Origin of the sequence: Mesorhizobium sp. BR115XR7A (genome assembly GCF_020165315.1) — a bacterium.
Classification (GTDB): domain Bacteria; phylum Pseudomonadota; class Alphaproteobacteria; order Rhizobiales; family Rhizobiaceae; genus Mesorhizobium; species Mesorhizobium australicum.
Genome location: NZ_JAIUHW010000004.1, coordinates 1 through 110,663, shown reverse-complemented (window position 1 = coordinate 110,663; position 110,663 = coordinate 1). Strand labels below are relative to the sequence as shown.

Below are 110,663 nucleotides of genomic sequence, written 5' to 3'. Positions count from 1 at the left end.
GTCGGCGCGGCACTTTCGCCGGATTCCATTCAAAGGTCTATCCCATCCAAGCAGTCGAGCGGTGGCCGCGAATATGCCGACTGGGTCATCCACGATGTCCGGATGTCAAGGACATCACCGGGCTTAGGGTCCGGTTACTCGAACTTGACTCAGAGAATTGTTCGTGTTTTGTTCTAGGTGCCAGAACAGAACGGAGGCGTTCCTTGGCGAGCGTATAGGTAATGTACCAAGGCGAACTAGATTTCGGAATTCCAGAACCGCCAAGGCGGCCCAAAAAGCCCGATCGTGTCTTCTTCGGCGTGTTTCTGCAGGCAGGGGATTATTTTCGGTTTGCTGATTGTCAAAGCCGGCTATGCGACAAATGTGGCATAGCCGGCTCACCGCTGATACCGGAGCGTTTTCATGTCAGCCAGCAGCATGTCGGGGACTACAAGCGGCTGCGGTCGAAGATCATCTTTGCGGCCACCCGATCGGGGCAGCGCGTCATGATGCCTGCTTTTGAGATCACCTTTCGCCACGCCAGGAGCTTTCCTAGCCGCCCGGCGACAAGAGGCCGACCGGCCAAGCATCCCTTCGTGCTTGTGGCCGATGACGGACCGGTTTGTGAACTGAGCGGGAATCTCGGCGCCGAAATGCTGCGTGAAGGCCTGAAGGCGTCAGACGGGTTCGTCCCTCATATGACCCTTGCCTATGACCAGAAACTTATCCCACAACTGCCGATCGAGCCGATCAGCTTCGTGGCGCGGGAGTTCATTCTCGTGCACAGCCTGCGCGGGCTGACGCAATATGACTTTCTGGAACGTTGGCCGCTGATTGCGATGTAACGAAGGACGCGCTGGTTCGCGCGACACCCCATCCTGACAGGGTCATGTCAGCTATCGACCTGTCCGCGATGGCAGGTCCGCAAGCGGTTCCCTACTTGCAATGCGTCTGAACAGGAGGAACAAAAATGACCGTCACGGAAATCGCCAAGGAGTTCACCGAACTTCTCAAACAGGGCAACAACGAAGGTGCTGCCGAAAAATACAACGCGGACGATATCATCAGCTACGAAGCGATGGAGGGACCGATGGCCGTCAGTCACGGCAAGGAGGCTCTCAGGCAGAAAAGCCAGTGGTGGCAAGAGAACCACGAAGTGCATGGCGGCTCGGTCGAGGGCCCTTATGTCAACGGCGATCAATTCGCGGTGCGCTTCACCTTTGACATAACGCCCAAGGCCACGGGCGAGCGTGTCACTATGGATGAGGTTGGCCTGTACACGGTCAAGAACGGCAAGATCAGCGAAGAGCGCTTTTACTACTGAGGCCGGAAATCGGGCCTTCCCAGCTTTGCTCTCTTTGCGGCAAGGCTGAAAAATGAGCACGGCGGCCAGAGCGATCCTCTGGCCGCTGCGGGCGTTCAAATCGTCTTCGCATACCGCGCAAGTTGATCGGCCACCGTGCCCCAGCCGTCGAAGAAACCCATCTCTTCATGGTTGTCGCGGGTGGCTTGGTCACGGTGAATGGCTGTGGCGGTATAACGCGTACCCTGGCCATCCGGATGGAGCGAAATGACCGCGGTGATGAAAGGCTCGCCCGAGGGTCGATAGCCGGGCAGCAGCGCATCCGTCCACACCAGCCGCTCGTTGGGCACGATTTCCAGATAGCAGCAGTGGCGGTCACTGACCTCGTTGCCGTCGGGCGACTGCATGCGTGTCCGAAACAGGCCGCCCGGCCTGAGGTCGATCTCGCAGTCGGTGATCAGCCATGGCTTCGGCGTGAACCACTGCCTGACATGCTCAGGTGTCGTCCAGGCTCGCCAAAGCAATTCGCGCGGCGCATCGATTACGCGCTCCAGCGTCAGGTCCAGCCGGGGATCGGGCTCGAAGGAATAACTCATTTTTCCTGCTCCTTGAGGGTCATGACATAGGCATCGAACCGGTCGAGGCGGCGTTCCCAAACTGCACGCTGTTCGGCCAGCCAGCTTTCGGCGAGCTTCAACGGTTCAGGCGCAAGCTCGTAAGTCCTGATCCGTCCGGTCTTTTGCGAACGAACCAGCCCGCAGCCTTCGAGAATCTTGAGATGGTCGATGAAGGATGGCAGGGCCATATCGAAAGGCTGGGCCAGTTCGCTGACCGAAGCAGGGCTCCTGTTCAGCCGCTCGACCACGCGCCGTCGCGTCGGGTCGGCAAGCGCGCGAAAAATGCCGTCGATCGGCGGGAGGCTTGGATTTGCACTCTGGAGGCTGGTCATCGATCGGTCCCGGGTCGTCAAAAGCGATCCCAAACACTTAGGCAATTCCCTTAGTGTTGGCAAGCGCCAAATTTCTGGCAATGCTGGCCAAGCTGCTGGCCAAGCGGGAAGGGCGGTTTTAGGCTGCGAAACGGATTCGACCGTCAGCCCAAGGGAAGAGCACTTTGACGATCACCATGTACGGCATCACCAATTGCGACACGATCAAGAAAGCACGCGTCTGGCTGGAGAGCCATGATCTTCCCTATCGTTTCCACGACTATCGGGCCGAAGGGGTCGAGGCGGGCAAGCTGAATGGCTGGGTCGGCAAGGTCGGTTGGGAAAAGCTGCTTAACAAGGGCAGCACGACGTTTCGCGAACTGCCGGAGGCGGACAGGCAAGGCCTCGACGAGAAGAAGGCGAAAGCGCTGATGCTGGCCAAGCCGACGATGATCAAGCGGCCGGTGCTTGAGGTCGGCGATCGGGTGGTGGTTGGCTTCAAGCCGGAGGTTTATGAGCAGACGATGGGGAAGTAGGCGGAAGCGTCGCGACGTCCGATCTCCACCCTCGTGGGGGAGATGTCCGGCAGGACAGAGGGGGGCGCTGTCCCGCCTGCTTGCAAAGGTCCGAGCGCCTCAACCCGCGCTCAAATACTCCGCCAGCGCCACCGCATTATTGTGCGCCTCATCATGCGCGCCGTAGAGCAGCGTTACCTTGCCCTCGCCAAGCAAGCCGCGCAGCTGCGCAACCGCCTCACCATTCCCGTCGAGCTCAGCCCCGTACCGCTTCCGAAATTCCACCCAACGTGCCGGCTCGTGCCCGAACCACTTCCGCAACTCGTCGCTCGGCGCGATCTCCTTCAGCCACAGTGCCAGCGCGGCATGCTCCCTGCTGACGCCACGCGGCCAGATGCGATCAACCAACACCCGCTGCCCGTCATCGGCAGCGGGCGGTTCGTAAATCCGCTTGACCATCAGGTCGAAAGCCATTCGACCTCCCTACGCCGAACCCTCAGGCCCACTCGCCCTTGCGCATCACCGGCACGCGGCTGCCATCCTTGGCGACGCCGTCAATGTCGATCTTGTCCGACCCGATCATCCAGTCGATATGGATGAAGCTCTTGTTGCCGCCGCGCGCCGCGATTTCGTCAGGGCTGAGCGAGGCGCCGTCGACGAAGCATTTCGAATAGCATTGGCCGAGCGCGATGTGGCAGGCCGCGTTTTCGTCGAACAGCGTGTTGAAGAACAACAGGCCGCTGGCCGAGATCGGCGAGGAATGCGGTACCAGCGCCACTTCGCCCAGACGACGCGCGCCCTCGTCGGTGTCGAGCACCTTCTTCAGCACGTCCTCACCTTTCGACGCCTTGGCCTCGACGATCCTGCCGCCCTCGAAGCGCACCGAGATGTCATCGATCAGCGTGCCTTGGTAGGACAGCGGCTTGGTCGAGGAGACATGGCCCTCGACGCGCCGCGCATGCGGGGTGGTGAAAACTTCCTCGGTCGGGATATTGGGATTGCAGGTGATGCCGTTCTTGGCGGTCGAGGCGCCGCCCATCCACTCATGGCCATCCGCCAGCCCGACCGTCAGGTCGGTGCCCGGTCCAGTGAAATGCAGGGCATGGAAATCATGGCCGTTGAGCCATTCGGTGCGGCCGCGCAGCGCCGCATTATGCGCCGTCCAGTTGCCGATCGGGTCTTCCACATCCACCCGCGAGGCGGCGAAGATGGCGTCGGCGAGCTTCGCCACCGCCACGTCGTCGGCATCGCCGGGGAAAACCTGCCTGGCCCAGGCCAGATCCGGATAGGCGACGATGTTCCAGTTGATGTCGAAGCCGGTGATCTTTTCCAGCGCCGGCTGGTAGGCCATCGAATTGGCCTTGTTGGCGCGCGCCACCTTCGCCGGATCCTGCGCCGACAGGAGCGACGGATCCTCGCCGCGCACGGCAAGCCGGGCTGCGTTGTTGGAGAAGGCCTTCGCCATGCCTTCGTAGAGCCAGCCGGCGGCATGGTCGAAGCCAGCATCGGCGCCGAAGCGGTAGCGCGCCAGCGTCATCTCGTCATCGTTGAAGATCGGCGTCACCAGCCCGGCACCGGCCTTGTAGGCGTGTTCGACGATGCGCCTGGTCAGCGGCAGGGCCGCGATAGACGATGTCAGCACCAGGTCCTGTCCGGGCTGCAATTGCAGCCCCACCTTGATGGCGACTTCCGCCAGCCTGTCGAGCTTCACCGGGTCGATCGTTGCGGAAACACCGCGCGAATGTGTGGTCATGATCCTGCCTGTCGTCTTGGGATGTCCGATTGAACATAGACCGGTGCCGCGGTGCTTTCCACCGCGATCGTGCCGCTGGGCTCCGCGACCGACGATCCGAACCGCGCCATCGTCGCCGCGATCTCTTCCTTGATCCAGATCATGAAGTCCCGGACCTTGGGCGCGGATTCCGAACGGCGCCACCAGGCGCCCGTCGGCCAGCGCATCGGCCGTCAGCAATTGCCAGCCTAGCATCACGCCATGGCCGGCGATCGCCGATTCCAGGCACAGCATCGGGTCGGTGAAGCTCGCGCCTTTCTGGAAGGTAACGGGTTGAACGCCGGCGGCCGCGAACCAGCTTTCCCAGTTAATCATCGCCCGCTCGTCGGTGATGGCGCAGGTCTGGGCGAGGTCGCCGATCGACGTTAGTTTTCTGGCAATCCCGGGCGCGCAGACCGGGAAGACTTCCTGCGCCAAGAGCAGCTCCGCCTTTCCACCCGGCCATTTGCCGTCGCCAAGCCGGATGGCAACGTCGACGTCCGAGTGATCGAGATTGGCCAGCCGCACTGAAGCATCGATACGCAGCAGCACGTTGGGATGCCGGTCGAAGTGCCGCGACAGCCGTGGCAGCAGCCATTTGGAGGCAAAGGCCGGTGCCGCCGAAACGACCAATGTGCACTGGCTGGCTTCGTCGGCCAGTGCCACGGCCTGGGCAAGCTCGCGAAATCCAGTGCCAAGGCGGGCCGCGAAGACGGCGCCGAATTCGGTCAGGACGAGGCCGCTTGTCGTGCGCTCGAACAGTGCCTGGCCGAGCTGTTTTTCGGTGCGGCTGATCTGCTGGCTGACGGCGCTGACGGAAACATTGAGTTCGCCGGCGGCGGCGGCGAGCGAGCCGAGACGGGCGACGGTTTCCACGGCGCGAAGGCCGTTGAGATGAACGCGGTTGAGCATGGCCATTTGAGATTTTCTAAACCGGTCCGGCCGAAATCTCAATTGAAAGACATATTGAAACGGCAGACCTTATGGGTGGAAACAGGCCCCATGGAGCCGAAATGCTGAGCATGTTGCTGAAGGCCCTGGTCGCGGCCACTTCGCCGGATGACACGCGCTGCGACTTCGATACGCTGAGCTGGCTGACCGATCCGCTTGCCCATCCCGCGCTGGATGTGATGTCGGAGCGCGAACTCGGTGATGTGCCGTTCCGGTTGACGGCGCGCCGGACCGCCTATGAGACCGTTTCACCGAGCGCCGGTTTCGGCGATCGCTGCTGAGCGCGCGATCGCGATCAGGGCACTGGCCCAACACGAGGCGGATTGTTTCACCCGCTCGCACATCTATTGTGCACTGCAATGACTTCGCCCCAATCGACAGCGCTGCGTTACGCCTTCGCCGGCATGATCGCCATGGCCGTCGCCATGGGCATCGGCCGCTTCGTCTACACGCCAATCCTGCCCGGCATGATGGAGGAACTGCATCTGTCGCCGGCCAATGCCGGCTGGATCGCCTCGGCGAATTATCTAGGCTATCTCGTTGGCGCGTTGGTGGCGGCGGGCAGCTGGGCACATGGACGCGAGCGTTTGCTGATGCTGGGCGCCCTCGGTGCCAGCGCCGTGCTGGCCGCCTCGATGGGGCTGACCGACGCCATGGCCGCCTTCGTCGCCATTCGTTTTCTGGCCGGTCTGGCGAGCGCTTTCGTCATGGTGTTCATGGCCAGCATCGTTTTCAGCCATATCGCGGCCGCCGGGCGCGGCGATCTGCAGGCCTGGCATTTTGGCGGCGTCGGCCTCGGCATAGCGATATCGGCGGCGATGATGGCGGTGCTGGTCACCGAACATGCCGGCTGGGCGCAGGGCTGGCTGTGGTCGGGGGCGATTTCGGCTTGCGGCTTCGTCGCCGTGGCGCTGCTGGTGAACCAGGGGCCGCTCACCAATGGCGAGGTCCGCCGTGAACCGGCGCTGCCGAAAGATCGGTCGCTGATGAAGGTGATCGTCGCCTATGGCCTGTTCGGTTTCGGCTATGTGGTGACGGCGACCTTCCTCGTCGCCATCGTCCGCCAAGGCGGCGGCAGCCGCGTCTTCGAGGCCATGGTGTGGATGGTTGCCGGCCTTGCCGGTTTCCCTTCGGTCTGGCTGTGGCAGAAGATAGCGGCGCAGATCGGGCTTTATGCCGCCTATGCCTTGGGATGCTTCGTCGAAGTTGTCGGCGTTACCGCGAGCGTCGCCACCGGCGGGCGCATGGGGCCGCTGCTTGGTGGCGTGCTGCTCGGCGGCACGTTCATTGCCATCACGGCACTTGGCCTGCAGGCCGCCAGGCAGCAGGCCCCAGCGTCGCCCCGGCGCATCTTTGCCCTGATGACCGCCTCCTTCGGTCTTGGCCAGATCGTCGGCCCGATCGCGGCCGGACTTTTGGCGCAGGCATCGGGCGATTTCTTCCTCGCCTCCATCGTCGCCGCGGCCGTCCTGGTCGTCTCCGGCGCCATCACATGGTCGGCTGCGCCAAAATCGCCATGATTTGTGGTCTTGCTCTGCACCGGCACCGGGCAGGCATTTTCTTTCCCCCTAATGTGTGACCTTATGCCGGCTCAAACCTGCTGATTTGCGCATCGATCGAGGAATTCGCCACAGTGTTCGTATCCTTCTTCCCGCAGCCGAAGCTGTTCTTCTCTTCGGCCGCCATCTGGAGCCTTGCGGCAATCCTGTTCTGGTTTTTCGGCGGGGAGCAATTGGGAGCGGTTTTCGGCATGCCGCCTGCTGCTCCCGGCGCGCCACCCATCATCGGCATCGCCATTCTCGTATCGAAGCCATTCCTCTGGTTTTATATCTACTTCACGCTTTGCGTGGCCATCTTCTACGCGTTCTGGAGTTGGTATTCGCCGCATCCATGGCAGCGCTGGTCGATCCTGATGACGGCGGTCATCCTGTTCTTCATCTATTTCAACGTGCAGGTCAGCGTCGCCGTCAACGCCTGGTACGGCCCTTTCTTCGACTATGTGCAGGGGCTGATGTCGGGGACCGGAAAGTCGACGAACGCCGAGTTCTACACCGGATTGGCCGACTTCTCGTGGCTGGCCCTGGTCGGCATGAACGTGCAGGTGGTCAACGCCTTTATCGTCAGCCACTGGATCTTCCGCTGGCGCACAGCCATGAACAATTACTTTATCGAGAACTGGAGCAGGCTGCGCCATATCGAGGGCGCTTCGCAGCGCATCCAGGAAGATACGATGCGGTTCTCGCAGATCATGGAGGATCTCGGTTCCAGCTTTGTCCAGTCGATCATGACCCTGATCGCCTTCCTGCCGGTGATGATCCAGTTGCAGGCCCACATCAGCGAACTGCCGATCATCGGCGCGATCCCGCAGCCATTGGTGGTCGCGGCACTTGCCTGGTGTCTGTTCGGCACGATCTCGGTGATGATTGCCGGCATGAAGCTTCCCGGCCTGCAGTTCCGCAACCAGCGCGTCGAAGCCGCTTACCGCAAGGAGCTGGTCTATGGCGAGGATCATGCGGACAGGGCGCAACCCGCCACCACCGCCGAGCTGTTCGCCAATGTCCGGCACAATTATTTCCGGCTCTATTTCCACTACATCTATTTCAACGTCGTCCGGTACACCTACCTGCAGGCCGACAACATTTTCTCGCTGCTGATCTTGGGTCCGTCGCTGGTCGCGCACAAGATAACGTTCGGCGCGCTGAACCAGATATCGAACGCGTTCGGCAAGGTGACGGGTTCGCTGCAGTTCCTGCTTACCTCATGGTCGACCATCGTCGAGCTGCAATCGGTGCACAAACGCCTGCGCGCCTTCGAGGCGACGCTGCAAGGCGAGCCGTTGCCCGATATCGACCAGCGCTATCTGGCAAGGCAGGGGGCCGGGGATCCGGCTTGAGGATGCGCTGACGAAACGCCGGTTGGGGCTCAGCCGCCAACCGTAACCTGCTTCCGGCCGCCATCCTGCCGCGAGACGTAATCGCGAAAGCTGATGCACTCGACATCTGATTTGACGCAGACTTCGCCGGCAAAACGCTCCAGCGCATTCCAGTAGGCGCCGTCATTCATCAGCGTGAAGTGGAAGCCGAGTTCCAGCGGAAGGCGCTTGCCCCGATATTGCGCGTCGAAGGCGGCGCGAAACGCCTGATAGGTCCGGTCCGCGAACTCGCCGGCGTTGCTAGGCCGCTCGAAGCCGCCGGAATGGCGGACGTACAGATTGTAGTCCATGGCGATCACCGGCCGTGATTTCGGCCCTTCGGGAATCTGCGGCAGGGAAAAGCGGGTGACGCCGCCAACGGTCGGCGGCAGGGCAGGACCCATTGAAACGCCGCTGGCGTCGAACCGATAACCGGCTGCCGGGAGTGCCTCGTAAAGCGCTTTGCCAGTCGACAGATACGGCGCCCGGAAACCCGCCACCGCATGCCGCGCGAATTCCCGCCAGCCCTCGGGCTCGGGCGCAATGCCGTTGATCGCATAGGCGTTCTCGAAAATGTGCTCGAAGGAGGCGAACTCTTTCAGCCAGTCGGCCTTGCTCCAGTCCTTGCCGTCGAAATGGCCGCAGGCGTGGCTGGCAATGTCGTGACCCTCATGGGCGGCGAGGCCGATCTGTTCCAGCCGCTCTGCCACGTCCTGCCTGGAGGCGGCGAAGCCGATGTTGGATTTGCCCGCCGTCTTGCCCGGCGCGGTGTATTGGCCGCGTGTGTCGGGCGACAGCAGGAAGACGCAGGACAGGAAATAGGTGAAATGCGCGCCGGTGCGCTGGGCCAGCGCCCGGCTGCGCTTCCACTGCGAGATGTCGCGCGCGCTGTCGAAGGAGATGATCACGATCTGCTTCGGCCTTGCCGGTGCTGGTGGCGCGGGCGGATCGGCCAGGGCCACGCCGGCGGTGGCGAGTGAGGCAAGCGAGAACAAAACAACGCGGGACAAACAAGGCATCGGCAAATTCACAGGCTCCGGGTGGTCGGCAAGCCGGCTATCGCGCAAATGTGGCGCCGGTGCGATTGGGTTTTCGTGGGTTTGCCCCCGGGAACAAACATTGGTTTGCCCGGGGGACAAACAGTTGTTTGCCCGGGGACAAACATTTGTTTGCCCCAGGAATAGCCGATTTTCCGGCCGAACCCCTTCCATGCCGACAAAATTTCGCTAAAACGCGGGCTCATGAACCGCCCCGGCCGGGGGCAGGAATGGTTTGATTGATGTCCGACGACAGTTTTATTCGCGAAGTCAATGATGAGATGCGTCGCGAGCAGGCGCAGAAGCTGTGGGACCGTTTTGGCCCGGCCTTGCTTGTCATTGCGGTGCTTGTGGTGCTCGGCACCGCGGCCTTCGTCGGCTATCGCTATTGGGACGAGACGCGCGCCAATCGCTCCGGCGATGCCTTCTCGCAGGCGCTGAAGCTCGCCAATGACGGTAAGAACGATGACGCGCTGGCCGCGCTCGATCAGCTGGAAAAGGATGGCTACGGCGCCTATCCGCTGCTCGCCCGCATGCGCGCCGCGACCGTCAAGGCCAACAAGGGCGACGTCGCTGCCGCCGTCAAGGACTTCGACGATGTCGCCGCCGACACCGCCATTCCCCAGGGCCTGCGTGACATGGCGCGGCTGAGGGCGGCGCTCCTGCTCGTCGATCATGGCTCCTTCGCCGACGTGTCGAGCCGCGTCGAGGCGCTGACGTCGGACACCAACACGCTGCGCCACAGCGCACGCGAGGCGCTTGGCCTTGCCGCCTGGAAGGAAGGCAAGACCCAGGACGCGCTGAAGCTGTTCGATCAGATCGCCTCCGATGATGGCGCCCCGCGCAACACGCGCGAGCGGGCGACCTTGATGTCCGAGCTGATCCGCGGGTCAGGCAGTGCATCGTGACCTCTTGCCCAAGGCGCGCAGCGGTTTGGGACCACGACATGCATGGAAGATGTAGGGTCGGATGACATTCAAAGTTGCCATCATCGGCAGACCTAACGTCGGCAAATCGACGCTTTTCAATCGGCTGGTGGGAAGAAAGCTGGCGCTCGTCGACGACACGCCGGGCGTTACCCGCGACCGCCGCGTCCACGCCGCCAAGCTTTACGATCTGCATTTCGATGTCATCGATACCGCGGGCTTCGAGGATGCCGGCGCTTCGACCTTGCCGGGCCGCATGCGCGCGCAGACCGAAATCGCCATCCGCGAGGCGGATCTGATCTTTTTCACCATCGACGCCAAGTCCGGCCTGCTGCCGGATGACAGGACCTTTGCCGAGATCGTGCGAAAATCCGGAAAGCCGGTCGTGCTGGTCGCCAACAAGGCCGAGGCGAAGGGCGCCCAGGGCGGCATGCTGGAGGCCTGGGAACTTGGCCTTGGCGAACCGATCCCGGTTTCTGCCGAGCACGGCCAGGGCATGCCCGACCTGCGCGACGCCGTGATCGAAGCGCTCGGCGAGGCGCGCGCCTTCGGTGAAGACGAGGATACAGACGACGAAGAGGCCGCCGCCAGCGAGGTGCTGATCGGCGAGGACATCGCCGATCCGGACGCCGAGCCATCCTATGACGATACCAAGCCGATGCGCATCGCCGTCGTCGGCCGGCCGAACGCCGGCAAATCGACCTTGATCAACGCGCTGATCGGCGAGGAGCGGCTGCTGACCGGACCGGAAGCCGGCATCACCCGCGATTCCATTTCGGTCGACTGGGACTGGCGCGGCCGCCGCATCAAACTGTTCGACACCGCCGGCATGCGCCGCAAGGCCAGGATCCACGAAAAGCTGGAAGTGATGTCGGTGCAGGATGGCCTGCGCGCCATCCGTTTCGCCGAGATCGTCATCATCGTACTTGACGCCACCATTCCCTTCGAAAAGCAGGACCTGCAGATCGCCGATCTGATCATCCGCGAGGGCCGGGCACCGGTGATCGCGTTCAACAAATGGGACCTGATCGACAACCCGCAGGAACTGTTGGCCGAACTGCGCGAGAAGACCGAGCGGCTGTTGCCGCAGGCGCGCGGCATCCAGGCCGTGCCGGTCTCGGCCGAGACCGGACGCGGCCTGGACAAGCTGATGGATGCGGTGTTGAAGACGCACAAGGTCTGGAACAGCCGTGTTTCGACCGGCAAGCTCAACCGCTGGCTTGAAGCCATCCTGACGCATCACCCGCCGCCTGCGGTCGCCGGGCGCCGGCTGAAGGTCAAATACGTCACCCAGGCCAAGACCCGGCCGCCGGGCTTCGTGGTCCAGTGTTCGCGGCCGGACGCGATGCCGCAAAGCTATGTCCGTTATCTCTCCAACAGCCTGCGCGAAGCCTTCGACATGCCGGGCGTGCCGATCCGCATCGCGCTGCGCACTTCGGACAATCCGTTCGCCGGCCGCGCGAAGAAGCGTTGACGATAGGGTGGCAACCGCCTCCGCCGAGAGCTGCGGCTAAGCGACTTTCAGCAGGTTTTCTTTGATCTCGGCACCCTCGGGCAACGCTTCGAACGCCGATTGCAGCAGGATGCCGGCCAGCCGCGCCGCGACCGGATCGAGCTCGGCATCCTTCTGATGCAAATGCAGCGCCATTTTCGGCAGCGGCGGCAGCCCGAGCATTCCGGGCGCGAGCGCCCGGACATTCGCGGGCAGGCCGATATCGGTGCGGATCGTCAGCCCGAGGCCAGCCGCCACCGCTGCCCATATGCCGCCAAGGCTGGGGCTGGAGAACGCCATCCGCCAGGGCCGCCCGGCACGATCCAGCGTCTCGGTCGCCACGGTGCGCAGCAGGCAAGGCGCCTCGAACACGACCAGCTGCAGCGCCTCGCCATCGTGGGGGCCCGCCTCCATCGGCTTCGCCGGGCCGATCCAGCGCGCCTGCACGTCGGCGACATGCCGGCTATACGGCAGCGTCGTGCCATCATGCCAGGCGAGCGCAATGTCGAGGTTGCCGGAGAGGACACGCTCGGCCAATTCGTGGCTGCGTCCAATCCGTGCTTCGATCCGAACCTTGGGGTGAGCGCGAGCGAAGCGACCGAGCACTTCCGGCAACACGGCCTCGCCGAAATCCTCCTGCAGGCCGAGCCGCACCCAGCCCTCCAGTTCGACGTCGCGGATCGCCAGGGCTGCCTCGTCATTGAGCTCGATCAGGCGCCGCGCATAGCCGAGCATCGTCTCGCCGGCTTCGGTCAGTGACAGGCCGCGCCCCGCCTTGCGGAAGATCGGCGTATCGGCCTGCTCTTCCAGTTTCTTCAGCTGCGCGCTGACGGCGGAGGTCGAGCGGCCAAGCCGCTCAGCTGCCCTGGCAAAACTTCCCAGTTCCATGCCGGTGACGAAAGTCCTCAGCACGTCGAGATCGAATGTGACGCGGCGCATAAGATCGTCCTCATTTTCAGGACTATCGATCAAAATCTTCCTGATTTTATGGATGAAGCTACGGGGCTATATGCCTCCCGTCAAGGCCGCTCGGCCGGCGCTACAGGAATGGAATCATGTCTGCCACCGTCATTCGCAACGATTGCCAGCTATCCGGGCGAGGCACCGCCACGACCGCGGCCGGCCGGACCTTCGGCCCCAACCACCGCTGGAAGGTCCTGGGCATCGGGGTTGCCGCGAATGCCGGTTTCTCGGCGACTTTCTCCGGCATACCGGCAACGGCGGTCGTGCTTCGCCAGGGCTATCACTTGAGCAATGCCGAGCTCGGCCTGGCGCTCGGTCTTCTTGGACTGGGGGTTGCGCTCAGTGAGCTGCCATGGGGCCTGCTCACCGACCGCTGGGGGGATCGCCGCGTGCTTCTGATCGGCCTCGGTGCAACGGCGGCCTGGCTGCTTGCGATGGCGATGCTCGTCGTGCCGACAAGGTCAAGCATTCCCGATGTCTCGTTGCTGGCGGCAAGCCTGCTCGTCACGGGACTGCTCGGCGGCAGTGTCAATGGCTCGAGCGGCCGCGCAATCATGGGCTGGTTCCGGCAGAATGAGCGTGGTTTTGCCATGAGCATCCGGCAGACGGCGGTGCCGCTTGGTGGCGGCCTTGGCGCGCTCGTCCTGCCTTCGCTTGCCCTGGCTTTCGGTTTCGCCGCGGTGTTCGGGCTTCTGGCGGCGGCATCCGCTCTCTCCGCCCTGTTCGCCTGGCGTTGGCTGCACGAACCGCCGATGGCGGGCGACGCCGTCTCATCTGATGTGGCCGGACCGGCACCGTTGCGCAACATCGAGGTCTGGCGCATCTCGACCGCCATCGGCCTGCTCTGCTTTCCGCAGGTGGCGGTCCTCACTTTCGCGTCGGTGTTCCTGCACGACTTCGCCGGGCTTGGCACGACGGCGATCAGCGCCAGCCTCGCCGTTGTACAGCTCGGCGCCATGGTCATGCGCGTCTGGAGCGGCCGCTTTACCGACCGCCACGGCAACCGCCGTCAATTTCTTCGCTTGTGCAGTGCGCTGAGCGCACTTGCCTTCGTGGTGCTCTGGCTGCTGGTTCTGGCCGCTGCCACGATGCCTGCCAGCCAATCCTTCCTGATCGCTGTCCTGCCCCTGGTGCTTGTCGTTGCCGGCATCTCGGTCTCCGCCTGGCACGGCGTTGCCTATACCGAGCTTGCCACGCTTGCCGGTGCAGGCCATGTCGGAACCGCACTCAGCCTTGCCAACAGCTTTGTCTTCGTCGGCTTCTTCCTGGTTCCGGTGGCCATTCCAGGGCTGCTGCACCTCTGGTCATGGCCCGGCGTGTGGCTGTCGGCAGCCGCCTGCGCCCTGATCGCGTGGCCGATTTTCCTGCGGCGGACCTGAGCCTCCCGCCGCAAAATCGCCCGACTTCGAAACCACGACCTCTGGCCGATCAAGAAAACCTGACCGACCTCGTTAACGTCCCATCAAGGTTAATGCATCATTTTGCTCTCCAGTGGGGTCAGTTGCGTTCCTGGAGAGAGTTCCGTGCATCGACGTGTGTTGAAGCGGCTGATGGCCGCCGCCGGTGAGAAACGCAGCCTTGTGTCTCCGTTCATCATTGGTCTCGGTATCTGGATCGGCTTTCCGACCGTCGCTGCCTACCAGGACATGACCAGCCTCGTTTCCGGCCTTGAATCGCCGACCACGCGCTGGAATTCCTATGTCGAGAAATCCGTCGCCGGTTCGGTCCACGCCGCCGAGATGCCGTTCGTCGATTCCGACGTCACCAGCTCGATCTCGGGTTCCGGTGTTCGCCTTCCCGGTGTCGGCGCCGTCTCGTTTCGCGGCAAGGGCGGCAAGGTCAGCGGGTCGCCCGACGAGGATCGCGTCGTGCGCGCCGACAAGAAGGGCCGCATCGTCCAGGTCTCTCCCGTGGCGCCGCCGAAGAACTTCAGTGCCGGCTCGATCTTCCAGCGGACCTCCTCGCTGATGCGGCCGAGCATGGACGGCGATCTGAAAATGGCCTTCGCCAAGCCGCGGATCAAAGGCAAGGAAATCCAGATCGCCGCGGCATTCCATGCGCGTGAGGACAAGAAGCCGGATCCCGGCGTGCCGGCCATGCTTGCGGCCCTGGTCAACAACGACCATCCCGATGTGCTGGCGACCGCCTATGCGCAATCCGCGCCGGACTATGCCAAGGCCTCGCCCTTTGAAGCCCTGCTTCAGGATGAAGAGCCCAACAGCGGCCGCTTCATTCCGCCGATGGCCAAGGGCGACCATTCATGGATCCAGAATCCGCTTCCGGCCAGCGTCTTCTCCAAGCCGGAGCAGAAGTGCCTGGCCAACGGCATTTATTTCGAGGCCCGCGGCGAAGCCGTGCGCGGTCAGGCCGCCGTCGCCCAGGTGATCCTCAACCGGGTCCGCAACCCCGCCTATCCCAATTCGATCTGCGGCGTCGTCTACCAGAACGACAGCTGGTTCAACCGCTGCCAGTTCTCCTTCGCCTGCGACGGCAGGAAGAAGCGCATCGACAATCCGGTCGCCTACAAGACCGCTCAGGATGTCGGCATGGCCGTCACCGCTGGCAAGATCTTCATTCCGGAAGTGGGATCGTCGACCCACTACTATGCCAATTACGTCCATCCCGGCTGGGCCCGCACGATGCAGAAGATGACCAAGATCGGCCTGCATATCTTCTACCGGACCTATGGTGGTGGCTGGAGCTGAACGGTCCGCCGCCCGCCGTCTTTTCGCGCGGTCGCACGATCGATCGGAGAGCCATTGTCGGGGGGATTCGCGCGGCGCATCCCGCCGATCGCAAAGGGCACGATGTCGCACCTTTGCAACTATCTGATTTTACTACCTAAAATACACAGCGCGGAACTTCCCTGCGTGGCTTGACGGGCGCAAACCCTCTAACTATGTTGCCGGCGACTTTAGAAGCGGACGGACGGTGACGGTCTGCCCGGGCAGGGGGGTTGCGATGGCCGAGAAAAACAGGCCAGACGGAACCGGAGAAACCGGCCGCGGCAAGCAGCATGACCCCGAAATCCGCGACGACGATCTTGAGCGACGTCGGCGTGAACTTGGAGCATCGCTTGCGACAAGGCTGCCGAACCGGCTCGAGGGGAAAGACGACGCGAAACCAGTGACCGGATACGGTCAGGCGATCAAGCTATCCAGCGAGTTTATCGCCGGGGTGGTGGTAGGCGCCGGCATCGGCTGGATCATCGACCGTATGGCGGGGACATCGCCGTGGGGTCTGATCATTTTCCTGCTGCTTGGTTTTGGCGCCGGCGTGCTCAATGTCATGCGTTCAGCTGGCGTTGTGGCGGAATTCGGACAGGGCGATAAATCGCGTCCTGACCGAGACGACAGCAAATAGCCGCCCTGGCGCGGCAATGGTAATTTAGCCGTGCGCGGCATTGACGGGGTTTGAACGTGGCAGCTGACAAGGTCGATCCGATCCACCAGTTCCATATCATCAAGCTGGTTCCGATCGAGATCGGCGGCTATGATCTGTCCTTCACCAATTCCGCGCTGTTCATGGTCGCGACCGTGGTCATTGCCGCGGCCTTCCTGTACCTGACGACGTCGAGCCGCAGCCTGGTTCCCGGCCGGCTGCAGTCGGTCTCCGAAATGGCCTATGAATTCGTCGGCAACATGCTGCGCGATGCCGCCGGCACGCAGGGCATGAAATTCTTCCCCTTCGTGTTCTCGCTGTTCATGTTCGTGCTGGTCGCCAATCTGCTCGGCCTGTTCCCGTATTTCTTCACCATCACCAGCCACATCATCGTCACCTTCGGTTTGGCCATCATGGTGATTGGCACCGTGATCGTCTATGGATTCATGAAGCATGGCCTTGGCTTCCTGAAGCTGTTCGTGCCGAAGGGCGTGCCCCTCCTGATGATGGTGCTTGTCGTTCCGATCGAGGTGATTTCCTTCGTGTCGCGCCCGGTCAGCCTCTCGGTTCGTCTGTTCGCAAACATGCTCGCCGGCCACATCACGCTGAAGGTTTTTTCGGGATTTGTGGTCAGCCTCAGTGCGCTGGGTGCGCTCGGCATTGCGGGTTCGATCCTGCCGCTGGCCATGGCGGTGGCGTTGACGGCGCTCGAATTGCTGGTGGCGCTGTTGCAGGCCTATGTCTTTGCGGTGCTGACCTGCATGTATCTCAACGACGCCCTCCATCCTTCGCACTAATCAGGTTTCCGGCACGACGCCGGATGGAATAGCAACGGAATTTTCAGATCCAAAGGAGTTGAACAAATGGACGCAGAAGCAGCAAAGTACATCGGCGCCGGCATCGCTTGCCTGGGCATGGGTGGCGCGGGCATTGGCCTGGGCAACATTTTCGGCAGCTACCTCTCGGGCGCGCTGCGCAATCCGTCGGCCGCCGACGGCCAGTTCGGCCGCCTGATTTTCGGCTTCGCCGTGACCGAAGCTCTGGGCATCTTCTCGCTTCTCATTGCGCTGCTGGCCCTGTTCGGCTGAGTACTGAGAAGATTGGACAGGCCGGCCGCGCAAGCGGCGGGCCTGATATCTGGGGATAGTCCATGTTCGTGACATCTGCCTTCGCGCAAGAGTCCGCGCCATCAGCCGACACCAGCCACGCTGCGACCGGAGGAGACACGCATTCCGGCACCAGCGTGCCTGCCGAAGCGCACGGCACGTTTCCGCCATTCAATCCGGAGACGTTTCCGTCGCAGCTTCTGTGGCTGGCGATCACGTTCGGGCTGTTCTACCTGTTCCTGAAGCGGGTCGTGATGCCGCGCGTCGGCGGCATCATCGATGTCCGCAACGACCGCATCAGCCAGGATCTCGACCAGGCGGCCAAGTTGAAGGGCGAGGCCGACGCCGCCGTTGCCGCTTACGAACAGGAACTGGCGGAAGCCAAGAAGAACGCGAACTCGATCGGCCAGCAGGCCAGCGATGCGGCGAAGGCGGAAGCCGACACCGCGCGCAAGAAGATCGAGGCCGCGCTCGATGAGAAGCTTGGCGAGGCCGAGGCACGCATTTCTTCCATCAAGGCCAATGCCATGAAGGAAGTCGGCAGCATCGCCGAGGATACCGCTTCGGCGATCGTCGAGGCACTCGTTGGCGGCAAGGCCAGCAAGGCCGAGATCGCGGCCGCGGTCAAATCCGTGGCCCGGTGAGGAGCGCATCATGGACGCTACATCTCTCGCAACGCTCTGGGCCACGATTGCCCTGATCATCTTCCTGGCCATCGCCATCTACATCAAGGTGCCCGGCATGATCGCCAAGGCGCTCGACGCCCGCGCCGCCAGGATCAGCAGTGAGCTCGACGAGGCCCGCAAGCTGCGCGACGAAGCCCAGCAACTGCTCGGCCAATACAAGAAGAAGCGCAAGGAAGCCGAGCAGGAGGCCGCCGACATTGTAGCGGCCGCCAAGCGTGAGGCCGAACTGCTGGCTGCCGACGCCCACAAGAAGACCGAGGACTACGTTGCCAGGCGCACCGCGCTTGCCGAGCAGAAGATCGGCCAAGCCGAGCGTGACGCGGTTGCCGAAGTGCGGGCCAGTGCCGTCGATATAGCCGTCGAGGCGGCACGCGCATTGCTCGCCGCCAAGGTTGACGCCAAGGCCGGAGCCGACCTGTTCAGGTCCGCGCTGCAGGATGTGAAGGCCAAGCTGAACTGAGCGTTCTTCAGTCGCTGACACGAAGCCGCCCGGGCAACCTGGCGGCTTTTTTGTTTGGGAGAAAGCGGCGCGTCAAAGCGGCCAATCTCCGCCCTCGTGGGGAAGATGGAATTGCCACTGCCGTCGCCCTACTCCAGCCCGGCCAAGCTCTCTTCCTCAACCACTTCAGTCCCGCCCAGCCGAAACGGCGCAAACGAGGTGCGATGCAGCCGAGCCACTGGCCCATGCGCCTCGATCGCCGTGCGGTGCCGGACCGTGGCGTAGCCCATATGGACTTCGAAGCCGTAGCGGTCGTGATGATTGCCGCAGCCGCGCATCATGCGGTCGCGCATGACCTTGGCGACGATCGAGGCCGCGGCGATCGATTGGGAGCGCTGGTCGCCCTTGATCAGCGCGCGCCCCTCGCAGGGCAATCCCGGCGGCACGTCGCGCCCATCCGCGAGCGCGAGCTTAGCCTGCACCGGCAGCCCGACCAGTGCGCGGCGCATCGCTTCGAGGCTCGCCTTGAGGATGTTGGTGCCATCGATGCCCTCGGCGCTGATCGACGCCATCGAGACGCCGAGAGCGGAGCCGATGATGTGCAGGAACAGCGCTTCGCGCTGCAGGTGGCTAAGCCGCTTGGAATCGTCGAGACCCTCGGGAATATTGGCGGGGTCGAGCACCACTGCCGCCGCGACCACGGGACCCGCGAGCGGGCCGCGGCCGGCTTCGTCCATCCCCGCGACCGGCCACAAACCATCGGCCATCGCCTTCGTCTCGAAGGAGAAATCGGGTTTTTCGACGATTTCGAAGAGAGGCGGAGAATCAGAACGCGCGCGAGCCATGTTGCGGCGAGGTTCGCATCGGCTCCGATTCTCCGCAAGTCCCTCCGGGTCGGGTGGGGCGCCGGACCGGGAGGGCACCGTCTGCAGGCCGGGGCAGGCCGGACGGGATTTCTTTGCCACGGCGGCAATGAACAGCCGAGGCGATTTTCGGTTCAGAGCAGCATCAACTGCTCCTGGTCCTTGCCGGCAGCGACGAACTGGTCGGTCCGCAGCGTACGCCGCTCGGCATTGAGGCCGAGCCGCTTTGCGGTGATCTCGAAGCGCCGGCCGATCTGCCAGGCATAGGGTCCGGCGCCCTTCATGCGCTTGCCCCATTCCGAATCGTAGTCCTTGCCGTCGCGCATCGAACGGACCAGCGACATGACGTGGCGGTAGCGGTCGGGATAGTGGCGCAGCAGCCAGTCCTTGAAGATCGGGCTGACCTCCAGCGGCAGGCGCAGCACCACATAGCCGGCTTCGCGCGCCCCGGCATGGTGCGCCGAGTCGAGGATGCGTTCCATCTCCTGGTCGGTCAGGCCCGGAATGATCGGCGCCACCATCACCGAAGCGGGGATACCGGCATCCGAAAGCTGCCTGATCGCCTCCAGCCGCTTGGTCGGCGTCGATGCCCGAGGTTCCATCGTCCTGGCCAGCATGCGGTCAAGCGTCGTCACCGACAGCGCCACTTTGGCCAAGCCCCGCTCCGCCATGCGCGACAGAATGTCGATGTCGCGCACGACCAGGGCTGACTTGGTGACGATGCCGACCGGGTGGCCGCGCGCCTCCAGCACTTCGAGGATTTCGCGCATGATCCGGTACTGCTTCTCGATCGGCTGGTAGGGATCGGTATTGGTGCCGATGGCGATGGTGCGCGGCTGGTAGCCATCCTTTGACAATTCCTTGTCGAGCAGGCGTGCCGCGTCGGGCTTGGCGAACAGCTTGGATTCGAAGTCCAGGCCCGGCGACAGGCCCATGAACGAGTGTGTCGGCCGCGCGAAGCAATAGACGCAACCGTGTTCGCAGCCGCGATAGGGATTGATCGACCGGTCGAAGGAGATGTCGGGCGATTCGTTGCGGGTGATGATGGTGCGCGGCTTTTCCACCTGCACCTCGGTCTTGAAGGGAGGAAGTTCCTCCAGCGAACTCCAGCCATCGTCGAAGACATGCCGGCTGACAGGTTCGAACCGACCGGACGGATTGATGCCTGCCGACCGGCCGCGGTTGCGGTCCGGACGGACCCGCATGCCGCTCTGCTCGATCATCGCGTTGGCCATTTCGGCTCGCCCTGCTCCGAAGGCTGCAATATCGGCGCGCATGATCGGTTCCATCTTCGCCCGCTCCCAGGGACTGTCCATGTTGTGTCGAATCGCTCTGCTCATGAAATTATTCCTATTTTATCGAGGAGAACAAATCAAGAACTTTCTATGGTGCGCTGCAAAAACTGGCGCCGACCAACGCTTTCCGCTATTCGGCTAACCATGCTCAGTGTTCTGATCGAAACGCACAATGACGAGGAGGGGCTCGCCCGTACGCTGGCGACGCTGATTGGCGGCGCGGTCGAGGGCGTGGTGCGCGAGGTTGTCGTCTGCGACACGGGCTCCAGCGACCAGACGCATCGCGTCGCCGAGCATGCCGGCTGCCACTATGTGGGGAGCGGCGGCATCGCCGCCGGCATCCGCCAGGCCAAGGGTGACTGGCTGCTGTTTCTCGAACCGGGTGCGAGGCTGGTGGAGGGCTGGATCGACGCCGTCGTCGCCCATACGGCCAGGCAGACAATAGCGGCCCGGTTCTCGCGGGCGCGGGGCAGCCGTCCACCGTTCCTGGCCCGGGTCTTTTCGGCAAACCGCGCGCTCGCCGACGGACTGGTGATCAGCAAGCGACAGGCGGCGTCGCTGTCCAAGAATGACGGCACCGCCGAGGCCTTAGCGCGCGGGCTGGCGACCAGGCGGCTCGACGCCGAAATCTGGCCAGCGCAGCCGAAGCAGCAGCACCGCTCTCGGGGGTGATTTTTGCAACGGCTCTGCGTGGCGTTGCTTACGACGCCGATTTGCCGCGCCGCAGATGCTCGTCCAGGCGCGGCATGATCTCGACGAAGTTACAGGGCATGTGCCGGTAATCGAGTTGTGGCTCGAGGATGCCGTCCCAGGCGTCCTTGCAGGCGCCTGGCGAGCCCGGCAGCACGAAGACGAAAGTGGCGTTGACGACACCGCCGGTCGCCCGGCTCTGGATAGTCGAGGTGCCGATCTTGTCATAGGAAATGCGGTGGAACACTTCCGAAAAGCCGTCCATGCGCTTTTCGAAGATCGGTTCCAGCGCCTCGGGCGTCACATCGCGTCCGGTAAAACCGGTACCACCAGTGGTGATCACGACGTCGATGGCCTTGTCCCGCGACCACGCCAGAACGGCGTCGCGGATTTTTTCGCGGTCGTCGGTGACGATATCGCGGGCGGCCAGGATGTGGCCGGCCTTGGTAATGCGATCGGCCAGTGTCTGGCCGGATTTGTCGTCGGCCAAGCTGCGTGTGTCGGAAACAGTCAGCACCGCGATGCGCACCGGAATGAAGGCTCGGCTCTCGTCAATTCTGGCCATCTCGCCCAGCCTCCGACGCCATGCTGCGCGTTGCCGCGACGAACCAGTCGGGCTGGCGGCTGCGGATCTCGGCCGCCGCGCGCTTGGCGACATTGCCGGTCTCGAACAGGCCGAAGCACGTCGCGCCCGACCCGGACATTCGTGAAAAGCCAGATCCGGCCCTATCAAGCCATGAAAGCGCCCTGCCGATGGCGGGCTGCATCGCAAGGGCTGGCTGCTCGAGATCGTTGCGGGTGATTTCCAGCCAGTTGCGCAGGCTGTGAAAATCGATGCTGCGCGGCAGCGGCGGCAGCGGCTCATTTTCGCGATGCGAAAGTGCGGCGAAGATTTCCGCCGTCGAGACCGGCACACCCGGATTGACCAGCACGAGACCCAGTGCTGAAAAATCCGGCACCATCGACATTTCCTCACCAATGCCGCGCGCGACCAGCGGCTTTGCCGCCAGGCACATCGGCACATCGGCGCCAAGCGAAAGACCGATCCGCGCCAGTTCGGCGCTGTCGAGCTCCAGCCCCCAGCTCTCGGTCAGCCCGCGCAGCACGGCCGCCGCGTCGCTCGATCCTCCGCCCACGCCGGATGCGACCGGAAGGTTCTTTTCGAGCCTGATGCTTACCGGCGGCGTGCTCCGAACGCCGGCGGCCTGCCGCAGGGCGTCGCGGCCCTTCAGCACAAGATTGCCGCCATCGAGCGGTACGTCCGCCGCATAGCGGCCGGACACGCTGAACTCATCGGCGTCGGCCGGCGCGATCTCGATCCTGTCGCCAAAGCGCGTGAACACAGCCAGGCTTTCGATGAGATGATAGCCGTCGGCGCGCCTGCCGGTGACGTGCAAAGCTAGGTTTATCTTGGCGGGTGCGGCCCATGTCCGGACACGCTGACCGGATTCCGCAGTCTTGATTGCGAGTGAAATGAGGGTCAGTCCTTGGCCAGCCGGTATTCGCCGGTCTGCGGATCCTTGACCAGCGTTCCCATCGCGCCGTTGGCCGCCTGTTTTTCGGTGCGCCGCACCTTGGCCGTCACGCGTTCAGCCTCGCGCACGAAGGTGCGGTAACCGAAATAGGCGGCGACGCCGACGACGGCGAAAAAAATGAGCTGCGGCATGTCAAACTCCTACCACGCTGGGCCGGTAAGACCGGCCGGTCGGGTCTTTCGGGCAACCATGCTAGACGCTTTCATGGCTTTTTCAAAGCCCGAAGCGCGCCCACGATGCGCGCTCTTCCGCCGCATTGATGACGCCGCTGGCGGCAGCCGCCGCGATATCGGGCGCCGAAAAGCCCTTGCTCGAGCCGAACAGGCCAAAGCGGCCGAACAAACCCCGCGGCGCCGCCACCAGCCTGAGCTGGGTCTTCGGCCCGAAGCGGGTCTTCAGCACCGTGCGCATGTCACCCAGCGCATCGACGAGGCCGAGCTCCAGGCCTCGCTTGCCGGTCCAGAACAGCCCGGTGAACAGGTCTGGATCGTCCGCCAGCTTCGTACCGCGCCGCTCCTTGACCAGATCGATGAAGGTCTCGTGCACTTCGAGCTGCAGCACCTTGAGCCGCTCGACGTCTTCCTTCTTCTCGGGCTTGAACGGATCGAGCACCGCCTTGTTCTGGCCGGCGGTGTGGACACGGCGCTCGACACCGATCTTCTTCATCAGTTCCGGGAAACCGAACGAGGCCGACACCACGCCGATCGAGCCGACGATGGAGGAGGGATCGGCGAAGATTTCATCGCCGGCGACCGCGATCATGTAGCCGCCGGACGCCGCGACATCCTCGACGAAGACCAGGACCTTTTTATTCTTCTCGACCGCAAGGTCGCGGATGCGCTTGAAGATCAGCCGCGACTGCACGGGCGAGCCGCCCGGCGAATTGATCGAGATCGCGACCGCCGGTGCCTCGAAGGAAAACGCCTTTTCGATCAGTCCGGCGGTGGAAGCAAGCGACAGGCTCGGCCGGAACTGGCCTCCGCCGGCCATGATGGTGCCGTGCAGTCGGATGACCGGAACGGTGACGACGGAGGAGCGCCAGGACTTCGGCAGCAGGCGGTTGAAAAGACGTTTCACGATGGCGTGGTCTCCGGCGATGGTTGCAGGCATGTAGGGATTTCCCGGCCAACGGCAATGTGTAGGCCGCCAACAGCTCAGTCTCCGAACAGCGAGGCGAGCCCGTTGGTGATCATTTCGCTGCGCTCATCGGGGCCGTTGCCCGATCGCGCGTGAAGCATCAGGGGCGGACGGATGGCGAGCTTTCCTCGTGCCCCAAGTGCTGCCCGCACGATAATGCGGATTGCGGCCGCGTCCGGGCGAGGGTGCACGGCGAGCATCTCGGCTTGGCCGAAGCGGCCTGAAATCGCGTCGAGAATGGCGCCGAGCTGTTCGGGCCGGGCGATGACGGCAAGCCCGCCGCGCGGCCTGACAACCGCCGCCGCACTGCGGATCCAGCTTTCGAACAGTCCGTCCTCCATGACATGCGCCTCCTTTCTTAGCGGCTCGGGAGTGGCGCGGTCCCGGGCGGCGTTGAAAGGCGGGTTCATGATGACGAAGTCGAAATCATTGTCGGCAAGGCCGGTGGCGGCCCGGGCGCGGCCCGACACGGTGACATCGGCGACGAGCACGGCAGCGCGATCGCTGAGGTGCGCGTTGCCCGGATGGGCAAGCGTGGCTGCCGCGAAGGCCGCTATCTCAGGCGCGCGTTCGACCAGCACAGCCTGGGCTCCCGGACAGCGCGACAGCACCGCAAGACCGGCAGCACCGGCGCCGGCCCCGAAATCGGCGAGCCGGCCGCCAAACGAGGATGGTACGGATGCGCCCAGCATCATTGCATCCATCCCGGCGCGATGGCCGCCATGCTTAGGCTGCACGAGCCAGAACCGGCCGCGGTGGAACGCATCGACCGTATGAGCCGGCGTATCCGGGACAAGGGCGGCTGGCGCGGCCGACATTATTTCCCCCGGATCTCGTTGGCGATGCCGGCATCGGTCAGGATGCGGCGCGCGGCGTCGGCCTGGTCGGCATCGACCATGACGCGTCGCGGCAGGATACCAAGCGAGCCGTCGAGCACGCTCATGTTCTGGTCGGCGACGAAGCAGCCGATCCCGGCATCGCGCATCAGCGATTCGACAAAGGAGATGATGACGGCGTCGTTGGTGCGGATGAGCTCTATCATCGCAAGAAACTCGCAGGTTGCGGCGTGCATGTAAACGTGCGGCCGCATTCCCGCATTTCCCGGCGTTGACACGCTGTCGCCGCCGCCGCGCCAATTCGCCACTTGCCGTGGCCGTGCCAGCCGCCCTAGAGTCTTGTCGGGACTAAGGGTGCCGTCGCACGCGTTATACCAAGACGGGAGTGATTGTCGTGGGTGTCGTTCTCAACATCGAAAACGGGAAGCGGGAGCCCGCCTCCATCAAGGATCTCATCGATCTGACTGCTGCCGATATGGGACGTGTCAACGAGCTGATCCTGTCCAAGGCCGGCTCCGACGTCGAGATGATTCCCGAGGTCGCCAACCACCTGATCTCTTCCGGCGGCAAGCGGCTCAGGCCAATGCTGACGCTGGCCGCGGCGCAGATGTTCGGCTATGCCGGCGAGGGCCACGTCAAGCTCGCCACTTCGGTCGAATTCATGCATACGGCCACGCTTCTGCATGACGACGTGGTCGATGAAAGCGGCATGCGGCGCGGCAAGAAGACCGCCCGCATGATCTGGGGCAACCAGGCCAGCGTGCTGGTCGGCGACTTCCTGCTCGGCCAGGCCTTCCGCATGATGGTCGATGTCGGCTCGCTCGAAGCGCTCGACATCCTGTCCAGCGCAGCCTCGATTATCGCCGAGGGCGAGGTCATGCAGCTGGCCGCCGCCAAGAACCTCGAAACCACCGAGGACGAGCATTTCGCCGTCATCAAGGCCAAGACCGCCGCGCTGTTTTCGGCCGCCGCCGAGGTTGGCCCGGTCATCGCCCAGGCGACCCGCAACGACCGTGCGGCGCTGCGTTCCTACGGCATGAATCTCGGCCTTGCCTTCCAGCTGATCGATGATGCGCTGGACTATGGCGGCACCAGCAAGGATCTGGGCAAGAATGTCGGCGACGATTTCCGCGAGGGCAAGGTGACCTTGCCGGTCATCCTCGCCTACCGGCGCGGCAGCAAGGCCGAACGCACCTTTTGGAAGCGCGCCATCGAGGACAATGTCACCGACGACGCCGGGCTGGAAAAGGCGATCGGCCTCATGACCCGCCACGGCGCCATTGCCGATACGATCGGGCGCGCCCGCCATTTCGGCGAGATCGCCCGCGACGCGCTGGCGCCGCTGGAAGAGACGCCGCAGAAATCGGCGCTGATCGACGTCATCGACTTCTGCATCAGCCGCGTGAACTGAGCGCCTCACGGCTTCCTGCCGGGGCCGTCGGTAAAAAGACGCCTGTGAATTCGCCCTGCCGTCTCGACAAGCAGCCCAGTCGCAAATTATCTATAAAACATGGCCAAGGGCACTGACGACACCATCGCGGTCCGCATCGGCAAGGTTTTGGCGGATCGCATCATCTCCGGCGCGATCGAGCCAGGGGCGAGGTTGCGGCAGGATCATGTCGCCGAGGAATTCAACACCAGCCACGTTCCCGTGCGCGAGGCCTTTCGCCGACTCGAGGCGCAGGGCCTCGCCGTCAGTGAGCCGCGTCGTGGCGTGCGTGTCGCGGCCTTCGATCTGGGCGAGGTCAAGGAGGTCGCCGAAATGCGGGCCGCACTCGAAGTGCTGGCACTGCGCCAAGCCGCGCCGCATCTGACCTCGGCCATTCTCGACCAGGCCGAGGAGGCGACAAAAGCCGGCGACAAATCCCATGACGTCAGGTCGTGGGAGGAGGCCAATCGCGCCTTTCACCGGCTGATCCTGACGCCCTGTGGCATGCCCCGCCTGCTTGCCACCATAGACGACCTGCACGCGGCGAGCGCCCGCTTCCTGTTCGCGGCCTGGCGCTCGGAGTGGGAGACGCGCACCGACCAGGACCACCGGGCGATCCTCACCGCCTTGCGGCAGGGGAACACCGAATCGGCCGCGACAACATTGGGACGGCATGTCCAATGGATTGGCCGCAAGCCGGTCAGGACAGCCTCCGGCGCCACGCGCGAAGCTTTCGCGATCGTGGGTTGAACGATCTTTTCCCAAGCCTAGGCTTGCTATCGCTCCAGAAATGTGGATTCGATAATAGATCGAAGGCAAAAATTATCTATAATTTCGGATCGACCGAAGGGAAGCCTATGACCAACCTCGCATTCTCGTCCGCCAGACCGTCCTTCAGCCCGCTGCGTCTCCAGCAGCGATCGCTCGGTTGGCAGGCCGGCGCCGTCGTGCTCGGCACGCTGTTGCTGGCGCTGTCCTCCTACATCGAGGTTCCGATGGTGCCAGTTCCGGTGACCATGCAGACCTTCGCCGTGACGCTGATTGGCGCACTCTATGGCTGGCGGCTTGGCGCGGTGACGATCGCGGCATGGCTGGTCGAAGGTGCTGTCGGCTTTCCAGTCCTGGCCGGCGGCGCTGCCGGCATTCAGCATTTCGTGGGCCCGACGGGTGGCTATCTCTTTGCCTTTCCTGTCACCGGCGCACTGGTCGGCTGGTTGGCCGAGCGCGGCTGGAACGGCAACAGGGTTTTGCCTGCCTTCGCCGCCATGCTGCTCGGCAATCTTGCCTGCCTGGCTCTCGGCACAGCCTGGCTTGCCGTCCTGATCGGCGCCGAGAAGGCCGTCACCTTCGGCTTCGTGCCGTTCATCGTCGGCGGGTTGCTGAAATCGGCGCTTGGCGCCGCGACGCTGATGGCGCTCCCGCGCGGCAAGATGAACTTGCCGAAGCCGTGACGGTCAGGCTGCGCGCCCACCATCTTCTTTGCCTGCTCACCTATGTGGGCAAGGGATACAGCCCCGCTTTCACCGCCAATTATGACGGAATCGCGGAGCGCTTGAGCCGGGGCGAAGACATCCTCCTCGTTTCCGGACCAGACGACATCTGCGCTCCGTTGCTTGGCGAGCCGGAACCGCACTGCCTGCGTGACGGCGCGGCCGGGCGGGACCGGCAGGCCGCGGAAGACGTGGAAGCGGTGCTGGCTCGGCCGATCCGGGACGGCATCCGCGTCGATCTCGATGCCGCCATCCTGACAAGGCTGCGGCAGGCGTTTTCGACCGGCCACGTGCGCAAGGCGTGCGGCGGCTGCGAATGGAGCGGGCTGTGCGGCGCGGTGGCAAGCGGCGGCTATCGCGATGCGCGGCTGCGGCGGCCTGTTGACGCGCAAAACCGTCCCATTTAGCCATGGTTTGTTAATCGGGTGACCCGATTGTGAATTTCAGGCGGATTGAAGCGCGACCCCAAAAAGGCCATGCTTTGCCTGGAAAGATCGAGTCTGGGTCGATCCGCTGACGCGGAGATGGCGCCTGGCTGAAAGGGATATGATGCAGCAAGGACGTGCGCGCTGGCTGACAAGGCTGGCAATTGTGACGGGCATGGCGATTTCGGCATTGCCGGCCTATGCCAAGCAATCCACCGAACCGGTCAAGATCTCGTCGTTCTCGGGCGCCTATCTGGCTGCCAGGATCGCCGAGGGCGACAACGACCTCGACAGCGCCATCGCCTATTACAAGCAGGCCCTGGCCTTCAATCCTGGAGACACAGCCCTGCAGCAGAGTTTGATGCTGTCGCTGATCGCTCAAGGCCGCTTCGACGAATCGCTGGTCTATGCCGACAAGCTCAAGGAAGTGCCCGATGTCGAACGCTTCTCGCGCCTGGCGCTGGCGGTCGACACCTTCCACAAGAAGGATTTCACCAAGGCGCAGTACTGGCTCAAGCTGTCGCTGGAATCCGATCTCGACCGGCTGATCTCCGGCGTCATGTCCGGCTGGGCCGAGCAAGGTGCCGGCCAGGCCAGCGAAGGGATGGCTTCGATCGACAAGCTGCAGGGGCCTGACTGGTTTGGCCTGTTCAAATCCTTCCACCGCGCCCTGATCGCCGATGCGTCTGGTATGCCTGAAAAGGCCGAGGCTATCTATGCCGCGACGATGCAGGACACCACCGCCGGCGGTGCGGCGCCTGAAACCTGGATGCGCAATGCGCAGGCCTATGCCTCGTTCCTGGCCCGTAAGGGCGACAAGGCCAAGGCGATGTCGGTTCTCGACCAGGCCGAGGCGTTCTCGCCGGGCAAGCTGGAAATCGTCGCCTTGCGCGACAGGATCAGCAAGGGCGATAAGATCGCGCCCTTCGTGTCCGGTCCGTCCGACGGTGCTTCCGAAATCCTGCTCGATCTTGCCACCGCGCTCAACCGTGGCGGCGGCGAGCCATTCGTGCGCCTCTATTTGCAATATGCCTTGGCCCTGAAGCCCGACAGCGACGCTGCCCTCGTGCAACTCGCCGCCGTTGCCGAACAGCTGAAGAACGGCGAGGGCGCCATCGCGCTCTATCGGCGCATCCCCGACTCTTCGCCGCTGAAGGAGATTTCAGACCTGCAGCTTGGCCTCAACCTTGCCGATCTCGACCGCCATGACGAGGCGATCACGCATTTGAAGGCCTTCGTCGAGGCCCATCCTAACGACATGCGCGCCTATCTGGCGCTCGGCGGTGTCTACTCCTCGAAGGAGGATTTCCGCTCCGCCGCCAATCTCTACGACAAGGCCGTCGAGGTGCTGAAGACACCGACCGCCGCCAACTGGAACATCTTCTACCAGCGCGGCATCGCCTATGAGCGGCTGAAGGAATGGCCGAAGGCCGAGCCGAATTTCCGCAAGGCGCTGGAATTGCAGCCAGACCAGCCGCAGGTGCTGAACTATCTCGGCTATTCCTGGGTCGACATGAACACCAACCTGAAGGAAGGCCTGGAGATGATCCAGAAGGCCGTCGATCTAAGGCCGAGCGACGGCTATATCGTCGATTCCCTGGGTTGGGCTTATTTCCGCCTCGGCCGGTTCGATGACGCGGTGCGCGAAATGGAACGCGCGGTCTCGCTGAAGCCGGAAGATCCGGTTCTGAACGACCATCTCGGCGATGCCTACTGGCGCGTCGGCCGCAAGCTGGAAGCCACCTTCCAATGGAACCAGGCCCGCGACCTGAAGCCGGATCCCGACGTGCTTGCCTCCTTGCAACAGAAGCTGATGAAGGGCCTGCCGCCGATCGAGTCCAACACGGCGCAGGAGACCCCGAAGGTCAAGCCGGAGCCGGTTCCCGCCCCGAAGGGGTGAAACGCCTTTTTGGAATCCGAACGGGGCTCTCGGAGCCCCGTTTTCGTTTTGATGTCCGTCTGCTCAGAACGCGCTCAGAACATCTTTCGATAGACGACGAAGCCAGAGCGTTCGCCGACCTTGTCATATAGCTTCATGGCGGTGTGATTGGTTTCATGCGTCAGCCAGTATACTCGGCCGGAACCGGCCTCCTGGGCGCGCTCGTAGACGCCTTCGATCAGCGCCCGGCCGACGCCTTTGCCGCGCGAGGCTTCGTTGGTGAAAAGATCCTGCAGATAGCAGTTCGGCGCGATTGCCGTCGTGCTGCGGTGGAACAGGTAGTGGACGAGGCCAAGCAACTCGCCTTCGTTTTCCGCGACCAGCGCATGCACTGGCTCATAGGCGTCGAAGAAGCGGGACCACGTCATTGCCGTGATGTCGCTTGCCAGCGCCGTCTCGCCCGAACGGCCATAGAAAGCGTTGTAGCCGTCCCACAGCGGCAGCCATCGGTCGAAATCCTGGCGCGTGACGGGGCGGATGGTGACGGGGTTGGACATGGCTTGACCTGTCGTCGTTGACATAGGTGATACAGGGCTTCGAAGAGAGCGCAGGTCGCCACGTCCGGCAATGGGCCAGCCGCTCGCAAAGCTTTCGACCGGTCCTGCAAAGGTCGCGGGCGCGCGCCTTGCTTGACGCTTCGCCGCCGTGTCTCTAGGACGTGGCCGCAAGCTAGCCTGTGTCGCCGAGGCCACCGTGACGATTGAAATCCCAGCCCATATGCATCCCAGCCGCTCATTCCAGGGGCTGATCCTCACTTTGCACAATTACTGGGCGGCTTATGGCTGCGTCATCCTCCAGCCCTATGACATGGAGGTCGGCGCCGGCACCTTTCACCCGGCAACGACGTTGCGCGCGCTAGGGCCCAGGGGCTGGAACGCCGCCTACGTCCAGCCTTCGCGCCGTCCCAAGGACGGCCGCTATGGCGAGAATCCCAACCGGCTGCAGCACTATTACCAGTACCAGGTGATCCTGAAGCCCAATCCACCGAACCTGCAGGAGCTTTACCTCGGCTCGCTTGCGGCGATCGGCGTCGATCCTCTGCTGCACGACATACGCTTCGTCGAGGACGATTGGGAAAGCCCGACTTTGGGCGCCTGGGGGCTTGGCTGGGAATGCTGGTGCGACGGCATGGAGGTGTCGCAGTTTACCTATTTCCAGCAGGTCTGCGGCATCGAATGCGCGCCGGTGGCGGGGGAACTCACCTACGGCCTGGAGCGCCTGGCCATGTATGTGCAGGGCGTCGACAATGTCTACGACCTCAACTTCAACGGCCGCGAGGGCGCCGACAAGGTGACCTATGGCGATGTGTTCCTGCAGGCCGAGCAGGAATATTCGCGCCACAATTTCGAATACGCCGACACGGCGATGCTGCTCAGGCATTTCGAGGACGCCGAGGCCGAGTGCAAGGCGCTGCTCGAGGCCGGCGCGCCGGCCTCGAACGACAATCTGCCGATGCACAAGATGGTCTTCCCGGCCTATGACCAGTGCATCAAGGCCAGCCATGTCTTCAATTTGCTGGACGCGCGTGGCGTGATCTCTGTCACCGAGCGCCAGAGCTACATTCTGCGTGTGCGCAATCTGGCGAAAGCCTGCGGCGAGGCGTTCTTGAAGACGCAGGCCGGTGGATTGGCGGCCTGAGCATCAAGCGCCCTCGGTCATTTCGAGGGAAGCATTGATCGGCGGCAGGATCTGGCCGCTCGGACCAGCCATTGTCCTTAGCGCCTGCCGCACGCCCGGCATCGAGAAGGCGCCGTGGGCCTGCGCGGTGAAGCAGGCGCTGAGCGCAAGGATCTGAAGAAGTCTGGATGCCGTTTTCATTGTCGTTCAGCCAATAGTTCCCTGTCTGAGCGTGGGTCGCTTCAGCGCAGCTTTCGGTTCATGGAAATCTTTGATCCAAGGACGGGCGGGTTCGGCTCGTCCCGACAGGCCTATTGAAATTTATGGAAAGGGTGACAGCGGCCAGCCGAGTTGCTATGCCCCGCCCGGACCACTCTCCCGCATGAGCTGACCCCGATGCCTGACCTGCTTCTTGAACTTCGTTCCGAGGAAATTCCTGCCCGCATGCAGCGCAAGGCGGCGGGCGATTTGAAGAAGATGCTGACCGACGGTCTGGTCGAGGCGGGTCTCACCTATGAGGCGGCGCGTGAGTATTGGACGCCCCGGCGCCTGACGCTCGATATACGCGGGCTCACCGCACGCTCAAAAGACATTCACGAGGAAATCAAGGGTCCGTCGACATCGGCGCCAGAACAGGCGCTCCAGGGCTTCCTGCGCAAGGCCGGCCTGTCTTCGATCGCCGAGGCGCATGTCCATTCCGACCCGAAGAAGGGCGACTTCTACGTCGCCCATATTTCGAAGCCGGGCAGGGCGGCCGAAGAGATCATCGCCGGACTGGTGCCTGACCTCGTCCGCGATTTTCCGTGGCCGAAGTCGATGCGCTGGGGACCGGCCTCGGCCAAACCGGGCTCGCTGCGCTGGGTGCGCCCGCTGCAGTCGATCCTGTGCACCTTCGGCCCCGAGACCGAGGAGCCGGTGGTGGTCGATTTCGAGATCGACGGCATCCGTTCGGGCAACATCACCTACGGCCACCGTTTCCTCGCGCCCGGCGAAATCACCGTGCGCCGCTTCGACGATTATGTGGGCAAGCTGGAGGCGGGCAAGGTCGTGCTCGACGCCGACCGTCGCAAGGAGATCATCCTCGCCGACGCCCGCAACCTCGCCTTCGCCAACGGGCTCGACCTGGTCGAGGATGAGGGGCTGCTTGAAGAAGTGTCCGGGCTGGTCGAGTGGCCTGTCGTGCTGATGGGCGAGTTCGAGCAGGCTTTCCTTGCCATTCCGGCGGAAGTGATCCGGTTGACCATCCGCGCCAACCAGAAGTGTTTTGTCACGCGGCCGCAGGGGGAAAGCGAGGCGCTTTCCAACCGCTTCATCCTCACCGCCAACATCGAGGCGAAGGACGGCGGCAAGGAGATCGCCCACGGCAACGGCAAGGTGGTGCGCGCTCGCCTGTCCGACGCGCTTTATTTCTGGACGACCGACCAGGGCGACCTGCCCGATCTCGACCAGCTCCGGGCATCTGCCGAAAAATTCGGCCTCGATCTGAAGAAGCCGCTCGACCAGCGCATGGCGCGGCTCGACCATCTCAATGTGACCTTCCATGCCAAGCTGGGCACGCAGGGCGAGCGGGTGGGGCGCATCAAGCGATTGGCGGAAGAATTGGCGCCGGTCGTTGGCGCCGATCGTTTGCCTGCAGGTCGCGCTGCCGTTCTGGCCAAGGCCGATCTCACTACCGAAATCGTCGGCGAATTTCCCGAGCTGCAGGGCGCCATGGGCCGCAAATACGCGCTGCTGCAAGGCGAGCATTCCTCGGTCGCCGCAGCGATCGAGGAGCATTACAAACCGCAGGGCCCGTCCGATCGTGTGCCGACCGATCCGGTATCGATCGCTGTGGCGCTGGCCGACAAGCTCGACACGCTGGTCGGTTTCTGGACAATCAACGAGAAGCCGACGGGATCCAAGGATCCGTACGCGTTGCGAAGGGCGGCGCTCGGGGTGGTGAGAATTTTGATTGAGAACGGGATTCGATATCCACTTCTGCAATTGCCGGTGTACGAGGTTATAGAACCCAGCTATCGACCGAAAGTGTCTATAGTTGACGATCTGACTTCCGATGATTTTTACCGCGATGATTTCGACAACATTATCGAATCGATCGAGGACGATCAGGTGGAGCAGGTCGATCGCGAGTTGTTGGAAAGAGCGATCAGATTTGCGCGTAGGCAATTCGATCTTGAGAAGTTCGAAGATTCAAAATCTGAAGAAGATGGCTCACGGTATCACATTGAGATCAAGGGGCCGGTTTTTGATTTTGCCAACCCTCACCGCGACCTCCTCGCCTTCTTCCACGACCGCCTGAAAGTCTACCTTCGCGACCAGGGCGCCCGGCACGATCTCATCGACGCGGTGATCACGCCTCAATCCGATGACCTGCTGCAGATCGTGCGCCGCGTCGAGGCGCTTGGCTCTTTCCTTGACACCGAGGACGGCAAGAATTTGCTCGCCGGCACCAAGCGTGCCGCCAACATTCTGGCCGCCGAGGAGAAGAAGAAAACGGCCGTCGCCGAAACCGTTGAGCCGGCGTTGTTCCGGCAAGATGCGGAGAAGTCGCTGTTTGCCGCGGTGAATCAGGCCGAGAAGCAAGCCGGCGAAGCAATTCAAAACCAAGACTTTTCGGCTGCCATGCTGGCGCTTAGCGTGTTGCGTGAACCCGTTGATTCCTTCTTTGAGCATGTTCTCGTAAATGATGAGGACCTGTCCGTGCGTGCCAACCGACTGGCGCTGCTCGCGCGCATTCGCACGGCTACCGGTCAGGTCGCGGATTTCTCGAAAATCGCTGGTTGAGAAGCACTTTTCGAAAAGTCGGCACCGATTTTCTCGGACAAACGGTTTCCGTTTGTCCTGAGATCACGCCGGGATAGAGGGGCCGCAGGCCCCGGGAAAAATATGTTCCGGCCGGCCCTTCGAGCCGGCTTACAGTCATATGAGGATGATCTCTCCGTGGCAAAAGGGGCGTGTTCCCCATCCCAACGGAGGCTTCCATGAATTCCGATCACGAAATCGAAGTGACAGAAGAAACCTCGGCTCCTGCCGAGCCGCTTGAATCCGCTTCCGAAACCGCCCTCGATCACGCCGCTGCGATCACGGTCGAAGCCGCTGATCTGTCTGACGAAGACGGAGATGGCGATGACGAGGAAGGCGACGATGAAGACGGCGAAGAGTCTGACGAAGACGACGCCGATGACACCGTGAAGGCCGAAGGCGATGACGCCGAAGAATCCGAAGACGGCGAGTCCGAAGACGACGACGACAAGGAAGAAGCAGCCTGATTTTCAGTTAACAGGTTCTCGAGGGCGGCGCTTTCGCGCCGCCCTTCCGCCGTCTTCCCAAATTGATTTGATCAGTTCTCCAGGATGCTGACGCGCACGCTGTTTTCATAGACGTCGACCTGGATCAGCGGCTCGCCATTGACGATGGCGCGCTTGGTCGAGGAACTCATCGCGCCAGGGCGCTCCAGCATGCGCTGCAGGTCGGCGCGCTGGTCGTTGGTCCTAAACCAGGCGTCGCCCTCGTCGTCGCCGTCGCGGCGATGGAATTTGTGCCAGTTGGCGCGGTCTTGCCGCACCATCTGCGCGGCGCCATCCAGCGCATAGCCGTCGCTCGCCTGGTGGTCGCGATCAGAAATGCGCGCGACATAGGATCCCAGCATGTCGTCCGCTTGGGCCACGCCACCAAGCAATGACGCCAACAGAAGCCCTGCCACGGTAACGGTCTTCGAATTTTTCATGAGCAACCCCCTCTGCCTTGAACGATGCAATTGCGTCCGCTGGAGCCACTTGGCGAAAATCAGCCGCAGGGCCGCCAGCAAGATACTCTAGAAGAAATTCGCCGGACAGTGGTGCGCAGGACGCCAGACCGCCGTCAAGCCGCTGCGCATTTTGCCCGTCCGGTTTGCGTGGTCGCTACTTGACCTTGCCGGCTCCCGAAGCAGGCTGGTGGGCTGGCGGAGGCGGCGCGGCTGCCGCCGGTGCCGCTGCTTTCCCGTGCGCTGCCGGCGCGGGGGCTGCCGAGGCTGTCGCCGTGGCGGGGGCGGTTGGGGTGGCTGGGGCCGTTGCCGCGGCCGGCGCCTTGGCCTGCATGGGTGTCGAGAAAGCGCCGCCGACGACGCCGCCCCTAATGATCATCGGGCTCTGCGCGAAGGAGTGCCTCGCCTCGGCCTTGCCGGGGATTGCCGCGACCTTTTCGTAGGTGACGTCAGGCTCGCCAAGCACAACGACGGACACAACATCGCTCGCCTTGCCGTCGGCCGCCTTCAGCGCAAGGATGGAGGGTGTCGAGGCCGGCGCACCGGGAAAGACCAGCGACGAGGCCTGAGCCCCGCCACCCATTGAGGCCAAAGTGATGGCAAGCGCTCCCCAGATACGAACAGACACCGACATAGCTCCCATTGCCCAGAAGCCGCACGATAGTACTCGGCGATTGATGCCGGCTTTCGTGGAAAGATAGCATTTTAGGAATTGATGAATTGCCAATGCCCGCTTGCCCCGGCGGCCCCGTCGTATTACGCAGCCGGCATCCGCGAGGTGACGAGAGTGGCTGAAATACTTGCCGTCGGCGAAGCGATGGAACCGGCGTTGGCGCTGCTCGAGAGCGGCGATGTCGTCGCCATCCCAACGGAAACCGTCTACGGGCTTGCCGGCGATGCCACCAACGGCATTGGCGTGGCGCGCATTTTCGAAGCCAAGGGGCGGCCGCGTTTCAATCCGCTGATCGCCCATGTCGCCGACATGGCGATGGCCGAGCGCATCGCCTCGTTCGATCCGCTGTCTAGGAAGCTCGCGCTTGCCTTCTGGCCGGGTCCGCTGACGCTGGTACTGCCACAGCGCCCCGGCAACGGCATTCATCCGCTGGTCACGGCCGGGCTCGACACGATCGCCGTGCGCATGCCGAGAGGTTTTGGCGGCGACCTGATCGCCAGGCTTGGCCGACCGCTTGCCGCGCCCAGCGCCAACTCATCCGGCAAGATCAGCGCGACGACGGCGCAGGCGGTGGCTGCGGATTTAGGCGGGCGCATCAAACTGGTGGTCGATGGTGGCGCCACGCCGGTCGGGCTGGAATCGACCATCGTCAAGGCCGAAGGCGAAAGGTTGCGCCTGCTTCGGCCCGGCGGCATTGCCGCCGACGAGATCGAGGCGGCCATCCGCATGGAGCTGCTGCGCGGCGGCATTGCCGGCGTCGAGGCGCCGGGCATGCTTGCCTCGCACTACGCACCGGGCGCGGCTGTTCGGCTCAATGCCGGCACGGTTGGTGAAGGAGAAGCGTTGCTTGCCTTCGGCGACCAGCGCGCGGAAGGCTGGCGCGGCGCGACCGCTTTCCTCAACCTCTCGCTGTCAGGTGACCTGCGTGAAGCGGCAAGCAATCTCTTTGCCTACATGCAGGATTTGGACCGTAGCGGCGCGCGGATTATCGCCGTCGAGCCAATTCCCTTTGACGGGCTCGGCGAGGCCATCAACGACCGGCTCTCCCGTGCCGCCGCTCCTCGTGACAACGCACAGCCCACAACGTAGTTTTCCCAGATGACCGCAACCGCAAAGACACTCGATCCCGCCCTCATCGATCGTTTCGCGGCGATCGTCGGCGACAAATATGCGCTGCGCGACCAGCAGGACATCGCGCCTTATCTGATCGAGCGACGCGGCCTCTGGCACGGCGCGACGTCCCTGGTGCTGCGGCCGGGCAGCGTCGACGAGGTCAGCCGGATCATGCGGCTGGCGACGGAGACCGGAACGCCGATCGTGCCGCAAAGCGGCAACACCGGGCTGGTCGGCGCGCAGGTGCCGGACAGATCCGGTCGCGAGATCGTCCTGTCGCTGTCGCGGCTGAACCGCATCCGCGAGATCGATGTCCTGTCCAATACGGTCACGGTCGAGGCCGGTGTCATCCTGCAGACCTTGCAGGAAGCGGCCGATGCCGCCGGCCGGCTGTTTCCGCTGTCGCTCGCCGCGCAAGGCTCCTGCCAGATCGGCGGCAACCTGTCGTCCAATGCCGGCGGCACCGGCGTGCTGGCCTATGGCAATGCGCGCGAGCTCTGCCTCGGCGTCGAGGTGGTGCTGCCGACCGGCGAGGTGTTCGACGATTTGCGCAAACTGAAGAAGGACAACACCGGCTACGACCTGAAGAACCTGTTCGTCGGCGCCGAAGGCACGCTCGGTGTCATCACCGCCGCCGTGCTCAAACTGTTCCCGAAGCCGAAGGGGACGGACGTCGCCTTCGTCGGCCTGTCGTCGCCCGAAGCCGCCCTTTCCCTGTTCAGCCTGGCCATGGACCGCGCCGGGGCCGCACTCACGGCCTTCGAACTGATCGGCAAGCGCCCGTATGACTTTACCCTTGCGCACGCCCAGGGCGTCGTGCGGCCGCTGGCCGAAGACTGGCCCTGGTACGTGCTGATGCAGATATCGTCCGGCCGCTCAGCGGAGGATTCTCGGGCGCTGATCGAGGATGTGCTTTCGGCGGGTCTAGAGCAGGAATTCGTCGGCGATGCCGTCATCGCCGCCAGCCTCGGGCAGGGCGATGCCTTCTGGGATTTTCGCGAGCTGTTGCCCGAGGCACAAAAGCCGGAAGGCGCTTCGATCAAGCACGACATTTCGGTGCCGATCGCATCGATACCGCGCTTCATAAGGGAGGCCGCCGGCGCCGTGGCGTCAGTGAGCGCCGGCGCCCGCGTGGTCTGTTTCGGCCATATGGGAGACGGCAACCTCCATTATAACATTTCACGGCCCGTCGATGGCGACGACGAGGCGTTCCTGGCGCTCTATCATGCGATGAACAAGGCCGTGCATGACGTGGTGCGCAGCCTGCACGGTTCGATCTCGGCCGAGCACGGCATCGGTCAGTTGAAGCGCGACGAACTGATCGCCACCGCGCCGCCGATGGCCATCGATCTGATGCGCCGGGTAAAGGCTGCCTTCGATCCGGCGGGCATCATGAATCCTGGTAAGGTTATCTGATCCTTTCACCATCCTGTGGCTGGTGGCATTCCGATAACCATCCCTGAGATCAGCAAAATTTAACCGACTTTCTTAAGCGCGGCGGTAAGGAGCCGGCGCTACTGTTTCCCCATAACGAGGCCGGGAAAACTGGCCCGGAGAGAACCGGACACCGGCTCTCAGGAGACAGACAGGAAGGCGCTCTATGAACGTGAACACTGGACTGAAGCCAGTCTGGGCGGGACGCAACATGCGTCTCGACCCATTCCGCCTGCCGCAGGTGGTGAGCTATGCCACGCGCGACGATTATGGCGACGTAACCTTCACCATCGACCAGCGCGGCGCCGTGATCCGCCGCCTGCTCGAGATGAGCGGCCTGCCGGCGATCATCGTGCTGCCCGCCAATGCATTTCGCGGCGTCGCCGCCCGTGCGATGGAGGATCCGGAAGGCAATGTCACGGTGACCCTGGAACTCCTGCACAACGATCCGATGCTGTCGGTGCCGCTGCTGGTGGCCGACGATCTCGAAGACGTCGCCGCCGACTGGCGCGCCTGGGCCGACGCCTACCGTCTGCCGATGCTGCTGATCGAATCCGATGGCGTCGCCCGCACCCTGGAAGAATCGCTCGGCGCCGCCATCAAGACATTGCCGCCGCGGGAGCGCCGCAAGGGCCGCGTTTCCAATATGCGCCGCCCCCGCTTCCTTGCCCGCCGCAGAGCCGGTGACCTCGGCCTCAGGCTGGTGATCGGCGGCGAGGAGATCATTTCAAGAGACTAGCGTTCTTCTCCCCGTCACTATACGGGGAGAAGTGCCCGGCAGGGCGATGAGAGGCAGCGCTGGCATGATTTTTTGGCCTTAATTGCGTGTGCGCTGGTTCGTCGATGAACCCTCGCCTCGCCTCCAAAGGTCGGCGCTGCCCCTCATCCGGCTGCCGCCACCTTCTCTTCGTATAGAGACGGAGAAGGATAAGCCGCTACACCAGCGGCTTCAGCGTCACCCACAGCGCGCCGCCGATGAGGCCGAGGAAAATCAGCCAGCCGACCTGGTTGTTCGACCGAAACAGCCGCAGGCACTGGTCTGGATCGTCGATATCCAGAACCGCGATCTGCCGCGCCATGTGGGCGCCGGCGGCGATCAATCCCGCCAGTGCCACCACCGGGGCTTGCGCCGAGGCGAAGGCGATGGCGAAGCAGATCAGCGTGCCGCCATAGAGCCCCGCGAGCCATGCCTTGGTGTTGTCGCCGAACAGCCGCGCGGTCGAACGCACGCCGACAATGGCGTCGTCTTCCTTGTCCTGGTGGGCATAGATCGTGTCATAGCCGATCACCCACAGGATCGAACCGATATAGAGCATGATGGCGGGGCCATCGAGATCACCGAACTCGACCGCCCACCCCATCAGCGCGCCCCAGGAAAAGGCGAGGCCGAGAAACAGTTGCGGCCAGTTGGTTATCCGCTTCATGAATGGATAGACGGCGACGATCGCCAGCGAGCAGACGCCGAGCAGAATGGCAAAGCTGTTGAACTGCAGGAGAACCGCCAGGCCGACCAGGGCCTGCAGGACAAGAAACAGCCAGGCCCGCCGGCGCGTGGTCTGACCGGACGGTAGCGGGCGTGAGCGGGTGCGTTCGACCTGGTTATCGATGTCCTGGTCGACAATGTCGTTATAGGTGCACCCGGCGCCACGCATGGCGATGGCGCCAATCAGGAAGAGCACAAGGTACAAGGGCGCCGGCAGCAGCGAGAGCAGCGGGTCGCCTGGGCGCGGATAGGCGCTCGCCGCAAGTGCGGCCGACCACCAGCATGGCCACAAAAGCAATTGCCAGCCGATCGGCCTGTCCCACCGCGCCAGCTGCGCATAGGGCCAGATCGCGCGCGGCAGCACGCGATAGACCCAATGGCGGTTCGGCGCATCGGCGACGCGACCCTGGGCCGCTTTTGACTGGACAGGTTCCATTGGCATGGAGTGGCAGCAGTGGCGGAAACCGTCAAGCGGCAAGCGGAGGAGCGGCGGCCCGCCAACCGTCACGACGCGAAGATGTCGCGTGTGGAAAACCAGATTTTCGCCACCGCGATGAAAGCCAGCGCCGCATTCGACACGCGCTGATGCGTATCGTGGGTGAGAATGATGCGCTGCATGGGCAGCGGATCCGACAGCGGTTTGCAGACGAGGCGCAAGCCGTCATAGCTGCGGTCGCCATGCGGGCGGGTATAGCTGACCGCGACGCCGAAGCCGTTGGCCACCATGCTGCGCTGGAGTTCGAACGAACTTGTTCGCATGTCGGCCACCGGCGACAGGCCACGGCCGCGGAACAGGTCGAGCATATGCTGCCAGCTATGCGGCTGGTCGGTCGTGATCAGCGGGTAGGCGGCCAGATCCGCCAGGCTGACCTCGGGGCGGCCCGCCAACGCATGGCCCGCCGGCAGCAGCGCATGCGGCCGAAGCTCGTGCAACAGGATGCGGGCGAAATGCGACGGCAGGCCGAGATCGTAGCTGAGGCCGAGGTCGACGGTAGCATCCGCCAGGCGTCGCCCGAGCGTCGCGAACGTCTCGTCACGGACGACAACCGCGACCGCTGGATGACGTTCGGAGAAGGCGCGGATGAGGCCCGGCGCGAAGAAGGGCGCCAGATCCTCGAAGCAGCCGAGCACCAGCTCGCCACCGATGGCTGAATTGCCCGAACCCAGGCTCATGAGTTCGTCGGTCTCGGCAAGGACCTGCTTTGCCTTCGCTACCACGACACGGCCGAACGAGGTCAGCGAAACGCCGCTTCCCCGCTGGCGCACAAACAGCTTCTGGCCGAAATCCCTTTCGATGGCGTCGATGGCCACTGAAATCGACGGCTGCGAAATGTTGATCGCCCGCGCCGCGCCGGTAACGCTGCCATGGCGGGCGACGGCAATGAGATAGCGGAGTTGCGTGAGCGTAAGGCTCATAGCCAAAACCTATGTGTCAGATGAGAAGCTATTATTTTACTGAATGAGAGGAGATTGCGATAGTGGCCTCGATCCTGAGAGGAGGACACCATGGCTTCCCAAACCGCAGCGCAGCCAATCGACACCGAAATCATCGATGCGCGGACAATTGCCGACTACCAGCGTGACGGCGCGGTCTGCATCCGCGGCGCCTTCAAGGGCTGGGTCGACACGATTGCCAGCGGCATCGAGCGCAACATGCGGAGCCGCAGCGCCACCGCGTCCGACATCGCTGGCGGCAAGGGCAGCTTCTTCGACGATTACTGCAACTGGGAGCGTATCCCTGAATTCGTCGATGTCGTGCGCAATTCGCCGGCGGCGCAGCTGGCGGCCGCGGTGATGCAGTCGCGCACCGCGCAGTTCTTCCACGACCATGTGCTGGTCAAGGAGCCCGGTACGCAGAAACCGACGCCGTGGCACCAGGACATCCCCTATTATTTTGTCGACGGCCAGCAGACGGTGAGCTTCTGGATCCCCATCGATCCGGTGAAGGAAGCGACGCTGCGCCTGATCGCCGGCTCGCACAAATGGGACAAGATGATCCTGCCGGTACGCTGGCTGGACGATGGCAATTTTTACGCCGCCGAGGGCGATTACCGTCCGGTGCCCGATCCCGACACCGATCCATCGATGAAAGTTATCGAGTGGGAGATGGAGCCGGGCGACGCCATCCTGTTCGACTTCAGGACGGCACACGGCGCGCGCGGCAATATGACCGCGGCCCGGCGCCGGGCGTTGTCGCTGCGCTGGGTCGGCGACGATGCCCATTATGTCGAGCGACCGGGCCGCACCTCGCCGCCCTATCACGGCCATGGCATGCAGCCGGGACAGAAGCTGCGCGAGGATTGGTTTCCGGTGGTCTTTCAGGGCTGAACGAGCGCCGGAATAGGGGCGGCGGTGGCCGGCGCCCTATTCGACAGGGATAACGTTCCCGTGCGCAATCCACCCTGACGCCTTGACCCGTCGCCCAGAGAGCAATAGCGGGTTGTTCTCTCTATGGGATCGGCGGCATCAAGAGGTGGCCATGAACGTTCTTCTTCTCGGCTCCGGCGGCCGCGAACATGCGCTGGCCTGGAAGATCGCCGCTTCGCCGCTGCTGACCAAGCTCTACGCGGCCCCCGGCAATCCGGGCATTGGCAGCGAGGCCGAACTGGTGAAGCTTGATATCACCGATCACGCCGCGGTCGCCGCCTTCTGCCGGGAGAAAAAAATCGATCTCGTCGTGGTCGGCCCGGAAGGGCCGCTCGTCGCCGGCATCGCCGATGATCTGCGCGCCGAAAACATCCGCGTCTTCGGGCCTTCGAAGGCCGCCGCGCGGCTGGAAGGCTCGAAGGGTTTCACCAAGGACCTCTGCGCCCGGTACAACATTCCGACCGCCGCCTATGGCCGGTTCGGCGACCTGGCCTCGGCCAAGGCCTATGTCGAGAAGACAGGCGCGCCGATCGTCATCAAGGCCGACGGGCTCGCAGCCGGCAAGGGTGTCACTGTTGCCATGACGATGGACGAGGCACGGGCGGCACTCGCTTCCTGCTTTGACGGGTCCTTTGGTGCTGCCGGCGCGGAGGTGGTGGTCGAGGAATTCATGACCGGCGAGGAGGCGAGTTTCTTCTGCCTCTGCGACGGCACCACGGCGCTTCCCTTCGGCACCGCGCAGGACCACAAGCGCGTCGGTGATGGCGACGTCGGTCCCAACACCGGCGGCATGGGTGCCTATTCGCCGGCCCCGGTAATGACGCCTGACATGATCGAGCGCACCATGCGCGAGATCATCGAGCCGACGATGCGCGGCATGGCCGAGCTTGGCGCGCCTTTCGCCGGGATTCTGTTCGCCGGACTGATGATCACGGAAAGCGGGCCGAAGCTGATCGAATACAACACCCGCTTCGGCGATCCGGAATGCCAGGTGCTGGTGATGCGGCTCAGGGATGACCTGCTGGTGCTGCTCAATGCCGCGACCGATGGCCAGCTCGCGCATATGTCAGTGCGCTGGCGCGACGAGGCGGCGCTGACCGTCGTGATGGCGGCCAGGGGCTATCCCGGCACACCGGAGAAAGGCTCCGTCATCCGCGGCGTCGAGGACGCCGCCGGTGAAGGCGTCCAGATTTTCCATGCCGGCACCGCAATCAATGGCGGTGCGCTGGTCGCCAATGGCGGCCGTGTGCTCAATGTCACGGCGAGCGGCGCCACGGTCGGAGAGGCGCAGGCGCGGGCCTATGCCGCCCTCGACCGCATCGACTGGCCGGACGGGTTCTGCCGCCGCGACATAGGCTGGCAGGCCGTGGCACGCGAGCAGGCCGGCTGAAGCTCCGACCGGGTGGCGGCTATTGCTGACCTCGGTCGAGGGTTGTCGAAGCGGTGCTGACCGGGTCGGCCGCGGCAAAGGCGGCGTCAAGCTGTTCGGGGGAACGCTGCCCGCCCCGCTTCCAGGCCACATATTGGACAATGCCGAACCCCGGCCGTCGCGGCACCGTCTTCACGACTGGCATGCGGAACCCGTCGCGAAATTTTGACCACCGCGAACCAAGCACGGCGACCATTTCCTCGAAGGTCGGCGGCGTCGCCACATCGGCATAAATGATGGTGGCCTTGCCGGCGAGCGCGGCTTCCCGCGAGAGCGGCACTGGTACGCTGGCAAGATAATCGGCAGGCACGTCGATCAGGCCACCGAAAGGCCATTGCTGGCGCAGAGTGACGGCATCCGTGGGCGCCACGTTGACGTCGATGTTGTCGGGTGTGCCGGCAACCCTGTAGGGGCAACGGAAGCGGCCGCAATTGGCCTGCGCCGAGAACTGCCAGAGCGCGTAGCCCTGCCAGTTGCCCATCGGAAAATGCACGTCGATGTCAGGCTTATAGCGCGCGTACCAAAGCGGCAGCCGCGACAAGAGCCGGTATTTGTAGCGGTTGTCGGCGATATATTGGGCGGTCTTGCCGTTGGTGTAGAGCACCGGGAAGCGGCCGATGCGCCGATGCACCTGGCGGGCGAACTCCTCGGCATCGTCGAGCGACATCCATTGCGAGGGATCGATGCCCTCGATGTCGAGGGCCATGAGGTCGTCCGGTGCGGGGTCGGCGAAATCGAGGAAATTATTGGCCTGTTCGACCGGATTGTCGGGACGCGCGAGATGATAGGCGCCCCATTTCATGCCGAGCGCCTTGGCCACGACCCTGCGTGTCTGGAACAATTCGCGCGTCACCGCGTGGCGTTTCCACAGTGCCTTGCACAGTTTCACGTCAGTGTCGCCGCCGAAACAGAAATAGGGCGGCGGCATGCCGTCGGAAGCCTTGTTGATGAAGGCGACGATGCGCTTGTCGGTGGCAAGCTGGACCCAGTCGATGGAATTGTATTCGTAGGCGTCGATGACGAGCGCGCGGTCAGCGCTCTTCCACGGCTCGGAGAAGTCCGAAGCCTTTGCCGCCGTGCCCAGCACAATCGCTGCCGCGAAAGCGAGAAGCGCCGTGCGGCGAAGGAGGCGCGCCGTCCTTTTCAAAACAGGGAATCCCCGTTGATCAAGGGTAAATCCTGGACCGCTATGGTTAAGAAAATGCTTCTCGGACCCTGGTGCGGGATAAGCTAGCGCCGGCTGAACGGTTGAAATTCGAACGGGTCGGGCGCGGGCTCCTGTTGCAGCGTACCTTCGGCGGCGCGTTTGCGGTGGTGGGCAAGCGAGCATCGCGGCGAGCACAATATGCCGCGATCCGACCAGTAGGCGGCACCATTTCCCAGGTCGCCGTGATAATAGGAAAACCCGGTTGCCCGATAGGGCAAACCGCATTCGATGCAGCGATAGGCGTCAGGTCTGGCAAGCATGAGAATCTTCCGGTCGCTGGTTTTCCGTCGCCGGTCGATTTGGTCCGGCATCTGTCGAATTTAATACAGCCCCGCCTGATTGCAAAATCAGCGTGACAAAATTTGACGTTTACGTAAAAAGGCGATCCGAGACCGCCCAAAGGCGGATGGTTTTGCGGCGGCACTGGCCCTAGGGTCGGCGAGGCCGATGCATAAGGGAGGATCGAGCGGCATGTATCGGGCACCGGTCGAGGATATCGCGTTCACCCTGAAGCATGTGGCCGGCATGAAATCCGCCATCGATGCGGGAGCGTTCGGAGATCTCAGCGAGGATCTGGTCGACGCCGTCCTTGGCGAGGCGGGCCGTTTCGCCTCCGAGGAGGTGGCCCCCCTTTATAAAATCGGCGACGAACATGGCGCCGTGCTCAGCGATGCCGCGGTGACCACGCCGCCGGGCTGGAAGGAACTCTATCGCCGCTGGATCGAAGGCGGCTGGAATGCGCTCTCCGGGCCGGAAGAGTATGGCGGCCAGGCGCTGCCGACCATGCTTGGCGTCGCCGCACTCGAAATGTGGAACTCCGCCGCCATGGCCTTCGGCATCGGCCCGACGCTGACCATGGGCGCGGTCGAGGCGCTCGACAAGCACGCTTCCGAGGAACTCAAGGCGACATATCTGGCAAAGCTCGTCTCCGGCGAATGGATGGGCACGATGAACCTGACCGAGCCGCAGGCCGGATCGGACCTCGCCGCCTTGCGCGCCCGCGCCGAGCCCGCCGGCGACGGCACCTACCGCCTCTTCGGCCAGAAGATATTCATCACTTACGGCGAGCACGATTTCACCGACAACATCATCCATCTGGTGCTGGCGCGGCTTCCCGATGCGCCGGCCGGAACGCGTGGCATCTCGCTGTTCCTGGTGCCGAAATTCCTGGTCGGCGACGATGGCTCGCTCGGCGCGCGCAACGACGTCTTCTGTTCCGGCCTCGAGCACAAGCTCGGCATCCATGCCTCGCCGACCTGCACCATGATCTATGGCGATGGTTTTCAGGGCGCCAGGCCTGGCGCCATCGGCTGGCTGATCGGCGAGGAGAACAAGGGTCTCGCCTGCATGTTCACCATGATGAACAATGCCCGCCTCGCCGTCGGGATGCAGGGCGTCGCGGTCGCGGAAGCAGCGACCCAGAAGGCGATTGCCTATGCCAATGAGCGCCGCCAGGGCAAGGCGGCGGATTACGCCGGCGCCGGCATGGCGCCGATCGTCCACCACCCCGACGTGCAGCGCAATCTCCTGACCATGAAGGCGCTAACCCAGATCGCGCGGTCGATCAGTTATTCCTGTGCCCACGCCATCGACATGGCGCGCGTGTCGTCAGGCGGCGAGGCGGCGCATTGGCGCGACCGTGCAAATTTGCTGACTCCGCTCGCCAAGGCGTTTTCGACCGATGTCGGCGTGGAAGTTGCCTCGCTTGGCGTCCAGGTGCATGGCGGCATGGGCTTCATCGAGGAAACGGGTGCGGCCGCGTACTATCGCGACGCGCGCATCGCGCCGATCTATGAAGGCACCAACGGCATCCAGGCGATCGATCTGGTGACCCGAAAACTGCCGCTTGGCGGCGGCGAGCATGTGCATGGCTACATCGACGAACTGGCCGGTATCGCCAATGCGGTGCGAACGTCGAACCTCGAAGGTTTTGGCCGCACCGCCGACACTCTCGACCAGGCGCTCTCCGATTTGACGCAAGCGACGCGTTTCCTGCAGAAATTGTCGGCCGAGGGCCGGACGGAGGAGGCGCTGGCTGGCGCGACACCGTATCTCCGGCTGATCTCGCTTGCCGCCGGCGGCGCCTATCTGGCGCGGGCTGCTCTTGCCGACCAGGGCCGCATCCCGCTTTGCCGCTTCTTCGCCGAGAACCTGCTTGGCGAAGCCAGCGCTTTGAAGGAGCGCGTCATCGATGGCGCCGATAGCCTGGCTGCTGCCGCCGAGGCACTGATTTCCGCCTGACCTTCACAAGGAAAACACCGTGACAGACCACATCCTCGTCGAGCGCCAGGGCGCCATCCAGATCATCCGCATGAACCGGCCGGACAAGAAGAACGCGCTGACGCGTGCCATGTATGCGAAAATGTCGGCGGCCCTTGCCGAAGGCGACGCCGATCCGGCGGTCCGCGTCCATGTCTTTCTCGGCGTGCGGGGCGCCTTTTCCTCCGGCAACGACCTTGCCGATTTCATGGTCGTGGCCACCGGCGGCGATGGCGGCACCGAAGTCTGGGATTTCCTGATCGCCCTGGCCGGGGTCGAAAAGCCCATCGTGTCCGGCGTCGACGGTATCGCGGTCGGCATCGGCACCACGATCAACCTGCACTGCGACCTGACTTTCGCCACGCCGCGCACCGTGTTTCGGACCCCCTTCGTCGATCTCGGCCTCGTGCCCGAGGCAGGATCGAGCCTTTTGGCGCCCCGCATCCTGGGCCAGCAGGGTGCTTTCGCCCTGCTCGGTCTCGGTGAGGGCTTTTCGGCCGAGCGCGCGAAGGCCGCCGGGCTGATCTACGAGGTGGTCGAGGAAGGTGGGCTGGAGGCTTCGGTGCTTGCAGCGGCCGGCCAGATCGCGGCCAAGCCACCGCAAGCGCCAAGATCGCGCGCGACCTGATGCGTGGTTCACGCGACGATCTGGTTGCCCGCATCGGGATAGAGAGCGAGCATTTCCGCGAGCGGCTGAAATCCGACGAGGCGCGCGCCGCCCTCACGGCATTCATGACCAGGAAAAAGGGCTGATGGTTCGTCAGGGATAGAGCCTGGCCTTGTCCCAGCCGCCTGCCGCGTTGCGTGAAAAGACCACGCGGTCATGCAGCCGGAACGGCCGGTCGTGCCAGAATTCGATCGTCTTCGGCACGATCCGGAAGCCCGACCAATGTTTCGGTCGCGGGATTTCGCCGATGGCATAACGCGCCGTGTATTCTGCGACCGCCTTTTCCAGCGCGAAGCGGCTTTCCAGCGGGCGCGATTGCTTCGACGCCCAGGCGCCGATGCGGCTGCCGCGCGGCCGCGTGGCGTAATAGCTGTCGGCTTCCGCATCGCTGACGAGCTCCACCGGACCGCGAATGCGCACCTGGCGGCGCAGCGATTTCCAATGGAAACACATCGCCGCCTTCATGCTGCCAAGAATCTCCTGGCCCTTGGCGCTCTCGAAATTCGTGTAGAACACAAAGCCGCTTTCATCGAACCCCTTGAGCAGCACCATCCTTACGTCCGGCATGCCCTCGGCATCGACGGTCGCCAATGCCACGCCATTGGCATCGTTGATTTCGCTCTTGCTAGCGTCGTCCAGCCATGCGGCAAAGAGGCGAAACGGCTCGGCCGCCTCGGTAAAGTCACTGCTTGTTAACTCTGTGTCACTCATAGTTTTTCTCAAATTGTCACGAGACCAGGGAGGTTGCCGATTGTCGCGTATCGCGCAAGCTTTTGACAGCAGGCAATGGGGCGTTATCGCTTCAGCCAGCACGAAAGCGGCGATCGTGGCAGTCGCCCTGCCGCTCGCGGCCTGCGGTGCAGGTGGCTTCAGCCTGGAGAAGGCCGAAGTCGACCGCTCGATCCTGACCAGCAGCACATCGGCTTCGCCCAAGCCGGCCGATTCGGATCGCGACTCCGACCAGACGACGATCGGCAATGCGGTATCGTCCGCCGATATCGAGCAACTCGGCGGCCAGGCGGTGCCGTGGGCGAACACCGGCACCGGGTCGCGCGGCTCCATCACCGAACTGGCGGAATTGAAGGAAAGCGGCCAGACCTGCCGCCGCTTCAAGGTTTCGCGCGAAAGCTTTGACGGCGTTGCCATGTTCCAGGGCGAACTCTGTCTTGCCGGTGCCGGCGGCTGGCGCATGCAGGGCTTCAAGGCACTCTGATTTTCCGCCGTTGATATGACGGTCCGCTACTGGAATTTCTTCCTATGCGAGCGCATATAGGGGGCAAGTATGGACTCAACTCATTTCCAGGGCAGGAAGCATGCGCGACCCCTATGAGGTGCTGGGCGTTGCAAAGAACGCATCGGCCAAGGACATAAAATCGGCGTACCGGAAACTCGCCAAGAAGCATCATCCGGACCAGAATCCGAATGATCCCAAGGCGAAGGACCGTTTTGCCGCGGCCAATCAGGCCTATGAGGTCATCGGCGACGAGAAGAACCGTGCGGCTTTCGATCGTGGCGAGATCGACGCCGACGGCAAGCCGCGTTTCCAGGGTTTTGAAGGTGCGGCCGGCGGTGGCGACCCCTTTGCCGGGTTCCGCCGCCAGCAACAGGGCGCCGGAGGCTCGCGATTCGAGTTCCGCTCGGGCCGTCCGGGCGGCGATCCGTTCGACGGCAACAGCGATATCTTCAGCCAGATCTTCGGCGATGCCTTTTCAGGCGCGCGCGGGCCAGGCGCGGGCGACCGCCGCCAGACGGCGACAGCAGCCGACCTGAACGTCACGCTCGACGTCACCATCGAGGAAGCGGCCAATGCCGAGAAGGTGACGGCGATGTTCCCGGATGGCCGCAAGGTTGCGGTCAAGCTGCCGGCCTATGTCGAGGATGGCCAGACCATCCGGCTGAAGGGCCAGGGCGAGCAGGGACCGGGCCAACCCGGCGACGCACTGGTCAAGATCCATATCCGCCGGCATCCGCGTTACCGCATCGAAGGCCGTGACCTGCACGCTGACCTGCCGGTTTCGCTGGCCGATGCGGTGCTGGGCGCCAAGGTGCCGGTCGAGACGCCGACCGGCAGGCTCGCGGTCAACGTTCCCGCCTGGTCGAGCTCGGACAAGGTCCTGCGGCTCAAGGGCAGGGGCTTGCCGGAGAAAGCCGGCGGCCATGGCGATCTCTATGCCCATGTGCGCATCATGCTGCCGGAAGGCGGCGACAGCGCGCTGGAATCGCTGTTGCGCGGCCAAAAAGGCTGATCGAGAGCTTTTGTCCCCCGAACTGTCCGCTTTGAACGCTTGAAGGGGCTGTATGCCTGTGCGATAGGCACTCCACAAAGCAGATATCTTGCGGAGAACACGCATATGGCGGGTGGACAGGGCCTGATGGCCGGCAAGCGCGGCCTGATTCTTGGCGTCGCCAACAACAGGTCGATCGCTTATGGCATTGCCAAAGCCTGCGTCGATCACGGCGCCGAGATAGCGCTGACCTATCAGGGCGAAGCCTTCAAGAAGCGCGTCGAGCCGCTGGCGGCGGAACTGGGCGCCTTTGTCGCCGGCCATTGCGACGTAACCGATCCGGCGAGCCTGGACGAGGTCTTCGCCAATGTCGCCAAGCATTGGGGCAAGCTCGACTTCCTCGTGCACGCCATTGCCTTTTCCGATAAGGACGAGCTGACCGGCCGCTATGTCGAGACGACGCGCGACAATTTCCTGCGCACCATGGACATTTCGGTCTATTCCTTCACCACCATCGCCAAGCGCGCCGAAGCGCTGATGACCGAGGGCGGTTCGCTGCTGACGCTGACCTATTACGGCGCCGAGAAGGTCATGCCGCACTATAACGTCATGGGCGTCGCCAAGGCGGCACTGGAGGCCAGCGTGCGTTATCTCGCTGTCGACCTTGGCGCCAAGAAAATTCGTGTCAATGCCATTTCGGCCGGCCCGATCAAGACGCTTGCCGCCTCCGGCATCGGCGACTTCCGCTACATCCTGAAGTGGAACGAATACAATTCGCCGCTGAAGCAGACGGTCACGCAGGAAGAGGTCGGCGATTCCGGCGTCTATTTCCTGTCCGACCTGTCGCGTGGCGTCACCGGCGAAGTGCACCATGTCGATTCCGGCTACCACGTCGTCGGCATGAAAGCGGTCGACGCACCCGATATTTCGACGGTCAAGGATTAGCTCTCCCCGCCTTTCCTCCGTCCAGGCCCTGGCCCGATCTCCGGAAGAGCTGATGTACCCGCTGGTTTATATCGTGCGCCACGGCCAGACCGCGTGGAATGCCGAGTTCCGGCTTCAGGGCCAGGCCGATACCGATCTCAATGCTCTCGGCCGCGAACAGGCGAGCGCAAACGGGCATCGGCTGGCCGAACTCGTCGGCGCTCCCCAGGAATTCGACTTCGTCGCCAGTCCGATGAGACGCACGCGCGAAACGATGGAACGCATCCGCGCCGCCATGAGGCTCGATCCGCTCGCCTATCGAACCGATATCAGACTGATTGAAGTCAATTTCGGCGATTGGCAGAGTTTTACCTTCGCCGAGCTTGAGAGGCAGTCGCCCGGCGCGAGCCGATCCCGCGCACTGGACAAGTGGAATTTTCAGCCGCCAGGTGAAGGCGCGGAGAGCTACCAGATGCTGCTCGAACGGGTGAAGCCATGGTTCGATGAGCTTCGGGGGCAGACGATTTGCGTGACGCACGGGGGCGTCATGCGCACCCTGTTTCGCTTCGTGCTTGATATGCCCGAGGACGAGGCCGCGAACCTGGAGATACCGCAGGATCGCGTGCTCAAACTTGAAGGCAGGAGCCTGGAGTGGCTTTAGGGACGCCGGTGACGCCAACTCCTAGTTCGTGTCGCTGTCACCCGGCAGCTGCATGTCGGTGACGACGTTTTCGCCATCAGTCACATCGTAAGCAATGACGATGTCCATCCCCGGCTTCAGCGCATCGAGATCGGTTTCGGCGTTCAGCTTGTAGGATTTGCCGTCGTCCAGCGTCAGCGTCAGCGCATCCTTGTCGATCTTCTTGATCAGGCCTTCGGTCTGCCCGGCAAAGGCGGCGGTGGAGAGCAGCAGCGTGGCGGCAACAGCGCCAATCAGGGTACGCATCATCGTCCTCTTTGGTCATTGCGCCGGCCTGGGTGGCGGCGGATCCTCAACGGCGAATGGAGGAGAGCAGAAACCAACCGAATGTGTCAAAACTAAATCCGTCGGATCACAGTTTGACCACTGTGGAAAACGCCAATAGAAGGCTGGCTTCAGCCGGTTTCGATGCCGGGCAGGGCACTTTCCATGTCTCACAACACGTTCGGCCATCTTTTCCGCGTCACCACCTGGGGCGAGAGCCATGGCGCGGCGCTCGGCTGCGTGGTCGATGGTTGTCCGCCGGGTATCCGTTTCACGCGCGATGAAATCCAGGCCGAACTCGACAAGCGCCGCCCGGGCCAGTCCCGCTTCGTCACGCAGCGCCGCGAGCCGGACGAGGTGAAGATCCTCTCAGGCTTCGTCTTGGACGAGGACGGAGAGACGATGATCACCACCGGCACGCCGGTGTCGATGCTGATCGAGAATGTCGACCAGCGCTCCAAGGACTATGGCGAGATCGCCCGCCAGTACCGGCCCGGGCATGCCGACTACACCTATGACGTCAAATACGGCATACGCGACTATCGCGGCGGCGGCCGCTCCTCGGCGCGCGAGACCGCTGCCAGGGTCGCTGCCGGCGCGCTCGCCCGCAAGGTGGTGCCGGGCATGGTGGTGCGCGGCGCGCTCGTGTCGATGGGCGAAAAGTCCATCGACCGCGCCAACTGGAACTGGAATTTCATCGGCGATGCCGAGAACCCGTTCTTCACCCCCGATCCGGCTTCGGTTCCTGTTTTTACGCGGTATCTGGACGGCATCCGCAAGGCCGGTTCCTCCGTTGGCGCGGTGATCGAGATCGTCGCCGACGGTGTGCCCGCCGGCCTCGGCGCGCCGATCTACGCCAAGCTCGACCAGGACCTCGCGTCCGGCTTGATGTCGATCAACGCCGTCAAGGGCGTCGAGATCGGCAATGGTTTCGAGGCCGCCCGCATCACCGGCGAACAGAATGCCGACGAGATGCGCATGGGCAATGACGGCAAGCCGGTGTTCCTGTCCAACAATGCCGGCGGCATCCTGGGCGGCATCTCGACGGGCCAGGCGATCGTCGCCCGTTTTGCGGTGAAGCCGACTTCGTCGATCCTGACGCCGCGCAAATCGATCGACAAGGACGGCAGGGATGTCGAAGTGATGACCAAGGGTCGCCACGATCCTTGCGTCGGCATCCGAGCCGTGCCGATCGGCGAGGCCATGGTTGCCTGCGCCATTGCCGACCACTATCTGCGGCACAGAGGACAGACGGGGAAGGGAGGGGAATAGGGCCGTAGGGCAGTAGGGCAGTAGGTTACGCAGCCAGCCGAAACAGCCAGGATTTTCCTTTCCCCTACTGCCTTACTGCCCTATTCCCCTACTGCCCTGCGAGCAAAGCGAGCGTTCCATGCCTTATGACCAGAAGAAGATCGTCGAAGCCATCCGCGCCTTCGAACGCGGCGAGATCGTCGTCGTCATGGACGATGACGGGCGCGAGAACGAGGGCGACCTGATCGTCGCGGCCGTCCATTGCACGCCGGAGAAGATGGCCTTCATCGTGCGCAACACGTCGGGCATCGTCTGCACGCCGATGCCGCGCGAGGAGGCTAAGCGGCTGAACCTCGCGCCGATGGTGGCCGACAATGATTCGGCTCACACCACCGCCTTCACCGTCAGCGTCGACTTCAAGCATGGCACGACGACAGGCATTTCGGCCGACGACCGCACGCTGACCGTGCGTAACCTCGCCAACGGCAATGTCGGCGCCTCCGATTTCGTCCGCCCTGGCCACATCTTCCCGCTCATCGCGCGCGAGGGCGGCGTCTTGATGCGCTCGGGTCATACCGAGGCGGCGGTCGATTTGTGCAAGCTTGCCGGCCTGCCGCCGATCGGCGTGATCTCGGAACTGGTCAACGACGACGGCACCGTCAAGCGCGGCCCGCAGGTCGCGGCCTTCGCGGAGGAGCATGGCCTCAAGCAGGTATCGGTTGCCGACCTCATCGCTTACCGGCAGCGCAAGGAGACCCTGGTCGAGCGCGTCGCTTGCTCCGACATCGAGACGCTGGGTGGCAAGGCGCAGGTCTTCACCTACACGCTGCCCTGGGACACAATGCATCACGTCGCCATCGTCTTCGGCGACATCCGCGACGGCGAGGAGGTGCCGGTGCGGCTGCATTCGGAGGATGTGGTAACCGACGTGTTCGGCACCAGCCACCGGCTCGACGGCATCATGAAGGCGATGGGCGAGCGCAGGCGCGGCGTCATCGTCTATCTCAGGGAAGGCTCGGTCGGCGTTGCCCACCAGGAGCGCAACCGGCCGGCGCCAGGCGACCGCGAGGACCATGAAGAGGCGCGCCGGCGCGAGAGCGAATGGCGCGAGATCGGCCTTGGCGCCCAGATCCTGAAGGACCTCGGCATTTCCTCGATCAACCTGATCGCCTCGCGCGAACGCCACTATGTCGGCCTTGAGGGTTTTGGCATTCACATCGCCAAGACCGAGATCCTCTGAGCTCGACAAACCCTGCCTGTCACTCGGCCGGGATTGCCGCCTCGCATCCTTCCAACTCGCATTCGTGGGTGGCGAGGCTGCGCTGGCCGAGCAGCACCGTGATCAGCGCGATAGCGCCTGACGTCACCGAGACCCAGAATCCGTTCTGGGCGCCGAATGCATCCACCACGGCGCCGGCGGCGAAGGAGCCCAGCGCCATGCCGATGCCGATCCCGGTGGTTACCCAGGTGATGCCTTCGGTCAGCATCGCTTCCGGGACATGCCGCTCGATCAGGCCGAAGGCGGTGATGAAGGTCGGCGAGATCGCCACGCCACTGATGAAGACAGTCAGCGCGAGCGCTGGCACGGTGCTGGCGGTAAGCGGCAGCAGTGTGCCGAGCGCGACCAAGGCAACCGCGATGGCGAGCTGGCGCTGCAGCGGTGCTTTCAGGTTGAGCGCGCCGATGATGATGCCGAGCACGAAGGAGCCCAGCGCATAGACGCCGATGACGAGACTGGCAGTGCCCGGCTGGCCGAGTTCCTTGGTGATCGCCACCGTGCTCACCTCCGTCGTCGCGAAGGTCGCGCCGATGAAGATCATGGCGAAGGTGATGATTTGAACCGGCCCCAGGCGGATTGCCGAGCCGCTGGAGCCATGGTCCACCGGCCGCACTTGCGGCTCGGTCGAACGCTGCAGAATGAAGGCTATCGAGCCCAAGGCGAGGAACAGCGTGCTGACGAGCACGCCCGCTTCCGGGAACAGCGCGGCGCTGAGGCCCACAGATAGCGATGCGCCGGCGATATAGACCAGTTCGTCCGCCGCCGACTCGAAGGCGAAGGCGGTGTTCATCTCGGACCGGCCCCGGAAAATCTCGGTCCAGCGCGCCCGCACCATGGCCGGCATGCTTGGCATTGCCGCGGCCAGCAGCGCCGACGCGAACAGCGTCCATACCGGCCAGTCTTGATTGGCCGATGCGATCAGGGCCGCGAATGCGAGCACGGAGATGATGGTGGTGGGTACGACAACCCGCGTCTGGCCGAGGCGGTCGACCAACCTCGATATTTGCGGCGCCAGGAAGGCATTGGCCAAGGCGAATGTCGCCGAAACCGCACCCGCCAGCCAGTATTCGCCACGCGTCTGCGACAGCATCGCCACGATGCCGATCGGCGCCATGGCGATCGGCAGGCGCGCCATGAAGCCGGCGGCGGCAAAGCCCGTGGCTCCGGGAGCGCGAAAGATTTCCGAATAGGGGTTTTGCATGATCCTGTTCCTCGACAAGGGGCGATTCGACAATTACATACGAGACGTATAAGTGTTAAATAGAGCATACGTCGCGTATGTCAATTGGCGTACGGAGCGTATGTAAGTAAGGCCAGAAGCATGCATCGACCGCGCAAGGAGATGATCGCCGAGACACGCGCCAAGCTGATCGCCGCAGCGCGCCAGGCTTTCGGCACCATCGGCTATGCCGAAGCGTCGATGGATGATTTCACCGCGTCGGCCGGGCTGACGCGCGGCGCCCTTTATCATCACTTCGGCGACAAGAAGGGACTGCTTGAGGCGGTTATCGCCGAAATCGACGCGGAAATGGCGGCCCGGGTGAATGAGGTCGCGTCGCGGGCGCCGACCCGCTGGCAGCATTTCGTCGACGAATGCACCACCTATATCGAAATGGCACTGGAGCCGGAAATCCAGCGCATCATGTTCCGGGATGGTCCGGCTGTGCTGGGCGATCCGGCACTGTGGTCGAATGCCAATGCCTGCGTCGGTTCAATGACCGATCATCTGACAGCGCTGCAGCGGGAAGGGGTGGTCGTCCCCGGCGTCGACCCGGAGTCGGCAGCGCGGCTGATCAATGGGGCGAGCAGCCAGGCCGCGCAGCGCATCGCCAATTCGCAAGATCCCGAAACGACATCGAAGATGGTGGTGGCCGCGTTCAAGCAATTGCTCGAAGGCCTGCTGAAAAAGCCGGAAGCGCTTTCAAGATGAACCACCATGGCAGTCCCGCCACTGCCTGCAATTGACAATAGCCGGTTTGAGCGCATCCTCCGCAGCCATCTCTGAGGGGAGATTCGGGGCATGTGGGATTTCGATATCGGCAGGTCGGTGTCCATCATGATGCGGACCTGGCCTTTCATTGTCTTTCGCATGATCATCTATTTTGGGATCACCCTGGCCTACATCGTGGCCACCGGCACCGGCGCCTCCGTCGGCTATGGCGTCGGCCATATTTCCACCGATCCCGACGGACCATTGTCTTTTGCGATGTGGGGCGGCGTGGTCGGTTTCGGCATCGTCTCGATCGCCGTCTACTGGATCCGCGAATACATCCTCTACGTCGTTAAGGCGGGCCATATCGCCGTCATGGTGCATCTGATCGACGGCCATGATATTCCCAACGGCCAGAACCAGATCGCCTACGCGAAAGAGGTCGTGACCGAGCGTTTTGCCGAGGCCAACATCCTTTTCGTCGTCGACCAATTGGTCAAGGGCGCCATACGCGCCATCACCGGCCTGCTCGGCGGCATCGCGGCCTTCCTGCCCATTCCTGGCCTGAGCGGCCTGGTTTCGTTCCTCAACACGGTGATTCGCCTGTCGCTGACCTATGTCGACGAGATCATTCTCGGCTACAACATCCGCATCAGTTCGTCCTCGCCGTTCGAAACCGCGCGCCAAGGCGTTGTGCTCTACGCCCAGAACGGCAAGACCATGGTCAAGAATCCCGTCTGGCTAGGGGGCATCATGTGGGGCGTGTCGTTCGTGATTTTCCTGCTGATGCTGGCTCCGGCAGCCGCTATTCTTTACGTCATCCCCGGGCAGCTCGCCGGCTGGGCTTTCGTGCTGGCAATCGTCTTTGCCTGGGCTTTCAAGGCGGCCTTCATTGAGCCGTTCGCCATTGCCTGCCTGATGCAGGTCTATTTCAAGACCATCGAGGGTCAGGTGCCCGATGCCGCCTGGGACGCCAGGCTGGCCGAAGCCTCGTCGAAGTTCAGGGAACTCAAGGACAAGGCGCTCTCCACTTTCGGCGGTTCGCGCTGGGGCACTGCCGGCGCGACGAGCTGATCAACCGGCCTCGCCGGCGCACCGGCGACGGTGCCGAGGCGCGCCACTGCTGATTTGAGCGGCGCTTCGCCTTGTCCGCGAAAAGTCTCGCTCATGATAAGCTCGGGCAACGGCAGCCGCCGGCCCCAGCCGTGTGTTTCGAGATCCGGCTTCGGTGCGAATTCGGAAACGCGGCCGACGCAGAGATAGGCGATCGGTGTCACCTGATCGGGAATAGCCAGCAGGCTTTTCAGCGCTTGCGCCTCGATGATGCTGACCCAGCCGACGCCAACGCCCTCGGCGCGTGCCGCCAGCCAGAAATTCTGCACCGCGCAGACCGTGCTGTAGAGATCCATCTCCGGATTGTGCCAGCGCCCCAGCGGCGAGCCTTTCGAGCGTTCGCGGTCGCAGGTGATGCAGATGTTGAGAGCGCTTTCGCAAATGCCTTCGAGCTTGAGCTTGCGGTAGAGCGCCTGCCGTTCTGCCTCGATTTCAGGCAGTTCCCGTTCTCGCGCGGCCAGGAACAGGTCGCGCACTTCCGCCCGCCGCGCGGCATCGCGAATGACGATGAAATTCCAGGGTTGCATGAAGCCGACCGATGGCGCGTGGTGGGCGGCAAGCAGCAGCCGCGCCAGCACCTCGTCGTCGATGGCCTCCGATGTAAAATGGCTGCGGACGTCGCGCCGCGTGAAGATGGCGCGGTAAACAGCGTCGCGCGCAATCTGGTCAAATCCATCGCCCATTGGAGTGGTCATAGCTTCCGGCATCGCTTGTCCCCTTGCGATTGCAACCGATGTCATCCGCCTGACCATGCGGATGACGATGCCTGCCAGGCCGGTCTTCTGGCTCGGGATCAACCCGCGTCCGGTGCCTTCCCGTCATCGACAGTGGCATTTACCGGCGCGGTCCCCCTCACAGCGTTGGGCACGCCACGGAGTTCAACCGTGTTCCCGATTCTCCCGCCAGGGCATTTGCAGCCAAGTGGAATCACTTGGCGTCGCAGAATGCGGCTAAAACAAACAGACCGGCAGGCACCAGGCAGTAGCGGCAGTCTTACTCCGAAGGGCCGGCGACGCCAATGCCCGCAGCGACATCAATGGACGCAGGTTCGATTTTCCCCAGCGATCAAGCCGCGACGCATGGCCATCACGGCGCCGGGGCACTAGATAGAGGGCATGGCCACCCGTCTCTACACGCACCCGATCTTTCTCGAACACATCACCCCGCCCGGTCACCCTGAGCGGCCCGACCGCCTGCGCGCCATCGAGCGCGTGCTCGACGACGAAGCTTTTGCCGCGCTTGACCGCGTCGAGGCACCGCAAGGCGACGAGGCGACCATCCTCTACGCGCATCCCGCCGATTTCGTCGCGCGTGTCCGCGCCGCCATCCCCGACGAAGGCATTGCCCGCATCGACGCCGACACCACCGCCAGCCCGAAAAGCTGGCAGGCGGTGATTACGGCGATCGGTGCCGCCAATGCCGCCGTCGACGACGTCTTTGCGGGCCGCGCCGACAACGTCTTCGTCGCCGCCCGCCCGCCCGGCCACCATGCCGAAAAGACCACGGCCATGGGCTTCTGCTTCTTCAACACGGCGGCAATCGCAGCGCGCCATGCGCAGAGGAAGCATGGCGCCGAGCGTGTCGCCGTCGTCGACTGGGACGTGCATCACGGCAACGGCACCCAGGATATTTTTTGGGACGATCCCTCGGTGCTCTATTGCTCGACGCACCAGATGCCGCTTTATCCCGGCACGGGCGCGAAGAGTGAGACCGGCGCCGGCAACATCGTCAATGCGCCGCTGGCGCCTCGGACGGGCAGCGAGGTGTTTCGCGATGCGTTCCTGTCGCGCGTGCTGCCGGCACTCGACAATTTCGCGCCGGATCTGATTATCGTTTCGGCCGGCTTCGACGCGCACCATCGCGACCCGCTGGCGGAAATCAATCTGACCGAAGACGATTTCGACTGGGCGACCGGCCAGCTGATGCAGCGCGCCGCAATCCACGGCGGCAACCGGCTCGTCAGCCTGCTCGAGGGCGGCTACGATCTGCAGGGATTGGCATTTTCGGTCGCCGCCCATGTCGGGCGACTGATGAAAGGATGAATGATGACCGGTGAGATCAACGAAGACGTCAAGGCGATGAGCTTTGAACAGGCACTCGACGCACTGGAGAAGATCGTCGATGATCTGGAGCGTGGCGACGTGCCGCTCGACCAGTCGATCCGGATTTACGAGCGGGGCGAGGCGCTGAAGGTCCATTGCGACCGGCTGCTGAAGGCCGCCGAGGACAAGGTCGAGAAGATCAGGCTGTCGCGCGACGGCAAGCCGGTTGGAACCGAGCCGCTCGACGCGGACTGAGGTCCGGAGCAGCCTACCGGTTTTTGGACACGATCATCATTGAGGATACAGTTCGTCCCGATTGAAACGGACAAGAGGAGCTACGGAAGCGATGTGCAGAAACATCAAGACCCTGTTCAATTTTGATCCGCCGGCAACCAACGACGAAGTCCGCGACGCGGCACTGCAGTTTGTCCGCAAGCTGAGCGGCACAACGCGGCCTTCTGCCAAGAACCAGCATGCGTTCGATCATGCCGTCGAAGCCATCGCGGCATCCGCACGCGAATTGCTCGATTCCCTCGAAACCCACCAGCATCCGCGCAATCGCGAAGAGGTGGCGGCCAAATTAAAAGCAAAAGCGGCGATCCGGTTCGCCTGATATGCCCAAGCGCCCATTAACCGCTGACGAGGAGAGTTCATGAGCTTCTTCCCCGGCAAGGACCCTGAGGCCGGCGATGCCTTCGCCAGCGACCAGATCGAGTTGATGGTTATCCCCAACGCCAAGGACATTGGCGGTTTCGAGGTGCGTCGCGCCTTGCCGACAGCCAAGCGGCGCCTGGTCGGGCCGTTCATCTTCTTCGATCGAATGGGCCCCGCGATCATGCGTGCCGGCCAGGCGCTCGATGTCCGTCCCCACCCGCATATCGGCCTGTCGACCGTGACCTATCTGTTCGACGGCAAGATCAGGCACCGCGATTCGCTCGGCACCGAAATGGTCATTCAACCCGGCGACGTGAACCTGATGACGGCCGGTCGCGGCATCGTCCACTCCGAACGCACGCCGCAGGAATTGCGCGGCGCGCCGATGTCGATCTCCGGCCTGCAGACCTGGTTGGCTCTGCCGGACGGCAAGGAAGAGGTGGCACCGGTGTTCGAGAACACAGCGGCGCTGCGGCTTCCCGAAATCGACGCCGAAGGCGTCAGCGGCCGCGTCGTCATCGGCGATTTCCAGGGGTTGCGGTCTCCGGTGCGGGCCGATTCCGAAACACTCTATGCAGATTTGCGGCTGGCGCCTGGCGCCAGCGTCAAAATCCCGCGCGATGCCGAGGAGCGCGCCATCTACACGCTGGAGGGCGAGGTTTCGATTTCGGGTGATGCCTTTCCAGCGGAACGGCTGCTGGTGTTCCGGCCCGGCGACGAGATCATCATATCGTCATCGATGGGTGCGCATTTCATGCTGTTCGGCGGCGCGTCTCTCGGTTCGAAGCGCTACATCTGGTGGAATTTCGTTTCCTCGTCCAAGGAGCGCATCGAGCAGGCCAAGCAGGAATGGAAGACCGGCCGCTTCGATATCGTTCCTGGCGATGAGAAAGAATTCATCCCGCTGCCGGAAGGCTGAGAAGATCGTGAGGGGCTGACCGTCCGCGTCAGCGACACGCATTTACTTTCGCCGGCCGGCGGCCTATCCGCCGATGAACAGAAAGTCTGGGCCCAACGTGAACGCAACGCCGCATACGCCGCTTCTCGATAGGGTTCGCGTCCCGGCCGACCTGCGCACGCTGGCCGAGAGCGACTTGCCGCAACTGGCATCAGAGCTTCGCCTCGAACTGATCGACGCGGTGTCGCGCACCGGCGGCCATCTCGGAGCCGGGCTGGGCGTGGTCGAACTGACCGTGGCGCTGCACTATGTCTTCAACACACCCGATGACCGGCTGATCTGGGATGTCGGCCACCAGGCCTATCCACACAAGATACTGACCGGCCGTCGCGACCGCATCCGCACCTTGCGCCAGGAAGGCGGGTTGTCGGGCTTCACCCGCCGAGCCGAGAGCGAATACGACCCGTTCGGCGCCGCCCACTCCTCGACATCGATATCGGCCGGCCTCGGCATGGCCGCCGCCCGCGACCTCTCAGGCGGGCGCAACAATGTCATCTCCGTCATCGGCGACGGCGCCATGTCGGCCGGCATGGCTTATGAGGCGATGAACAATGCCGGCGCGCTCGATGCGCGCCTCATCGTCATCCTCAACGACAATGACATGTCGATCGCCCCGCCAACCGGCGCCATGAGCGCCTATCTGGCGCGTCTGGCTTCCGGCAAGGCCTATGTCGGCCTGCGCGACTTTGGCAAGAAGCTGACCTCCTATCTAGGCAAGCGGGCCGATCGAGCCATCACCCGCGCGGTCGAGCATGCGCGCGGTTACGTCACCGGCGGCACCTTGTTCGAGGAACTCGGCTTCTATCACATCGGCCCGATTGACGGTCACAATCTGGAGCATCTCATCCCGGTCCTGAAAAATGTCCGTGACAACGGCAAGGGTCCGGTGCTGATCCATGTCGTCACCCAGAAGGGCAAGGGCTACGCGCCGGCGGAAGCGGCCGCCGACAAGTATCATGGCGTCAACAAATTCGACGTCATCACCGGCGCACAGGCCAAGGCGCCGGCCAATGCACCGGCCTACACCAAGGTGTTTGCCGAAAGCCTGATCCAGGAGGGCCGCGAGGACGACCGCATCGTCGCCGTCACCGCCGCCATGCCGGGCGGCACCGGCCTCGACCTGTTCGGCGAGGTGTTTCCGTCAAGGACTTTCGACGTCGGCATTGCCGAGCAGCATGCGGTGACCTTCGCCGCCGGCCTGGCGACGGAAGGCTACAAGCCCTTCGCCGCGATCTATTCGACCTTCCTGCAGCGTGCCTACGATCAGGTCGTCCATGACGTCGCGATCCAGAAACTGCCGGTGCGTTTCCCCATCGATCGCGCCGGCTTTGTCGGCGCCGACGGTGCCACCCATTGCGGCGCGTTCGACACCACCTTCCTGGCAAGCCTGCCGGGCTTTGTCGTAATGGCCGCGGCCGACGAGGCGGAATTGCGTCACATGGTGCGCACCGCCGCCAGCTATGACGACGGGCCGATCGCCTTCCGCTATCCGCGCGGCAACGGCGTCGGCGTCGACATGCCCGAGCGCGGCTCTGTTCTGGAGATCGGCAAAGGCCGCGTCGTCCGGGAAGGCAGCAAGGTTGCCCTCCTGTCCTTCGGCACAAGGCTGCAGGATTGCCTCATCGCGGCCGAGGAACTCGGCGCGGCCGGGCTTTCCACCACGGTCGCCGATGCCCGTTTCGCCAAGCCGCTCGACCAGGATCTGATCCGGCGGCTGGCCCGCTCGCATGAGGTTCTGGTGACGGTGGAGGAGGGCGCAATTGGCGGCTTCGCCAGCCATGTGCTGCAATTCCTCGCCCATGAAGGACTGCTCGAAAGCGGCCTGAAGGTACGCCCGCTGGTGCTGCCGGATGACTTCACCGACCACGCCAAGCCAGAGAAGATGTATGCCGATGCTGGCCTCGACGTCGCCGGAATCGTGCGCACCGTATTCACCGCGCTCGGTCATACGGTCCGCGCCCAGCGCGCCTGAATCAAAACCTCAACAGCTTGAATCAGTTTGCCGGCTCGATTTTATAAGGCATTGTTAACGTTGCCGTTTGGCGTTTTGCTTACCCTGTCCCTTGGCCGTTTTTCAACGCCGCCCTGCTAGATCACAGCCAGGCAGGGAGACAACGAGAATGAAGACGCTTCTGTGCGGCGCGGCCTTCTTGGCGGTGATGGTCGTACCGGCTGCCGCCGAAACGCCCTACGACCGCAATCTCGAAAAGGCGGCGATAGGCATTGTCGCCGGCAAGATGGGCGATATCCGCGGCGGCTTTTCCTACAAGCAAATTCCGCAGCTTGTGGTGCCGCCGGATCCTTCGCCTGTATCACCTGTTGCGACCGGGCATGCGCGTGAGCAGGCTTCAGGCGGTCGAGACGACGGTTTGTCTCCAGCCATCGAGCGCCAGGCTCCGCGAACCATCTTCTAAAACCACATGTCGCGTACGCAGCGGCCGTCGCGCGGCAGATCGTCGTACGTGTCGAGACCATCGAAATGGTCGATCGGCAGATCGGCGACGGCCTCGGGGGGCGCCAGCCGGACATTGACGGCCATGCGTCTTCGACCCGAGGCGCTGGCGCGCAGTCCGCGCCAGCCGAGCACGCAGGCGCAACGCGGGCAGAACAGGATCTCGAGCGACGGGTCTTCCTGTCCGGCGCGCGTATAGCTGCCCATTGGCCCCGAAACGCGAATGCGTTCGTCGACATAATCATAGGCCCAGAGCGTGCCATAGCGGCGGCAAAGCGTGCAGTTGCAGGCCGTCACCGGGCCGGGGTCGCCCTCCAGCGTCCAGTGGGCGGCGCCACAGTGGCAGGTTCCCGTCAGCATTCGTTCTCCTTCGAGTTGCGACAAACAGAGGGCTCTTCGTGACCAATATTCTGCCGGACCCGGCATGATGGGCGCAAGCCGCAGCCTGGTTCGATGCACCAGCCGCTCTCGTAGGATCACTTTGGTCCATCTAATGTCCTTGCCTTCACCGCGGGCTTTCGTCAGAGAAGGCCGATGAACTCGCCTCTGCCAGCCAGCACACGCCAGCGGCTCGACGACCTGCTCGTCCAGCGCGGGCTGTTTGCCAGCCGCTCGCGCGCCCGCGACGCGGTGGAGCGCGGCACGGTGACGGTCGACGGCGCCATAGCCCGCAAGCCCGGCCAGAACGTTTCGCCGCAATGCGTTGTCGCCATCGACGATCCGGCGCAAACCTATGTCTCGCGCGCCGCGCTCAAGCTGATCGCCGGGCTCGACCATTTCAGCCTCGACCCGGCCGGTCGCGAGGCCCTCGACATCGGCGCCTCGACCGGCGGTTTCACCCAGGTGCTGCTCGAACGCGGCGCGTCCCATGTCACGGCAATCGATGTCGGGCATGGCCAGATGCATCCTGATGTCGGTGGTGATCCGCGCGTGACCGTGATCGAGGGCCTGAACGCGCGCGATCTCACCGTTGCCGATCTTGCCGGCCGCAATCCGGATTTCATCGTTTCCGACGTCAGTTTCATCTCGGTGAAACTGGCGCTGCCGCCGGCACTCGCCATTGCCAATCCCGGCGCCGGTGCGATCTTTCTGGTCAAGCCGCAATTCGAGGCCGGTCGCGAGGCGATCGGCAAGGGCGGTTTGTTGAAGGATCCCTTCGATGCCGCCCGTGTCGCGGGCCTGCTGCAGGATTGGCTGGATGCCGTTCCCGGCTGGCGCTCGCTTGGCCTGCATCTGTCGCCGATCGAAGGTGGCGACGGCAATCGCGAATTCCTGCTCGGTGGGATCAAGGACCGATGAGCGTACGCTTCACAATACGAAAGCTCGGATCGCAGGGCGACGGCATCGCCGAAACCGAGAGCGGCGATCTGTTCATTCCCTTCACGCTGCCAGGCGAGATCGTCACCGCCGCGCGCGAGCGGGATCGCGCCACGCTGATGGCGGTGCTGGAAGCCTCTCCGCTGCGCGTCGAACCAGCCTGCCGCCATTTCACCGAATGCGGCGGCTGTGCCCTCCAGCATTTCGAGACCGAAGCCTATCGCCGATGGAAACGCGAAAAGGTGGTGCACGCATTGAAGGGCAAGGGCATCGAGTGCGAGATTGGCGAACTGGTCGCCTGCGCGCCGCAGTCGCGCCGCCGCGTCGTGCTTGCCGCCCGGCGCACGGACGCAGGCATGCTGCTCGGCTTCAATCGCCATCTGTCGCCCGAGATCATCTCCATATCCGAATGCCCGATCTCACTGCCCGAGATCGTCGCGGCACTCGGCCAGCTGAGGGCGCTGGCCGAATTGATATGCGCCACCACCAAATCGTTCCGGATGGCGGTCACCGTTACGGGTTCCGGTCTCGACATCGCGGTGCACGAGTCAGGCAAGCTCGGCGAACACCAGCGCCGTATCGCCTCCAACTTCGTCATTGCGCAAGGCTTTGCCAGGCTGTCCATCGATGACGAGATCGTCATCGAACCAAGGAAGCCCGTGGTCATGTTCGGCAGTGTTGCGGTCGCCGTGCCGCCCGGCGCCTTTCTGCAGGCGACGGAGGCCGCCGAACGGACCATGGCCGAGATCGTCGGCGGACATCTGAAGCGTGCAAAAAAAATTGCCGATCTCTTTGCCGGTTGCGGCAGCTTTGCCTTGCGGCTGGCGACGAAATCGGAAGTCCATGCGGTCGAAGGCGACGCGGCTGCGCTTTCGGCGCTCGACCGGGGATCACGTTTCGCGACCGGCCTCAAGCGGGTGACGGGCGAACGACGCGACCTGTTTCGCCGGCCACTGACCTTCAAGGAGTTGAACGCCTTCGACGGCCTTGTCTTCGATCCGCCGCGCGCCGGCGCCGAAGATCAGTCGAAGCAGATCGCCCGCTCGGATGTTCCATACGTTGCCGCGGTGTCCTGCAACCCGGTGACGCTGGCCCGCGACCTGCGCATTCTCATCGACGGCGGCTATACCCTGAACAGCGTGATGCCAATCGATCAGTTCCTGTGGTCGCCACATGTCGAGGCGGTCGCCTTGCTGGAGAAACCGAGGAAGCGCCGGTAGGCTGGTCCCGGTTCGGCTGTCGCGCGGACAGAACGCGATCACTTTTTCTTGAAATCGCCGGTTAGGCCGCACTCGATCCCACCTGCCAAGATCGCGCCGCAAAGCCGCCTCTTTGCGCCCATCTAGTCCAGATTCGCTGGAGGACGGGAAGGCCTCGACAGCGTCGGTTGCTCCTATCCATGGTGGCCTGAAATGCGGATGCTTCGGAAATTCCTCGGTTTATTCGTCCTCCTGCTTGTCGTCGCCGCCTCTGCGACGGGCGCACTCGCGCAACAGCAAAAACGTCTCGCTTTCGTCATCGGCAACGCTGCCTATCCGTCCGGCGCGCTGGTGACACCCGCCAACGACGCCGGACTGATCGGGCAGACCTTGCAGGCTGCCGGTTTCGACGTGGTCGGCGCGCGTGATGTGGATCAGGAATCGCTGCGCGGCGCGCTGCGCGACTTCCTCGGCAAGGTCTCTGCCGCCGGACCCGACGCGGTCGTCTTCGTCTACCTCGCCGGCCAAGGTGTGCAGTTCGAAGGCGAGAACTACTTCTTGCCGGTCGATGCCCAGATCGCCAATCCAGCCGACGTCCCGCTCCAGGCGATGCGGCTCTCCGATGTCACCAAGTCGCTGGCTGGGCTGCCGACGAAGGTCAACATCGTTGTGCTCGACGCGTCACGACCCAACGCATTGCCGCCGACGAACCAGCCGCTGGCCGGCGGTCTCGCACTGGTCGACCCCGACCCGAACATGCTGATCGCCTTCAACGCCGCGCCGGGAACCGTAGCGCCGGAAGGCAAGGGCCCGTACGGTGCCTATGCCCAGGCGCTCGCCGAGATGATGCGCGACGGTGGCCTGTCGCTTGACAATGTGTTCGACCGCACGCGCCTGCGCGTCAATGAAGTAACGCAAGGGGCCGAAGTGCCGTGGAACGCCTCGAAGATCAGCGCGCCTTTCGTCTTCTTCGATCGTGCCCCGGATGCGCCCGCGCCGAAGGTTTCGGAGGCTGAATCCCAGGCGAACCGGACCAGGGAAATCCGCGACTTCGATGCCCACGACGCTTACGTAGCGGCGCTCGATCGCGACACGCTGCGCGGTTATGAGGATTTCGTCGGCGCCTATCCGCGCGATCCGATGGCCAAGCGCGTGCGCGCAATCATCGCGGCGCGGCGGGAGGCGATCACTTGGCGCGAAACCTGGCTTCGGGACACGCCGGAAGCTTACTGGTCCTATCTCCGGCGCTATCCGCATGGCCCACATGCCTGGGATGCCCGCCGCCGGCTTGAGCATTTTGAGGCGGCCCTGGAGCCCCCGGAGGACTTCGCCGTCTACGCCTATGATGTGCCACCGCCGCCGGAGGAGGAAATCGTCTACGTCGACCGTCCCGTACTTTATTTCGACGACCCCGATTTCGATTTCGATCCGCCGCCACCGATCGCGGTGATCTTTTTGCCGCCGCCGCCGCCGGATTTCGTCGCGTTGCCACCACCACCCCCGCCGGCCGGAATCTTCCTTTTGCCGACGCCGGCCTTCGTGCCCGTGCCGGTGTGGGTCAACCCGCCGCATAATATCTTCCCACCGCCGGACAATGTCATCTTCAACAACATCCACAACACCACGATCATCAACAACACGACCATCAACGAGAACAACAATCAGGGCGGCGGCCTCACTACCGGCCAGAAACTGACCGCCGGCGCCGTGGGCCTGGGTGCGGCCGCGCTGGCGACCAAGGTGGCGCTGCCGGCCTTCCTGCAGAAAAAGGAAGCTGTACTGTCCAAGCAAAACCCGGGCGGCCTGCCGCTGAAGCCGGGGCAGGGTGGCCAGCAACCTGGAGGTGCCACGCCGCTGGCGAAGACCTTGCCTGCCGACAAGCTGACAGGTCATGCCTTGCCCGGCGCCGACGGCAAGACGCTGCCGCTCGTCAATGGCAAGCCGGTGCTGAATGGACAGAACCTGTCCAACAACCCTAAACTGCCCAACAGCAGGTCCGAGAAGCTCTTGAACAGGCAGGGCATGGCAGGTGGAAACGCCGTGACCGGCAACCCGGTGATGAATGAACAAAACCGGGCCAATGACCAGGCCATTGGTCCGGGCCAGAACGGTACTGGCCAGAACGGTACTGGCAAGAACGGATCCGGCAAGAATGCCAAGTTTCGCAAGATCCCGGGCGCCAACGGCACGCCTGCGGTGAATGGAACGAACAACCCATCGGCGCTCAATGGCCAGAATTCAGGGCAGAACCCACCCAGCGGCAAGTTCAAGAAACTTCGCAATCAAGGCGGTGGCCAAGCCAATGGACAAGGCAACGGGGTCCTGGCCAATGGCAACGGTCCCAAATTCCACAAGCTGCCCGCCAACGGAAACGGTGGTGGCAATGTCCAGCAGAAATTCAGGGTCAACAATGGCAATCCGCAGCTGAAGGTGCAGGATCAGCCCAAGCCGCAGAGGCCGGAGTTCCACGCCCAGCCGAAGCAGCAGATACAGCAGGTGCACCGGCAGCCGCAGGCACAACCAAGGCCGCCGCAGCCGCCAGCCGGCAAAAAGCCGTCTTGTGGGCACCCGAACGAGCCCGCTTGCAAGAAATAGCGCATGTCGGCTTGGGCAGGCGACATGAATGGGACAAAGGCTTGAAGCACGTCGCCGGTCGCGTTGTGAGGTGGCACGGCTGTGCCGGGCCGCCGGTAAGATATGGCCGGCCGGCGGCAAGCAGCGATCGGATCACAATTGCGTGGTTGGCCACGGCCAAGATTGCGCAGTGCCCCGGCTCGCTGATACCCAGTCAGTGCCGGGGGGCCTCAAGGGAGTGACCGAAATGAGGATTGCAAGCGTTCTGACATCTGTCGCCCTGGCCGGGTTCATTGCGACGGGGGCCGCTGCGGCAGCGACGACAGCAGCGACCACGACCACGACGGCGCCGGCCGCCACCACAGCCGCCCCTATGAATAAGGCGAAGACGACTGCGATGACGCCGCAGAAAACCGCGATTTCGAAGCAATGTTCCGCACTTGCGGATGCCCGGAAGCTGCACGGCAAGGCACGCGAGAAATTCCGGGCTGACTGCAAGAAGAACGGCGGCAAAGCCACCTGACCGGCCGCCTTCGCGGCAAAGGTTCGCTGCCAGCCTGCCTGCTGGGAGCCGGCAGCAGTTCGGAGAATATGAACCAGATTTCCGGCTGAAGCCGCGTCCGCCTGGGACAGATCATGAGACAGATCAACGGCGGGTGAGACGGTTGGGGAACCCTCCATCTCGACCGTTGGAAATTCGCCGAACGCCTGTAATGCCTGGACCGTACGGTCCAGGCAGGCTCAATCTACGAGCTTTGCAGCATTCGCGAAGGTTTTCGGCGTGCCGCCTCGCTGGTTGACCGACTGCCAGACATTCGGATTCTGCTGCGATTGACGTTTCAGGAAGTAGTAGCCGGTTGCATTCCAGGGCCTGATTTGGTCGACCATATTGTCGAGGACAAGATCGCCTTTATCGGTCTTCACCGTCAGGATGGTGTGGCCCTCATTGTTGAGATCGCGCACGACCGTCATCAACAGCGCTTGTCGGGGAAATCCAGCCTCTTGAAGGAGCTTGCGTTTGTAGAGGGCGTAGATCTTGCAATCGCCTTTGCCGTCAACCGGATAATCCCAATGGTCCGCCATCGTGCCCCAGTGATCGAAATTGCTGACGGGTTTGATGGCGCTGTTCGCCTTCTGATTTATCCGCTTGAGGATGCGGAAGGTCCGCGCTGTCAGCTTGACATTCGCGGCCGGCAGAGCCGGCACCTTGCACTCTTTTGGGCGGCGATGACAGAAATCGATCCAACCGTAGGGGACGCTGGTGCTTCCACCCACGGAGGCAGAGCGTGATCCATCCATGGAAGATTGGGTCGATCGCGACTTGAACAAAGTCGACTGGGCCGACGCCGGACTGGCTAGCAGCGATGCCGCACCAATCAACGAAACAAAGCCAAGCAGGAGAGCCAGGACGGGGGAGTGCCGCATTGCCAAAACCACCACCGCAACGAGGAACTGGTGCTGCGTTCGTGCTCGAGAGGCAGCCCAGGCAGTCAAAGACCTAATAATTTGTTAATGTGGATTGTGTCCACTTCAAGGTCCCGGCCGCCGAAAAGCCGGTCCCTGTCAGGCTGGCCCCTGTCAGGATCACAATGGGCATGGTGGAGGGCGCCTGCATCCGGAAACGTCACGGCGGGCGATGACACCGGAACGGCACCGAGTTTCAAACCCGCGTGCCGCCGACCGTCATCTGGTTCATCCTGAGATGCGGCTGGCCAACGCCGACGGGTACGCCCTGGCCGGCCTTGCCGCACATGCCGATGCCGTTGTCGAGCTTCATGTCGTTGCCGACCATCGAGACGCGGTGCATGGCATCAGGCCCGTTGCCGATCAGCATCGCGCCTTTGATCGGCTGCGTCACCTTGCCGTTCTCGATCATGTAGGCCTCGGTGCAGCCGAACACGAATTTGCCCGACGTGATGTCGACCTGGCCACCGCCGAAGGAGACGGCGTAGATGCCGTTCTTGACGGAGGCGATGATTTCGTCCGGCTCCATGTCGCCTGAGGTCATGTAAGTGTTGGTCATGCGCGGCATCGGCTGGTGCGCATAGCCTTCTCGCCGGCCATTGCCGGTGGCTTTCATGCCCATCAGCCGGGCATTCTGCCGGTCCTGCATGTAGCCGACCAGTTTGCCGTCCTCGATCAAGACGTTGCGGGCCGAAGGCGTGCCTTCGTCGTCGACGGTGAGTGAGCCGCGCCGCTCTGGGATGGTGCCGTCGTCGACGACCGTCACCCCCTTGGCGGCCACCTGCTGCCCCATCAGGCCGGCGAACGCCGACGTCTTCTTGCGGTTGAAATCGCCTTCAAGACCATGGCCGACGGCTTCGTGCAGCATCACGCCCGGCCAGCCATTGGATAGCACGATGTCGAAAGTGCCTGCCGGGGCCGGGATTGCCTCCAGGTTGACCACCGCTTGCCGGAGTGCCTCGCTGGCGGCGTGCTTCCAACTATCCTCGATCAGGAATTCGCCGAATGCCTTGCGCCCGCCCATGCCATAGGAGCCGCTTTCCTGGCGGTCGCCTTCGCCGACGACGACCGAGACGTTGACGCGGACCATCGGCCTGATATCGCGCACTATCTGGCCGTCGGCACGAACGATCTCGACATGCTGCCAGGATGCGGCGATCGAGGCCGTTACCTGGCGCACGCGTGGATCCTCGGCGCGCAGCCAGGCGTCGATTTCTTGCAGCAGCTTCGCCTTGGCCTCGAAGGAAGGCGAAGGGATCGGGTTCTCGTCGCCGTACAGATGGCGGTTGGTACGGGCGGGGGCTGCCGCAAGCGTGCCGGAATAGCCACCCTTGACGGTCGAGACGGCTTCGGCCGCGCGCAGCAGCGACGCCTCGGACAGGTCGCTGGAATGAGCGTAGCCGCTGGCTTCGCCGGCGACGGCCCGCAGGCCAAAGCCCTGGTCGGTGTTGAAATTGGCGGTCTTCAGCTTGCCATTGTCGAACATCAGCGCTTCGCTCTCGCTGTATTCGATGAAAAGCTCGCCGTCGTCGGCGCCCTTGATGGTGTCTGCGACGATCTGCTTGATGCGGTCGTCTGAAATGTCGAATTGGCCGATCAGGCTGTTCATGGCGCGTCCGTCCGTGGGATGTTTGCTTTCCCCCGATGTAGGCGTGAAGCCGCGCCCGCACAATCGGCAATGAGGAATCGGCGCCGACGAATGATTTCGTTCGCTGAAAGCAAGGCATGCGTCTGGGGTCGGCAAAAGCCGCGTCCAGGCCTGGTTCAGCGCGAAGCCGCGATCAGGGCAGAGCGGCGAAGCCTTCGGCGAAACCCTTGAGGTCGACGGGAATGCCGATACCCTCTTCCGGGGTCTGGAAAACGATGAATGTTGCCGACGTACCGGTCTTCAGCGTGTCGAGCAGCGGCTTTTCGAGAATGACCTCGGCATAACAGCCGTCCTGGAAGCAGCGCACGAAATAGGCGCGGCCAATGTCCTTGCCGTCGACATTGAGCCCGAGGCCGTTCGGCAACAGCACGCCGAGCGGCGCCAGCACGCGCAGGATCTCGGCCTTGTTGTCGGCGGTGCGCAGCACGACGACCGAAAGCCCCATCTCCGGACGATCCTCGGCGACGACGTTCTGCATCATCACGCATTGTTCCGAGGTGGCACCGGCCGGCGTGTCGCAGATGATCGACCATGCGCCATGGGTCGAGCGCACCGTGCCGCTTGGCTGGGCAGCATTGGCGTTGCCGGCGATGGACAGACCGGCCGCGCACAGGACCGCGAGAAACAGGGCGTTTGCCAAGGTTCTCGAAAGGCCCAGTCGCGTATGCCTCAGTCTCGAAAGCCAAGAGTTCATGACGGCTCCATTGCGAATCACGGCACTTTAAGCCGCGCCAATGCCAAGTAAAGGACGAGACCGTGGCCGAACTGTCCCTAAAAAGGCAATGCGGCGCTTTTCCTTGCCAAATTCGCCTGAATTACGACGCTTTGCGGGTGTCGCCGGCACAAGGCGTGCGGCCCGCCGAACATACGCGATTCGCCACTACGGCCATTGCCCCGGAAGAGCCACGTCAGCTTGCGCGCAAAAATGCCGCACGGTTTCGACCGCTCCTTTCTTGCGGAGGGAAAAAGAGTATGGTTTGAACCAGCTTGAGACTGTCCGGGATTCCCGTCCCGGCATTGTTCGTTATTCTCGCGGGCACAGCCGGTGAGAGACTGGGAGACGAAGAGGGCGATGAGAAAATTCCTAGCGAGCACCGGTGCTGCTGCCACGTTCCTCGCCTGCGGATCCGCTTATGCGGACCAGCCCAGGCCGTGGGAGACCGGCTTCCAGGCGCCTGCGACCGACATGATGCGGCAGATCGAGTGGTTCGGAAACTACACGATGTGGTTTATCATCCCGGTCACGGTCCTTGTGCTGTTTCTGCTGATCTACTGCATCGTCAAATTCCGCGCGAGCGCCAATCCGACCCCGTCCAAGACCAGCCACAACACGCTGATCGAGGTGATCTGGACCATCGGCCCTGTCGTCATCCTGCTTTGCCTCGCCATCCCCTCGTTCCAACTCCTGACTGCCCAGTATACGCCGCCGGAAGAGGCGAAGCTGACCGTCAAGGCAACCGGCAACCAGTGGAACTGGGATTACGAATACCAGACCGACAACACGCTCGCCTTCAATTCGGCCATCCTTCAGGATGGCGATCGTGCCAAGGCCGGCAAGGAGGATCGCGCGGTCTATCCGCGCCTGCTCGCCGTCGACAACGAGCTGGTCGTGCCGGTCAACACGATGACCCGTGTGCTTGTCACCGCGACCGACGTGATCCATTCCTTTGCCGTGCCGTCCTTTGGCATCAAGATCGACGCCGTTCCCGGCCGCACCAACGAGACCTGGTTCAAGGCGGAGAAAGAAGGCCTCTATTACGGTCAGTGCTCGCAGCTCTGCGGCAAGGACCATGCCTTCATGCCGATCGCCGTTCGTGTGGTGTCGGACACGCAGTTCAAGACCTGGCTGGCCGCGGCCAAGACCGATCTGCCAGGTGCCAACAAGACGCTCATGGCCGAGGTCGATGGCCAGAACAAGGTAGCGGCCGCCGGCAACTGATGTCGCGGGTTAGCAAGATTTAGGGAACGGAGCGGAACATGGCAGACGCTGCAGCTCACGACGGGCACGACCACAAGCCGTATCATGGCTGGGTGCGCTGGGTTTATTCGACCAACCACAAGGATATCGGTACGCTCTACCTGATCTTCGCGATCATGGCCGGCATAATCGGCGGCGCGCTTTCGGTCGCCATCCGCATGGAGCTGCAGGAGCCTGGCATCCAGATCTTCAGCGGTCTTGCGCAGATGGTCTATGGCATGAACGGCGACGCCGCGATCGACGGCGGCAAGAGCATGTACAATGCGTTTGCCACCGCGCACGCGCTGATCATGATTTTCTTCATGGTCATGCCGGCCCTGATCGGCGGTTTCGCCAACTGGATGGTGCCGATCATGATCGGTGCTCCCGATATGGCGTTCCCGCGCATGAACAACATCTCATTCTGGCTGCTGCCGCCGGCGTTCATCCTGTTGCTCACCTCGATGTTCGTGCCGAGTGCGCCTGGCGCCTTTGGCGTGGGCGGCGGCTGGACGCTCTATCCGCCGCTGTCAACTTCGGGCCAGCCCGGACCGGCCATGGATCTGGCGATCCTGTCGATCCACATCGCCGGCGCCTCCTCGATCCTCGGCGCCATCAACTTCATCACCACCATCTTCAACATGCGTGCCCCCGGCATGACGCTGCACAAGATGCCGCTGTTTGCCTGGTCGGTGCTGGTCACCGCCTTCCTGCTCTTGCTGTCGCTGCCGGTTCTGGCCGGCGGCATCACCATGCTGCTCACCGACCGCAACTTCGGCACGACCTTCTTCGCGCCTGACGGTGGTGGTGACCCGATCCTGTTCCAGCACCTGTTCTGGTTCTTCGGTCACCCGGAAGTCTACATCCTGATCTTGCCGGGCTTCGGCATCATCAGCCATATCGTCTCGACCTTCTCGAGGAAGCCGGTATTCGGTTACCTCGGGATGGCCTACGCCATGGTCGCGATCGGCGCGGTCGGCTTCATCGTCTGGGCGCACCATATGTATACGACGGGCCTGTCGCTCGATACGCAGCGCTACTTCGTCTTCGCCACCATGGTCATCGCGGTGCCGACAGGCGTGAAGATCTTTTCCTGGATCGCAACCATGTGGGGCGGATCGATCTCGTTCAAGCCGCCGATGCTGTGGGCGCTGGGCTTCATCTTCCTGTTCACCATCGGTGGCGTCACCGGTGTCCAGCTGGCCAATGCCGGCCTCGACCGGTCGCTGCATGACACCTATTTCGTCATTGCCCACTTCCACTACGTACTGTCGCTGGGCGCGGTGTTCGCCATCTTCGCCGGCTGGTACTACTGGTTCCCGAAGATGACCGGCTACATGTACTCGCCCGTCATCGCCAACACCCATTTTTGGGTCATGTTCGTCGGCGTGAACCTGATCTTTTTCCCGCAGCATTTCCTCGGCCTCGCCGGTATGCCGCGCCGCACCATCGACTATCCTGACGCGTTTGCGGGCTGGAACATGGTTTCGTCCTACGGTTCGTATATTTCGGCCGTCGGTGTGGTGATCTTCCTCTATGGCGTGTTCGAAGCCTTCCAGAAGAAGCGGATCGCCGGCGCCAACCCGTGGGGTGAGGGTGCTACCACGCTCGAATGGCAGCTGCCTTCGCCGCCGCCGTTCCACCAGTGGGAGCAGCTGCCGAAGATCAAATAAGGCGGCTCCCGCTCGAATACAAAACCGCCGGCCCGCCGGCGGTTTTGGCCAACGGAATGATGGACTTGAGTACGCATGGCCCTAGTCGACAAAACCAGCATTGACGAAGCGGGCTTCCGTATGTCGGAAGCTACGGCGGGCGATTTCTTCGCCCTGCTGAAGCCGCGCGTCATGTCGCTGGTGGTGTTCACCGCCTTTGTCGGACTGGTCGCGGCACCGATGACCATCAATCCGCTGCTGGCGGTGATCGCCATCCTGGCCATTGCGATTGGGGCCGGCGCCTCTGGCGCGCTCAACATGTGGTACGACGCCGACATCGACGCGGTGATGACCAGGACCGCCAGCCGCCCGGTGCCTTCCGGCCGGATCCAGCCGCACGAGGCGCTGAGCTTCGGCTTGGTGTTGTCGGTGCTGTCGGTGATGACGCTCGGCGTGTTGGTCAACTGGTTGTCGGCGACGCTGCTGGCCTTCACCATCTTCTTCTATGCCGTGGTCTACACGATGTGGCTGAAACGCTCGACACCGCAGAACATTGTCATTGGCGGTGCAGCGGGCGCCATCCCACCGGTCATCGGCTGGGCCGCGGTGACCGGGTCGGTCAGTCTCGAAAGCATCATCCTGTTCCTGATCATTTTCCTGTGGACGCCGCCGCATTTCTGGGCGCTCGCGCTGTTCAAGTCCGAGGACTATGGCCGCGCCGGCATCCCGATGATGCCCAACGTCGCCGGCCATGCATCGACCCGCCGTCAGATTTTCGCCTACGCGCTGGTGCTGGCTCCGGTCGGCGTGCTGCCCTGGCTGCTCGGCTACACGACGCCGTTCTACGGCGTGGCCGCCTTGCTGTTGGGGGCTGGTTTCGTCTGGTATGCCTGGAAAGTGCTTGGCATGGCCGACGATGACCGCGTCATGAAGCCGGCTAAGGCCCTGTTCGCCTATTCGCTGCTCTATCTCTTCGCAATTTTCGCCGCCTATCTGGCTGACAGTGTCGTCGAACGCGCGCTTGCCATGGGTGGGGCATGACCATGGCCGAGAAAGAACTCGAAACGGTCACCTTGACCGATCGCCAGAAGAAGGCCCAGCGCAGCCGTTCCATCGCCATCGGCGTGGCGCTGGCGGTGCTGGTCGTGATCTTCTACATCGCGACAATCGTGAAGTTCGGCCACAATTTGTCGGGCTCGATGTGATGAGCGCCGAGACGTCCAAGAAGACGGTAGGCAAGACCGGCAACCGCGTTGTCGCGGTTGTCTGCCTTGCTTTCTTCACCGGCATGATCGGCATGGCCTATGCAGCCGTGCCGCTCTACAAGATGTTTTGCCAGGCGACCGGCTATGGCGGCACGACGCAACGTGCCGAGAAGCAATATGCCGGCCGCGTGCTCGATCGCGAGATCACCGTTCGTTTCGACGCCAACATCGCCGGCGTGCCATGGGAGTTCCAGCCGGTCCAGCGCTCGATGACCATGAAGATCGGGCAGACCGTGCAGGCGCATTATCAGGCGACCAACAAGTTCGATCGCCCCGTCACCGGCCGCGCAACCTTCAACGTGCAGCCGGAACTGGCGGGTCCGTACTTCAACAAGGTCGAATGCTTCTGCTTCACCGATACGACGCTGAAGCCGGGCGAGACGCTGGACATGCCGGTCCTGTTCTATGTGGACCCCGACATCGTGAATGTGCCGGAATTGAAGGACGTGAGGACGATCACCCTGTCCTATACGATGTTCCCGGTCGAGAAGACCAAGCCGGTGGCGTCGTCCGGGCCGGCCCAGGGCAATAGCAAGACAGTTTCAGATACCGAAGGAAATCTCGGGGGTTGATATGGCAGACGCGCACGCAAAACCACACCATGACTACCATCTCGTCGACCCGAGCCCGTGGCCCTTCCTGGGATCGGTAGGGGCGCTTGTCACCGCTTTTGGCGGTGTCTGCCTCATGGAATACCTGAAAGGCGGCTCCTTCCCGATCTTCGGCGTCAACATCGCCAATCCGTGGCTGTTCTTCATCGGCATTGTGATCGTGCTGTACACCATGTTCGCCTGGTGGTCGGACACCATCAAGGAAGCGCATGAAGGCCACCATACGCGCGTCGTGTCGCTGCACCTGCGCTACGGCATGATCATGTTCATCGCCTCGGAGGTGATGTTCTTCGTTGCCTGGTTCTGGGCCTATTTCGATGCCAGCCTTTTTGCCGGTGAGGTGCAGAACTATGCGCGCCACACGTTTACCGGTGGTGTCTGGCCGCCGAAGGGCATGGAGGTTCTCGATCCTTTCCATTTGCCGCTCTACAACACCATCATCCTGCTGCTGTCGGGCACCACGGTCACCTGGGCGCACCACTCGCTCATCCATGGCGACCGCAAGGGCCTGATCAACGGCCTGGTGCTGACCGTCGGGCTTGGCATGCTGTTCACCATGGTGCAGGCTTACGAGTACATGCACGCGCCGTTCGGCTTCAAGGATTCCATCTACGGCGCCACCTTCTTCATGGCGACCGGCTTCCATGGCTTCCATGTCATCATCGGCACCATCTTCCTGCTGGTCTGCCTGATCCGGGCGATGAAGGGCGACTTCACCCCCAAGCAGCATTTCGGCTTCGAGGCGGCCGCCTGGTATTGGCACTTCGTTGACGTGGTCTGGCTGTTCCTGTTCGCCTCGATCTACGTCTGGGGATCGGTCGGCGCGGTGATCGAAGGCCACTGATTCAGCCTTCTGGATTTCGAGTTCGTTAGGGCGGCCGCGGCGACGTGGCCGCCTTTCTTCTTTTCGGCGCAAGGATCGCCAATCGATGAAAGATGCGGCTGACCTCAATTTGCGCATTTTATCGTCTTGGCATTCCGGCTCTTGCCGCTGAGAAGGTCTGGTGCGCGTCCACGAAGCGAAGCGGTTCGGCTGGTGGGGCTGTCTGCTTCAATTGGTCGACTGGACCGATGGCTGCATTGGGGTTACGGATTCCGACATGGACCAAATCTGGGCGATGGTGGCCGATGGGGCGCCGATCGAGATCGAGCAATAGCCATGAATTACGGCACTACGCATGAGTGAAGACAAGGCGATCTGGCCTCCGATCGATCCGATTTCGGCCGGCCTGCACGGCCGCTGCCCGCGTTGCGGCGAGGGGCGGCTGTTTTCCGGCTTTCTCACCGTCGGCAAGCGCTGCGTCAATTGCGGCCTCGACTATTCCTACGCCGATGCCGGCGATGGACCGGCCGTGTTCGTCATCCTGATCATCGGCTTCATCATCGTCGGTCTGGCGCTTTGGGTGGAAGTGACGCTGAGCCCGCCGCTCTGGCTGCATCTGCTGATATGGATCCCACTGGCCCTGGTGCTGTGTCTCACGGCGCTTCGGTTGATCAAGGGCGTGCTGCTCACCCTGCAATACAGCAACAAAGCAGCCGAGGGTCGGCTGGATCGCGGCGAATGAGCGAAGCGTCCCTGAAAGACCGCGGCCATTCGCGGCCACGATCGGCACTGTTGTTCGTCCTTGGCCTTGTGTTGTTCTTGATTTTGCTGGCGCTGGGCACCTGGCAGGTCCAGCGCCTGCGCTGGAAGGAAGGCCTGCTGCAGACCATCGACCAGCGCACCCATTCGGCGCCACGACCGCTTTCCGAGGTCGAGAAGGAATTCGCCTCGACCGGCGACGTCGACTACACGCCGGTCACTGTCACCGGCACTTTCCTGCATTCCGGCGAGCGGCATTTCTACGCGACCTGGGAAGGGGATGCCGGCTTCAATGTCTATACGCCGCTGGCCCTCGACGATGGCCGTTTCGTCCTGATCAACCGCGGCTTTGTTCCCTACGACCTCAAGGATGCGGCGAAGCGCGCCAAGGGACAGGTAACGGGCAGGGTCACGGTCACCGGGCTTGCCCGCAACCCGCTGCCGGCAAAGCCCTCCATGATGCTTCCCGACAATGACGTGGGGAAGAACATCTTCTACTGGAAGGACCGCGACGTCATGGCCGCGAGCGCCGGCCTGCCGGCTGGGTTCACCTTGGTGCCGATCTTCATCGATGCCGACAAGACGCCAAATCCCGGCGGCCTTCCGGTCGGGGGTGTCACCATCATCGACCTGCCGAACAGCCATCTGCAATATGCCGTCACCTGGTACGGGCTTGCCGCGGCACTCGCCGCGGTGCTTGTCCTCCGGCTTCGCCGGCCCGCGAAAGAGGAATGAACGCAAGCGAGGCCTCTCTTTCCACCGATACCCTTGACAGGGCAGGGGTAGGCACCTCATTTCGGCGCTGACCAACCGGCAGGATTTGATGCTTCACACAATCGCCAAGCCTCCTCTGACGATCCGGCTCTGCCAGCCGCGCGGTTTTTGCGCGGGCGTCGACCGTGCCATCCAGATCGTCGTGCTGGCGCTGAAAAAATATGGCGCCCCGGTCTATGTCCGCCACGAAATCGTCCACAACCGCTATGTCGTCGAGGGGCTGCAGAGCCTTGGGGCCGTCTTCATAGAGGAACTTTCCGAAATCCCGGCCGAACATCGGCAGTCGCCGGTCGTCTTCTCCGCGCACGGTGTGCCCAAGTCCGTGCCGGCGGATGCGCAGGCGCGCAACCTGTTCTATCTCGACGCAACCTGTCCGCTGGTCTCCAAGGTCCACAAGCAGGCGATGCGTCACCAGCGGCTTGGCCGCCATGTGCTGTTGATCGGTCATGCCGGGCACCCCGAGGTGATCGGCACAATGGGGCAGTTGCCGGAAGGCGCGGTAACGCTGATCGAGACCGAAGCCGACGCAGCCCGGCTTGTACCGGCCGATCCAAAAGCACTTGGTTTCGTCACCCAGACCACGCTCTCGGTCGAGGATACCGCCGGCATCATCCGCGCGTTGCAGGAGCGCTTTCCGGACCTGCAGGCGCCGGCGGCGGAATCGATCTGCTACGCCACCACCAACCGCCAGGAAGCGGTCAAGGACACCGCCCCGGGTGCTGACCTCTATCTGATCGTCGGCGCCCCCAATTCCTCGAATTCGCGCCGCCTTGTCGAAGTTGCGGAACGGGCAGGTGCCTCGATGTCGCTTCTCGTGCAGCGCGCCGCTGAAATTCCGTGGAATGACATCGGCACCATTTCGACGCTCGGCCTGTCGGCGGGAGCATCGGCGCCGGAGATCATCGTCGACGAGATCATCGACGCGTTCCGCCAGCGTTTCGACGTCACCATCGACCTGGCTGTCACGGCCACCGAAACAGAGGATTTTCCGGTCATGCGGGTACTGCGCGATGTCGAACTGACGCCGGCCGACATGGCCTTCGTCAATGGGACCGCGTGAACGGCCATGGCGGTCTATACCGACGTTGCGGAGGGCGAACTCGGCGCTTTCCTGAAGCACTACCCGGTCGGCGATCTCCTATCCTACAAGGGCATCGCCGAAGGCACCGAGAATTCGAACTTCCTGCTGCACACCTCGAGCGGCTCCTACATCCTGACGCTCTATGAAAAGCGGGTCGAGAAGGCGGATTTGCCGTTTTTCCTCGGGCTGATGGGCCATCTCGCCAGCAAGGGGGTGTCCTGCCCGCTGCCGGTGACCGCGCATGACGGCAGCGTCATCGGCACGCTGGCCGGCCGGCCGGCCGTCATCATCACCTTTCTCGAAGGACTTTCGCTGCGCCGACCGGCCGCAACGCATTGCGCCGAGGTCGGCAAGGCGCTGGCGGCGCTGCACCTGGCCGGCGCCGACTTTCCGATGACGCGTCCGAACGCGCTCGCCCTCGACGGCTGGCGCAAGCTTTGGGATGCGTCTCGCGGCCGCGCCGACGAGGTCGAGCCGGGCCTTGCGGCCGAGGTCGATGCCGACTTTGCCGATTTCGAGCGGAACTGGCCCAAGGGCCTCCCCGAGGGCATCATTCATGCCGATCTGTTCCCGGACAATGTCTTTTTCCTGGGCGAGAAGCTTTCGGGGCTGATCGATTTCTATTTCGCCTGTGACGATCTCTATGCCTATGATGTCGCCACCTGCCTCAACGCCTGGTGTTTCGAAAAGGATTTTTCCTTCAACCTTACCAAGGGCAAGGCACTGCTTGCCGGTTATCAAAGCGTGCGCCCCCTGAGCGATGACGAGAAAGCGGCGCTGCCGATGCTGGCGCGCGGTTCGGCGCTACGCTTCATGCTGACCCGGCTTTACGACTGGCTGACCGTCCCCGATGGCGGACTGGTGATGAAACGCGACCCGTCCGAATATATCCGAAGGATGCGGTTCCACCGGGCGATCAGATTTCCTTCGGAATATGGATTGGCCGAAAACGGGGTGTCATGAGCAAGCAGGTTGAAATCTTTACCGATGGCGCCTGTTCGGGCAATCCCGGCCCCGGCGGCTGGGGCGCCATCCTGCGCTTCAACGGCACCACCAAGGAACTCTTCGGCGGCGAGGCCGAAACCACCAACAACCGCATGGAATTGCTGGCGGCCATTTCGGCGCTGAATGCGTTGAAGGAGCCTTGCACGGTCGAGCTTCATACCGACAGCAAATACGTCATGGACGGAATTTCCAAATGGATCCATGGCTGGAAGAAGAATGGCTGGAAGACCGCCGACAAGAAGCCGGTCAAGAACGGCGAACTCTGGCAGGCGCTGGACGAGGCCAACCGGCGCCACAAGGTCACCTGGAACTGGGTGAAGGGCCATGCCGGCCACATCGAGAACGAGCGCGCCGACGAACTGGCAAGGGAAGGCATGGCGCCGTTCAAGAAAGGGCCTTTCAGGCCGGTAGTGTCGGCGCCAAAGCCGGATGTCCAGGCAAAGCAGCCGCTGGCCCCGAAGGCGCGTCGTTCGACCCAGAGCTATTGAGCTTCTGGCACTCGCTGCGCCCGGCCGACAGGAGAATTTCTGTTATGCCGATCGCCTATTACATCACCCATCCTCAGGTTCAGATCGACGCCAGCGTGCCCGTGCCGGATTGGGGTCTATCCGACATCGGTCGTGCCAGGGCGCATGCAATGCTGAACCAGCCGTGGATCGCATCGATCGGGCGTGTGGTGTCGTCGGGCGAACGCAAGGCCGTTGAAACCGCCGAGGTGCTCGGGCGGCACCTCGACCTTGCGGTGCAGGTGAGGGAACGGATGCATGAGAACGACCGGTCGGCGACGGGTTTCCTGCCGCCTCCGGAGTTCGAGGCGGTCGCCGACCGGTTCTTCGCCAATCCGCACGAAAGCATTCGTGGCTGGGAGCGGGCCATCGACGCACAGCAGCGCATCGTGAGCGAGGTCGAGGCCGTCCTCGGTGCCGGCGGCAGCAACATCGCCCTTGTCGGACATGGCGGTGTCGGTACGCTCCTGCTACTGTCGCTCAGCGGCAGGCAAATCAGCCGCGAAGCCGATCAGCTGGCGGGCGGCGGCAACTATTTCGCCTTCGATACCCACACGCGCCAAATTATTCATGGATGGCGACCGATCGACAGGCTGTCCTGATCGGCGTACCGCAGCCGTACTCGTAGCGCAAGGACAGGCTCTTCTCGCGACATCGCAGTTGCTCGAGGATGTGGATGGGAGTAATATTTCCCACTATCGAGCAATGCAAGAGAGGACGCAGCGTGGCGAACGTTGAAAAAATGAGCGTGGCTGTGACCCCACAACAGGCAGCCCTGATGCGCGAGGCCGTGGAGGCGGGCGAGTATGCCACTGCAAGCGAGATCGTGCGTGAAGCGATGCGGGATTGGCTGGCCAAGCGCGAACTGCGGCATGACGATGTTCGCCGGCTGAGACGGTTGTGGGATGAAGGCAAGGCAAGCGGGAGACCGGAGCCTGTGGATTTCGACGTGTTGCGAAAGGAAGCTCGGCGAGAGCTGACGGAAACCTCGCGGAATGGCCGTTAGGCTAGTCTGGTCACCCGCGGCCAAGGCTGACCTCATCGACATCTACGTGACGATAGGCAGCGAAAACATACGGGCGGCCGATCGTTACTACGACCAGTTAGAAGCGCGTGCAGCTGGCAGCCCAGCCGCGCATGGGTGTCAGGCGACCGGATATCAGGCCTTCCGCACGAATGCTGGTGGAGGCGCCTTTTGTACTGCTCTACGAAACGATTCCAAACACGGACGATGGCCCAGTGGAGTGGGTTGAAATCGTCCGTGTGGTCGACGGGCGGCGGGATCTGAACAGTCTGTTCTAGCTGTCTACCGGATCAGCAGCGCCGTACCGTAGAGCCCGAGCGCGAACACCGTGTGCGAGACCAGATTGAGGGCGCGGACCCGCATCGGATTCGGCCGCTTCGAGGCCGCCCAGCCGGCGCCCATGCCTGCGCCAGCAGGAACCAGCCGGCGCCGACGGTAACGATGCCGAGGATGAAGGCCGGCAGGAAGGTCGGCGCGGCCAGCCAGCCCGCGCCCGCCAGCATCACCAGGATTATGCCGTAGGCGATGCCGACGAAGTAATGGAAGGCCCAGCCCAGCGCCTGTTCATACGCGTAGGGCGCCGCATCGCCGATATCGTCGTGAAACACCTTGTCGCGGAGGTGCCAGACCCAGCGCCCGACCGGCCCCCAGTTCGGGCGTGGCTGGCCGAACGCCTTGTGCAGGAAGAAGGCCCAGAGATCCATCAGGACGGTCGCGCCGACGCCGATCGCGACAGCGCGCCAGAAGATGTCAAACATCGTAGGATCCCCCCGAAAACCGGCAATTCTGGAGCGCGGCTGCTTGTCACGCGAGGCCGGCCATTGCGGCCTCGCGTGATTGGCCGTCGAAGTTCAAAGCTGGCCCAGAATATGAGCCGCGCCGGACTCGTCGACGCCGGGTTTGGTCTCGACATTGAGCGCGGTAACCTTGCCGTCGTCGATAATCATCGAAAACCGCTTCGAGCGCAGGCCCATGCCGCCACCGGAATAGTCGGCGTCGAGGCCGACCGCCTTGGCGAAATCGCCATTGCCGTCGGCGAGGAACAGGATCTTGCCTTCGCCACCGGTGAAGCGCGCCCAGGCGCCCATGACGTGGACGTCATTGACCGAAACGACGGCGATGGTGTCGACGCCGCGCGCCAGGATCGCGTCATGGTTCTCGAGATAGCCGGGCAGGTGGTTGTTGCTGCAGGTCGGCGTGAAGGCGCCGGGAACGCCGAACAGCACCACTTTCTTGCCCGGAAAAATCTCGGCCGACGTGATCGGCTTGGCGCCGTCCGCGGTCATGGTCTTGAAGGTCGCCTCGGGCAGCTTGTCGCCAACGGAGATGGTCATGAATTCCTCGCTTGGGATGGGGAAAGACGCGTGCTTGCGTAACGAACTCGGCGGCTTCCTGCAACCATCGCGGCCCCATCAAGGGAAAGGCAGCAACCCTTCGACCGCGCCCGCCGAACTCGTCAACGTGTAGTGAAGCCCGCCGTCGGTCGGCGTCGTCGAAGGGCGATCGAGGATCGGCACGGTGAAGATCAGCTTGCCGTCCTTTTCCGAGCGGGAAGGTGTGCCGAACATATAGTCGCGCTCGCCGGCAACGAAGAAATCCGCTGCTTGCGGATCGCCAGGAAAACTTGCCTCGACAACCAGCGTCTCGTGATCGCCGGGCAGCACCTTGATGCCGAAGTCAGGCTTTGCCGCCGCCGGCAGTGCGGTGAAACTCGCCTTCACCAACGCCGCGTCGTCGGCATTATCGGGATCGGAAGCGGGGTCGACGCTCAGCCGTGTCTGCACGGGGATGCAGATGGATTCGCAAATGCCGAGAAAGACGTCGGCATCGATGACCGCCGGCTGGTTCGGCGCCGCCAGCGTGAACGTCACGGGCAAGGAAACCGGATAATTGTAACCGGCCCATTTGCCATAGCCATCATCGTGGCGCTGCGGCGCGGGAAAAGACAGTGTCGCATCGGCTATATTGGTGCTGGCCGAAACGTCGAGCTGCGGCGGCACACCTGCATCGCCCGGGTCGCGCCAATAAGTCTTCCAGCCGGGTTTGAGCGCGATATCGAGAACACCGTATATGCGGCCGGCGTCGTCCGGCTTGCCTGATGTCACCAGCCGCACCTTGCCGCCTTCGCTGTTGTACCAGGCGGATGAGGAGGCGCTGGCGGGGAGGGCGGCCGCCAATCCAATGGCGGCGCCGAGCAACAGGATTTTCAAGCTTTGCATGGCGGTGATTTGATCGTCCCTTCGTGGCCGCGCAATGATTTCATGGCCGTGCTGATATCATATTTGCGTGACCTTTGCGGGCAAGCCAAGGCCGGACTCGCAATATGAGCTTTGGTCGAATCCGCTACGGCGCATCTTTTCGGCGCCGGGGAAACGCGTTACCTTCCCTGGCATGGATTTGTTGCGCCACAAAAAGACAGCCGCCGGCCGCGGCTTTCTCGACGATCAGTTCCTGATTGCCATGCCTGGTATGAAGGACGACCGTTTCACGCGCTCGGTCATCTACATCTGCGCCCATAGCGATGAAGGCGCGATGGGCCTGATCATCAACCAGACGCAGCAGATGCTGTTCCCGGACCTTCTGGTACAGCTTGGCATCATGAACGAGCAGGAGGCGATCCGCCTGCCGGCACAGGCGCGCGATTTCGTCGTGCGCAATGGCGGGCCTGTCGACCGCAGCCGGGGCTTCGTCCTGCATTCGGGCGACTACCGTGTGGATTCCTCGCTCACCGTTTCCGACGACATCTGCCTGACCGCGACCGTCGACATACTGCGGGCGATATCGTCAGGGCGCGGGCCGCGCCGCGCGCTCATGGCGCTCGGTTATTCCGGCTGGGGCGCCGGCCAGTTGGAAACCGAGATCGCTGAGAACGGCTGGTTGACCTGCCCGGCGACGCCGGAATTGCTGTTCGATGCCGACATCGAACGCAAATACGACCGGATTCTCGCCTCCATCGGCATCGATCTCGCCCATCTCAGCCTGGCCGCCGGGCACGCTTGAGCCTCGTCTTTGCCGGCCAGGGTCCCTTCGCCAGGTAAGGCGCAGCCGGAACGCTGCGCCGTTAGCGCAATCTCATCCCATGGCGGTGCGCGAGAGCTGTTCAGGCTTGGAATTGCGTAAACAGGCGAAACCGCGTGTCCGGCTTGTTATCCGCTATGCCGGCTCATAGCCGTACGCTCCGTCCTCACGCATCACGCGGCCGATGCCCGGCCAGCCAAGGTGCGCTCCGGCGATCCATGTTCCAGCCTCGGCCGCGTCGCGGAAAACCTTCTGGCGCGTTGCGCGTGCGATCGCTTGGTCGTCGTCATAACCCCAACTCAACGCGGGATTGCCAAACTGCAAGGCCGGCACATGAACGATGTCCCCGAAGAACAGGAAGCGGGCCTCGTCCGTGTCGAATGCGTAGCCGATGTGACCGGGAGCATGACCCGGCAGGGCAACTGCTCTCAATCGCTCGGCGACCTGATCGCCATTCCGCACGGGCTTCAACAAGGATCTGAACCGCGCAAGGTTTGTTTCGGCGAGAAAGCTCTCCACAGCCTCCTCGGCGATTACGATCGCTTTCAAATTCGGAAAGAGGACCCGGTCGTCCGGCGTCAAAAGCCCGTACACATGATCCTGGTGGGCATGGGTGAGCGCCAAGACCGTGATCGAGGCAGGATCGATGCTGGCTTCGGCTAGTGTCTGCTCGAGGCGTCCTGTTGTTGAGGCCCAGCCGCCTCCTCCACTGTCGATCAGAATGCCGTCAACGCCTGGACCTGCGAGGGCAAAGCAATTGACGGAAAGGCGGAGCGCCCCTGCCTGCGCGACTTGCGGCACCGGTTTGTTGCGCGGGCCGTGCAGAAGGTCCGCCGGCATCTCGATATAGCCGTCCGAGAGCGACCAGACCCGCCAGGCGCCGGTGGTGCAGCCGAGGACGTTATCGCTGCGGAACGTTACGATCATAGAGTACCTCAATCTGCCGTTGCCGATCAAAGCTAGGACAGAGTCACCTATGAGGATAGGCCTGTTGCACAGCAAGGCCTCATGAGTGATATTCATGAATGATGAGAAACGAACTGAACGAACTCGCTGCGTTCGCGATGGTCGCCCAGGAGCGAAGCTTTACACGAGCCGCGGTGAAACTAGGCGTGTCTCAGTCTGCGCTGAGCCACACTATCCGTGGGCTCGAGCAGCGGCTCGAGCTACGGCTTTTGGCTCGAACGACGAAGAGCGTCGCGCCAACCGCTGCAGGGGCCGCTCTCTTGAAAGACCTGTCTCCGGCGCTTGAGCAAATCGCTGCTGCCCTTGACGGAGCGCGAAGCCTCAGGCGGCGCCCTGCGGGGCGCCTTCGAATTGTGATGTCACGCTCGGCCGCCGTAATGGTGCTGCTGCCCCGGCTCGCGGCATTCGCCCAGGCCTACCCCGATATCGTTCTCGACGTTGTCACCACGACAGGCCCTGTAGACCTCGTTGCCGGCGAGTTCGATGCCGGTATCCAGCTCGGCGAGTATATTCAGAAAGACATGATCGCGGTCCGCGTCACGCCGGAGTTGCGGCTGGCTGTGGTGGGATCGCCTGGTTATTTCTCATCACGAAGAATCCCGCAAAAGCCGAGGGATCTCAAGGATCATCAATGCATAGCCCTGCGTCTTCCAGGCGGTCCATCTCGGTGGGAGTTCGAGCGGGCGAGAAAGTCGGTCACGATCAACGCCAGCGGCTCGCTTATAATCGACGATACTCACCTGGTGATTCAGGCGGCGCTCGCCGGCGTTGGTCTCGGTCTCGCCTATGAAGAGCAAGTCGCGGAGTATATCGCGGAGCGACGGCTTGTCCGCGTCCTGGAGGAATGGACACCGCCAATCGCAGGCTTTTTCCTGTATTATCCCAGTCGTCAGCTTCAGCCAGCGGCGCTGTCAGCATTGGTCAATGCGCTGCGACTCTCGCAACAATAGTGATGCATGTCGTTGTTCCGGAACCGAGGACACTTCCGGGTGACATGCATTAGGCCTGCGTGAGCGGATACTGCTCCTTCAGCGTCTTCAGCACCTGGTCGCCTGGCATCGGCGCGCCGAACATGAAGCTCTGGACATATTCGCATCCCATCTGGCGCAGCTCCAACGCATCGCGCTCGTCCGATATGCCCTCGGCGACCACCGAAAGGCCGAGCTCATGCGCCATGTTGACCATGGACTTGAGCAACACCGCGCGTTTTGGCGTGCTGTCGTCGACGAAGCTCTTGTCGATCTTGATGGTGTCGAACGGGAACCGCGTCAGATAGGCGAGCGATGAATAGCCGGTGCCGAAATCGTCCAGCGACAGGCCGATGCCGAGCTGCTTGAGCTTGGTCAGCACATGGGCCGTCTGCTCGGGATTGTCCATGACCAGCGACTCGGTCAGTTCGAGCCGGAAGCAGCGCGGCTTCAAATTGGCGCGCGCGATCACGGAACGCACGTCGCTGACCAGGTCGCGGCGGATGAGCTGGCGGCTGGACAGGTTGACCGACACCGACAGCGGCGCGTCGCCGATCTGCTTTTGCCATCCTGCCAGATCCTCAGCCGCCTGCTGCATGGCAAACAGCCCAAGCTGCACGATCAGCCCGCAGCTTTCCGCGACCGGGATGAAATCGGCCGGCGGGATCATGCCGCGGCGCGGATGGTCCCAGCGCAGCAGGGCCTCGAAGCCGGCGACGCTGCCATCCTCGAGCCGCACGATCGGCTGGTAGGCCAGCGTGAATTCGCGCCGCTCGATGGCGCGCCGCAGATCGGATTCGAACTGCAGGCGATCGGTGCCGACGGTGCGGAACGCCGGGCGGAACGGCTCGATCCTGTCGCCGCCGAAACGCTTGGCCTGATGCATGGCGAGCTCGGCGTCCTTGACCATGTCCTCGGCCGAGGTTTGCGCCGAGGTCCAGGTGATCAGGCCGATCGAGGCGGTCAGCACGATTTCGCGCTTGGCAAAGGTGATCGGATTGTTGATCGCATGCTTGATCGCATCGGCCACGCCGGCGATGCGGGCAGGGTCCTGCTCGGACAAAAGCATCAGGGCGAACTGGTCGCCGGCGAAGCGCGACAGCGAATCCTTCGGCTTGAGCAGCCGGTGCAGGCGGCGCGCTATGGTGAGCAGGATGGTGTCGCCGGCCGAGATGCCGAGCCCGTCATTGACCTGCTTGAAGCGGTCGATATCGATGACGAAGACGGTCGGCCGCACCTTCTCTTCGGTGCGGGCGATCGAAATGATCGCCTCCAGCCGGTTCATGAACAATTCGCGGTTTGGCAGGCCGGTCAGATTGTCGTGCACGGCGTCGTGCAGCAGCCGTTCCTCGGATTTCTTCTGTTCGGTGACGTCGACCATGGTACCGACGCAGCGGATCACCTCGCCGTCCGATCCGATGACGGGTCGCGCGCGCAGGGCAAACCAGTGATAGTGCCCATCGGCGCCACGCAGGCGGAAATTCTGCGACACCCGGCCGCGGCGATGTTCCAGCACCACGTCGAGCGTGGTGCGGAATGTGTCGCGGTCGTCGGCATGCAACACCGGCAGCCAGTTGCGGGCGGCACCACCCAGGCTGTTGGGCGCAAGGCCGAGCTGGATGCTGACGTCGGGTTTGGTCACCACGCGGTCGCGCAGCACGTCCCAATCCCACACCGTATCGCCCGATCCCGCGACCGCCAGAGCCTGCCGCTCGAGGTCGGAGAACAGCCCCTGATGCAGCGCACCGCCGGCAAAGGCGTGCTGCATGACGGTGAAGCCGATCAGCAGGATGATCAGGATCAAGCCGCCGCCAAGTGCCGGCTGGGCGATGTCGTTGTCGAGCATGCCGGTGATCGCCATCCACGATCCGCATAACCACAACAGCACCATGACCCAGCTGGGCACCAGCATGATCGCTCGGTCATAACCACGAATACCGAGGAAAATGATCAAGCCGAGCCCGGTCAGTGCGGTCGCGGCAAACGAGATGCGGGCGATGCCGGCGGCGACCGCCGGATCGACGATTGCGACACCGGCGATCAAGAGCAGCCCCAGAATCCAGACCAGCGCGCCATAGCTGAAATGGCCGTGCCATCGGTTGAGGTTGAGATAGGCAAACAGGAACACCACGAAAGTCGCCGCCAGCGCCACCTCGGTGCCAGCCCGCCACATCTGCTCGTTGCCTGGCGAGATCTCGATGACCTTGTTGAGGAAGCCGAAATCGACACAGATATAGGCAAGCACCGCCCAGGCGAGGGCCGCCGTCGCCGGGAACATCGACGTCCCCTTGACCACGAACAGGATGGTCAGGAACAGCGCCAGAAGGCCGGCGATACCGATGACGATGCCGCGAAACAGCGTGTAGGAATTGACCGAATCCTTGTAGGATTCCGGATCCCAGAGGTAGACCTGCGGCAGCTTCGGCGAGGCGAGTTCGGCGATGAAGGTGATCACCGTGCCGGGGTTCAGCGTCACCCGGAACACGTCGGCGTCGGGGCTGGTCTGGCGGTCGAGCGCGAAGCCTTCGCTGGGCGTGATGGCGGCGATGCGCGTAGAACCCAGATCCGGCCAGAAGATGCCGGAATTGACCAGCCGGAAGTGCGGCGCCACGATCAGCCGATCGAGTTGCTGGTCGGTGGTGTTGGCGAGCGCGAAGACAGCCCAGTCGCCGGTCGAGCGGGCATCGTTGGCTTCGACCTCGATCCGCCGCACGATGCCGTCCGGCCCGGGCGCGGTCGACACCTGGAAGTTCTCACCCTGGTTGCGGTAGATTTCGACGGCGCGCGAAAGATCGAGCGCGACATCGTCGCGGGCGATCTTGATCGGTTCTACGGCAAAGGCCGACGAAGCCGCGCACAGCGTCAGCATCGTCGCCAGAAGAAAGGCGAACAGCGGCCCGTTTCGCAGGGAATTCGTCAAAAATCAGTCCTTCGTTCCAGCGCCCGGCGGATCGTCGGCGATCCGGGCGTAGAGGTAGTGATCCTGCCAGATGCCGTTGATCCTGAGATAGGATCGCAGAAGTCCTTCGCGCCGGAATCCGGCTTTTTCAAGCACGCGGATCGACCTGATATTGTCGGGAATACAGGCGGCTTCGATCCGGTGCAACCTCAGCGTATCGAAGGCGAAGCGGGCCACCACCTTGACCGCGTCTGTCATCAGCCCGCGGCCGCCGAAGCGCTCGCCGATCCAGTAGCCGACATGGCCGCTTTGCGAGACGCCGTGGCGTATGTTGCCGAGCGTAATGCCGCCCGCGAGCTTGCCGCTCGCCTTCTCGAAGATGAAGAAGGCGATCGCGGTTCCCTGTGCGTAGTCCTCGCGATAGCGGCTGATGCGCAGGCGCCATGCCGTGCGGTCGAGTTCGTCCGGGGTCCAGCGCGGCTCCCATGGCTCCAGGAACGCCCGGCTTTCGCCGCGCACCGCCGACCACTCGCGGTAGTCGTTGGTGAACGGCACGCGCAGCGTGACGAGGTTGCCCTTCAGTGCCGGCAGGTCACGGCGAAAGAAAGGGAGCGCGAACACGGCGCTTGGGACTTAGACGGCGAGCCTGCGGGCCGTGGTCTGCGTGCCCGGAAGCGAATCGAGGATCGCTTCATATGGTGCCAGCGTACCCACGGGCCCGACAGCGGTAAGCGTCGGCTTGGTCGAGAACATCCGCGACGACAGGTCGGTAAGGCGCTCGATCGTCAGCGCCGCCAGGCGCTCCATCAGCTCTTCCTTCGCGATCGGCCTGCCGAAAAGGAGTAGTTGCCGCGCGATCTGCGAGGCGCGGCTGGCCGGGCTTTCGGCCGACATGATCAGGCCGGCCCGATATTGGGCGCGCGCACGGTCGAGCTCTTCCTGCAGGATGCTCTCGCCGGCCTTCTGCAACTCGTCGATGATGACAGGCACCAGCTTGGCGATGTCGCTTTGGCCCGTCGCGGCGTGAACGCCGAATATGCCCGTATCGGAAAAGCCCCAGTGGAAGGCGTAGACCGAGTAACAGAGGCCGCGTTTTTCGCGGACCTCCTGGAACAGGCGCGATGACATGCCGCCGCCGAGGATCATCGACAGCACCTGCGAGGCGTAGAAATCCCGCACATGGTAGGCGCGGCCCTCGAAGCCCAGCACGATCTGCGCGTCCATCAGGTCGCGGTCCTCGCGGAAGTCGCCGCCGACATATTGCGCGTATTGCGGGATGGTGCTGTCGGCCTTGCTGCGGAAACCGCCGAGCCGGTTTTCGACCTCGCGCACGAACTTGTCGTGCTTGATGTCGCCTGCGGCCACGATCACCATCCGCTCGGCGCCATACTGGCGTTCTATGAAATCGTGCAACTGCTTAGAGGTGAAGGATTTTACCGTTTCGGGCGTACCCAGGATCGAGCGGCCGATGGTCTGGTGGCGAAAGGCCGTCTCGGTGAAACGGTCGAAGACGATGTCGTCGGGCGTGTCGTGCGCGGCGCCGATCTCCTGCAGGATGACGTGCTGCTCGCGCTCAAGTTCCTGCGGGTCGAATTCGGACTCCTGCAGAATGTCGGACAGGATGTCGACGGCGAGCGGCACATCGTCGGAGAGCACCCTGGCGTAGTAGGACGTGGTCTCGACGCTGGTGGCCGCATTGATCTCGCCGCCGACGTCCTCGATTTCCGAGGCGATCTCGAAGGCGCTTCGCCGCTTCGTCCCCTTGAACGCCATGTGCTCGAGCAGATGGGCCATGCCGTGCTCGTCTTCGCGTTCATTGCGGGCACCCGACTTGACCCAGGCACCCAAGGCAACCGATTCGATACTTGGAAGGGTTTCGGTGGCGACTGTCAGGCCGTTCGACAGACGGCTTACCTCAACACCCATATGGCTCGTACTCCCTAACGCGCCGCCCGCGCGCGGCGACTGACGTAATCTTCCACCATTTTGAGGTCGGATGGAAGTACCGTGTATTTTTCCTCGAATGTCATCAATCCCCCTAGCCATGCGGGCAGGGCGGGCGAGACACCGCTGGCGGCTTCGACGGCGGCCGGGAATTTCGCCGGATGGGCGGTGCCGAGCACCACCATCGGCACGGTGCCCGCAGCCCTGGCCGCCGCCACATGCATGGCTGCCGCCGTATGTGGATCGAGCAGGTAGTTGCTGTTTGCCAGCGTCGAGCGGATGGTGGCGGCAACCTCGTCCATATCTGCGCGGCCGGCGTCGAATTCGGTTCGCATACCGGCGATTTCCGCGGCTTCGATGGTGAAGGCGCCCGATTGTTTGAGGCCGGCCATGTAGCGCCGCACCGTTGCGGCGTCGCGGTTTGACGCCTCGAAAAGCAGGCGTTCGAAGTTCGACGAAACCTGGATGTCCATCGACGGCGAGGTGGTCGCAAAGACCCCTTTGGTCCGGTATTCGCCGGTCGCGAAGGTGCGTGCCAATATGTCGTTGTCGTTGGTGGCGACGACCAGCCGGTCGATCGGCAGGCCCATCTTCTTGGCGGCGTAGCCGGCGAAGATATCGCCGAAATTCCCGGTCGGCACGGTGAAGGAGACCGGCCTGTCCGGCGCGCCGAGCGACAATGCCGAGGAGAAATAATAGACGATCTGGGCCATGATGCGTGCCCAGTTGATCGAATTGACCCCCGACAGCGACACCTGGTCGCGGAAGCCGTGATCGTTGAACATGTCTTTCAGCAGGCCCTGACAGTCGTCGAAATTGCCCTCGATCGCCAGCGCATGGACATTTTCAGCCTTCGACGTCGTCATCTGCCGCTGCTGCACCGGCGAGACGCGGCCATGCGGAAAAAGGATGAAGATGTCGGTGCGGCTGCGCCCGGCGAAGGCGTCTATGGCCGCGCCACCGGTATCGCCCGACGTGGCGCCGACGATGGTGGCGTGCTGGTCGCGTTCGGCAAGCACATGGTCCATCAGCCGGGCAAGCAACTGCATCGCCACGTCCTTGAACGCCAGTGTCGGCCCATGAAAGAGTTCGAGGACAAAAGTGTTGGCGCCGGTCTGCACCAGCGGGCAGACGGCCTCATGGCGGAAGGTGGCATAGGCTTCGCGGACCAGGCGCTCGAAGACCGGCGCGGCGATCTCGCCGCCCAGGAACGGCGTCAGCACGCGTATGGCCAGGTCGGGATAGGCGAGGCCGCGCATGGCTCGGATCTCGGATGGCGAGAAATGCGGCCATTCGCGCGGCACGTAGAGGCCGCCATCGCGCGCCAGGCCCGCCAGGATGGCGTCGGAAAATCCAAGCGCGGGCGCTTCACCGCGGGTGCTCACATAATGCATGTCACAGATCCGTTTGCCGCCTGTTTTTCCGTTCACCACAAGGTGGTTAATTTCTGCACCGGCTCTAGTCGCATTTTTGCCGCGCGGTTGATATACGTCACCAGCTTTGCGAGAGGGAAGTGCAGTTTCATGGCGTTTCGTATATCAAGTGGTCGCTTTTTGGCGGGTCTTGCGCTCACCGGCTTTATCCTTGCCGCCGCGGGCTGCCAATCAGGCGACAATGGCATCCTGAACCTCGGTTTCGGCAAGAAGGATCCGACGGCGCCACCCCCGCCGCAGGACCCCAAGGTGCTGGCCAGCCAGCTGAACGCCTATTGCCCAAGGGTGACGGTGCGCGACGGCACGGCCTTCTTCAATACCTATGTCAACGAGGTGCAGAAGCCCAAGCCGAAGCTCAAGAAGACCGGCGATGCCGCTGCGGATGCCGCGGCCCAGGCCGCCGCTGACGCCGCTGCTGCTACGCCGCCCGACGATTCGGCGAGGATCATTTATCAGGCGTCGATCAGCGACGTGACCCGCGATTGCAGCCGTGCCGACGGACAACTGACGATGAAGATCGCGGTTGCCGGCAAGATCGTGCCAGGACCGAAATTCACGCCCGGCACCATCACCATGCCGATCCGCACCGCGGTCATGCATGGCACTGACGTGCTTTATTCGCAGATCCACCAGTATCAGGTTCAGGTGACCGATCCCTCGGTCGCGACCCAGTTTGTCTTCACCGATTCCAATGTGGTCGTACCGGCGCCGACGGCGCAGGACTATCAAGCCTATGCCGGTTACGACGAAACCGCGCCGAAGGCGACGACCGACAAGCCGAGGAAGAAGACCCACAGGAAGAAGACGGCCGCGACGAACTAGGCGGCTGTCGGCCTGGCGTGCCTCCAGCCGGACGCACGCATCTCAGGCATCCGCCGACCACTCCGACAGAGCGGCAATGACACTCTTCAGTTCCGCCCAGCGGCGGATCACCGTCTCGGCACCGGCCTCTGTCAAGGCGTCGGCATGGCCGGGATAGCTGTGGCTGGCGCCCGTAAAGCCGATCACGCGCATGCCGGCGGCCTTGGCGCCGGTGACGCCGTGCACGGAATCCTCGATGACGAAGGTGTTCGCCGGGTTGACGCCGAGCTTTTCGGCGGCATGCAGGAACACGTCTGGAGCCGGCTTGGTCTTTCCGGTCGGCGTTTCCATCGCCGAGAAGATGCGCCCGGCGAAGAACGGCAACAGATGCACCTTCTCCAGCATGAACTCGATCCGCTCCGAACGTGAGTTGGAGCAGACGCAGCGTTGCGACGTGACCGAGGCGACCGCTTCGCGCACGCCTTCGATGGCGCGCACGTCGCTGCGCAGTTTGCGGTCGACCAGTTCCTCGGCGCGGTCGATCAGCGACACCTGGAACGGGATTTTGGACTTCTCCTCAATTCGTATCAGTATGTCCTTGAGGGTCAGGCCGGCATAGGTCTCGGCAATCTCCTCCGCCGAGGTTTCGTATCCGGCCAGGGTTATCAGTTCAGCTTCGACCCGCGCGGCGATGATTTCGGAATCGACGAGCACGCCGTCGCAATCGAAGATGACAAGATCTGGCTGGGGCATGGTGATCCGAACGATGGAGGGTGGAGGAATGGCCGCTCAAGCGGCGCGGCATACACCAATGGACACGGCTTCGCAAACTCCTCCACGGCATCGATAAAGCTTCACCGAATATTTACGCTGATCGGTAACCATAACGGGCAGTAAACAGTAACGCGTGCCTTGGGTGTAAAAATGTCAGCCGTGCGTCTTCTCGACGAGCTCTCCCACGCTCCCCAGCAATCCGAATGGCTGGACACGATCCTGAAAGGCGACTGCGTCGCGGCGCTCGACCGCCTGCCGGAAAAGTCGATCGACGTCATCTTTGCCGATCCGCCCTACAATCTGCAGCTCGACGGCGACCTGCACCGTCCCGACCAATCCAAGGTCGATGCGGTCGACGACGACTGGGACCAGTTCGAGAGCTTCGAAGCCTATGACGCTTTCACCCGCGCCTGGCTGCTGGCGGCACGCCGCGTGCTGAAGCCCAACGGCACCATCTGGGTCATTGGCTCCTATCACAACATCTTCCGCGTCGGGGCCAAGATGCAGGATCTCGGCTTCTGGATTCTCAACGACGTGGTCTGGCGCAAGACCAATCCGATGCCGAATTTTCGCGGCCGCCGCTTCCAGAACGCGCATGAGACGATGATCTGGGCTTCGCGTGACCAGAAGGGCAAGGGCTATACCTTCAACTACGAAGCGCTGAAGGCGTCGAACGACGATATCCAGATGCGCTCCGACTGGCTGTTCCCGATCTGCACCGGCGGCGAGCGCCTGAAGAATGAGAATGGCGACAAGCTGCATCCGACTCAAAAGCCCGAGGCGCTGCTTGCCCGTATCATGATGGCCTCGACCAAGCCGGGTGACGTCGTGCTCGACCCGTTCTTCGGCTCCGGTACGACAGGCGCGGTTGCCAAGCGCCTCGGCCGTCACTTCGTCGGCATCGAGCGCGAGCAGGCCTATATCGACGCCGCCAATGAGCGCATCGACGCGGTGCGGCCACTCGACGAGGCGGATCTCACCGTGCTCACCGGCAAGCGCGCGGAGCCGCGCGTCGCCTTCGTCAGCCTGATCGACACCGGGCTGATGACGCCCGGCGCCACGCTCTATGACGCCAAGAAGCGCTGGGCCGCCAAGGTTCGCGCCGACGGGACCGTCGCGATCGGCGACAGCGCCGGCTCGATCCACAAGATCGGCGCCGAGGTGCAGGGATTGGACGCCTGCAACGGCTGGACCTTCTGGCATTATGAGCGCAGCGGCGGGCTTACCCCCATCGACGAACTGCGCCGCATCGCCCGGCTTGGCATGGAACGGGCAGGGGGCTGACCCCCTGCAGCTTGCCTCATATTTGGTGATTCAAAGTCTCACCGGATCGCCGCAAGCGATGGAGATCACACTCTGATCCCCAATCGCTCAAGGTCTGCTTTAAGCGTGCTGGCATCGGTGAACAGCACCGCTTGCCAGCCGGCGGCCTTGGCGCCGTCGACATTTTTCTGGCTGTCGTCGATGAACAGCGTCGCCGACGGCTCGAGGCCGAACGCGGCCACGTGATGGTCGTAGATGCCACGATCCGGTTTGATCTTGCCGATCTCGCCCGAGATGGTGACGCCGCGCGGACGATCGAGGAAATCGAAGCGCTCGCGCGCTTCGGCCAGCGTGTCGGAAGCAAAGTTGGTCAGCATCGTCACATCGTGGCCGCTATCGATCAGGCCGAGCATGATGGCGACACTGTCGTCATAGGCATGCGGTACCATCTCGTGCCAGTGGCGACGGAAATTGCGGATGTTTTCGGCGTGCTCGGGGTGCTCCGCGATCAGCAGCGCTTCGGCCTCTTCCCACGTCCGGCCGCGATCCTGCTCTATGTTCCAGTCGTGCGTGCAGATATTGTCGAAGAACCATTTTCTCTCTTCGTCGTCGGGAATGAGGCGGCTGAAGGGAATGTTCGGATCGTAATGGATCAGCACCTTGCCGATGTCGAAAACGACGTGGCGGATTTCAGTCATGGGGCCTCTTTGCACTCAATGGCGACGGTTTTTTCGTCGCGCCGGGTATCGCAGCCTCGATTGCCTTTTTCATGACGGTGGGCAGCGCCTCGCCTGAAATCTCATGGGCGGGCGACCAGAAATACCCTGCCAGGGCATCACCTTTGATGTGGGCACGAAAGACTTCGAGCTCGAGCGCGAAATGGGTGAACACATGCGTGATTGTTCCGGCGCGCCGCCAGTCGCCGGCAAAGGGCGCTGCCGCCTCTGTGGTGGCTCCGTCCACCCGCGCCGTCCAGGCGGTGGTCGGCACTTCCGTCATGCCGCCGAGCAGCCCTTTCTCTGGCCGCTTGCGCAAAAGAATGGCACCGTCGTCGCGCATGGCAACGAAAGCAGCCCCCCGCCGCAGCGGCTTGTCGGCCTTTGGCAGCCGCACCGGGAAATTTTCGGGATCTCCTGAAACAACGGCGCTGCAGTCCTCGCGCAGCGGGCACAGCATGCAGCGCGGCCGGCGCGGCGTGCATATCGTGGCGCCGAGATCCATCATCGCCTGGGCAAAGTCGCCGGGCCTTGTCGCCGGCACCATGCTCTCGACATGGGCCCGTATCTCGGCCTTGGCTTCGCTGAGCGGCGTCGTGATCGAAAACAGCCGTGAGATGACGCGTTCGACATTGCCGTCGACGACGGCGGCGTGGCGGTCGAAGGCGATGGCCGTTATTGCCGCCGATGTATAGGCGCCGATCCCCGGCAATTCTCGAAGTCCGATCTCGGTGTCCGGAAACCGGCCGCCGCGCGCCGCCACCAGATCCGCGCAGGCCTTGAGGTTGCGGGCGCGGGAGTAGTAGCCGAGCCCCGCCCAGGCTTTCATCACATCCTCCGTCGGCGCCGCGGCCAGCGCTTCGACATCGGGCCATTTCTCGACAAAGGCGAGGAAATACGATTTCACCGCTTCGACGGTGGTCTGCTGCAGCATCACCTCCGACAGCCAGATACGGTAGGGATCGGGCCGCACACCGCGTGCATGCTCGCGCGGCGTCACGCGCCACGGCAATTCGCGATGATGCGCGTCATACCAGGCGAGCAGGCGCGACGCCGTATCATCCGAGATGGCCTTGCTGGTCTGGGCCTTGCGGGTCTGGTCTGCTGGTGCCATTGATCTTGCGTTGGCCTGGCCGGTATCTGCTGGGTCGTGGCTGGAGAACGCACATGGCAGGGAAAAGGCGCTTCGGCAATCCCGTTCCGGTGAGCGATCTCGCCACCGACATCCTCGACCCGGTGCTGCGCAAGCGGGCAGGCATCTCGATCGGTCTGGTCCAGTCGTGGGAAGAGATTGCCGGACCGCGCCTGGCCATCCACTCGCGGCCCGAAAAGATCCAGTGGCCGCGCCGCCTGCACGAGGATGATCCGTTCGAGCCGGCCGTACTGGTCATCGCCTGCGAAGGCATGGCCGCGCTTCATCTGCAGCACGAGACCGGCGAGATCATCAACCGGGTGAACGCCTTCCTGGGTTTCAGGGCGATAGGCCGCATCAGGATCGTGCAGAAGCCGATAAGCTCGGGAAGAGCCCGGCCCAAACCCACCCTCAGGGCGTTGAGCGCGGCCGAAAAGGCGAAATTGTCCGATACTGTCGGGCTTATAGAGGATGACGGGCTGCGCGCCTCGCTGGAACGGCTGGGGGCGACCATTCTGGGCGCAAGGAAAGCCTAGACGGCTGCAATGAGCCCAGGGACTATCCCGAGGCCGTCTGGCCAAGGGCGAAGTGGAACGGTTACAGTCGCCCCGGTCGGCCCAAACGGAGACGATCCCCTTGGTTCTGATTGGAAACGGTCATAGGTTTGTCGTTAATCTCGCGCATTCGTGATCGCCCTTGTCAGGTTTCACGATTGGATTGGGGACAGGGATGCCTTAATTCGCGCCAACTCTCGCCTTTTCGTGCCTTTGCATTGCAAAATCCAACCCTTATCAGGTGATTCGTATGAGCCGTCCCCCGTTTGGCCAAAGCTTCTCTCGCAGAAACGTCCTGACATCGCTGGCCGCCATCCCGGCGGTGGCCCTGCTCGCCGCCTGCAGTGATTCCGGCGAAGAGGCGAAGGCCGCGGATGTCAAACCCGCGAATCCGGCAACGCCCGCAAAGCCGGCCACGCCCGCCGCGGTCCAGGTACCGGAAGCGCAGGGCACCGTCGACATGACCGAACTGATGAAGCCGGGCGCGCTGCCCGACAAGCAGCTCGGCAAGGATGACGCCAAGGTCACCATCGTCGAATACGCCTCGATGACCTGCCCGCACTGCGCGCATTTCGCCGAGACCACCTTTCCGGATTTGAAGACCAAGTACATCGATACCGGCAAGGCGCGCTACATCCTGCGCGAATTCCCATTCGATCCGAGCGCCGAAGCCGGTTTCATGCTGGCGCGTTGCGCCAAGGATAACTATTTCCCGATGGTCGACGTGCTGTTCAGGCAACAGGCGAACTGGGTCGGCGTGTCGAACACCAAGGAAGCGCTGCTGCAAATTTCCAAGCTTGCCGGTTTTACACAGGAGTCCTTCGAGGCCTGCTTGACGGACCAGAAACTTCTGGACGATGTGAGATCGGTCCAGAAGCGTGGCGCCAATGAATTCAAGGTCGACTCGACGCCGACCTTCTTCATCAACGGTAAGACCTACAAAGGGGCGATGTCGATTGAGGAAATGTCGGCCATCATCGACCCTCTGCTCTGACATCGGCTCAGTGCTGAAGCGGCAGCGCTCCGGCGCTGCTTGCCTCTCTATCCGTTCGCGCGCTCTGCGCCCTATCGCAAAACCTCGGTACACTCTTGCCGAACCGGTGTATGAGGCGCGCGAATGAAGTTTTCGCGCCTCCGCCTCCTTGGTTTCAAGTCCTTCGTCGAACCCGGCGAGTTCGTCATCGAACGCGGCCTGACCGGCATTGTCGGGCCGAACGGCTGCGGCAAGTCGAACCTTGTCGAGGCGCTGCGCTGGGTGATGGGCGAAAGCTCCTACAAGAACATGCGCGCGTCCGGCATGGACGACGTCATCTTTTCCGGCTCGGGCACCCGTCCCGCCCGCAACACCGCCGAAGTCACGCTTTTCCTGGACAACAGCGACCGCTCGGCTCCATCCGCCTTCAACGATGCCGACGAACTGCAGGTGTCGCGCCGCATCGAGCGCGAGGCCGGCTCGCTCTACCGCATCAACGGCAAGGAAGCGCGCGCCAAGGACGTGCAGCTTCTGTTCGCCGACCAGTCGACCGGCGCGCGCTCGCCCTCGATGGTCGGGCAAGGCCGTATCGGCGAACTGATCCAGGCCAAGCCGCAGGCCCGTCGCGCCCTGCTCGAAGAAGCGGCCGGCATTTCCGGCCTGCACACCCGTCGCCACGAGGCGGAATTGCGGCTTAAGGCGGCCGAGCAGAACCTCGAACGCCTGGACGATGTCGTGGGCGAGCTGGAAAGCCAGATCGAAAGCCTCAAGCGCCAGGCGCGCCAGGCTTCCCGCTTCAAGAACCTGTCGGCCGACATCCGCAAGGCCGAAGCAACGCTCTTGCACCTGCGCTGGACGCTGGCCAAGACACAGGAAGGCGAGGCGCGTTCGGCGCTGGCCACGGCCACGGCGCTCGTCGGCGACCGCGCCGCCACGCAGATGAACGCGGCCAAGGAGCAAGGCATCTCCGCCCATCGCCTGCCTGACCTGCGCGACGCGGAAGCCGCGGCTGCCGCGGCTTTCCAGCGCCTGTCGATCGCCAGGTCGCAGATCGAGGAAGAAGCTGGCCGTATCCGCAACCGGCAGGCCGAACTCGAACGTCGGCTGCAGCAGCTCGACGGCGACATTGCCCGCGAAGAGCGGATGGTGCGCGACAATGCCGACGTTCTCGAGCGCCTGCGTGCGGAAGAGGCCACGCTGAACTCCGAAAACGCCGGTGCCGCCGAGCGTGAGGCCACCACCCGCGCTGTATTCGAACAGGCCGCCTCGACGCTTGCGCAAAGCGAAGCCAAACTTGCCGCGCTGACCGCCGAGCGCGCCGAGGCCGCCGCCTCGCGCCACCAGATCGAACGGACTTTGCGCGAAACCGCGGAGCGTCGCGACCGCTTCGCCCGCCAACTCGCCGACGTCGACCGCGAATTGTCGGACATCCTCTCCAAGGTCGCCGGCTTGCCGGATCCGGCCGAGAAGCAGGTACTGGTCGAGCAGGCGATGGCGTTGCTGGAGGAGTCCGAGGCAGCGGTGGAGCAGGCTGAACAGTCGGTCATCGACGGCCGTGGCGCTGAAAGCGCTGCCCGCCCGCCGCTTCAGGACGCCAAGGCCGAGCTGGCGCGGATCGAGACCGAAGCGCGCACGCTGGCCAAGATCCTGAACGCGGCCAGCGGCGATCTCTTCCCTTCGGTGCTGGAGCAGATCAGCGTCGAGCGCGGCTTCGAGACGGCACTGGGGGCCGCCCTTGGCGAAGATCTCGACGTGCCGCTCGACCGCAGTGCACCGGCGCATTGGGGCGAAAGCGAAATCCAGCCCGGCGATGCCGCGCTTCCGGAAGGGATCAAGAGCCTTGCCAGCGTGGTTCGCGCGCCGGCGCAACTAGCCCGACGTCTTGCGCAGATCGGCATCGTCGAGGCCGCTGACGGCCGCCGGTTGCAGGGGCTTCTGGCTCCAGGCCAGCGCCTGGTCAGCCGCCAGGGTGCGCTGTGGCGCTGGGACGGCCTGACCGCCAGCGCCGATGCGCCGACCGCCGCGGCACAAAGGCTGGCACAGAAGAACCGGCTTGCCGAACTCGATGCCGAAGCGGTGCAGGCGACGCTTGTGCTGCGCCAGGCCGAGGAAGCGCTAGCGCAGGCCGAGCAGGCGCTCCGCCAGGCAAGCGAAGCCGAACGCAACACGCGCCAGGCGGGACGTGAGGCCCAGCACCGGCTGGACGCCGCCCGCAATGCGCTGGCCGAGGCGGAAAAGGCCGGCGGTGAACTATCGAGCCGGCGTGCCGCGCTGGACGAGGCGCGCGCCCGCATCGTCGACAGCCATGAGGAGACGTTAGCGGCTTTCGTCGAGGCCGAGATGCTGCTGCAGGATGCGCCCGACCTCGGCGACCTGCAATTGCAGCTCGAACAGTCCTCGGCCAATGTCTCGCGCGACCGCGCCGCGCTTGCAGACGCGCGCGCCGTCCACGAGGGCTTGCGGCGAGAAGCCGAGGCACGCACACGCCGGCTTGACGCCATAGGTGCCGAACGCAGCAACTGGCTGGAGCGCGCCGAAAACGCTTCGACGCAGATCGCGTCGCTTGCCGAACGCAAGGCAGAGGCCGAAGCCGAGCGCGAACGGCTGGCCGATGCGCCCGACGAGATCGACGCCAAGCGGCGTGCGCTGCTGTCGCAGCTCACCGAGGCCGAAACCTTGCGCAAGGCGGCAGCCGACCGGTTGCAGGAGGCGGAGAACAGGCAGGCCGAACTGGACAAGGCGGCCACATCAGCCATCCAGTCGCTGGCCGAAGCGCGCGAAACCCGCGCCCGTGCCGAGGAACGGCTGACGGCGGCCGACGAACGCCGGCTGGAGGTCGAGGCGCGCATCCAGGAAACGTTGAACACGCCGCCGCATCTGGTCATTCGCCACACCGGCCTGGAAGCCGACGATCCGATGCCCGAAATGCCCGAGATCGAACGCCAGTTGGATCGGCTGAAGGTCGAGCGCGAGCGGCTCGGCGCCGTCAATCTGCGCGCCGAGGAAGAGCAGAGGGAGCTTTCCGAGCGCCTGGAGGCGATCGTTTCCGAGCGAGAGGACATTATCGAAGCGATCCGCAAGCTCAGGCAAGCGATCCAGAGCCTCAATCGTGAAGGCCGCGAACGGCTGCTGGCCGCCTTCGATGTCGTCAACAGCCACTTTCAGCGACTGTTCTCGCATCTGTTCGGTGGCGGCACGGCGGAATTGCAGCTGATCGAATCCGAGGATCCGCTGGAGGCGGGCCTGGAGATTCTTGCCCGACCGCCCGGCAAGAAGCCGCAGACCATGACGCTGCTGTCGGGCGGCGAGCAGGCGCTGACTGCGATGTCGCTGATCTTCGCTGTCTTCCTGACCAACCCGGCACCGATCTGCGTGCTCGACGAAGTCGATGCGCCGCTCGACGATCACAATGTCGAGCGCTTCTGCAATCTCATGGACGAGATGGCCAAGACCACCGAGACGCGTTTCGTCATCATCACCCACAATCCCATCACCATGGCCCGCATGGACCGGCTGTTCGGCGTGACCATGGCCGAGCAGGGCGTCAGCCAGCTTGTCTCTGTCGATTTGCAGGCGGCAGAGGCGATGCGCGAGGCGAGTTGACGCGTCCGACCGCCATCGCGAGTTGAAGCGTCCGGCAGCCATCGGCGGACCGCTTAGGTGTTCTGATCGTGTCCGTGGGACTGGTGTTTGGCCGAGGCCCAGAGGAAATAGAGCGGGCCCATTTTCAGCACAGGCACACGACGATCCCGCTCGCGATCGCGCAGTTCGCGGTAGACCTTCACCTTCAGCGCCAACTTGCTGATTTGGCTATCTCAATGCACGCGTCGCGAAATCCAGTTCGCGCAGATTGCCGCCAGAAGTCCGCAAGCCATGCCGACGCAATCGGCGACCCAGTCGAACACGTCCAGATCACGCTCTATCAGCGACGTGCCCTGGAGGATTTCGATCGCGGCTCCAACCAGGGCGAGGAAGATGATCAGCCTCCTCTTGCGGCCCGGCCAGCCCAGACTTCCCAGAAACGCCAGGATCGCGAAGGCGCTCGCATGGTTGGCCTTGTCGTAGTGGAAGCCGATATCGATGCCGAATTCGTCGAGGCGAGATATCGGCAGCAACGCGAGCACCAAGACCGCAATGAGCGTGGCGATAAAGGCAATCCGCTCGGCGGCTGAGTAAAACTTCATTCTGTTCCGTCGATACACCAGCCATCGAGGTCGGGTCCGGAGATCTTGGTCAGGTGGCATGCCGGTGTAAGCGGCAGGCTGGCGTCCATGGCCACGATTGCATAAGCCGGCTTCGAAAAGCAACGAGCCCGTCTCGCGATCACGAGGGGATCCCAAGGCGTGCCCCGCCCATTTGCCGGCACGCCTTCCGCCTATTGGCGATAGAATGGTGACGGCTCGTCAGATTGAAGCGCGTTGAATACGCGACAGTCCAAAACCGCTTTTGCCCGACAAGCTCTCTTCGGCAGGCCGGAACATGTCCTCGAAGTCCAGGTCCTGCTCGAAAACCACGCCCCCGACGGACACGGCCAGGATCTCCTCGGCTCCCTGAGGGGCGAAATAGACCTGCGAGACAGTGGCACGGATACGCTCGCCAACCGTCCTGGCTTCGGCCTCGCTCGTTCCGGGAAGGAACACACCGAACATGGAGGCACCTATGCGGCCGACGACGTCTTGCGAGCGCACGCAAGACCGGATGGTTGAAGCGATCAGGCGCAAGGCCTCGTCGCCCCAGTTCAGGCCGAAGCGCAAGTTGATGGCGTTCAGGTGTTCAGGATGAATGACCAGGAACGCGCCCGATCGCTCGCCTTGTGGGGAAGACCTGATCGCCCGTCTCTCGATCAGCGACGTGAAGACCCTCCCGTTCAGGCAACCGGTCAGCGTATCGAAGGTCGCGGCCCGGTTGAGTTCCCGCCGATAGCGACGGATCTCGGCCAGTTTCAGGCCTATGAACACAAACAGCGGCAGGCAGATCACCACAGGCAAAAGTGTTGCCGTGATCATGCCGCGCCCGAAAGGCGTCAGCGCCTCGCTGAACAACAGCAGATAATTCAGGACGAGGGACACGCACAGGCTGCCGACGGTTCCAAGAAATGCCAGCCAGGCAATGGTCTTCCATTCATGATGGACCGGGACATCAGCTGCTGCATTGCTCATCGTCGATCTCCGTTCGATCGCCAAGCATAAGACCGGCAAGTTACGATTTCGGTTTCGAAGAACAATACAATTTGACACGTTGGTTAGATCGCCAAGCTTCTGAACGGAGGATGCTGCCCTTTGTGGCGAATCCGGTGCTGTCGCCTATGGCGGGCCGAAGATTCCCATCTCCGCCGCCCTGGCTGTTGCTTCGGCCTTGCCATAGATGCCGCTCGGCAAGGCCAGCGCCCAGCCATTCGATACCAGCCAGGCACCGACATCCTGTTTGCCCAGCCTGCATGTCACCGCGACAGGGAAGCGGTCGACCACCGGAGGCACGAAGCAGTTCAGCGCTCGCCCGCGCATCCAGTTGTTGAAAGCCGCGTAGGCCCGCTGTCCGCATGGCCACGCGCTCTCGTGAAACAGGCAGACCCTGTCGGTCTGGACGCCCTGGGTTCCACTGATGAACAGTTTCCGCCCCATGGAGTCGAAAGCAGCCGACGACGTGGCCACTGGATCGTAAAGCAATGTTTCCCGCCAATCCCTGGGCATCCATGACTTGGGGCGTGATGCGAGGCCGAGGTCGCCAAGCGGCAAACGAGGTTCCACCCGCTCCATCTCCGATCCCTCGATCTGCGGCGGTGCGATGAGATCCTCGGCAATCTTGCGGGCTGAGTTGACGATCGATCGAGCCGGATGTCGCGCGACGTCATCGCCGACGTCAGGGGCTGGGTCGGTGAGGCTTCGTTCGACGGGGAACAGGGTCGCTGCCTTGACCAGCAGCAGGATACCGATGAGAAGCTCGATGCCCGCGAGCGCGATCATCATGCGAACGCGCCCCCGATGACCCACCGGGCCGCCCGCGCCCAGTTCGCTAGAAGCTGGACGTCGATTTGGCAACCAGTTTGAGCGCACCTTTTTCAATCCGGTAAAACGGCATTGAGCGTTCGCTGGATCCATCCGCGCGGAACCTGAACAAGCCGGTCGATCCGCGAAAGCCATTCGGGTTCTCGAAAACCTGCCTGTTGAAGCCATTGGGTCCGGCAGCGCTTGCGATGCCCGCGGTCAGCGCGACCATATCATAGGCATAAGCGACATTGACGTCGGCCTGGTAATTGAAGCTTGCCTTGAAACGATCCGAAATGGGGCCTGTTTCATGTTGGTCGAGCGTCGCGATATAGGCGCCTTCGAAAAGCGGACTGGTCGGGTGCTCCAGCCAGCGGTTCGTGCCAACCACGGAGGTTGATTTTCCAGGGATGCCTTTTGCCTTGAGGGCGATCAGGATTGGCGATGGATTGCTGTCGCCGCTGGCGACGATCACGGCGTCGGGGGCGTCAACCAGCGAGCCCATGTCCGCGACCGCCTTTGCCGCGCTGTCGGCGCTCGTGTAGGGGATGGTGATCGCAAGTGCGGCGCCGTACACGCTGAGGCTGTTGGCGACGTGTTTTTCGGCAATATCGGCACCCGCGCCCGCTGGCACCAGCAGGACGAATTTCTTGCCGCCCTTGGCCGCGATTGCGCCGGCGCCCGCCGCGGCGCTGTCAGCCTCGCCAAGGCATACCGCATAGACGCCTGGGCCGCCGGCAAAATTTTCCGCGAGAGCCAGAACCACGGGCCGGTTCGAGCCCGACAGTTTCGCGACATGCTGCGCCGCCGGCAGTTCGGTCGGACCGATGACCACTTTCGCTCCCGAAGTTATGGCCTTTACCGCCAGTTGCTGGGAGTAAGCCGCGTCTCCCCTTGTGTCCTCGACGGTAAGCGTCAGCAGGGGATTACCGAGGTCCGTCATGGCGAGCTTGGCGGCGTCGAGCATCTTTTTGCCGTTTTCGCCCGCGGATCCGGAAGCGGACAGCGGCAGCAGCATGGCGACTTTCGTGGGTCCCGTGCCGAGGGACTGCGTCGCCTTGCTTGCGTTTGCCACGGCAACAACAGCAGCCGGCTGATTGGCGACCTGGATGGCAGCGGGGTCGAGCGCGTCCGACACCGAGCCTTTGGATTGGCAGCCGAACAGCGATAGCGCCAGCGCGCAAGCGACCACCCATGTCCGCAGGCGGTGAACCTGCCGGTCAGATTCCATTTTCTGCCAGCGCTTTCGCTCTTGCGGTCAGTTCATGTACTCGACCATGCGGTCGTGAAAACACTCGCATTTATTGAGCGTGTCTTCGTCCTTGTAGTTGGTCTTCAGGTAGCCGTAAGCCATGCCGCAGGCGACCTTGGCTTCCGATGCCCAGACGAAGACCGGCCGGGATGAATGGATCCATTCCGGGCTGTTGGCGACGGCAACCGACTCATCCATCAGCTTGACGACCTGTGTCGTGAGGTCGACCGTGTTGTCGGTCAGCACGAGGTTGGAGGTTCCAACGGTGCGGCAATAGTCGGCCACAGGTCCCTCGATGATGTCGGCGGCAAAGCCGGTCGATCCCGCCAACAGCAGCGCCGTGGCCGAAATCAGTAATTTTGAACAACGCTTCATTTAAGTCCCTCTCCAAACTGCGGTATTATGTTTCGCTAATATGTAGCATGAGAGAACGGCCGCGCATAAGTGCTAAATCGTGGCCGTGTGCTGTGTGTGAGCCGTGTCGTCGTAAATCAGACTGATGGTGCCGGCGACAGGTGCGTTCTGCAAGACGGCGACGTCGACGAAATTGGCGCCACCGGTTGTACCATTGGCGTCGACGCTGAGCGTGTGTGATGCCGAGTCGTATTTCACGAAGTCCCCGATATTTGCCCCTGGACCTGTTTCAAACAGGGATGACAGGTCGATCTTGTCGCCTTGTGCACCACTGTAGTCGGCGATGAGGTCCTTGATGTCCAACCCGTCGAGCTTGAATGTGTCGGCGCCCGTGCCGCCGGTCATGGTGTCCTGGCCGGCGCCGCCGATGAGAAGGTCGTTGCCGGCGTTGCCGTTGATCGTATCGTTGCCGGCGCCGCCATAGAGCACGTTGTTGCCGCTGTCGCCATTCAGCGTGTCGTTGAAGTCCGACCCGATGATATGAGGCGCCGCCAGCGTCGAAGTATACAAATGGGAGTCACCGGCCAGATCTGACGAGTGATTCTGGATGGTTTGTCCCGTCGGGCTCAAAGTGATACCGATGGTGCCCGCAGCTGTGTCGTTATCGCCATCGACAACACTGACGGGAAGATCGAAGCTCACCGGACTGTTTGTCGAAGCTGCCGCGCCAAAATCTCCGAGTTTGAACGTGTCACCCGACTCGTAACCAATCTCGAGACTGTTATACCCATTGGCCGTGTAGGTGGCTATTGAGGTGTTCTGCAGGATGGATCCGACCACGGCCTCGTATTGAGTTCCAGGAGCGGCACCGTCGACGAAATGCACTGTAAATACGTGACCGCCAACCGTGACGTTCGTCGTTGTGGTGCTGATCTCGGCGAACGTCACCAGCTTGGTCTCGCCGTTGTAGCTCAATGCGACCGCGGTAACAGAATCCTGGACGCCGTCGCCAACCTTTACGTTCCCATCCGGATCGTCGAAGGCGGCGAAGCGAGCCGCGGACTGAGATGAGATACCGGTGAACTTCGCCGACGCGCCGTTCGTAGTATAATGTCCTTCGAAGAGATGGGTCGAGGGCGACGAGTAGCTGCCGTTCGGAGGGTTGCCGGTCAAATCTACGACGAAGTCAAGGCGCATTTTCTCACCTGACCCAACCGAATTGCCACCGCTGACGCCGCCCTCATTGGCGTTAGTGTTCAAAGTTCCAGAGCTGACTCCGCTTTCTATGGGCGTAAGCAGCAGATCCTTGCTGTCGTCATTGGCCGCCGTATTGAAGCCTGCCCAAGCCCCGTTGCCGCCAACGAAATCATAGCCACCTCCGTTGAAATCCACAGTGGTTATGCTGTCCACAGTTCCGTTCATCTCGACGGAGTAGGAAGCGGTCGCCGGGTTGAGCGTAATGACAAACACGGATGTGGCGCCGGCCAGACCCGTGAGCGTGTGGCCGTCGGCTGAGACGTCGTACACGATCGAAACGCCGTTTGAGGTCAGTCCGCTTGCCGTGCCTTCGAGCGACGTCGGGAAGATGACTGTTCCGCCATCAGCGCCGTAGTTGTTGGTAAGTATCCCGTCGATATCGAGGTCGAACGAGACGGCCGCTCCTGCTCCGTTTGCCACAACTGCGGAGGCCGGAGATATTGCCGTCGGCAAGGCATCGTCGAAGCCGAGATTGCCGCCCAGGTCGGCGCTCACCGTCGAGGTCGCCTGGTCGTTGTCGCCATCCGTCACCGTCGCCGTCGCCGACAGCGTCACCAGGCCATTGGCAAGGTCGATGTGGGCGTTGTTGTTGGTGGTGTCGAGGCTCTCGGGCAGGTGGTCGATCTGCTGATACTGCGTCAGCGTCACCGTGCCGGCCGCATTGACGGAGATCATGAAGACATCGCCATGCGTGGCCGTCGTGCCGACGATGTCGTTGCCCACCTTGGACAGCGTGATTGCCTCACCCTGGCTGGTCAGGCCCGAATTCTCGCCGGGAGCTGTCACCGACAGCGTGTAGCCGCTGATCACCGTCGAACCGGCGCCATCCGCGCCATAGCTCGGCGTCACCGCCCCAAGGAAGGCGGCCGCGAAGCTTGCGCTCGCCGTGTCGGTATTGTTGCC

General features: G+C 63.2%; 114 protein-coding genes, 5 pseudogenes and 1 riboswitch. Of the genes and pseudogenes, 71 read left to right on the top strand and 48 right to left on the bottom strand.

Annotated features, from left to right (window positions below; genetic code table 11):
• The first annotated feature begins 221 nt into the window (after positions 1-221).
• Complete coding sequence (locus LB557_RS10060; protein ID WP_224642982.1) at positions 222-824, top strand: 2'-5' RNA ligase family protein; 603 nt, start codon at positions 222-224, stop codon at positions 822-824.
• Between the two features lie 125 nt (positions 825-949).
• Entirely contained in the window at positions 950-1,303 is a 354-nt protein-coding gene (locus tag LB557_RS10055) for a nuclear transport factor 2 family protein (protein WP_224642981.1), read from the top strand.
• A 95-nt stretch (positions 1,304-1,398) separates the two neighbouring features.
• Here LB557_RS10055 and LB557_RS10050 read toward each other — a convergent pair whose 3' ends face one another.
• Both LB557_RS10050 and LB557_RS10045 read right to left on the bottom strand, forming a co-directional pair.
• The gene (locus LB557_RS10050; protein ID WP_224642980.1) at positions 1,399-1,878 is read right to left on the bottom strand and encodes an SRPBCC family protein; all 480 of its coding nucleotides are present in this window, start codon (positions 1,876-1,878) and stop codon (positions 1,399-1,401) included.
• Positions 1,875-2,231: an ArsR/SmtB family transcription factor gene (locus LB557_RS10045; RefSeq protein ID WP_224642979.1), complete on the bottom strand. Its 357-nt coding sequence runs from the start codon at positions 2,229-2,231 to the stop codon at positions 1,875-1,877. The genes LB557_RS10050 and LB557_RS10045 overlap by 4 nt, the downstream gene beginning before the upstream one ends.
• Positions 2,232-2,395: 164 nt before the next feature.
• Between LB557_RS10045 and LB557_RS10040 the strand changes: the two genes are divergently transcribed.
• On the top strand, positions 2,396-2,746 hold the full coding sequence (locus LB557_RS10040) for an ArsC family reductase (RefSeq protein WP_224642978.1): 351 nt from the start codon (positions 2,396-2,398) through the stop codon (positions 2,744-2,746).
• 99 nt (positions 2,747-2,845) lie between these two features.
• Here the strand turns inward: LB557_RS10040 and LB557_RS10035 are convergent, their stop codons facing one another.
• The 3 genes and pseudogenes from LB557_RS10035 to LB557_RS10025 form a co-directional block, all read right to left on the bottom strand.
• The gene (locus LB557_RS10035) at positions 2,846-3,199 is read right to left on the bottom strand and encodes a DUF488 domain-containing protein (RefSeq protein ID WP_224642977.1); all 354 of its coding nucleotides are present in this window, start codon (positions 3,197-3,199) and stop codon (positions 2,846-2,848) included.
• Positions 3,200-3,221: 22 nt separating this feature from the next.
• Positions 3,222-4,478, bottom strand: coding sequence for an aminopeptidase (locus LB557_RS10030; RefSeq protein ID WP_224642993.1), 1,257 nt, complete (start codon positions 4,476-4,478; stop codon positions 3,222-3,224).
• A gap of 231 nt (positions 4,479-4,709) precedes the next feature.
• Positions 4,710-5,408: pseudogene (locus LB557_RS10025) on the bottom strand (LysR family transcriptional regulator); the annotation flags it as partial.
• A 101-nt stretch (positions 5,409-5,509) separates the two neighbouring features.
• Here LB557_RS10025 and LB557_RS10020 point away from each other — a divergent pair.
• From LB557_RS10020 to sbmA, 3 genes are all read left to right on the top strand, one after another.
• Positions 5,510-5,728 carry a hypothetical protein gene (locus LB557_RS10020; protein ID WP_140715070.1) on the top strand — a complete coding sequence of 73 codons (219 nt, stop codon included), beginning with the start codon at positions 5,510-5,512 and terminating at the stop codon, positions 5,726-5,728.
• A 78-nt stretch (positions 5,729-5,806) separates the two neighbouring features.
• Positions 5,807-6,967, top strand: coding sequence for a YbfB/YjiJ family MFS transporter (locus LB557_RS10015; protein ID WP_224642976.1), 1,161 nt, complete (start codon positions 5,807-5,809; stop codon positions 6,965-6,967).
• A 113-nt stretch (positions 6,968-7,080) separates the two neighbouring features.
• Positions 7,081-8,340, top strand: a complete 1,260-nt coding sequence (gene sbmA, locus LB557_RS10010; protein ID WP_015318863.1) for a peptide antibiotic transporter SbmA — start codon at positions 7,081-7,083, stop codon at positions 8,338-8,340.
• A gap of 29 nt (positions 8,341-8,369) precedes the next feature.
• On the opposite strand, the gene LB557_RS10005 is transcribed toward sbmA, so the two are convergent.
• Positions 8,370-9,377 carry a polysaccharide deacetylase family protein gene (locus tag LB557_RS10005; RefSeq protein ID WP_224642975.1) on the bottom strand — a complete coding sequence of 336 codons (1,008 nt, stop codon included), beginning with the start codon at positions 9,375-9,377 and terminating at the stop codon, positions 8,370-8,372.
• Between the two features lie 260 nt (positions 9,378-9,637).
• Between LB557_RS10005 and LB557_RS10000 the strand changes: the two genes are divergently transcribed.
• Positions 9,638-10,303 carry a tetratricopeptide repeat protein gene (locus LB557_RS10000; protein ID WP_015318862.1) on the top strand — a complete coding sequence of 222 codons (666 nt, stop codon included), beginning with the start codon at positions 9,638-9,640 and terminating at the stop codon, positions 10,301-10,303.
• Between the two features lie 61 nt (positions 10,304-10,364).
• A complete protein-coding gene (gene der / locus LB557_RS09995; RefSeq protein WP_224582875.1) occupies positions 10,365-11,795 on the top strand; it encodes a ribosome biogenesis GTPase Der in 1,431 nt (476 codons plus the stop codon).
• 36 nt (positions 11,796-11,831) lie between these two features.
• Here the strand turns inward: der and LB557_RS09990 are convergent, their stop codons facing one another.
• Complete coding sequence (locus LB557_RS09990) at positions 11,832-12,752, bottom strand: LysR substrate-binding domain-containing protein (RefSeq protein WP_224642974.1); 921 nt, start codon at positions 12,750-12,752, stop codon at positions 11,832-11,834.
• A 116-nt stretch (positions 12,753-12,868) separates the two neighbouring features.
• On the opposite strand from LB557_RS09990, the gene LB557_RS09985 reads away from it, so the two are divergent.
• The 7 genes from LB557_RS09985 (at position 12,869) to LB557_RS09955 (ending at position 18,409) form a co-directional block, all read left to right on the top strand.
• Positions 12,869-14,155, top strand: coding sequence for an MFS transporter (locus LB557_RS09985; RefSeq protein WP_224642973.1), 1,287 nt, complete (start codon positions 12,869-12,871; stop codon positions 14,153-14,155).
• A 144-nt stretch (positions 14,156-14,299) separates the two neighbouring features.
• Entirely contained in the window at positions 14,300-15,481 is a 1,182-nt protein-coding gene (locus LB557_RS09980) for a cell wall hydrolase (protein ID WP_224642972.1), read from the top strand.
• Positions 15,482-15,737: 256 nt separating this feature from the next.
• Positions 15,738-16,139 carry an AtpZ/AtpI family protein gene (locus LB557_RS09975; RefSeq protein WP_140617331.1) on the top strand — a complete coding sequence of 134 codons (402 nt, stop codon included), beginning with the start codon at positions 15,738-15,740 and terminating at the stop codon, positions 16,137-16,139.
• Between the two features lie 56 nt (positions 16,140-16,195).
• A complete protein-coding gene (locus LB557_RS09970; protein WP_140617330.1) occupies positions 16,196-16,954 on the top strand; it encodes a F0F1 ATP synthase subunit A in 759 nt (252 codons plus the stop codon).
• 66 nt (positions 16,955-17,020) lie between these two features.
• On the top strand, positions 17,021-17,245 hold the full coding sequence (locus LB557_RS09965; RefSeq protein ID WP_013896722.1) for a F0F1 ATP synthase subunit C: 225 nt from the start codon (positions 17,021-17,023) through the stop codon (positions 17,243-17,245).
• A 62-nt stretch (positions 17,246-17,307) separates the two neighbouring features.
• Positions 17,308-17,907, top strand: a complete 600-nt coding sequence (locus tag LB557_RS09960; RefSeq protein WP_140617329.1) for a F0F1 ATP synthase subunit B — start codon at positions 17,308-17,310, stop codon at positions 17,905-17,907.
• A 10-nt stretch (positions 17,908-17,917) separates the two neighbouring features.
• A complete protein-coding gene (locus LB557_RS09955) occupies positions 17,918-18,409 on the top strand; it encodes a F0F1 ATP synthase subunit B (protein ID WP_015318854.1) in 492 nt (163 codons plus the stop codon).
• 128 nt (positions 18,410-18,537) lie between these two features.
• Here LB557_RS09955 and LB557_RS09950 read toward each other — a convergent pair whose 3' ends face one another.
• Together LB557_RS09950 and LB557_RS09945 are read right to left on the bottom strand one after the other, a co-directional pair.
• Positions 18,538-19,233 carry a ribonuclease HII gene (locus LB557_RS09950; protein WP_140617327.1) on the bottom strand — a complete coding sequence of 232 codons (696 nt, stop codon included), beginning with the start codon at positions 19,231-19,233 and terminating at the stop codon, positions 18,538-18,540.
• A gap of 152 nt (positions 19,234-19,385) precedes the next feature.
• Positions 19,386-20,540 (bottom strand): PA0069 family radical SAM protein, encoded by a 1,155-nt coding sequence (locus LB557_RS09945; protein ID WP_041163509.1) that lies wholly within the window; start codon positions 20,538-20,540, stop codon positions 19,386-19,388.
• A 150-nt stretch (positions 20,541-20,690) separates the two neighbouring features.
• Between LB557_RS09945 and LB557_RS09940 the strand changes: the two genes are divergently transcribed.
• Complete coding sequence (locus tag LB557_RS09940) at positions 20,691-21,218, top strand: glycosyltransferase (RefSeq protein ID WP_224642971.1); 528 nt, start codon at positions 20,691-20,693, stop codon at positions 21,216-21,218.
• A 28-nt stretch (positions 21,219-21,246) separates the two neighbouring features.
• Here LB557_RS09940 and moaB read toward each other — a convergent pair whose 3' ends face one another.
• From moaB to LB557_RS09910, 6 genes are all read right to left on the bottom strand, one after another.
• Positions 21,247-21,801 (bottom strand): molybdenum cofactor biosynthesis protein B, encoded by a 555-nt coding sequence (gene moaB, locus LB557_RS09935; protein ID WP_015318850.1) that lies wholly within the window; start codon positions 21,799-21,801, stop codon positions 21,247-21,249.
• Positions 21,788-22,711 carry a 4-(cytidine 5'-diphospho)-2-C-methyl-D-erythritol kinase gene (locus tag LB557_RS09930; protein ID WP_224642992.1) on the bottom strand — a complete coding sequence of 308 codons (924 nt, stop codon included), beginning with the start codon at positions 22,709-22,711 and terminating at the stop codon, positions 21,788-21,790. Before LB557_RS09930 ends, moaB begins: the two co-directional genes overlap by 14 nt.
• Before the next feature lie 5 nt (positions 22,712-22,716).
• Positions 22,717-22,902: a membrane protein gene (locus LB557_RS09925; RefSeq protein WP_015318848.1), complete on the bottom strand. Its 186-nt coding sequence runs from the start codon at positions 22,900-22,902 to the stop codon at positions 22,717-22,719.
• Between the two features lie 82 nt (positions 22,903-22,984).
• Entirely contained in the window at positions 22,985-23,848 is an 864-nt protein-coding gene (locus tag LB557_RS09920) for a S49 family peptidase (protein WP_140724898.1), read from the bottom strand.
• Between the two features lie 77 nt (positions 23,849-23,925).
• Complete coding sequence (locus LB557_RS09915) at positions 23,926-24,726, bottom strand: tRNA1(Val) (adenine(37)-N6)-methyltransferase (RefSeq protein ID WP_224642970.1); 801 nt, start codon at positions 24,724-24,726, stop codon at positions 23,926-23,928.
• Positions 24,726-24,950 carry a DUF2007 domain-containing protein gene (locus LB557_RS09910; protein ID WP_015318845.1) on the bottom strand — a complete coding sequence of 75 codons (225 nt, stop codon included), beginning with the start codon at positions 24,948-24,950 and terminating at the stop codon, positions 24,726-24,728. Before LB557_RS09910 ends, LB557_RS09915 begins: the two co-directional genes overlap by 1 nt.
• A gap of 188 nt (positions 24,951-25,138) precedes the next feature.
• On the opposite strand from LB557_RS09910, the gene LB557_RS09905 reads away from it, so the two are divergent.
• The 5 genes from LB557_RS09905 (at position 25,139) to LB557_RS09885 (ending at position 29,988) form a co-directional block, all read left to right on the top strand.
• The gene (locus tag LB557_RS09905) at positions 25,139-26,155 is read left to right on the top strand and encodes a polyprenyl synthetase family protein (protein WP_015318844.1); all 1,017 of its coding nucleotides are present in this window, start codon (positions 25,139-25,141) and stop codon (positions 26,153-26,155) included.
• 99 nt (positions 26,156-26,254) lie between these two features.
• Positions 26,255-26,923, top strand: coding sequence for a GntR family transcriptional regulator (locus LB557_RS09900; protein ID WP_015318843.1), 669 nt, complete (start codon positions 26,255-26,257; stop codon positions 26,921-26,923).
• A gap of 107 nt (positions 26,924-27,030) precedes the next feature.
• A complete protein-coding gene (locus LB557_RS09895) occupies positions 27,031-27,624 on the top strand; it encodes a biotin transporter BioY (protein WP_224642969.1) in 594 nt (197 codons plus the stop codon).
• Entirely contained in the window at positions 27,621-28,070 is a 450-nt protein-coding gene (locus LB557_RS09890; protein WP_224642968.1) for a DUF1284 domain-containing protein, read from the top strand. The genes LB557_RS09895 and LB557_RS09890 overlap by 4 nt, the downstream gene beginning before the upstream one ends.
• A 142-nt stretch (positions 28,071-28,212) precedes the next feature.
• Positions 28,213-29,988: a tetratricopeptide repeat protein gene (locus LB557_RS09885; protein WP_224642967.1), complete on the top strand. Its 1,776-nt coding sequence runs from the start codon at positions 28,213-28,215 to the stop codon at positions 29,986-29,988.
• 74 nt (positions 29,989-30,062) lie between these two features.
• On the opposite strand, the gene LB557_RS09880 is transcribed toward LB557_RS09885, so the two are convergent.
• A complete protein-coding gene (locus LB557_RS09880; RefSeq protein WP_224642966.1) occupies positions 30,063-30,524 on the bottom strand; it encodes a GNAT family N-acetyltransferase in 462 nt (153 codons plus the stop codon).
• Between the two features lie 196 nt (positions 30,525-30,720).
• Here LB557_RS09880 and LB557_RS09875 point away from each other — a divergent pair, with 196 nt between their 5' ends.
• On the top strand, positions 30,721-31,665 hold the full coding sequence (locus tag LB557_RS09875) for a glycine--tRNA ligase subunit alpha (protein WP_140617319.1): 945 nt from the start codon (positions 30,721-30,723) through the stop codon (positions 31,663-31,665).
• Positions 31,666-31,668: 3 nt separating this feature from the next.
• Here LB557_RS09875 and LB557_RS09870 read toward each other — a convergent pair whose 3' ends face one another.
• Positions 31,669-31,845 (bottom strand): hypothetical protein, encoded by a 177-nt coding sequence (locus tag LB557_RS09870; RefSeq protein WP_181166353.1) that lies wholly within the window; start codon positions 31,843-31,845, stop codon positions 31,669-31,671.
• 195 nt (positions 31,846-32,040) lie between these two features.
• On the opposite strand from LB557_RS09870, the gene glyS reads away from it, so the two are divergent.
• The gene (gene glyS / locus LB557_RS09865) at positions 32,041-34,428 is read left to right on the top strand and encodes a glycine--tRNA ligase subunit beta (protein WP_224642965.1); all 2,388 of its coding nucleotides are present in this window, start codon (positions 32,041-32,043) and stop codon (positions 34,426-34,428) included.
• 197 nt (positions 34,429-34,625) lie between these two features.
• Positions 34,626-34,913, top strand: coding sequence for a hypothetical protein (locus LB557_RS09860; RefSeq protein WP_015318835.1), 288 nt, complete (start codon positions 34,626-34,628; stop codon positions 34,911-34,913).
• Between the two features lie 71 nt (positions 34,914-34,984).
• Here LB557_RS09860 and LB557_RS09855 read toward each other — a convergent pair whose 3' ends face one another.
• Positions 34,985-35,371 (bottom strand): hypothetical protein, encoded by a 387-nt coding sequence (locus LB557_RS09855; protein ID WP_015318834.1) that lies wholly within the window; start codon positions 35,369-35,371, stop codon positions 34,985-34,987.
• A 175-nt stretch (positions 35,372-35,546) separates the two neighbouring features.
• Positions 35,547-36,023, bottom strand: coding sequence for a hypothetical protein (locus LB557_RS09850; RefSeq protein ID WP_224622699.1), 477 nt, complete (start codon positions 36,021-36,023; stop codon positions 35,547-35,549).
• Between the two features lie 153 nt (positions 36,024-36,176).
• Here LB557_RS09850 and LB557_RS09845 point away from each other — a divergent pair, with 153 nt between their 5' ends.
• From LB557_RS09845 to LB557_RS09835, 3 genes are all read left to right on the top strand, one after another.
• Positions 36,177-37,151, top strand: a complete 975-nt coding sequence (locus tag LB557_RS09845; RefSeq protein ID WP_224643973.1) for an L-threonylcarbamoyladenylate synthase — start codon at positions 36,177-36,179, stop codon at positions 37,149-37,151.
• Positions 37,152-37,160: 9 nt separating this feature from the next.
• A complete protein-coding gene (locus LB557_RS09840; RefSeq protein WP_224643974.1) occupies positions 37,161-38,591 on the top strand; it encodes an FAD-binding oxidoreductase in 1,431 nt (476 codons plus the stop codon).
• A gap of 190 nt (positions 38,592-38,781) precedes the next feature.
• On the top strand, positions 38,782-39,348 hold the full coding sequence (locus LB557_RS09835; RefSeq protein ID WP_041163896.1) for a DUF6101 family protein: 567 nt from the start codon (positions 38,782-38,784) through the stop codon (positions 39,346-39,348).
• Positions 39,349-39,544: 196 nt separating this feature from the next.
• On the opposite strand, the gene ubiA is transcribed toward LB557_RS09835, so the two are convergent.
• A complete protein-coding gene (gene ubiA, locus LB557_RS09830) occupies positions 39,545-40,528 on the bottom strand; it encodes a 4-hydroxybenzoate octaprenyltransferase (RefSeq protein ID WP_181171270.1) in 984 nt (327 codons plus the stop codon).
• Between the two features lie 68 nt (positions 40,529-40,596).
• Positions 40,597-41,508 carry a LysR family transcriptional regulator gene (locus tag LB557_RS09825; RefSeq protein ID WP_224643975.1) on the bottom strand — a complete coding sequence of 304 codons (912 nt, stop codon included), beginning with the start codon at positions 41,506-41,508 and terminating at the stop codon, positions 40,597-40,599.
• A gap of 90 nt (positions 41,509-41,598) precedes the next feature.
• Between LB557_RS09825 and LB557_RS09820 the strand changes: the two genes are divergently transcribed.
• Positions 41,599-42,420: a phytanoyl-CoA dioxygenase family protein gene (locus LB557_RS09820; protein ID WP_224643976.1), complete on the top strand. Its 822-nt coding sequence runs from the start codon at positions 41,599-41,601 to the stop codon at positions 42,418-42,420.
• A 151-nt stretch (positions 42,421-42,571) separates the two neighbouring features.
• On the top strand, positions 42,572-43,849 hold the full coding sequence (gene purD / locus LB557_RS09815; protein WP_140715028.1) for a phosphoribosylamine--glycine ligase: 1,278 nt from the start codon (positions 42,572-42,574) through the stop codon (positions 43,847-43,849).
• 19 nt (positions 43,850-43,868) lie between these two features.
• On the opposite strand, the gene LB557_RS09810 is transcribed toward purD, so the two are convergent.
• Complete coding sequence (locus tag LB557_RS09810; RefSeq protein ID WP_263496734.1) at positions 43,869-45,035, bottom strand: glycoside hydrolase family 25 protein; 1,167 nt, start codon at positions 45,033-45,035, stop codon at positions 43,869-43,871.
• Positions 45,036-45,118: 83 nt separating this feature from the next.
• Positions 45,119-45,355, bottom strand: a complete 237-nt coding sequence (locus tag LB557_RS09805) for a hypothetical protein (RefSeq protein WP_140715026.1) — start codon at positions 45,353-45,355, stop codon at positions 45,119-45,121.
• A gap of 211 nt (positions 45,356-45,566) precedes the next feature.
• Between LB557_RS09805 and LB557_RS09800 the strand changes: the two genes are divergently transcribed.
• A complete protein-coding gene (locus tag LB557_RS09800) occupies positions 45,567-47,336 on the top strand; it encodes an acyl-CoA dehydrogenase family protein (protein ID WP_224643985.1) in 1,770 nt (589 codons plus the stop codon).
• Between the two features lie 19 nt (positions 47,337-47,355).
• Positions 47,356-48,107, top strand: a pseudogene (locus LB557_RS09795) (crotonase/enoyl-CoA hydratase family protein).
• A gap of 7 nt (positions 48,108-48,114) precedes the next feature.
• On the opposite strand, the gene pdxH reads toward LB557_RS09795, so the two are convergent.
• Positions 48,115-48,732: a pyridoxamine 5'-phosphate oxidase gene (pdxH, locus tag LB557_RS09790; RefSeq protein ID WP_224643977.1), complete on the bottom strand. Its 618-nt coding sequence runs from the start codon at positions 48,730-48,732 to the stop codon at positions 48,115-48,117.
• A gap of 40 nt (positions 48,733-48,772) precedes the next feature.
• Here pdxH and LB557_RS09785 point away from each other — a divergent pair, with 40 nt between their 5' ends.
• The 4 genes from LB557_RS09785 to LB557_RS09770 all read left to right on the top strand — a co-directional run bounded on the left by LB557_RS09785 (position 48,773) and on the right by LB557_RS09770 (position 51,831).
• Entirely contained in the window at positions 48,773-49,234 is a 462-nt protein-coding gene (locus tag LB557_RS09785; RefSeq protein WP_224643978.1) for an RT0821/Lpp0805 family surface protein, read from the top strand.
• Between the two features lie 100 nt (positions 49,235-49,334).
• Complete coding sequence (locus LB557_RS09780) at positions 49,335-50,267, top strand: DnaJ C-terminal domain-containing protein (protein WP_015318819.1); 933 nt, start codon at positions 49,335-49,337, stop codon at positions 50,265-50,267.
• 105 nt (positions 50,268-50,372) lie between these two features.
• Complete coding sequence (gene fabI, locus LB557_RS09775) at positions 50,373-51,191, top strand: enoyl-ACP reductase FabI (protein WP_015318818.1); 819 nt, start codon at positions 50,373-50,375, stop codon at positions 51,189-51,191.
• Positions 51,192-51,243: 52 nt separating this feature from the next.
• Positions 51,244-51,831, top strand: coding sequence for a histidine phosphatase family protein (locus LB557_RS09770; RefSeq protein WP_224643979.1), 588 nt, complete (start codon positions 51,244-51,246; stop codon positions 51,829-51,831).
• Positions 51,832-51,852: 21 nt separating this feature from the next.
• Here the strand turns inward: LB557_RS09770 and LB557_RS09765 are convergent, their stop codons facing one another.
• On the bottom strand, positions 51,853-52,116 hold the full coding sequence (locus LB557_RS09765; RefSeq protein ID WP_015318816.1) for a DUF1344 domain-containing protein: 264 nt from the start codon (positions 52,114-52,116) through the stop codon (positions 51,853-51,855).
• A gap of 183 nt (positions 52,117-52,299) precedes the next feature.
• On the opposite strand from LB557_RS09765, the gene aroC reads away from it, so the two are divergent.
• Together aroC and ribB are read left to right on the top strand one after the other, a co-directional pair.
• On the top strand, positions 52,300-53,406 hold the full coding sequence (gene aroC, locus LB557_RS09760) for a chorismate synthase (RefSeq protein ID WP_224643980.1): 1,107 nt from the start codon (positions 52,300-52,302) through the stop codon (positions 53,404-53,406).
• 118 nt (positions 53,407-53,524) lie between these two features.
• A complete protein-coding gene (gene ribB, locus LB557_RS09755) occupies positions 53,525-54,625 on the top strand; it encodes a 3,4-dihydroxy-2-butanone-4-phosphate synthase (protein WP_224643981.1) in 1,101 nt (366 codons plus the stop codon).
• A gap of 19 nt (positions 54,626-54,644) precedes the next feature.
• Here ribB and LB557_RS09750 read toward each other — a convergent pair whose 3' ends face one another.
• Positions 54,645-55,865 (bottom strand): MFS transporter, encoded by a 1,221-nt coding sequence (locus LB557_RS09750; protein WP_224643982.1) that lies wholly within the window; start codon positions 55,863-55,865, stop codon positions 54,645-54,647.
• Between the two features lie 120 nt (positions 55,866-55,985).
• Between LB557_RS09750 and LB557_RS09745 the strand changes: the two genes are divergently transcribed.
• Both LB557_RS09745 and LB557_RS09740 read left to right on the top strand, forming a co-directional pair.
• Positions 55,986-56,594 (top strand): TetR/AcrR family transcriptional regulator, encoded by a 609-nt coding sequence (locus tag LB557_RS09745; RefSeq protein ID WP_140823329.1) that lies wholly within the window; start codon positions 55,986-55,988, stop codon positions 56,592-56,594.
• Positions 56,595-56,684: 90 nt separating this feature from the next.
• The gene (locus LB557_RS09740; RefSeq protein ID WP_224643983.1) at positions 56,685-57,668 is read left to right on the top strand and encodes a hypothetical protein; all 984 of its coding nucleotides are present in this window, start codon (positions 56,685-56,687) and stop codon (positions 57,666-57,668) included.
• 116 nt (positions 57,669-57,784) lie between these two features.
• Here the strand turns inward: LB557_RS09740 and bluB are convergent.
• Positions 57,785-58,390 (bottom strand): annotated as a pseudogene (bluB, locus tag LB557_RS09735) (5,6-dimethylbenzimidazole synthase); the annotation flags it as partial.
• A 71-nt stretch (positions 58,391-58,461) separates the two neighbouring features.
• Positions 58,462-58,644: riboswitch (cobalamin riboswitch) on the bottom strand.
• A gap of 178 nt (positions 58,645-58,822) precedes the next feature.
• Between bluB and LB557_RS09730 the strand changes: the two are divergent.
• The 6 genes from LB557_RS09730 (at position 58,823) to LB557_RS09705 (ending at position 63,775) form a co-directional block, all read left to right on the top strand.
• Positions 58,823-59,749, top strand: coding sequence for a histone deacetylase family protein (locus LB557_RS09730; protein WP_015318809.1), 927 nt, complete (start codon positions 58,823-58,825; stop codon positions 59,747-59,749).
• A 3-nt stretch (positions 59,750-59,752) separates the two neighbouring features.
• Positions 59,753-60,004: an exodeoxyribonuclease VII small subunit gene (locus LB557_RS09725; protein WP_015318808.1), complete on the top strand. Its 252-nt coding sequence runs from the start codon at positions 59,753-59,755 to the stop codon at positions 60,002-60,004.
• A gap of 91 nt (positions 60,005-60,095) precedes the next feature.
• Positions 60,096-60,362: a DUF2277 domain-containing protein gene (locus tag LB557_RS09720; protein WP_015318807.1), complete on the top strand. Its 267-nt coding sequence runs from the start codon at positions 60,096-60,098 to the stop codon at positions 60,360-60,362.
• A 39-nt stretch (positions 60,363-60,401) separates the two neighbouring features.
• Entirely contained in the window at positions 60,402-61,322 is a 921-nt protein-coding gene (locus tag LB557_RS09715) for a pirin family protein (RefSeq protein ID WP_140661418.1), read from the top strand.
• A 73-nt stretch (positions 61,323-61,395) separates the two neighbouring features.
• Positions 61,396-63,333 carry a 1-deoxy-D-xylulose-5-phosphate synthase gene (dxs, locus tag LB557_RS09710; RefSeq protein ID WP_015318805.1) on the top strand — a complete coding sequence of 646 codons (1,938 nt, stop codon included), beginning with the start codon at positions 61,396-61,398 and terminating at the stop codon, positions 63,331-63,333.
• 148 nt (positions 63,334-63,481) lie between these two features.
• Entirely contained in the window at positions 63,482-63,775 is a 294-nt protein-coding gene (locus LB557_RS09705) for a hypothetical protein (RefSeq protein ID WP_015318804.1), read from the top strand.
• On the opposite strand, the gene LB557_RS09700 is transcribed toward LB557_RS09705, so the two are convergent.
• Positions 63,772-64,173: a GFA family protein gene (locus LB557_RS09700; protein WP_140617295.1), complete on the bottom strand. Its 402-nt coding sequence runs from the start codon at positions 64,171-64,173 to the stop codon at positions 63,772-63,774. The two genes, LB557_RS09705 and LB557_RS09700, sit on opposite strands and share 4 nt — an antisense overlap.
• Positions 64,174-64,347: 174 nt before the next feature.
• Here LB557_RS09700 and LB557_RS09695 point away from each other — a divergent pair, with 174 nt between their 5' ends.
• The 4 genes from LB557_RS09695 (at position 64,348) to LB557_RS31600 (ending at position 69,426) form a co-directional block, all read left to right on the top strand.
• Entirely contained in the window at positions 64,348-65,112 is a 765-nt protein-coding gene (locus tag LB557_RS09695) for a TlyA family RNA methyltransferase (protein WP_140715004.1), read from the top strand.
• A complete protein-coding gene (locus LB557_RS09690; RefSeq protein WP_224644075.1) occupies positions 65,109-66,350 on the top strand; it encodes a class I SAM-dependent RNA methyltransferase in 1,242 nt (413 codons plus the stop codon). The genes LB557_RS09695 and LB557_RS09690 overlap by 4 nt, the downstream gene beginning before the upstream one ends.
• A gap of 192 nt (positions 66,351-66,542) precedes the next feature.
• Positions 66,543-68,924 carry a caspase domain-containing protein gene (locus LB557_RS09685; RefSeq protein ID WP_224644074.1) on the top strand — a complete coding sequence of 794 codons (2,382 nt, stop codon included), beginning with the start codon at positions 66,543-66,545 and terminating at the stop codon, positions 68,922-68,924.
• A 376-nt stretch (positions 68,925-69,300) separates the two neighbouring features.
• Complete coding sequence (locus LB557_RS31600; protein ID WP_263496733.1) at positions 69,301-69,426, top strand: hypothetical protein; 126 nt, start codon at positions 69,301-69,303, stop codon at positions 69,424-69,426.
• A 218-nt stretch (positions 69,427-69,644) separates the two neighbouring features.
• Here the strand turns inward: LB557_RS31600 and LB557_RS09680 are convergent, their stop codons facing one another.
• From LB557_RS09680 to LB557_RS09670, 3 genes are all read right to left on the bottom strand, one after another.
• Entirely contained in the window at positions 69,645-70,328 is a 684-nt protein-coding gene (locus LB557_RS09680; RefSeq protein ID WP_181171246.1) for a transglutaminase-like cysteine peptidase, read from the bottom strand.
• A 235-nt stretch (positions 70,329-70,563) separates the two neighbouring features.
• On the bottom strand, positions 70,564-71,976 hold the full coding sequence (gene tldD, locus LB557_RS09675; RefSeq protein WP_224644073.1) for a metalloprotease TldD: 1,413 nt from the start codon (positions 71,974-71,976) through the stop codon (positions 70,564-70,566).
• Between the two features lie 172 nt (positions 71,977-72,148).
• A complete protein-coding gene (locus LB557_RS09670; protein ID WP_015318798.1) occupies positions 72,149-72,709 on the bottom strand; it encodes an invasion associated locus B family protein in 561 nt (186 codons plus the stop codon).
• Positions 72,710-73,087: 378 nt separating this feature from the next.
• On the opposite strand from LB557_RS09670, the gene coxB reads away from it, so the two are divergent.
• From coxB to LB557_RS09595, 15 genes and pseudogenes are all read left to right on the top strand, one after another.
• Positions 73,088-73,954 carry a cytochrome c oxidase subunit II gene (gene coxB, locus LB557_RS09665; RefSeq protein WP_015318797.1) on the top strand — a complete coding sequence of 289 codons (867 nt, stop codon included), beginning with the start codon at positions 73,088-73,090 and terminating at the stop codon, positions 73,952-73,954.
• Positions 73,955-73,992: 38 nt separating this feature from the next.
• The gene (gene ctaD / locus LB557_RS09660; protein ID WP_015318796.1) at positions 73,993-75,645 is read left to right on the top strand and encodes a cytochrome c oxidase subunit I; all 1,653 of its coding nucleotides are present in this window, start codon (positions 73,993-73,995) and stop codon (positions 75,643-75,645) included.
• Positions 75,646-75,720: 75 nt separating this feature from the next.
• Positions 75,721-76,665, top strand: a complete 945-nt coding sequence (locus tag LB557_RS09655; RefSeq protein ID WP_140714998.1) for a heme o synthase — start codon at positions 75,721-75,723, stop codon at positions 76,663-76,665.
• 2 nt (positions 76,666-76,667) lie between these two features.
• A complete protein-coding gene (locus LB557_RS09650; protein WP_015318794.1) occupies positions 76,668-76,829 on the top strand; it encodes a hypothetical protein in 162 nt (53 codons plus the stop codon).
• Positions 76,829-77,461: a cytochrome c oxidase assembly protein gene (locus tag LB557_RS09645; RefSeq protein WP_224595871.1), complete on the top strand. Its 633-nt coding sequence runs from the start codon at positions 76,829-76,831 to the stop codon at positions 77,459-77,461. The genes LB557_RS09650 and LB557_RS09645 overlap by 1 nt, the downstream gene beginning before the upstream one ends.
• Before the next feature lies 1 nt (position 77,462).
• The gene (locus tag LB557_RS09640) at positions 77,463-78,344 is read left to right on the top strand and encodes a cytochrome c oxidase subunit 3 (RefSeq protein ID WP_015318792.1); all 882 of its coding nucleotides are present in this window, start codon (positions 77,463-77,465) and stop codon (positions 78,342-78,344) included.
• Between the two features lie 160 nt (positions 78,345-78,504).
• Entirely contained in the window at positions 78,505-78,657 is a 153-nt protein-coding gene (locus LB557_RS09635) for a L,D-transpeptidase family protein (RefSeq protein WP_224595874.1), read from the top strand.
• A 21-nt stretch (positions 78,658-78,678) separates the two neighbouring features.
• Positions 78,679-79,065 (top strand): DUF983 domain-containing protein, encoded by a 387-nt coding sequence (locus LB557_RS09630; protein WP_015318791.1) that lies wholly within the window; start codon positions 78,679-78,681, stop codon positions 79,063-79,065.
• Complete coding sequence (locus tag LB557_RS09625; RefSeq protein WP_224643725.1) at positions 79,062-79,817, top strand: SURF1 family protein; 756 nt, start codon at positions 79,062-79,064, stop codon at positions 79,815-79,817. The genes LB557_RS09630 and LB557_RS09625 overlap by 4 nt, the downstream gene beginning before the upstream one ends.
• 88 nt (positions 79,818-79,905) lie before the next feature.
• A complete protein-coding gene (ispH, locus tag LB557_RS09620; RefSeq protein ID WP_015318789.1) occupies positions 79,906-80,916 on the top strand; it encodes a 4-hydroxy-3-methylbut-2-enyl diphosphate reductase in 1,011 nt (336 codons plus the stop codon).
• 6 nt (positions 80,917-80,922) lie between these two features.
• Positions 80,923-81,900, top strand: a complete 978-nt coding sequence (locus LB557_RS09615; protein ID WP_140714996.1) for a homoserine kinase — start codon at positions 80,923-80,925, stop codon at positions 81,898-81,900.
• On the top strand, positions 81,897-82,430 hold the full coding sequence (rnhA, locus tag LB557_RS09610) for a ribonuclease HI (protein ID WP_015318787.1): 534 nt from the start codon (positions 81,897-81,899) through the stop codon (positions 82,428-82,430). Before LB557_RS09615 ends, rnhA begins: the two co-directional genes overlap by 4 nt.
• Positions 82,431-82,474: 44 nt before the next feature.
• Positions 82,475-83,050, top strand: a complete 576-nt coding sequence (locus LB557_RS09605; protein ID WP_015318786.1) for a histidine phosphatase family protein — start codon at positions 82,475-82,477, stop codon at positions 83,048-83,050.
• Positions 83,051-83,172: 122 nt separating this feature from the next.
• On the top strand, positions 83,173-83,454 hold the full coding sequence (locus tag LB557_RS09600) for a type II toxin-antitoxin system ParD family antitoxin (RefSeq protein ID WP_140878137.1): 282 nt from the start codon (positions 83,173-83,175) through the stop codon (positions 83,452-83,454).
• Positions 83,444-83,750, top strand: a pseudogene (locus LB557_RS09595) (type II toxin-antitoxin system RelE/ParE family toxin). The gene LB557_RS09600 and the pseudogene LB557_RS09595 overlap by 11 nt, the downstream one beginning before the upstream one ends.
• 4 nt (positions 83,751-83,754) lie before the next feature.
• Here the strand turns inward: LB557_RS09595 and LB557_RS09590 are convergent.
• The 3 genes and pseudogenes from LB557_RS09590 to LB557_RS09580 form a co-directional block, all read right to left on the bottom strand.
• Positions 83,755-84,230 (bottom strand): annotated as a pseudogene (locus LB557_RS09590) (DUF2938 domain-containing protein).
• A 93-nt stretch (positions 84,231-84,323) separates the two neighbouring features.
• On the bottom strand, positions 84,324-84,806 hold the full coding sequence (locus tag LB557_RS09585; RefSeq protein WP_015318782.1) for a peroxiredoxin: 483 nt from the start codon (positions 84,804-84,806) through the stop codon (positions 84,324-84,326).
• A 78-nt stretch (positions 84,807-84,884) separates the two neighbouring features.
• Positions 84,885-85,691 carry a protein-disulfide reductase DsbD domain-containing protein gene (locus LB557_RS09580; protein ID WP_015318781.1) on the bottom strand — a complete coding sequence of 269 codons (807 nt, stop codon included), beginning with the start codon at positions 85,689-85,691 and terminating at the stop codon, positions 84,885-84,887.
• 172 nt (positions 85,692-85,863) lie between these two features.
• Between LB557_RS09580 and LB557_RS09575 the strand changes: the two genes are divergently transcribed.
• On the top strand, positions 85,864-86,472 hold the full coding sequence (locus tag LB557_RS09575; RefSeq protein WP_015318780.1) for a YqgE/AlgH family protein: 609 nt from the start codon (positions 85,864-85,866) through the stop codon (positions 86,470-86,472).
• 153 nt (positions 86,473-86,625) lie between these two features.
• On the opposite strand, the gene LB557_RS09570 is transcribed toward LB557_RS09575, so the two are convergent.
• Complete coding sequence (locus LB557_RS09570) at positions 86,626-87,417, bottom strand: MBL fold metallo-hydrolase (RefSeq protein ID WP_224643724.1); 792 nt, start codon at positions 87,415-87,417, stop codon at positions 86,626-86,628.
• A gap of 98 nt (positions 87,418-87,515) precedes the next feature.
• Here LB557_RS09570 and LB557_RS09565 point away from each other — a divergent pair, with 98 nt between their 5' ends.
• Positions 87,516-88,406, top strand: coding sequence for a LysR family transcriptional regulator (locus LB557_RS09565; protein ID WP_224643723.1), 891 nt, complete (start codon positions 87,516-87,518; stop codon positions 88,404-88,406).
• A gap of 49 nt (positions 88,407-88,455) precedes the next feature.
• On the opposite strand, the gene LB557_RS09560 is transcribed toward LB557_RS09565, so the two are convergent.
• The 4 genes from LB557_RS09560 to thrC are packed head-to-tail and all read right to left on the bottom strand — an operon-like array spanning position 88,456 to position 94,661.
• Positions 88,456-91,344, bottom strand: coding sequence for an EAL domain-containing protein (locus LB557_RS09560; RefSeq protein ID WP_140617282.1), 2,889 nt, complete (start codon positions 91,342-91,344; stop codon positions 88,456-88,458).
• Positions 91,345-91,347: 3 nt separating this feature from the next.
• The gene (locus LB557_RS09555) at positions 91,348-91,944 is read right to left on the bottom strand and encodes a GNAT family N-acetyltransferase (RefSeq protein WP_140878145.1); all 597 of its coding nucleotides are present in this window, start codon (positions 91,942-91,944) and stop codon (positions 91,348-91,350) included.
• A 12-nt stretch (positions 91,945-91,956) separates the two neighbouring features.
• Positions 91,957-93,249, bottom strand: a complete 1,293-nt coding sequence (locus LB557_RS09550; RefSeq protein WP_140617280.1) for a M16 family metallopeptidase — start codon at positions 93,247-93,249, stop codon at positions 91,957-91,959.
• Between the two features lie 14 nt (positions 93,250-93,263).
• Complete coding sequence (gene thrC / locus LB557_RS09545; RefSeq protein WP_224643722.1) at positions 93,264-94,661, bottom strand: threonine synthase; 1,398 nt, start codon at positions 94,659-94,661, stop codon at positions 93,264-93,266.
• Between the two features lie 129 nt (positions 94,662-94,790).
• Between thrC and LB557_RS09540 the strand changes: the two genes are divergently transcribed.
• The gene (locus tag LB557_RS09540) at positions 94,791-95,522 is read left to right on the top strand and encodes a hypothetical protein (protein ID WP_224643721.1); all 732 of its coding nucleotides are present in this window, start codon (positions 94,791-94,793) and stop codon (positions 95,520-95,522) included.
• A 42-nt stretch (positions 95,523-95,564) separates the two neighbouring features.
• Here LB557_RS09540 and LB557_RS09535 read toward each other — a convergent pair whose 3' ends face one another.
• Entirely contained in the window at positions 95,565-96,254 is a 690-nt protein-coding gene (locus LB557_RS09535; protein ID WP_224643720.1) for an HAD family hydrolase, read from the bottom strand.
• 171 nt (positions 96,255-96,425) lie between these two features.
• Between LB557_RS09535 and LB557_RS09530 the strand changes: the two genes are divergently transcribed.
• Positions 96,426-97,559 carry a site-specific DNA-methyltransferase gene (locus tag LB557_RS09530; RefSeq protein WP_140617276.1) on the top strand — a complete coding sequence of 378 codons (1,134 nt, stop codon included), beginning with the start codon at positions 96,426-96,428 and terminating at the stop codon, positions 97,557-97,559.
• A 65-nt stretch (positions 97,560-97,624) separates the two neighbouring features.
• Here the strand turns inward: LB557_RS09530 and LB557_RS09525 are convergent, their stop codons facing one another.
• A complete protein-coding gene (locus tag LB557_RS09525; protein ID WP_224643719.1) occupies positions 97,625-98,236 on the bottom strand; it encodes an HAD family hydrolase in 612 nt (203 codons plus the stop codon).
• Positions 98,229-99,368 carry an A/G-specific adenine glycosylase gene (gene mutY, locus LB557_RS09520; protein ID WP_224643718.1) on the bottom strand — a complete coding sequence of 380 codons (1,140 nt, stop codon included), beginning with the start codon at positions 99,366-99,368 and terminating at the stop codon, positions 98,229-98,231. The genes LB557_RS09525 and mutY overlap by 8 nt, the downstream gene beginning before the upstream one ends.
• A 53-nt stretch (positions 99,369-99,421) precedes the next feature.
• Between mutY and LB557_RS09515 the strand changes: the two genes are divergently transcribed.
• The 3 genes from LB557_RS09515 (at position 99,422) to smc (ending at position 104,516) form a co-directional block, all read left to right on the top strand.
• Positions 99,422-99,922, top strand: coding sequence for a DUF721 domain-containing protein (locus LB557_RS09515; RefSeq protein ID WP_140878153.1), 501 nt, complete (start codon positions 99,422-99,424; stop codon positions 99,920-99,922).
• A 268-nt stretch (positions 99,923-100,190) separates the two neighbouring features.
• Complete coding sequence (locus LB557_RS09510; RefSeq protein WP_140617272.1) at positions 100,191-100,934, top strand: DsbA family protein; 744 nt, start codon at positions 100,191-100,193, stop codon at positions 100,932-100,934.
• A gap of 123 nt (positions 100,935-101,057) precedes the next feature.
• The gene (smc, locus tag LB557_RS09505; protein ID WP_015318766.1) at positions 101,058-104,516 is read left to right on the top strand and encodes a chromosome segregation protein SMC; all 3,459 of its coding nucleotides are present in this window, start codon (positions 101,058-101,060) and stop codon (positions 104,514-104,516) included.
• 212 nt (positions 104,517-104,728) lie between these two features.
• Here the strand turns inward: smc and LB557_RS09500 are convergent, their stop codons facing one another.
• The 6 genes from LB557_RS09500 to LB557_RS31595 all read right to left on the bottom strand — a co-directional run.
• On the bottom strand, positions 104,729-105,097 hold the full coding sequence (locus LB557_RS09500; RefSeq protein WP_224643717.1) for a VanZ family protein: 369 nt from the start codon (positions 105,095-105,097) through the stop codon (positions 104,729-104,731).
• Positions 105,098-105,316: 219 nt separating this feature from the next.
• Positions 105,317-106,072, bottom strand: a complete 756-nt coding sequence (locus LB557_RS09495; RefSeq protein WP_140724913.1) for a GGDEF domain-containing protein — start codon at positions 106,070-106,072, stop codon at positions 105,317-105,319.
• A 144-nt stretch (positions 106,073-106,216) separates the two neighbouring features.
• Positions 106,217-106,879: a thermonuclease family protein gene (locus LB557_RS09490; RefSeq protein WP_224643716.1), complete on the bottom strand. Its 663-nt coding sequence runs from the start codon at positions 106,877-106,879 to the stop codon at positions 106,217-106,219.
• A gap of 46 nt (positions 106,880-106,925) precedes the next feature.
• Positions 106,926-108,128 (bottom strand): ABC transporter substrate-binding protein, encoded by a 1,203-nt coding sequence (locus LB557_RS09485; protein ID WP_224643715.1) that lies wholly within the window; start codon positions 108,126-108,128, stop codon positions 106,926-106,928.
• A gap of 27 nt (positions 108,129-108,155) precedes the next feature.
• Positions 108,156-108,524: a hypothetical protein gene (locus tag LB557_RS09480; protein WP_224643714.1), complete on the bottom strand. Its 369-nt coding sequence runs from the start codon at positions 108,522-108,524 to the stop codon at positions 108,156-108,158.
• A 72-nt stretch (positions 108,525-108,596) separates the two neighbouring features.
• Positions 108,597-110,663: DUF5801 repeats-in-toxin domain-containing protein (locus LB557_RS31595; protein ID WP_263496732.1), on the bottom strand; the 2,067-nt coding region annotated here is incomplete at its 5' end.

What these genes read in the sequence shown, in the direction of transcription:
- LB557_RS10060 (WP_224642982.1), top strand. Translation starts at nt 222, where the DNA reads ATGTACCAAGGCGAACTAGATTTCGGAATTCCAGAACCGCCAAGGCGG.
- LB557_RS10055 (WP_224642981.1), top strand. Translation starts at nt 950, where the DNA reads ATGACCGTCACGGAAATCGCCAAGGAGTTCACCGAACTTCTCAAACAG.
- LB557_RS10050 (WP_224642980.1), bottom strand. Translation starts at nt 1,878, where the DNA reads ATGAGTTATTCCTTCGAGCCCGATCCCCGGCTGGACCTGACGCTGGAG.
- LB557_RS10045 (WP_224642979.1), bottom strand. Translation starts at nt 2,231, where the DNA reads ATGACCAGCCTCCAGAGTGCAAATCCAAGCCTCCCGCCGATCGACGGC.
- LB557_RS10035 (WP_224642977.1), bottom strand. Translation starts at nt 3,199, where the DNA reads ATGGCTTTCGACCTGATGGTCAAGCGGATTTACGAACCGCCCGCTGCC.
- LB557_RS10030 (WP_224642993.1), bottom strand. Translation starts at nt 4,478, where the DNA reads ATGACCACACATTCGCGCGGTGTTTCCGCAACGATCGACCCGGTGAAG.
- LB557_RS10020 (WP_140715070.1), top strand. Translation starts at nt 5,510, where the DNA reads ATGCTGAGCATGTTGCTGAAGGCCCTGGTCGCGGCCACTTCGCCGGAT.
- LB557_RS10015 (WP_224642976.1), top strand. Translation starts at nt 5,807, where the DNA reads ATGACTTCGCCCCAATCGACAGCGCTGCGTTACGCCTTCGCCGGCATG.
- LB557_RS10005 (WP_224642975.1), bottom strand. Translation starts at nt 9,377, where the DNA reads ATGCCTTGTTTGTCCCGCGTTGTTTTGTTCTCGCTTGCCTCACTCGCC.
- LB557_RS10000 (WP_015318862.1), top strand. Translation starts at nt 9,638, where the DNA reads ATGTCCGACGACAGTTTTATTCGCGAAGTCAATGATGAGATGCGTCGC.
- der (WP_224582875.1), top strand. Translation starts at nt 10,365, where the DNA reads ATGACATTCAAAGTTGCCATCATCGGCAGACCTAACGTCGGCAAATCG.
- LB557_RS09990 (WP_224642974.1), bottom strand. Translation starts at nt 12,752, where the DNA reads ATGCGCCGCGTCACATTCGATCTCGACGTGCTGAGGACTTTCGTCACC.
- LB557_RS09985 (WP_224642973.1), top strand. Translation starts at nt 12,869, where the DNA reads ATGTCTGCCACCGTCATTCGCAACGATTGCCAGCTATCCGGGCGAGGC.
- LB557_RS09975 (WP_140617331.1), top strand. Translation starts at nt 15,738, where the DNA reads ATGGCCGAGAAAAACAGGCCAGACGGAACCGGAGAAACCGGCCGCGGC.
- LB557_RS09965 (WP_013896722.1), top strand. Translation starts at nt 17,021, where the DNA reads ATGGACGCAGAAGCAGCAAAGTACATCGGCGCCGGCATCGCTTGCCTG.
- LB557_RS09960 (WP_140617329.1), top strand. Translation starts at nt 17,308, where the DNA reads ATGTTCGTGACATCTGCCTTCGCGCAAGAGTCCGCGCCATCAGCCGAC.
- LB557_RS09955 (WP_015318854.1), top strand. Translation starts at nt 17,918, where the DNA reads ATGGACGCTACATCTCTCGCAACGCTCTGGGCCACGATTGCCCTGATC.
- LB557_RS09950 (WP_140617327.1), bottom strand. Translation starts at nt 19,233, where the DNA reads ATGGCTCGCGCGCGTTCTGATTCTCCGCCTCTCTTCGAAATCGTCGAA.
- LB557_RS09945 (WP_041163509.1), bottom strand. Translation starts at nt 20,540, where the DNA reads ATGGAACCGATCATGCGCGCCGATATTGCAGCCTTCGGAGCAGGGCGA.
- LB557_RS09940 (WP_224642971.1), top strand. Translation starts at nt 20,691, where the DNA reads ATGCTCAGTGTTCTGATCGAAACGCACAATGACGAGGAGGGGCTCGCC.
- moaB (WP_015318850.1), bottom strand. Translation starts at nt 21,801, where the DNA reads ATGGCCAGAATTGACGAGAGCCGAGCCTTCATTCCGGTGCGCATCGCG.
- LB557_RS09925 (WP_015318848.1), bottom strand. Translation starts at nt 22,902, where the DNA reads ATGCCGCAGCTCATTTTTTTCGCCGTCGTCGGCGTCGCCGCCTATTTC.
- LB557_RS09915 (WP_224642970.1), bottom strand. Translation starts at nt 24,726, where the DNA reads ATGTCGGCCGCGCCAGCCGCCCTTGTCCCGGATACGCCGGCTCATACG.
- LB557_RS09910 (WP_015318845.1), bottom strand. Translation starts at nt 24,950, where the DNA reads ATGATAGAGCTCATCCGCACCAACGACGCCGTCATCATCTCCTTTGTC.
- LB557_RS09900 (WP_015318843.1), top strand. Translation starts at nt 26,255, where the DNA reads ATGGCCAAGGGCACTGACGACACCATCGCGGTCCGCATCGGCAAGGTT.
- LB557_RS09895 (WP_224642969.1), top strand. Translation starts at nt 27,031, where the DNA reads ATGACCAACCTCGCATTCTCGTCCGCCAGACCGTCCTTCAGCCCGCTG.
- LB557_RS09885 (WP_224642967.1), top strand. Translation starts at nt 28,213, where the DNA reads ATGCAGCAAGGACGTGCGCGCTGGCTGACAAGGCTGGCAATTGTGACG.
- LB557_RS09880 (WP_224642966.1), bottom strand. Translation starts at nt 30,524, where the DNA reads ATGTCCAACCCCGTCACCATCCGCCCCGTCACGCGCCAGGATTTCGAC.
- LB557_RS09870 (WP_181166353.1), bottom strand. Translation starts at nt 31,845, where the DNA reads ATGAAAACGGCATCCAGACTTCTTCAGATCCTTGCGCTCAGCGCCTGC.
- glyS (WP_224642965.1), top strand. Translation starts at nt 32,041, where the DNA reads ATGCCTGACCTGCTTCTTGAACTTCGTTCCGAGGAAATTCCTGCCCGC.
- LB557_RS09860 (WP_015318835.1), top strand. Translation starts at nt 34,626, where the DNA reads ATGAATTCCGATCACGAAATCGAAGTGACAGAAGAAACCTCGGCTCCT.
- LB557_RS09855 (WP_015318834.1), bottom strand. Translation starts at nt 35,371, where the DNA reads ATGAAAAATTCGAAGACCGTTACCGTGGCAGGGCTTCTGTTGGCGTCA.
- LB557_RS09850 (WP_224622699.1), bottom strand. Translation starts at nt 36,023, where the DNA reads ATGTCGGTGTCTGTTCGTATCTGGGGAGCGCTTGCCATCACTTTGGCC.
- LB557_RS09840 (WP_224643974.1), top strand. Translation starts at nt 37,161, where the DNA reads ATGACCGCAACCGCAAAGACACTCGATCCCGCCCTCATCGATCGTTTC.
- ubiA (WP_181171270.1), bottom strand. Translation starts at nt 40,528, where the DNA reads ATGGAACCTGTCCAGTCAAAAGCGGCCCAGGGTCGCGTCGCCGATGCG.
- LB557_RS09825 (WP_224643975.1), bottom strand. Translation starts at nt 41,508, where the DNA reads ATGAGCCTTACGCTCACGCAACTCCGCTATCTCATTGCCGTCGCCCGC.
- LB557_RS09820 (WP_224643976.1), top strand. Translation starts at nt 41,599, where the DNA reads ATGGCTTCCCAAACCGCAGCGCAGCCAATCGACACCGAAATCATCGAT.
- purD (WP_140715028.1), top strand. Translation starts at nt 42,572, where the DNA reads ATGAACGTTCTTCTTCTCGGCTCCGGCGGCCGCGAACATGCGCTGGCC.
- LB557_RS09805 (WP_140715026.1), bottom strand. Translation starts at nt 45,355, where the DNA reads ATGCTTGCCAGACCTGACGCCTATCGCTGCATCGAATGCGGTTTGCCC.
- LB557_RS09800 (WP_224643985.1), top strand. Translation starts at nt 45,567, where the DNA reads ATGTATCGGGCACCGGTCGAGGATATCGCGTTCACCCTGAAGCATGTG.
- pdxH (WP_224643977.1), bottom strand. Translation starts at nt 48,732, where the DNA reads ATGAGTGACACAGAGTTAACAAGCAGTGACTTTACCGAGGCGGCCGAG.
- LB557_RS09780 (WP_015318819.1), top strand. Translation starts at nt 49,335, where the DNA reads ATGCGCGACCCCTATGAGGTGCTGGGCGTTGCAAAGAACGCATCGGCC.
- fabI (WP_015318818.1), top strand. Translation starts at nt 50,373, where the DNA reads ATGGCGGGTGGACAGGGCCTGATGGCCGGCAAGCGCGGCCTGATTCTT.
- LB557_RS09770 (WP_224643979.1), top strand. Translation starts at nt 51,244, where the DNA reads ATGTACCCGCTGGTTTATATCGTGCGCCACGGCCAGACCGCGTGGAAT.
- LB557_RS09765 (WP_015318816.1), bottom strand. Translation starts at nt 52,116, where the DNA reads ATGCGTACCCTGATTGGCGCTGTTGCCGCCACGCTGCTGCTCTCCACC.
- aroC (WP_224643980.1), top strand. Translation starts at nt 52,300, where the DNA reads ATGTCTCACAACACGTTCGGCCATCTTTTCCGCGTCACCACCTGGGGC.
- ribB (WP_224643981.1), top strand. Translation starts at nt 53,525, where the DNA reads ATGCCTTATGACCAGAAGAAGATCGTCGAAGCCATCCGCGCCTTCGAA.
- LB557_RS09750 (WP_224643982.1), bottom strand. Translation starts at nt 55,865, where the DNA reads ATGCAAAACCCCTATTCGGAAATCTTTCGCGCTCCCGGAGCCACGGGC.
- LB557_RS09745 (WP_140823329.1), top strand. Translation starts at nt 55,986, where the DNA reads ATGCATCGACCGCGCAAGGAGATGATCGCCGAGACACGCGCCAAGCTG.
- LB557_RS09740 (WP_224643983.1), top strand. Translation starts at nt 56,685, where the DNA reads ATGTGGGATTTCGATATCGGCAGGTCGGTGTCCATCATGATGCGGACC.
- LB557_RS09730 (WP_015318809.1), top strand. Translation starts at nt 58,823, where the DNA reads ATGGCCACCCGTCTCTACACGCACCCGATCTTTCTCGAACACATCACC.
- LB557_RS09725 (WP_015318808.1), top strand. Translation starts at nt 59,753, where the DNA reads ATGACCGGTGAGATCAACGAAGACGTCAAGGCGATGAGCTTTGAACAG.
- LB557_RS09720 (WP_015318807.1), top strand. Translation starts at nt 60,096, where the DNA reads ATGTGCAGAAACATCAAGACCCTGTTCAATTTTGATCCGCCGGCAACC.
- LB557_RS09715 (WP_140661418.1), top strand. Translation starts at nt 60,402, where the DNA reads ATGAGCTTCTTCCCCGGCAAGGACCCTGAGGCCGGCGATGCCTTCGCC.
- dxs (WP_015318805.1), top strand. Translation starts at nt 61,396, where the DNA reads ATGAACAGAAAGTCTGGGCCCAACGTGAACGCAACGCCGCATACGCCG.
- LB557_RS09705 (WP_015318804.1), top strand. Translation starts at nt 63,482, where the DNA reads ATGAAGACGCTTCTGTGCGGCGCGGCCTTCTTGGCGGTGATGGTCGTA.
- LB557_RS09700 (WP_140617295.1), bottom strand. Translation starts at nt 64,173, where the DNA reads ATGCTGACGGGAACCTGCCACTGTGGCGCCGCCCACTGGACGCTGGAG.
- LB557_RS09695 (WP_140715004.1), top strand. Translation starts at nt 64,348, where the DNA reads ATGAACTCGCCTCTGCCAGCCAGCACACGCCAGCGGCTCGACGACCTG.
- LB557_RS09690 (WP_224644075.1), top strand. Translation starts at nt 65,109, where the DNA reads ATGAGCGTACGCTTCACAATACGAAAGCTCGGATCGCAGGGCGACGGC.
- LB557_RS09685 (WP_224644074.1), top strand. Translation starts at nt 66,543, where the DNA reads ATGCGGATGCTTCGGAAATTCCTCGGTTTATTCGTCCTCCTGCTTGTC.
- LB557_RS31600 (WP_263496733.1), top strand. Translation starts at nt 69,301, where the DNA reads ATGACGCCGCAGAAAACCGCGATTTCGAAGCAATGTTCCGCACTTGCG.
- LB557_RS09680 (WP_181171246.1), bottom strand. Translation starts at nt 70,328, where the DNA reads ATGCGGCACTCCCCCGTCCTGGCTCTCCTGCTTGGCTTTGTTTCGTTG.
- tldD (WP_224644073.1), bottom strand. Translation starts at nt 71,976, where the DNA reads ATGAACAGCCTGATCGGCCAATTCGACATTTCAGACGACCGCATCAAG.
- LB557_RS09670 (WP_015318798.1), bottom strand. Translation starts at nt 72,709, where the DNA reads ATGAACTCTTGGCTTTCGAGACTGAGGCATACGCGACTGGGCCTTTCG.
- coxB (WP_015318797.1), top strand. Translation starts at nt 73,088, where the DNA reads ATGAGAAAATTCCTAGCGAGCACCGGTGCTGCTGCCACGTTCCTCGCC.
- ctaD (WP_015318796.1), top strand. Translation starts at nt 73,993, where the DNA reads ATGGCAGACGCTGCAGCTCACGACGGGCACGACCACAAGCCGTATCAT.
- LB557_RS09655 (WP_140714998.1), top strand. Translation starts at nt 75,721, where the DNA reads ATGGCCCTAGTCGACAAAACCAGCATTGACGAAGCGGGCTTCCGTATG.
- LB557_RS09650 (WP_015318794.1), top strand. Translation starts at nt 76,668, where the DNA reads ATGGCCGAGAAAGAACTCGAAACGGTCACCTTGACCGATCGCCAGAAG.
- LB557_RS09645 (WP_224595871.1), top strand. Translation starts at nt 76,829, where the DNA reads ATGAGCGCCGAGACGTCCAAGAAGACGGTAGGCAAGACCGGCAACCGC.
- LB557_RS09640 (WP_015318792.1), top strand. Translation starts at nt 77,463, where the DNA reads ATGGCAGACGCGCACGCAAAACCACACCATGACTACCATCTCGTCGAC.
- LB557_RS09630 (WP_015318791.1), top strand. Translation starts at nt 78,679, where the DNA reads ATGAGTGAAGACAAGGCGATCTGGCCTCCGATCGATCCGATTTCGGCC.
- LB557_RS09625 (WP_224643725.1), top strand. Translation starts at nt 79,062, where the DNA reads ATGAGCGAAGCGTCCCTGAAAGACCGCGGCCATTCGCGGCCACGATCG.
- ispH (WP_015318789.1), top strand. Translation starts at nt 79,906, where the DNA reads ATGCTTCACACAATCGCCAAGCCTCCTCTGACGATCCGGCTCTGCCAG.
- LB557_RS09615 (WP_140714996.1), top strand. Translation starts at nt 80,923, where the DNA reads ATGGCGGTCTATACCGACGTTGCGGAGGGCGAACTCGGCGCTTTCCTG.
- rnhA (WP_015318787.1), top strand. Translation starts at nt 81,897, where the DNA reads ATGAGCAAGCAGGTTGAAATCTTTACCGATGGCGCCTGTTCGGGCAAT.
- LB557_RS09605 (WP_015318786.1), top strand. Translation starts at nt 82,475, where the DNA reads ATGCCGATCGCCTATTACATCACCCATCCTCAGGTTCAGATCGACGCC.
- LB557_RS09585 (WP_015318782.1), bottom strand. Translation starts at nt 84,806, where the DNA reads ATGACCATCTCCGTTGGCGACAAGCTGCCCGAGGCGACCTTCAAGACC.
- LB557_RS09580 (WP_015318781.1), bottom strand. Translation starts at nt 85,691, where the DNA reads ATGCAAAGCTTGAAAATCCTGTTGCTCGGCGCCGCCATTGGATTGGCG.
- LB557_RS09575 (WP_015318780.1), top strand. Translation starts at nt 85,864, where the DNA reads ATGGATTTGTTGCGCCACAAAAAGACAGCCGCCGGCCGCGGCTTTCTC.
- LB557_RS09570 (WP_224643724.1), bottom strand. Translation starts at nt 87,417, where the DNA reads ATGATCGTAACGTTCCGCAGCGATAACGTCCTCGGCTGCACCACCGGC.
- LB557_RS09565 (WP_224643723.1), top strand. Translation starts at nt 87,516, where the DNA reads ATGATGAGAAACGAACTGAACGAACTCGCTGCGTTCGCGATGGTCGCC.
- LB557_RS09550 (WP_140617280.1), bottom strand. Translation starts at nt 93,249, where the DNA reads ATGGGTGTTGAGGTAAGCCGTCTGTCGAACGGCCTGACAGTCGCCACC.
- thrC (WP_224643722.1), bottom strand. Translation starts at nt 94,661, where the DNA reads ATGCATTATGTGAGCACCCGCGGTGAAGCGCCCGCGCTTGGATTTTCC.
- LB557_RS09540 (WP_224643721.1), top strand. Translation starts at nt 94,791, where the DNA reads ATGGCGTTTCGTATATCAAGTGGTCGCTTTTTGGCGGGTCTTGCGCTC.
- LB557_RS09535 (WP_224643720.1), bottom strand. Translation starts at nt 96,254, where the DNA reads ATGCCCCAGCCAGATCTTGTCATCTTCGATTGCGACGGCGTGCTCGTC.
- LB557_RS09530 (WP_140617276.1), top strand. Translation starts at nt 96,426, where the DNA reads ATGTCAGCCGTGCGTCTTCTCGACGAGCTCTCCCACGCTCCCCAGCAA.
- LB557_RS09525 (WP_224643719.1), bottom strand. Translation starts at nt 98,236, where the DNA reads ATGACTGAAATCCGCCACGTCGTTTTCGACATCGGCAAGGTGCTGATC.
- mutY (WP_224643718.1), bottom strand. Translation starts at nt 99,368, where the DNA reads ATGGCACCAGCAGACCAGACCCGCAAGGCCCAGACCAGCAAGGCCATC.
- LB557_RS09515 (WP_140878153.1), top strand. Translation starts at nt 99,422, where the DNA reads ATGGCAGGGAAAAGGCGCTTCGGCAATCCCGTTCCGGTGAGCGATCTC.
- LB557_RS09510 (WP_140617272.1), top strand. Translation starts at nt 100,191, where the DNA reads ATGAGCCGTCCCCCGTTTGGCCAAAGCTTCTCTCGCAGAAACGTCCTG.
- smc (WP_015318766.1), top strand. Translation starts at nt 101,058, where the DNA reads ATGAAGTTTTCGCGCCTCCGCCTCCTTGGTTTCAAGTCCTTCGTCGAA.
- LB557_RS09500 (WP_224643717.1), bottom strand. Translation starts at nt 105,097, where the DNA reads ATGAAGTTTTACTCAGCCGCCGAGCGGATTGCCTTTATCGCCACGCTC.
- LB557_RS09495 (WP_140724913.1), bottom strand. Translation starts at nt 106,072, where the DNA reads ATGAGCAATGCAGCAGCTGATGTCCCGGTCCATCATGAATGGAAGACC.
- LB557_RS09490 (WP_224643716.1), bottom strand. Translation starts at nt 106,879, where the DNA reads ATGATGATCGCGCTCGCGGGCATCGAGCTTCTCATCGGTATCCTGCTG.
- LB557_RS09485 (WP_224643715.1), bottom strand. Translation starts at nt 108,128, where the DNA reads ATGGAATCTGACCGGCAGGTTCACCGCCTGCGGACATGGGTGGTCGCT.
- LB557_RS09480 (WP_224643714.1), bottom strand. Translation starts at nt 108,524, where the DNA reads ATGAAGCGTTGTTCAAAATTACTGATTTCGGCCACGGCGCTGCTGTTG.